This window comes from Xenorhabdus miraniensis (assembly GCF_002632615.1).
The window spans coordinates 230,686-346,028 of the sequence record NZ_NITZ01000001.1 but is presented as its reverse complement, the minus strand read 5'-3'; the positions used below and the strand labels follow the sequence as shown (position 1 = coordinate 346,028).

At 43.8% G+C, this 115,343-nt stretch carries 97 protein-coding genes, 5 tRNA genes and 2 pseudogenes (1 of these 104 running past the window's edge); 60 read left to right on the top strand and 44 right to left on the bottom strand.

Annotation, left to right across the window (positions count from 1 at the left end; genetic code table 11):
* Positions 1-14 precede the first annotated feature (14 nt).
* Positions 15-368, top strand: coding sequence for a DUF805 domain-containing protein (locus tag Xmir_RS01505; protein ID WP_099112710.1), 354 nt, complete (start codon positions 15-17; stop codon positions 366-368).
* A 169-nt stretch (positions 369-537) separates the two neighbouring features.
* On the opposite strand, the gene Xmir_RS01500 is transcribed toward Xmir_RS01505, so the two are convergent.
* The 4 genes from Xmir_RS01500 to rsgA form a co-directional block, all read right to left on the bottom strand.
* Complete coding sequence (locus tag Xmir_RS01500; protein ID WP_099112709.1) at positions 538-1,743, bottom strand: MFS transporter; 1,206 nt, start codon at positions 1,741-1,743, stop codon at positions 538-540.
* Positions 1,744-1,755: 12 nt separating this feature from the next.
* Positions 1,756-5,100, bottom strand: a complete 3,345-nt coding sequence (gene mscM / locus Xmir_RS01495) for a miniconductance mechanosensitive channel MscM (RefSeq protein WP_099112708.1) — start codon at positions 5,098-5,100, stop codon at positions 1,756-1,758.
* A gap of 25 nt (positions 5,101-5,125) precedes the next feature.
* Complete coding sequence (gene asd, locus Xmir_RS01490; RefSeq protein ID WP_099112781.1) at positions 5,126-6,061, bottom strand: archaetidylserine decarboxylase; 936 nt, start codon at positions 6,059-6,061, stop codon at positions 5,126-5,128.
* A gap of 94 nt (positions 6,062-6,155) precedes the next feature.
* Entirely contained in the window at positions 6,156-7,214 is a 1,059-nt protein-coding gene (gene rsgA, locus Xmir_RS01485) for a small ribosomal subunit biogenesis GTPase RsgA (protein ID WP_099112707.1), read from the bottom strand.
* Between the two features lie 110 nt (positions 7,215-7,324).
* Here rsgA and orn point away from each other — a divergent pair, with 110 nt between their 5' ends.
* The 3 genes from orn (at position 7,325) to Xmir_RS01470 (ending at position 8,291) form a co-directional block, all read left to right on the top strand.
* Complete coding sequence (orn, locus tag Xmir_RS01480) at positions 7,325-7,870, top strand: oligoribonuclease (protein ID WP_099112706.1); 546 nt, start codon at positions 7,325-7,327, stop codon at positions 7,868-7,870.
* A 214-nt stretch (positions 7,871-8,084) separates the two neighbouring features.
* Positions 8,085-8,160: transfer RNA gene (locus Xmir_RS01475), tRNA-Gly, on the top strand.
* Positions 8,161-8,215: 55 nt separating this feature from the next.
* Positions 8,216-8,291, top strand: a tRNA-Gly gene (locus Xmir_RS01470).
* A 71-nt stretch (positions 8,292-8,362) separates the two neighbouring features.
* Here the strand turns inward: Xmir_RS01470 and Xmir_RS01465 are convergent.
* A complete protein-coding gene (locus Xmir_RS01465) occupies positions 8,363-11,755 on the bottom strand; it encodes an indolepyruvate ferredoxin oxidoreductase family protein (RefSeq protein ID WP_099112705.1) in 3,393 nt (1,130 codons plus the stop codon).
* Positions 11,756-12,136: 381 nt separating this feature from the next.
* Here Xmir_RS01465 and Xmir_RS01460 point away from each other — a divergent pair.
* Positions 12,137-12,212 (top strand) — tRNA-Gly (locus Xmir_RS01460).
* Positions 12,213-12,224: 12 nt separating this feature from the next.
* On the opposite strand, the gene Xmir_RS01455 is transcribed toward Xmir_RS01460, so the two are convergent.
* Positions 12,225-12,698, bottom strand: coding sequence for a substrate binding domain-containing protein (locus tag Xmir_RS01455; RefSeq protein ID WP_279627199.1), 474 nt, complete (start codon positions 12,696-12,698; stop codon positions 12,225-12,227).
* 374 nt (positions 12,699-13,072) lie between these two features.
* Between Xmir_RS01455 and Xmir_RS01450 the strand changes: the two genes are divergently transcribed.
* A complete protein-coding gene (locus Xmir_RS01450; protein ID WP_099112703.1) occupies positions 13,073-14,506 on the top strand; it encodes a 4-hydroxyphenylacetate 3-hydroxylase family protein in 1,434 nt (477 codons plus the stop codon).
* Positions 14,507-15,082: 576 nt separating this feature from the next.
* Here the strand turns inward: Xmir_RS01450 and queG are convergent.
* Positions 15,083-16,240, bottom strand: coding sequence for a tRNA epoxyqueuosine(34) reductase QueG (gene queG, locus Xmir_RS01445; protein WP_099112702.1), 1,158 nt, complete (start codon positions 16,238-16,240; stop codon positions 15,083-15,085).
* Positions 16,241-16,444: 204 nt separating this feature from the next.
* Here queG and tsaE point away from each other — a divergent pair, with 204 nt between their 5' ends.
* The 6 genes from tsaE (at position 16,445) to hflX (ending at position 23,055) form a co-directional block, all read left to right on the top strand.
* The gene (gene tsaE, locus Xmir_RS01440) at positions 16,445-16,909 is read left to right on the top strand and encodes a tRNA (adenosine(37)-N6)-threonylcarbamoyltransferase complex ATPase subunit type 1 TsaE (RefSeq protein ID WP_099112701.1); all 465 of its coding nucleotides are present in this window, start codon (positions 16,445-16,447) and stop codon (positions 16,907-16,909) included.
* A 14-nt stretch (positions 16,910-16,923) separates the two neighbouring features.
* Positions 16,924-18,255, top strand: a complete 1,332-nt coding sequence (amiB, locus tag Xmir_RS01435) for an N-acetylmuramoyl-L-alanine amidase AmiB (protein WP_167385922.1) — start codon at positions 16,924-16,926, stop codon at positions 18,253-18,255.
* A gap of 52 nt (positions 18,256-18,307) precedes the next feature.
* Positions 18,308-20,332, top strand: coding sequence for a DNA mismatch repair endonuclease MutL (gene mutL / locus Xmir_RS01430; protein ID WP_099112699.1), 2,025 nt, complete (start codon positions 18,308-18,310; stop codon positions 20,330-20,332).
* Positions 20,325-21,266, top strand: a complete 942-nt coding sequence (miaA, locus tag Xmir_RS01425; protein WP_099112698.1) for a tRNA (adenosine(37)-N6)-dimethylallyltransferase MiaA — start codon at positions 20,325-20,327, stop codon at positions 21,264-21,266. The genes mutL and miaA overlap by 8 nt, the downstream gene beginning before the upstream one ends.
* A 108-nt stretch (positions 21,267-21,374) precedes the next feature.
* Positions 21,375-21,677, top strand: coding sequence for an RNA chaperone Hfq (gene hfq / locus Xmir_RS01420; protein ID WP_099112697.1), 303 nt, complete (start codon positions 21,375-21,377; stop codon positions 21,675-21,677).
* A 97-nt stretch (positions 21,678-21,774) separates the two neighbouring features.
* Positions 21,775-23,055 carry a ribosome rescue GTPase HflX gene (gene hflX / locus Xmir_RS01415; RefSeq protein ID WP_099112696.1) on the top strand — a complete coding sequence of 427 codons (1,281 nt, stop codon included), beginning with the start codon at positions 21,775-21,777 and terminating at the stop codon, positions 23,053-23,055.
* On the opposite strand, the gene Xmir_RS24240 is transcribed toward hflX, so the two are convergent.
* On the bottom strand, positions 23,035-23,316 hold the full coding sequence (locus tag Xmir_RS24240; protein ID WP_208620371.1) for a hypothetical protein: 282 nt from the start codon (positions 23,314-23,316) through the stop codon (positions 23,035-23,037). The two genes, hflX and Xmir_RS24240, sit on opposite strands and share 21 nt — an antisense overlap.
* 59 nt (positions 23,317-23,375) lie before the next feature.
* On the opposite strand from Xmir_RS24240, the gene hflK reads away from it, so the two are divergent.
* The 4 genes from hflK to Xmir_RS01390 all read left to right on the top strand — a co-directional run bounded on the left by hflK (position 23,376) and on the right by Xmir_RS01390 (position 28,141).
* On the top strand, positions 23,376-24,608 hold the full coding sequence (hflK, locus tag Xmir_RS01410; protein ID WP_099112695.1) for an FtsH protease activity modulator HflK: 1,233 nt from the start codon (positions 23,376-23,378) through the stop codon (positions 24,606-24,608).
* A 2-nt stretch (positions 24,609-24,610) separates the two neighbouring features.
* Positions 24,611-25,609, top strand: coding sequence for a protease modulator HflC (gene hflC / locus Xmir_RS01405; RefSeq protein ID WP_099112694.1), 999 nt, complete (start codon positions 24,611-24,613; stop codon positions 25,607-25,609).
* Between the two features lie 259 nt (positions 25,610-25,868).
* Complete coding sequence (locus Xmir_RS01400; RefSeq protein ID WP_099112693.1) at positions 25,869-27,167, top strand: adenylosuccinate synthase; 1,299 nt, start codon at positions 25,869-25,871, stop codon at positions 27,165-27,167.
* 494 nt (positions 27,168-27,661) lie between these two features.
* On the top strand, positions 27,662-28,141 hold the full coding sequence (locus tag Xmir_RS01390; RefSeq protein WP_099112692.1) for an Hcp family type VI secretion system effector: 480 nt from the start codon (positions 27,662-27,664) through the stop codon (positions 28,139-28,141).
* Between the two features lie 31 nt (positions 28,142-28,172).
* Here the strand turns inward: Xmir_RS01390 and Xmir_RS33045 are convergent, their stop codons facing one another.
* From Xmir_RS33045 to Xmir_RS01375, 3 genes are all read right to left on the bottom strand, one after another.
* Complete coding sequence (locus Xmir_RS33045; RefSeq protein ID WP_422646012.1) at positions 28,173-28,511, bottom strand: DUF1240 domain-containing protein; 339 nt, start codon at positions 28,509-28,511, stop codon at positions 28,173-28,175.
* A gap of 148 nt (positions 28,512-28,659) precedes the next feature.
* Positions 28,660-29,547, bottom strand: coding sequence for a hypothetical protein (locus Xmir_RS01380; protein ID WP_099112690.1), 888 nt, complete (start codon positions 29,545-29,547; stop codon positions 28,660-28,662).
* 41 nt (positions 29,548-29,588) lie between these two features.
* On the bottom strand, positions 29,589-29,786 hold the full coding sequence (locus Xmir_RS01375) for a hypothetical protein (protein WP_244170830.1): 198 nt from the start codon (positions 29,784-29,786) through the stop codon (positions 29,589-29,591).
* 541 nt (positions 29,787-30,327) lie between these two features.
* Between Xmir_RS01375 and nsrR the strand changes: the two genes are divergently transcribed.
* The 9 genes from nsrR (at position 30,328) to cysQ (ending at position 37,547) form a co-directional block, all read left to right on the top strand.
* The gene (gene nsrR / locus Xmir_RS01370; RefSeq protein WP_047962420.1) at positions 30,328-30,747 is read left to right on the top strand and encodes a nitric oxide-sensing transcriptional repressor NsrR; all 420 of its coding nucleotides are present in this window, start codon (positions 30,328-30,330) and stop codon (positions 30,745-30,747) included.
* 44 nt (positions 30,748-30,791) lie between these two features.
* On the top strand, positions 30,792-33,245 hold the full coding sequence (rnr, locus tag Xmir_RS01365; protein WP_099112689.1) for a ribonuclease R: 2,454 nt from the start codon (positions 30,792-30,794) through the stop codon (positions 33,243-33,245).
* A gap of 58 nt (positions 33,246-33,303) precedes the next feature.
* A complete protein-coding gene (gene rlmB / locus Xmir_RS01360; RefSeq protein WP_099112688.1) occupies positions 33,304-34,041 on the top strand; it encodes a 23S rRNA (guanosine(2251)-2'-O)-methyltransferase RlmB in 738 nt (245 codons plus the stop codon).
* A 192-nt stretch (positions 34,042-34,233) separates the two neighbouring features.
* Positions 34,234-34,632 carry a 30S ribosomal protein S6 gene (gene rpsF, locus Xmir_RS01355; protein ID WP_047962417.1) on the top strand — a complete coding sequence of 133 codons (399 nt, stop codon included), beginning with the start codon at positions 34,234-34,236 and terminating at the stop codon, positions 34,630-34,632.
* Between the two features lie 5 nt (positions 34,633-34,637).
* Complete coding sequence (priB, locus tag Xmir_RS01350) at positions 34,638-34,955, top strand: primosomal replication protein N (protein ID WP_099112687.1); 318 nt, start codon at positions 34,638-34,640, stop codon at positions 34,953-34,955.
* A 4-nt stretch (positions 34,956-34,959) separates the two neighbouring features.
* The gene (rpsR, locus tag Xmir_RS01345) at positions 34,960-35,187 is read left to right on the top strand and encodes a 30S ribosomal protein S18 (RefSeq protein ID WP_000135199.1); all 228 of its coding nucleotides are present in this window, start codon (positions 34,960-34,962) and stop codon (positions 35,185-35,187) included.
* Positions 35,188-35,225: 38 nt separating this feature from the next.
* Entirely contained in the window at positions 35,226-35,678 is a 453-nt protein-coding gene (rplI, locus tag Xmir_RS01340; RefSeq protein WP_099112686.1) for a 50S ribosomal protein L9, read from the top strand.
* Positions 35,679-35,971: 293 nt separating this feature from the next.
* Complete coding sequence (gene bamJ / locus Xmir_RS01335) at positions 35,972-36,592, top strand: BamJ family beta-barrel-assembly machinery protein (protein WP_099112685.1); 621 nt, start codon at positions 35,972-35,974, stop codon at positions 36,590-36,592.
* 211 nt (positions 36,593-36,803) lie between these two features.
* The gene (gene cysQ / locus Xmir_RS01330) at positions 36,804-37,547 is read left to right on the top strand and encodes a 3'(2'),5'-bisphosphate nucleotidase CysQ (protein WP_099112779.1); all 744 of its coding nucleotides are present in this window, start codon (positions 36,804-36,806) and stop codon (positions 37,545-37,547) included.
* Between the two features lie 91 nt (positions 37,548-37,638).
* Here cysQ and Xmir_RS01325 read toward each other — a convergent pair whose 3' ends face one another.
* Positions 37,639-38,196 (bottom strand): YtfJ family protein, encoded by a 558-nt coding sequence (locus Xmir_RS01325; protein ID WP_099112684.1) that lies wholly within the window; start codon positions 38,194-38,196, stop codon positions 37,639-37,641.
* Between the two features lie 354 nt (positions 38,197-38,550).
* Between Xmir_RS01325 and Xmir_RS01315 the strand changes: the two genes are divergently transcribed.
* Positions 38,551-38,757, top strand: coding sequence for a DUF1107 domain-containing protein (locus tag Xmir_RS01315; protein WP_099112778.1), 207 nt, complete (start codon positions 38,551-38,553; stop codon positions 38,755-38,757).
* 108 nt (positions 38,758-38,865) lie between these two features.
* Here Xmir_RS01315 and paeA read toward each other — a convergent pair whose 3' ends face one another.
* Positions 38,866-40,197, bottom strand: a complete 1,332-nt coding sequence (gene paeA, locus Xmir_RS01310; protein ID WP_099112682.1) for a polyamine export protein PaeA — start codon at positions 40,195-40,197, stop codon at positions 38,866-38,868.
* Between the two features lie 179 nt (positions 40,198-40,376).
* The gene (gene msrA / locus Xmir_RS01305) at positions 40,377-41,024 is read right to left on the bottom strand and encodes a peptide-methionine (S)-S-oxide reductase MsrA (protein WP_099112681.1); all 648 of its coding nucleotides are present in this window, start codon (positions 41,022-41,024) and stop codon (positions 40,377-40,379) included.
* Positions 41,025-41,160: 136 nt separating this feature from the next.
* Between msrA and tamA the strand changes: the two genes are divergently transcribed.
* The 3 genes from tamA to Xmir_RS01290 are packed head-to-tail and all read left to right on the top strand — an operon-like array spanning position 41,161 to position 47,041.
* On the top strand, positions 41,161-42,903 hold the full coding sequence (gene tamA, locus Xmir_RS01300) for an autotransporter assembly complex protein TamA (RefSeq protein ID WP_099112680.1): 1,743 nt from the start codon (positions 41,161-41,163) through the stop codon (positions 42,901-42,903).
* Positions 42,900-46,691: an autotransporter assembly complex protein TamB gene (tamB, locus tag Xmir_RS01295; protein WP_099112679.1), complete on the top strand. Its 3,792-nt coding sequence runs from the start codon at positions 42,900-42,902 to the stop codon at positions 46,689-46,691. The genes tamA and tamB overlap by 4 nt, the downstream gene beginning before the upstream one ends.
* A gap of 2 nt (positions 46,692-46,693) precedes the next feature.
* On the top strand, positions 46,694-47,041 hold the full coding sequence (locus tag Xmir_RS01290) for a gamma-glutamylcyclotransferase family protein (RefSeq protein ID WP_099112678.1): 348 nt from the start codon (positions 46,694-46,696) through the stop codon (positions 47,039-47,041).
* Between the two features lie 117 nt (positions 47,042-47,158).
* On the opposite strand, the gene ppa is transcribed toward Xmir_RS01290, so the two are convergent.
* The 3 genes from ppa to fbp all read right to left on the bottom strand — a co-directional run bounded on the left by ppa (position 47,159) and on the right by fbp (position 52,773).
* Positions 47,159-47,689, bottom strand: a complete 531-nt coding sequence (gene ppa / locus Xmir_RS01285; protein ID WP_099112677.1) for an inorganic diphosphatase — start codon at positions 47,687-47,689, stop codon at positions 47,159-47,161.
* Between the two features lie 180 nt (positions 47,690-47,869).
* Positions 47,870-51,385 (bottom strand): inverse autotransporter beta domain-containing protein, encoded by a 3,516-nt coding sequence (locus Xmir_RS01280; RefSeq protein ID WP_099112676.1) that lies wholly within the window; start codon positions 51,383-51,385, stop codon positions 47,870-47,872.
* Between the two features lie 383 nt (positions 51,386-51,768).
* Positions 51,769-52,773, bottom strand: a complete 1,005-nt coding sequence (fbp, locus tag Xmir_RS01275) for a class 1 fructose-bisphosphatase (protein WP_099112675.1) — start codon at positions 52,771-52,773, stop codon at positions 51,769-51,771.
* 172 nt (positions 52,774-52,945) lie between these two features.
* Between fbp and mpl the strand changes: the two genes are divergently transcribed.
* Complete coding sequence (mpl, locus tag Xmir_RS01270; RefSeq protein ID WP_099112674.1) at positions 52,946-54,316, top strand: UDP-N-acetylmuramate:L-alanyl-gamma-D-glutamyl-meso-diaminopimelate ligase; 1,371 nt, start codon at positions 52,946-52,948, stop codon at positions 54,314-54,316.
* Positions 54,317-54,424: 108 nt separating this feature from the next.
* Here mpl and argR read toward each other — a convergent pair whose 3' ends face one another.
* Positions 54,425-54,895 carry a transcriptional regulator ArgR gene (gene argR, locus Xmir_RS01265; RefSeq protein WP_099112673.1) on the bottom strand — a complete coding sequence of 157 codons (471 nt, stop codon included), beginning with the start codon at positions 54,893-54,895 and terminating at the stop codon, positions 54,425-54,427.
* A gap of 537 nt (positions 54,896-55,432) precedes the next feature.
* On the opposite strand from argR, the gene mdh reads away from it, so the two are divergent.
* Positions 55,433-56,371 (top strand): malate dehydrogenase, encoded by a 939-nt coding sequence (gene mdh / locus Xmir_RS01260; protein WP_099112672.1) that lies wholly within the window; start codon positions 55,433-55,435, stop codon positions 56,369-56,371.
* Positions 56,372-56,483: 112 nt separating this feature from the next.
* On the opposite strand, the gene Xmir_RS01255 is transcribed toward mdh, so the two are convergent.
* Entirely contained in the window at positions 56,484-56,750 is a 267-nt protein-coding gene (locus tag Xmir_RS01255; RefSeq protein WP_099112671.1) for a helix-turn-helix domain-containing protein, read from the bottom strand.
* Between the two features lie 187 nt (positions 56,751-56,937).
* Between Xmir_RS01255 and Xmir_RS01250 the strand changes: the two genes are divergently transcribed.
* Together Xmir_RS01250 and Xmir_RS01245 are read left to right on the top strand one after the other, a co-directional pair.
* Positions 56,938-57,285, top strand: a complete 348-nt coding sequence (locus Xmir_RS01250) for a DNA-binding protein (protein ID WP_099112670.1) — start codon at positions 56,938-56,940, stop codon at positions 57,283-57,285.
* 75 nt (positions 57,286-57,360) lie between these two features.
* Positions 57,361-57,741, top strand: a complete 381-nt coding sequence (locus Xmir_RS01245) for a DNA-binding protein (RefSeq protein ID WP_099112669.1) — start codon at positions 57,361-57,363, stop codon at positions 57,739-57,741.
* Positions 57,742-57,769: 28 nt separating this feature from the next.
* Here Xmir_RS01245 and ispB read toward each other — a convergent pair whose 3' ends face one another.
* Complete coding sequence (gene ispB, locus Xmir_RS01240) at positions 57,770-58,741, bottom strand: octaprenyl diphosphate synthase (protein WP_099112668.1); 972 nt, start codon at positions 58,739-58,741, stop codon at positions 57,770-57,772.
* 250 nt (positions 58,742-58,991) lie between these two features.
* On the opposite strand from ispB, the gene rplU reads away from it, so the two are divergent.
* The 3 genes from rplU to cgtA all read left to right on the top strand — a co-directional run bounded on the left by rplU (position 58,992) and on the right by cgtA (position 60,878).
* The gene (gene rplU, locus Xmir_RS01235) at positions 58,992-59,300 is read left to right on the top strand and encodes a 50S ribosomal protein L21 (protein WP_047962395.1); all 309 of its coding nucleotides are present in this window, start codon (positions 58,992-58,994) and stop codon (positions 59,298-59,300) included.
* Between the two features lie 20 nt (positions 59,301-59,320).
* Entirely contained in the window at positions 59,321-59,578 is a 258-nt protein-coding gene (gene rpmA / locus Xmir_RS01230) for a 50S ribosomal protein L27 (RefSeq protein ID WP_010845218.1), read from the top strand.
* A gap of 130 nt (positions 59,579-59,708) precedes the next feature.
* Positions 59,709-60,878 carry an Obg family GTPase CgtA gene (gene cgtA / locus Xmir_RS01225; RefSeq protein ID WP_099112667.1) on the top strand — a complete coding sequence of 390 codons (1,170 nt, stop codon included), beginning with the start codon at positions 59,709-59,711 and terminating at the stop codon, positions 60,876-60,878.
* 65 nt (positions 60,879-60,943) lie between these two features.
* Here cgtA and dacB read toward each other — a convergent pair whose 3' ends face one another.
* Complete coding sequence (gene dacB, locus Xmir_RS01220; RefSeq protein WP_167385921.1) at positions 60,944-62,392, bottom strand: serine-type D-Ala-D-Ala carboxypeptidase; 1,449 nt, start codon at positions 62,390-62,392, stop codon at positions 60,944-60,946.
* 272 nt (positions 62,393-62,664) lie between these two features.
* On the opposite strand from dacB, the gene greA reads away from it, so the two are divergent.
* Positions 62,665-63,141 carry a transcription elongation factor GreA gene (gene greA / locus Xmir_RS01215; protein ID WP_047962393.1) on the top strand — a complete coding sequence of 159 codons (477 nt, stop codon included), beginning with the start codon at positions 62,665-62,667 and terminating at the stop codon, positions 63,139-63,141.
* Between the two features lie 117 nt (positions 63,142-63,258).
* Here the strand turns inward: greA and yhbY are convergent, their stop codons facing one another.
* Positions 63,259-63,552, bottom strand: coding sequence for a ribosome assembly RNA-binding protein YhbY (yhbY, locus tag Xmir_RS01210; protein WP_099112665.1), 294 nt, complete (start codon positions 63,550-63,552; stop codon positions 63,259-63,261).
* Positions 63,553-63,688: 136 nt separating this feature from the next.
* On the opposite strand from yhbY, the gene rlmE reads away from it, so the two are divergent.
* The 16 genes from rlmE to Xmir_RS01130 all read left to right on the top strand — a co-directional run bounded on the left by rlmE (position 63,689) and on the right by Xmir_RS01130 (position 81,945).
* On the top strand, positions 63,689-64,318 hold the full coding sequence (gene rlmE, locus Xmir_RS01205; protein ID WP_047962391.1) for a 23S rRNA (uridine(2552)-2'-O)-methyltransferase RlmE: 630 nt from the start codon (positions 63,689-63,691) through the stop codon (positions 64,316-64,318).
* 48 nt (positions 64,319-64,366) lie between these two features.
* Positions 64,367-66,280 carry an ATP-dependent zinc metalloprotease FtsH gene (gene ftsH / locus Xmir_RS01200; protein WP_099112664.1) on the top strand — a complete coding sequence of 638 codons (1,914 nt, stop codon included), beginning with the start codon at positions 64,367-64,369 and terminating at the stop codon, positions 66,278-66,280.
* 124 nt (positions 66,281-66,404) lie between these two features.
* Positions 66,405-67,280, top strand: coding sequence for a dihydropteroate synthase (gene folP / locus Xmir_RS01195; protein WP_099112663.1), 876 nt, complete (start codon positions 66,405-66,407; stop codon positions 67,278-67,280).
* A 34-nt stretch (positions 67,281-67,314) separates the two neighbouring features.
* On the top strand, positions 67,315-68,652 hold the full coding sequence (gene glmM / locus Xmir_RS01190) for a phosphoglucosamine mutase (protein WP_099112662.1): 1,338 nt from the start codon (positions 67,315-67,317) through the stop codon (positions 68,650-68,652).
* Between the two features lie 200 nt (positions 68,653-68,852).
* Positions 68,853-69,191, top strand: coding sequence for a preprotein translocase subunit SecG (gene secG / locus Xmir_RS01185; protein WP_099112661.1), 339 nt, complete (start codon positions 68,853-68,855; stop codon positions 69,189-69,191).
* A gap of 72 nt (positions 69,192-69,263) precedes the next feature.
* A tRNA-Leu gene (locus Xmir_RS01180) sits at positions 69,264-69,353 on the top strand.
* Between the two features lie 58 nt (positions 69,354-69,411).
* A tRNA-Met gene (locus Xmir_RS01175) sits at positions 69,412-69,488 on the top strand.
* A gap of 224 nt (positions 69,489-69,712) precedes the next feature.
* The gene (rimP, locus tag Xmir_RS01170; protein ID WP_145956856.1) at positions 69,713-70,165 is read left to right on the top strand and encodes a ribosome maturation factor RimP; all 453 of its coding nucleotides are present in this window, start codon (positions 69,713-69,715) and stop codon (positions 70,163-70,165) included.
* A 21-nt stretch (positions 70,166-70,186) separates the two neighbouring features.
* Entirely contained in the window at positions 70,187-71,695 is a 1,509-nt protein-coding gene (nusA, locus tag Xmir_RS01165; RefSeq protein ID WP_099112659.1) for a transcription termination factor NusA, read from the top strand.
* Positions 71,696-71,720: 25 nt separating this feature from the next.
* Complete coding sequence (gene infB, locus Xmir_RS01160) at positions 71,721-74,495, top strand: translation initiation factor IF-2 (protein ID WP_099112658.1); 2,775 nt, start codon at positions 71,721-71,723, stop codon at positions 74,493-74,495.
* Between the two features lie 75 nt (positions 74,496-74,570).
* The gene (rbfA, locus tag Xmir_RS01155; RefSeq protein ID WP_099112657.1) at positions 74,571-74,981 is read left to right on the top strand and encodes a 30S ribosome-binding factor RbfA; all 411 of its coding nucleotides are present in this window, start codon (positions 74,571-74,573) and stop codon (positions 74,979-74,981) included.
* Complete coding sequence (gene truB / locus Xmir_RS01150) at positions 74,981-75,928, top strand: tRNA pseudouridine(55) synthase TruB (RefSeq protein ID WP_099112656.1); 948 nt, start codon at positions 74,981-74,983, stop codon at positions 75,926-75,928. Before rbfA ends, truB begins: the two co-directional genes overlap by 1 nt.
* A gap of 175 nt (positions 75,929-76,103) precedes the next feature.
* The gene (rpsO, locus tag Xmir_RS01145) at positions 76,104-76,373 is read left to right on the top strand and encodes a 30S ribosomal protein S15 (protein WP_099112655.1); all 270 of its coding nucleotides are present in this window, start codon (positions 76,104-76,106) and stop codon (positions 76,371-76,373) included.
* A 235-nt stretch (positions 76,374-76,608) separates the two neighbouring features.
* Entirely contained in the window at positions 76,609-78,747 is a 2,139-nt protein-coding gene (gene pnp / locus Xmir_RS01140; RefSeq protein ID WP_099112654.1) for a polyribonucleotide nucleotidyltransferase, read from the top strand.
* A gap of 187 nt (positions 78,748-78,934) precedes the next feature.
* Entirely contained in the window at positions 78,935-79,819 is an 885-nt protein-coding gene (nlpI, locus tag Xmir_RS01135; protein WP_099112653.1) for a lipoprotein NlpI, read from the top strand.
* Between the two features lie 170 nt (positions 79,820-79,989).
* On the top strand, positions 79,990-81,945 hold the full coding sequence (locus tag Xmir_RS01130) for a DEAD/DEAH family ATP-dependent RNA helicase (RefSeq protein ID WP_099112652.1): 1,956 nt from the start codon (positions 79,990-79,992) through the stop codon (positions 81,943-81,945).
* A 208-nt stretch (positions 81,946-82,153) separates the two neighbouring features.
* Here the strand turns inward: Xmir_RS01130 and btsR are convergent, their stop codons facing one another.
* The 5 genes and pseudogenes from btsR to Xmir_RS01105 all read right to left on the bottom strand — a co-directional run.
* A complete protein-coding gene (gene btsR, locus Xmir_RS01125; protein WP_099112651.1) occupies positions 82,154-82,873 on the bottom strand; it encodes a two-component system response regulator BtsR in 720 nt (239 codons plus the stop codon).
* A 2-nt stretch (positions 82,874-82,875) separates the two neighbouring features.
* Positions 82,876-84,573 carry a sensor histidine kinase gene (locus Xmir_RS01120; RefSeq protein WP_099112650.1) on the bottom strand — a complete coding sequence of 566 codons (1,698 nt, stop codon included), beginning with the start codon at positions 84,571-84,573 and terminating at the stop codon, positions 82,876-82,878.
* A gap of 161 nt (positions 84,574-84,734) precedes the next feature.
* Positions 84,735-87,788 carry an inverse autotransporter beta domain-containing protein gene (locus Xmir_RS01115; protein ID WP_099112649.1) on the bottom strand — a complete coding sequence of 1,018 codons (3,054 nt, stop codon included), beginning with the start codon at positions 87,786-87,788 and terminating at the stop codon, positions 84,735-84,737.
* A 1,186-nt stretch (positions 87,789-88,974) separates the two neighbouring features.
* Positions 88,975-89,283: pseudogene (locus Xmir_RS01110) on the bottom strand (IS30 family transposase); the annotation flags it as partial.
* A 73-nt stretch (positions 89,284-89,356) separates the two neighbouring features.
* Positions 89,357-89,578, bottom strand: a pseudogene (locus Xmir_RS01105) (LysR substrate-binding domain-containing protein); the annotation flags it as partial.
* Between the two features lie 69 nt (positions 89,579-89,647).
* Here Xmir_RS01105 and Xmir_RS01100 point away from each other — a divergent pair.
* The 3 genes from Xmir_RS01100 to Xmir_RS01090 all read left to right on the top strand — a co-directional run bounded on the left by Xmir_RS01100 (position 89,648) and on the right by Xmir_RS01090 (position 91,695).
* Positions 89,648-90,310 carry an MFS transporter gene (locus tag Xmir_RS01100; RefSeq protein WP_244170829.1) on the top strand — a complete coding sequence of 221 codons (663 nt, stop codon included), beginning with the start codon at positions 89,648-89,650 and terminating at the stop codon, positions 90,308-90,310.
* Between the two features lie 351 nt (positions 90,311-90,661).
* On the top strand, positions 90,662-91,183 hold the full coding sequence (ubiT, locus tag Xmir_RS01095; RefSeq protein WP_099112648.1) for a ubiquinone anaerobic biosynthesis accessory factor UbiT: 522 nt from the start codon (positions 90,662-90,664) through the stop codon (positions 91,181-91,183).
* Entirely contained in the window at positions 91,177-91,695 is a 519-nt protein-coding gene (locus tag Xmir_RS01090; protein WP_099112647.1) for a GNAT family N-acetyltransferase, read from the top strand. The genes ubiT and Xmir_RS01090 overlap by 7 nt, the downstream gene beginning before the upstream one ends.
* On the opposite strand, the gene Xmir_RS01085 is transcribed toward Xmir_RS01090, so the two are convergent.
* Positions 91,649-92,023 carry a GIY-YIG nuclease family protein gene (locus Xmir_RS01085; RefSeq protein ID WP_145956855.1) on the bottom strand — a complete coding sequence of 125 codons (375 nt, stop codon included), beginning with the start codon at positions 92,021-92,023 and terminating at the stop codon, positions 91,649-91,651. The genes Xmir_RS01090 and Xmir_RS01085 overlap by 47 nt on opposite strands.
* 272 nt (positions 92,024-92,295) lie before the next feature.
* Here Xmir_RS01085 and bhsA point away from each other — a divergent pair, with 272 nt between their 5' ends.
* Both bhsA and Xmir_RS01075 read left to right on the top strand, forming a co-directional pair.
* Positions 92,296-92,547: a multiple stress resistance protein BhsA gene (bhsA, locus tag Xmir_RS01080; protein WP_099112646.1), complete on the top strand. Its 252-nt coding sequence runs from the start codon at positions 92,296-92,298 to the stop codon at positions 92,545-92,547.
* 117 nt (positions 92,548-92,664) lie between these two features.
* Positions 92,665-93,096 (top strand): YhbP family protein, encoded by a 432-nt coding sequence (locus Xmir_RS01075; RefSeq protein WP_099112645.1) that lies wholly within the window; start codon positions 92,665-92,667, stop codon positions 93,094-93,096.
* Positions 93,097-93,158: 62 nt separating this feature from the next.
* On the opposite strand, the gene nrdG is transcribed toward Xmir_RS01075, so the two are convergent.
* From nrdG to Xmir_RS27795, 8 genes are all read right to left on the bottom strand, one after another.
* Complete coding sequence (gene nrdG, locus Xmir_RS01070; RefSeq protein ID WP_099112776.1) at positions 93,159-93,623, bottom strand: anaerobic ribonucleoside-triphosphate reductase-activating protein; 465 nt, start codon at positions 93,621-93,623, stop codon at positions 93,159-93,161.
* 4 nt (positions 93,624-93,627) lie between these two features.
* Positions 93,628-95,544: an anaerobic ribonucleoside-triphosphate reductase gene (nrdD, locus tag Xmir_RS01065; protein WP_099112644.1), complete on the bottom strand. Its 1,917-nt coding sequence runs from the start codon at positions 95,542-95,544 to the stop codon at positions 93,628-93,630.
* A gap of 193 nt (positions 95,545-95,737) precedes the next feature.
* Positions 95,738-96,124 (bottom strand): 2-iminobutanoate/2-iminopropanoate deaminase, encoded by a 387-nt coding sequence (gene ridA, locus Xmir_RS01055; protein WP_099112643.1) that lies wholly within the window; start codon positions 96,122-96,124, stop codon positions 95,738-95,740.
* A gap of 132 nt (positions 96,125-96,256) precedes the next feature.
* Entirely contained in the window at positions 96,257-96,721 is a 465-nt protein-coding gene (pyrI, locus tag Xmir_RS01050) for an aspartate carbamoyltransferase regulatory subunit (RefSeq protein WP_099112642.1), read from the bottom strand.
* Between the two features lie 277 nt (positions 96,722-96,998).
* Positions 96,999-97,742: a metallophosphoesterase family protein gene (locus Xmir_RS01045; RefSeq protein WP_099112641.1), complete on the bottom strand. Its 744-nt coding sequence runs from the start codon at positions 97,740-97,742 to the stop codon at positions 96,999-97,001.
* Positions 97,739-98,365: a VUT family protein gene (locus Xmir_RS01040; RefSeq protein WP_244170833.1), complete on the bottom strand. Its 627-nt coding sequence runs from the start codon at positions 98,363-98,365 to the stop codon at positions 97,739-97,741. Before Xmir_RS01040 ends, Xmir_RS01045 begins: the two co-directional genes overlap by 4 nt.
* 68 nt (positions 98,366-98,433) lie before the next feature.
* Positions 98,434-98,916 (bottom strand): hypothetical protein, encoded by a 483-nt coding sequence (locus Xmir_RS01035; protein WP_099112639.1) that lies wholly within the window; start codon positions 98,914-98,916, stop codon positions 98,434-98,436.
* A gap of 10 nt (positions 98,917-98,926) precedes the next feature.
* Positions 98,927-99,580, bottom strand: coding sequence for a helix-turn-helix domain-containing protein (locus tag Xmir_RS27795; RefSeq protein ID WP_244170828.1), 654 nt, complete (start codon positions 99,578-99,580; stop codon positions 98,927-98,929).
* A 727-nt stretch (positions 99,581-100,307) separates the two neighbouring features.
* On the opposite strand from Xmir_RS27795, the gene Xmir_RS01025 reads away from it, so the two are divergent.
* Entirely contained in the window at positions 100,308-102,626 is a 2,319-nt protein-coding gene (locus Xmir_RS01025) for an FdhF/YdeP family oxidoreductase (protein WP_099112638.1), read from the top strand.
* A gap of 240 nt (positions 102,627-102,866) precedes the next feature.
* Here Xmir_RS01025 and Xmir_RS01020 read toward each other — a convergent pair whose 3' ends face one another.
* The 8 genes from Xmir_RS01020 to rtcR form a co-directional block, all read right to left on the bottom strand.
* Positions 102,867-103,826, bottom strand: a complete 960-nt coding sequence (locus Xmir_RS01020; protein ID WP_099112637.1) for a hypothetical protein — start codon at positions 103,824-103,826, stop codon at positions 102,867-102,869.
* Positions 103,827-107,351, bottom strand: a complete 3,525-nt coding sequence (locus tag Xmir_RS01015) for a toxin VasX (protein ID WP_099112636.1) — start codon at positions 107,349-107,351, stop codon at positions 103,827-103,829. It abuts the gene before it with no gap.
* Positions 107,348-108,658 carry a DUF4123 domain-containing protein gene (locus tag Xmir_RS01010; protein WP_099112635.1) on the bottom strand — a complete coding sequence of 437 codons (1,311 nt, stop codon included), beginning with the start codon at positions 108,656-108,658 and terminating at the stop codon, positions 107,348-107,350. The genes Xmir_RS01015 and Xmir_RS01010 overlap by 4 nt, the downstream gene beginning before the upstream one ends.
* A gap of 513 nt (positions 108,659-109,171) precedes the next feature.
* The gene (pyrB, locus tag Xmir_RS01005) at positions 109,172-110,113 is read right to left on the bottom strand and encodes an aspartate carbamoyltransferase (protein WP_099112634.1); all 942 of its coding nucleotides are present in this window, start codon (positions 110,111-110,113) and stop codon (positions 109,172-109,174) included.
* A 58-nt stretch (positions 110,114-110,171) separates the two neighbouring features.
* The gene (locus Xmir_RS24235) at positions 110,172-110,330 is read right to left on the bottom strand and encodes a hypothetical protein (protein ID WP_167336746.1); all 159 of its coding nucleotides are present in this window, start codon (positions 110,328-110,330) and stop codon (positions 110,172-110,174) included.
* An 82-nt stretch (positions 110,331-110,412) separates the two neighbouring features.
* Positions 110,413-110,841, bottom strand: coding sequence for a carboxymuconolactone decarboxylase family protein (locus Xmir_RS01000; protein WP_099112633.1), 429 nt, complete (start codon positions 110,839-110,841; stop codon positions 110,413-110,415).
* Between the two features lie 59 nt (positions 110,842-110,900).
* Positions 110,901-111,818: a ribonuclease Z gene (gene rnz / locus Xmir_RS00995; protein ID WP_099112632.1), complete on the bottom strand. Its 918-nt coding sequence runs from the start codon at positions 111,816-111,818 to the stop codon at positions 110,901-110,903.
* A gap of 1 nt (position 111,819) precedes the next feature.
* The gene (gene rtcR, locus Xmir_RS00990) at positions 111,820-113,424 is read right to left on the bottom strand and encodes an RNA repair transcriptional activator RtcR (RefSeq protein ID WP_099112631.1); all 1,605 of its coding nucleotides are present in this window, start codon (positions 113,422-113,424) and stop codon (positions 111,820-111,822) included.
* Between the two features lie 1,030 nt (positions 113,425-114,454).
* On the opposite strand from rtcR, the gene Xmir_RS00980 reads away from it, so the two are divergent.
* Positions 114,455-115,343: the 5' portion of a slipin family protein gene (locus Xmir_RS00980; RefSeq protein ID WP_099112775.1), read on the top strand. 200 nt of this gene lie beyond the right edge of the window; only the first 889 of its 1,089 coding nucleotides appear in the window; its start codon is at positions 114,455-114,457; its stop codon lies off the right edge, out of view.

The following is a 115,343-nucleotide window of genomic DNA, read 5'->3' as shown; positions in this document are numbered from 1 at the left end:
AATTAAGTGATATTATGAATTGGTATCTTGGTGTCTTTACAAAATATGCTATATTCTCAGGGCGTGCCCGTCGTAAAGAATATTGGATGTTTTATTTGTTCAATATGATTGCAATCCTGGCACTCTGTATATTGGGTTCAGCAATTGATGTGTCTATTGGTTTGGTCTTGGTTGGTGCTTATACGCTTTTCTCCTTAATTCCAAACATCTCAGTAACGGTGCGTCGACTTCATGATACTAACCGCTCTGGATGGTGGATTTTATTGATTTTTGTTCCATTATTAAACATTGCTTTATTCGTATTTACCCTGTTGGAAGGTACTCAGGGAGATAACGAATACGGAGCAGATCCGAAAAAAATTCGTTAATAATTTAAGTTATAGCCTAAATTAAAAGTTCAGTTTGCCATCATTTTTAAACGCTGTTCATAATTTTCGGACAGCGTTTTTTTTATAAAAAATCGCTGTAAGCGAATAATGCCTCTCTTCTGAATATTATAGATTATTTATTTCTTGCTAACCTAAGAAATTGTCGTTTTCACTTTTCTCCCCTTTGTATCAGCCCGTAAATTCCTAATCCGCCGAATACCACTACAGCCATAATCAATGGTGTTTGCCTGGCAAGGCTGGATTCCAGTACTGTACCAAAACAGAGATACCCGACAGGTACAGCAAGGAATCGTGTCGAGGAAAACAGCGTCATTATGCGGCCAAACAATTTTTCTGGTACTTGGCGTTGAATCAGAGTGGCTTCAACGGGTGCAGAAAACCCAATGCACATGCCAATAGCGAAAAGCTGGATGAACAGGACATATTGCCCGCTGAATAGGTTCAGGGATATCAGGGATAGCACGAATAGACTGTATCCCAAAAGGATGATGCGGTTGCTGGAAAAATATTTTCCATAAACACCATACAGCAATGAAGAAAGTGTTGTTCCTGCACCAAAACAAGTCATTGAGATACCGAGGCTTAAAACAGAATTAAATTCCTGTTTATTTAAATACGGTAAATAAACGATCAGGAGCGGTGTGAGCACAAAATTAACGACTGAACTGATGATAAGTACGGCAAAAAGATCTTTTTCAGATTTTATATACCTGAATGCTTCAAGGAAATAATGACATGATAAAGGGGGCGTTTTAGTGACTTCATTGATATCGGCGACAAAGTATTTTTTCAGAATAATCAGCCCCAGTGCGACAGCCAGAAAACTTATGGCATCGAAATATAAGGCATTGATCGTACCGAGCAGGGCGATAATGAATGATCCGATAACAGGGCCGATCAAATCGCAAATATTCTCAACGGTGCTGTTGATCCCATTGATCAACTCATGTTCCCGTTTATTTTTCCTGATCTCCTTTGCCAGCATCACATCTTTTGCCAATCTCCCCGGAGAATCCAGAATAGTGGAAAATATTAGCAAAACAGCCAACAGATAGAAGTGCAGTATATCCATTGTATAAAACACTGGGATCAGCAGGACACTGAGGAAATTCACCACATCAGATAACACTGAAATGCGGAACGCCCCGTATTTATCCACTAGTTGTGCGCTGAAGAAAATGGAGAAGATCAACGGCAGGATTTTTGCGGACATCACTGTAGCAACCAAAAGCGGGCTACCCGATATTTCCAGAATCAGCCACGGAATAGCAATCTCAGTAATGGCGTTTCCTAAAATAGAAACACCATTTAATGCCAATAATCCGCTAACTTGAAAAGGTATGCGTTTGATCATGTCGCAGTAATATTAGAGTGCCCCTGATTTACGTGGTGGATTTCGGCCCGAAGTATTGGCTGTCGAACTACGTATTTCTTGACCAAAAATATCAACACGTGCCTGAAAAGGCGGGAATGGCAAGGTAATATCATGTTTGCGGAATTCCTGCAAAATGTGCTGGTGCACTTCATGACGGGCAGGCATACGGTGCCCCATTTCTGCGGCATAAGCACGCAACTCGTAAATCTGAATACCTTGCTGCAAATCTACCAAATAGACTTCCGGCGTCGGATTATCGAGAATTAATGGTGAGCTTTTGGCGGCAGTCATTAATATGTCGGTAGCATATGCGGATTCAGTATCGGCTGGTACAGGGATAGTCAGAACGATACGGGTGATCGTGTCAGACAGAGACCAGTTGATGAACTGCTCAGTAATAAAGGCCTTATTGGGAACAATAATTTCTTTTCTATCCCAGTCAGACAGAGTGGTTGCACGTGTATTGATCTTCGTGATACTGCCGGTCAGGCCACGTATAGTCACGGTATCGCCAATTCGGATGGGCTTTTCAAACAGGATAATCAAGCCAGAAATAATATTGGTGAAAATTTCCTGTAAACCAAAACCAAGACCCACCCCCATCGCGGCAATCAGCCATTGAAGTTTAGACCACTCAATACCCATCAGGGAGAAGCCAACCAAGCCACCAATCAGGGTAATACTGTATTTGGTCAACGCTGTGATGGCATAACCTGTACCTGGTGATAGATCCAAATGCTGTAACAGGGCAAGTTCCAGCAATGCCGGTAAATTACGGACAAGTTGCGTAGTAATGATGATAACCAATATCGCAACAAGTATTGCGCCGAGAGTAATTGGCTGGACAGTATCGACACCGTTTATGGTCGTACTCACGTTCCAGAGCCTGATATTTTCAAGGAAAGAAAACGCTGAATGTAATTCAGACCACAATAGAATGAGTGAAACGAGCGCAAGCATTGTCAGGATCGAACGTACTAACCCTAATGACTGGGCGCTGATTGCATCCAAATCAATAACAGGTTCTTCAACTTCGATAGAGCCTTCTACACTGCTGTTGATATTGCTTGAATCCTCTTCGCTTTTGGCGCGTTGGGCCAGTATTTCTGCACGGCGCTGTTTGGCACGCTCAAAAGCAATTTTGCGCCGTTGGATCAGCATCCATCGACGAATAATGTGGTAAATGACCAGCAAGAAAAACCAGATAGCAACGGAGGTTTCCAGACGCCCCAGCAAAGCCTGTGATGTTTGCAAATAGCCGAGGATCGAAGCAAACGCTGCTAAGATTGGGGCAGAAAGCAGTATCCACCATAGGACAGAACTAACGATATTTTCACCTGATCCATATTTGTCCATGTAAAGCGGGATACCGGCGCGTTTTAGGCTGTTAGTCACCAGACTTAAGGAAATACAGAGCATCACAAAACAGAGCCTGCCGAGGGTAGGGGTAAATTCCCGGTCGCTGTAGTTGTTAAAGGTGATTAATGCCATCATGAGAGGCACGATCAGGAAAATGGACAGGCGATAGAAACGCATTGCCCGTTTTATGCGCTCTTCAGGCCAGCGAAAATGTGCGATAAATAAGCCATTCGGATGAGCAAACGCGGCACTGAGCATAAAGATCCATAGAACTGGCGTTGTTGCACGTACACCATCACCAATTGCGTTAGCCATCGGATATTGCCACGCATTTTGCAGGCCATAACCAATGGCTGACCAGAGCATCGGCAGCGGCAATGCCGCGATGATAGACCAGAAAACAGTGCGCAAAGTAAGAGAGAAATGATCTTGTGTCACTTTGCCGATGCGATTGCTGGAACGCTCAAGAAAAGCATGATACTGGCGGTGCGAGCTGATACTGAAAATCACTAGTAGCAAAGTACCTAGCAAATAGAGCAGAGTATCCTGTGTGGTCAGCATATTATGGATTGCTGCACCTAACTGTGAAAATGTATCCAGAGACAGAAGGCGCGTCAGAGCTTGCACTACCTGTAGTGGATAATCCAGCGATATGGAATTAACATCCGCGACCCAGAACAGATAGCGATGAGTGGCGTCCCTAACTTCTTTCACCGCATCATTTAATTGATTGGTGGCTACTTTGAGCTTTGTTAATTCCAGAATTTCGTTGTCATACCCTGAAAGCAGAGAATTTAACAGCTCTTTCCGAGTCCGGGTCAGGGATTCATAAACTTGTTTCTGTGCCGGAGTCAGGGAATGATATGAAGATGACGTCTGGTCAGGGTCGTTCTGTGAATGTTCCAGCATATCCTCGTATTTCAGCCTTTCAACCCGCAATTCGGCAATACTTCTGTCGAGTTGCTGGGATTTTGGCATATCAGGGATACGAGTGACCTGAGCTCTTAAAGCTTCCCCAAGTGCAGTGGAGTCGCTTAGCCATTGTGCTTGTTCACGAATAGTATTAAGTGTCTGGCGTACCAGCAAAATATCACTGGCAGCCTTGCGCTGTTGTGATCCAATAACATCCATGCTCTGAGTTTGGTGGCTGAGCATTTGTGATAATTGGCGGTTTTGCTGAAGCTCATCCAGCAAAAATTGTGGCAGTTTCCCTCCACTCTGTTCTGCCAGCATTTCGGTATGTTCAAGTGCGGATTCTGCTTTTTGTTGGCGTTGGCTGTTTAGCTGACTGCGCAATTGTTGGAGTTTAAGATCCAGCCGTTGATAGCGCTTTTTAAATAAATCGGCCCGTATGCGGGCAATTTCTTGTCGGTTATTAGCAGAAAGTTGTGCCATTTCCAGTTCATTGGTCACGGCTTTACGGGCGTTGACTTCTGCTTGGGCCAAAGTCAATTGTGCTTCAGAGAGGGGAGAGGCAGGTGAACCCAAAGATTGGAGGCGGGACGTCGCTTCTGTCAGCAGACGTTTTGCTTCAACCTGTTGCTGAGGCAACTGGTTCATGGAGTCGCTGATTTCCCGGATCTTATCCTGTTCTTGCTGTAATTGGCGTCCCTGTTCCAGTAATTCGCTACTAACCTGAATAATTTGTTGTTCTAAGTTACTGATAGACTGATTAGCAGGAATGGGGGGAACAGTATTACTTTCGGCAAGAATTTTCTGACGTAATTCTCTGATGATAGATGGAAAATCATCAATCGACTGTTGATACTTTTGAGTGCGCTCATCGGCGGATTTTGTATCGTTAACCCAATTTATAGCCCCTTGAAGTGCTTGCGCGATTTCAGAACCTTGTGGATTCTTACTACCTTCAACCTGCTTTAGCTCTTGTTTCAGCTGGGTTTCATCCAACTGTGTGATAGCGGCAAAAGCCGGATTTGCAATCAACAGGCTGAGAAGTAAACTGATAATCAGGCGCACAATAAGGGGCTCCTTGGATCTAAAATTAGCTGACGATGTCTTTGCTCATTGGTTCATCATTGATTGGTTCATCGGTGTTCTCTGTCGATTCTTCTGCCGTGATAGCCTGAGCCAGCAAACCACCCATGCGGGTTTGTGAACCGCTGTATAAATTATTGGCAAAATTCACCTGATTGGAAGCAAACAGGTTGATAACAGTTGAACCAAGTTTGAAGCGCCCCATTTCCTCTCCTTTTTTGAGAGAAACTGCACCTTCTTCACCTTCTGCCGGATACGCCCAGCGTTTGATGATGCCTTCACGTGGTGGTGTGACACAACCGCTCCAAACGGTTTCAATACTGCCAACAATCGTTGCACCCACCAGAATTTGTACCATTGGCCCGAATGCTGTTTCAAACACACAGATGACACGTTCATTACGCGCAAACAAATTGGGTACATTGGTTGCCGTCAATGGATTGACTGAAAACAGATCGCCGGGAACATAGATCATTTCTTTTAGCACACCGTCGCATGGCATATGGACACGGTGATAATCTTTTGGCGATAAGTAAGTGGTAATAAACTGGCCGTTGCGGAATTGCCCGGCGAGTTGATATTGCCCTGCCAGAAGAGCTTCAACAGTGTAGTAGTGGCCTTTGGCTTGAATAATTTGCTCTTCGCGGATCGCCCCAAGCTGGCTGACGGTTCCGTCTGCCGGCAGAGCCAATTGATTGGCTTCACTGACGATAGGGCGAATGTCTTCCTTCAATGGGCGGACAAAAAACTCATTGAATGTTGAGTAAGCAGTGAATGAAGGGTCTTTGGCTTCATTCATGTCCACTTTATAAGTTTTGGCGAAAGCTTTGATTACAAGTTGTGTCAGCCAGCCAGCCTTTTTATTGGCAAACCAGCCTGCCAAATTTGTAATACATTGTTTTGGCAGTAAATATTGTAACCTGATTTTAAGATTATCCAGCACGTCAACCTCTTGGATTTTTTTCTGGCAAATTGGACAAAAGTTTTCTATTGTACCTGCCATTATTTTGAATGTCAGGGTATCGTTAATTATTGTCTTATTTTTGACCGCCTGTGAAATTTCGGCGTGGTTTAACTTGTGCCATGCTTTCCAGAATCCGGTGATAATTTTCGAAACGCTCTTCTGCAATAATGCCTTGTTCTAACGCTTCTCTTAAGGCACATCCCGGGTCATCGTGATGTTTACAGTCCCGGAATTTGCATCCGCCAAGGTATTCCCGGAACTCAATAAAGCCTTGTGTAACCTGCTCTGGCGTCAGGTGCCATAATCCGAACTCACGAACACCCGGAGAGTCGATTACATCGCCCCCTAACGGGAAATGATAGAGGCGTGCTGTCGTGGTGGTGTGCTGACCTAGGCCGGAGTTATCAGAAACTTCGTTAACTAGGATATCTTCTTCAGTATCAGGCAGCAGGGTATTGAGCAAGCTGGATTTTCCAACGCCGGACTGCCCTGCAAAGATGCTGATTTTATCAGCCAACAGGGAGGTAAGTTCAGAGATCCCTTCACCAGTATGGCTGGAAACCTCTAGGACGCGATAGCCGATATTGCGGTAAATGTTCATGACATCGTTAACCCATGTACGGCTTTCGGGATCCAGCAGATCGACTTTATTGAGTACGAGCAAAGGCTCGATGTTGAGTGTTTCACATGCGACTAAATAGCGATCAATAATATTCAGTGAAAGCTCAGGCAATATAGCGGAAACAATCACAATTTGGTTGATATTTGACGCGATGGGCTTGATACCATCGTAGTAATCGGGGCGTGTCAGTACAGAAGTACGCTCATGAACCGCTTCTACGATCCCATTAACTTTGACATCAGATTGGAGTTGCAACGCTGGGCGCCATACAACACGGTCACCAGTCACTAATGAGCGGATTGTTCTGCGAATATTGCAACGCTGTATGGAAGAATCTGCGGCCTCAATATCGGCATGTTGCCCGAATCGGCTGATCACCAGCCCTTCCTGTGGGTCACCAAACTGGCTATCATCCATTTCTGGTTTGTTGGCATTAGCCTTGTTCAGCCTGCGCTGATGATTGGCTTGCACACGGCGTTGCTGCCCTTTGGAAAGTTTACTTTTAGCCACCGAACCTCACTTATTTTATCTATCTTGCTGTTTATCGCTGTGAATGATCAAAAACGTTATGATACATCACCGATACAGACTACCTCTTTTGAAGGAAACTAGGATATATCATGTCAAAAAGTGAGAACAATCTTATCTGGATAGATTTAGAGATGACGGGATTAGATCCCGAGCGGGATCGCATAATCGAAATCGCAACGATTGTCACAGATTCAGAGTTAAATATCCTTGCAGAAGGCCCTGTGATTGCAGTGCACCAGTCAGATGAGCAATTGGCATTAATGGATGACTGGAATGTGCGGACGCATACTGCCAGTGGGTTGGTCGAGCGAGTGAAACAGAGTCGGTTTGATGATGCTCAGGCAGAGAAGGCGACTATCGCTTTTCTGGAACAGTGGGTTCCGGCAGGAAAATCGCCAATTTGTGGCAACAGTGTGGGGCAAGATCGCCGTTTCCTGTTCCGTTATATGCCAGAGTTGGAGAAATATTTTCACTACCGTTATTTGGATGTCAGTACGCTGAAAGAGTTGGCCCGTCGTTGGAAACCTGAAATGTTGTCAGGGTTCAGTAAGAAAAATACCCATCAGGCATTGGATGATATTCGGGAATCCATTGCTGAATTGGTGTATTACCGTGAGCACTTTATCCAGAAATAGACGTTATCCAGAAAAAAATCAGGAATTGGTAAAAGGCTTGTATGTAAATTGATCGCTTTGTTGATGATTAAGCGGATGGTTTGCCGATTTAATCATCAATCAGAGAAAAAATGCGATTTTTTATGTTTTGGGGCTTGCCAGAAGAATAATTCCTCGTATAATGCGCTCCCCGTACCGATGAATAATTTCAACAGTACGTCACACCAAGATTTAAGCGGGAATAGCTCAGTTGGTAGAGCACGACCTTGCCAAGGTCGGGGTCGCGAGTTCGAGTCTCGTTTCCCGCTCCAAATTATTAAAAGTTATGCGGGTGTGAAGAATTAGGCCGATATCAGCCATAAAAATGCGGGAATAGCTCAGTTGGTAGAGCACAACCTTGCCAAGGTTGGGGTCGCGAGTTCGAGTCTCGTTTCCCGCTCCAAATTCAGGACGGTAGATTTTATAAGAATCTGCAAGTCATAAAAAAAGCGCCTTTCGGCGCTTTTTTTATTGTCACATCGTTTTTTGTAATTCTTTCAGCAGGGTATCCTTACATTCCATCATATATTTCATCGCTTTTTGCTTCACATGTCCAAAACCACGCACTTGATTAGGCAATTCTGCAATTTGCTGACAGATTGCCAAATTATTGCTATCCATTTTTTCGATCAAAACATCGATTAATCGCTCATACTCAAGCAGCAAATTTCTTTCCTGCTTACGCTCTTCCTGATAGCCAAAAATATCGAAAACAGTGCCACGCAGTGATTTACACGCGGCAAGGAAGCGGAGGATAGGAATAATCCATGAACCGTATTCCCGTTTTCCTCGTTGACCTGTGCGGGGATCTTTACGATTGAGAAGGGGAAGGCTGAGGTGAAAGCGAATTTTATTTGTATTATCGAATTGGGTTTGGAGATTATCGAAAAAATCGGTTTTGACAAAAAGGCGTGCAACTTCATATTCATCTTTGTACGCCATCAATTTAAATAAGTTTTCAGCAACGGCTCTGGTAATTTCTTCGGCATCAATCTGTTGCGCTACCATCTGAATTTGGGCAACACGGCTGAGATAATGTATCGCGTATCTTTCATTCTGATAATCAACCAGTAATTGATATCGATGCATCACGAGGTCATCCAGGCTTTTTATGCTTTTTTGTGGATGAATATTTAAATGCTCTTGTAAAATCTCTGGCTGCACAGCCGCGATACGGCCTATCAGAAAAGCCCGTCGCGCATTATCCGCTGAATTTCCCAGCTTTTGAATGGTATTGTTGATAGAAGATAACGTGATCGGGAGTTTGCCGAGTTGCCAGGCATAACCGATTAATATGATATTTGTTTGATTCCGGTCCCCTACCAGATGAGTAGCCATCATTTCTGCATCAATAGAGAGTAAGGTATGAGTATGTTGGTTAAGTTGCTCTAGCATCTTAGGTTGATCAAGATCCAACATCGGGGCTCGGAGCATTGCGCCAATTTGCGTTTCATGAGTGTTCAGGATACATTTCGTCGAACCCCTCGACATAACTTCCAGCGCATTTTGCCCTATCGCAGCCACGAGATCAGCAGCGATAACCAGATTAGCTCTCCCTCGATCAATCCTGACTTGATGCAATTTATTGGCGTTATGGCATAACCGAATATGGGTTAGTGCTTCCCCTCCCTTTTGGGCAAAACCGGTAAAATTGAGCAAGTTGACGGCACAATCATCTAATTGGGCGGCATTTGCAAGCAGATGTCCTGCGGTGACGATGCCTGTACCGCCGACCCCAACCAATAGGATTTCATAAGGGGTTTCTGCCAAGGCGGGTGTTGGTAGTGGTAGCTTCTGGATAATTTTTTCTAAATCGGTTTGTGAGAGAATTTTGCTGAGATCGGGACATGGATTGGCATTTTCGACGGTGATAAAGCTTGGGCAAAATCCTTTCAGACAGGATAAGTCCGAATTACAAACGTGTTGATCTATCGTGCGCTTAGTGCCTAAAAGGGTTTTTGTCGGGATCACAGCGAGACAATTCGATTGTATTTGACAATCACCACAGCCTTCACAAATTTGCTCGTTAATGACAGCACGTCTCATCACTTTGGGGGCTAATCCACGTTTTCTTTTACGGCGAAGCTCTGTAGCACACTCTTGATCGTAGATGATAACGGTTACGCCAACAATCTCACGAAGTCGTTTCTGTATATCTTCCAGATAATCCCGTCCATAGAACTTCACATTGGCGGGAAGACGGCTTTTATCTTTATATTTATATTTATATTTATCAGGACGGTCTGTCACGACAACGACTTCTTTTACCCCTTCTGAAATCATCAAAGAGGCAATTTGTAATATTGTAATGCTTCCATCCAGTGGCTGCCCGCCTGTCATTGCAACGGCATCATTAAACAATAACTTATAGGTAATGTGACTTCCCGCAGCAACAGATTGACGGATAGCTAAGTGACCGGAATGAAAATAGGTTCCATCTCCCAGATTCTGAAATACGTGAGAGCGATTGACAAAAGGGGCATGTCCTATCCAGTCGACACCTTCTCCTCCCATTGGCGTGAGACCGTTTCCTGTGTTGCGATCCATCCACGCAGCCATGACATGGCATCCTATGCCAATTTGAGCTTGGCTACCGTCCGGCAAGCGGGTTGAAGTGCTGTGAGGGCATCCTGCACAAAAATAAGGTGTTCGTTTAGGCAAAGTGGCATCATGCGGAATAATCGCTGCCGACCATTCTGGCGGTACGGAGAGAAAGAGACCGAACGGTTGTAACCATCCAGAAAGTGGAGTTGCGATCCGTGAGGGACGTAATTCTATGTCAGCCGGCAACAATTTTTGACCGAGATGGTTGTGTTTTCCTATCAGATTGACGCTTTTTCGTAGCTTAACTAATTGATGTGCTAACAGTATTTCAACGATGGCTGCTTTCTCTTCAATGACAAAGATATCAGTCACTTGTGCAGCTAGTTCGCTGAGAAGCGGCGATAAAGGAAAAACCAAGCGTACATGAAGAAGCGCGATTCCTTGTTGTGCCAATTCGGAAGGTGTCAGCCCTCCAACACGCAGAGCTTCCATGACATCCTGATGGGCTTTGCCAACTGTGACCAATAAGGCGCGTGGATGTTCACAAGGTGTGAGGAGATAATCAATGGGGTTCAGTTTGGCAAAATCTTCAATGGCTTTTAGTTTATAGGTTAAACGCTTTTCAATCTGCGGGCCGGGGAGATCTGGCCAACGCCAGTGTAGCCCATCGGGGCCAGAATCAACGTGAGGGATTTTGTACTCGGGGAAGGGTTTACTTTCTCTGATGGCACCACTTTCCACAACTTCACTGATCGCCTTGAATCCAAACCATGCGCCACTTACGCGTGAGGCTGCCCACCCCCATAGACCAACATCGAGGTAATCAGCAACCGATGCCGGATGCAAAATAGGCATACTCCATGCCATCATCGCGAGATCGGATTGGTGGGACATGGAAGAAGAGACACAGCCATGGTCATCCCCGACGATAACCAACACACCACCGTGTGGTGAGGAGCCATAGGCATTGCCATGTCTCAGTGCATCGCCAGAACGATCGACTCCCGGCCCTTTGCCGTACCACATCCCAAAGACACCATCAACTTGCCTGTCAGGGTCAGATTCCACTTTCTGTGTACCTACCAGTGCATCTGCCGCAAGATCTTCATTGACTGCCGGCTGAAACCGAATATTAGCTTGAATAAGCTCTTTGCTGTGTTGCCATAATGTTTGATCTAAACGGGCTAAAGGTGAACCGCGATAACCCGAAACGAATCCCGCTGTATTAAGATTATGGAGTTCATCTAATTTAGCTTGAGCGAGTAGAAGGTCAACCAGCGCTTCAGTGCCTGTGACAAATTTAGATTGATAATATCGAGCCATATCTTTGACCCTCTCTGAAGAGAATAATCATCTAAGTAACGACCAAAATTGATGCTAATCTATTTCTATCAAATGGTTACGACAAGCATAAATCTTATTAGATGTTAGTTATTTGTTTATTTAATGTTAATTTCATGGGATCTAAGCTATTCTAAATAATTGCAACGAAGATGGCATGTCATTTTTGTGTAAGAACTGAGCGGGTGTCTTTTGAGCGTTTAGCATGAAGATAAATGTAAAGGGCTTGCCATCTTATCTGGACATGTTCATAATGGCGCGCATTCCTGATGTGCAGGTTAAGATAATTGTTTTGCTATTCATAGTATTGACTAGTGTTAACCAGTATTCAGGTATCTCCGGCTAATAATAGCCATCAGCGACGCGGGAATAGCTCAGTTGGTAGAGCACAACCTTGCCAAGGTTGGGGTCGCGAGTTCGAGTCTCGTTTCCCGCTCCAATCATTCTTACCTCATTCTGTTTTCTTAAGTTTATCAATATCCTTCCAACATAATGCTATCCAATCAATCAACACCGATATCCGATTAGGAACATAGTGACTTTTCATTCTTAGAAGATGAACAGGTAAAGCAGATAACTGCCAGTCAGGTAATAGTCTGATGAGTTTTCCGCTATCAATGGCTTCATCAAACAGCCAGGCTGGGCCTGCATGAATTCCTGCACCATGGTACACAGCTTGGTAAATCGCACCGACATTATTCAGGTAAAAGCTACCGGATAGCTCTACTTGTTCTATTTCATGTTTGCGAACTACATGATTGCGAAACAGTTGTAGGCGAGTGGGAGAAATATGCTGGTGGAGCGAATAAATAATCGACTTATGATGACTCAAATCTTGCGGATGCTTTGGTGTACCATGTTTTAGCAGGTATTCAGGGCTGGCGCACAATATTCCGGGCATATTGCCTAATTTTTTGGCAATCAGAGTCGAAGAAGGTAATCCATCTATTATTCATTATCACGATAGCGCTGGAATTTGATATCGCTTTTCTGACCAATCCACAGGAGTATATCCCAGTATGTTGAAAAGTAAGTTCTTTTTCGTTGGCACTGGGAAGGCAGTGTATCTCCATGATCATCATTAAAAACCTGCTGGCTGTAGCATTATTACAGTGGGTATCGGTGGTACTAATAGATCCTCTTTTTCAGCAATGTTTTGATCATACGCATATGTATTGTAATTATGTCTGTCCTTAATAGAGCCATTATCTTTATAAATTAGGAATTCGGTGTTGATTAAAAAGACTTCTTTTCTTGATCTTTAAAACAATCGTCATTATTGATGGGAGTATAGAAAAGATGATAAGAACCGGAGAACGATATCTTGATGATCTGCGTGATGGACGAACCATTTTTATTAATGGAGAGAAAGTTACAAATCATGTGGATCATCCCGCGTTCAGAAATGCTATCAGGTCTGTAGCGAATTTATATGATTATAAAGTTAAGCATGCTGATAGCATGGCCTTTAAAACAGCAACAGGAGAGCAAATCAGCCTGTACTGGGAATTACCTTCTACACCGGAAAAATTAGTTGCACGCGGTCATGCTGCCTATGAATGGGCGAAACAGACGGTTGGCTGGTTGGGCAGAAGCCCTGATTATACTCCATCGGCACTTACAGGAATGCTGACGCATATTGAGTTATTTGAATCTTATTCACAAGAGCGAGCGGATGCTCTGCGGAATTATTTTGCTTATGCGAGTGAAAAAGATCTCTATCTGACTTACGCACTGATTAGCCCACAAGGTGATCGTTCAAAAACACCGGGTGAGCATACTAAAAATATTTATCACACTCTTGGTGTGGTGGAAAAGAATGCGAAAGGCATTGTTGTCAGAGGTACAAAGATGCTGGCAACCGGGGCAGCTCTGGCAGATGAAGTTTTTGTTGGTACGCATTACCCCCTTAAACAGGGCGTTGATGAGCGATATGCACTCTCTTTTGCTATGCCACTTAATACGGATGGCATCAAAATCATTTCAAGACAATCTTACGAACTAGGGGTAAATCCCAAGGATTATCCGCTATCGTCCCGGTTTGATGAAAATGATTCCATGCTCTATTTTGATGATGTTTTGGTGCCCTGGGAAAGGGTCTTTGTCTTCGAAGATATTGAGATGTGCCTCAGACAGTTAGACTCAACGGCGACAGAAGTGATAATGGATACTCAAGGCCTGGCTCGTTATGCTGTGAAATTGCATTTTTTGGCGGGGTTGGCTCAGAATATGGCTGAGATAAACGGCGTGTGTCAGATCCCTGCCGTGAAGGAATCACTTGCACAGTTAGCCTGTTATGCCATGAATATGGAAGCGCTGTTTAAAAGCGTCATCCATTGCCCAAAAATATATAACGGATTTTATATACCAGATAAGACCCTGCTTTATACATATCGGGTTATGTCGCAGTCAATATATCCTAATGTGTTGGAAATAATCAGAAAGTTAGCGGGTGGAGGCATTCTGATGTTGCCATCCAGTGAGGCAGATTTAGAAAATGATGAAATTTTAGGAATAATTGAGAAAACACAATATTCGTCAGTTGCTTCCTCTATCGAAAGAGTCAGGCTGATGAAGTTAGTGTGGGATGCGGTTGGGTCAGAGTTTGCTTCAAGGCATCATCAATATGAATTGTTTTATGCTGGTGCCCCTTATCAGACGTTAGGACGTTTTTATAAGCAATATGATTGGGAATCATCAAGGGCGTTGGTTGAGAAGGTAAAAGTGCCATAGTCGGTAAGGGAAAGTGCCAGCGTGGAGATGTTGGCACTTATTACAATCCATATCTTATTTTCCAACAGCTACCTGACTTCTACCCCAATTATATAGCCTATTAAAAATGCAATCCCCGCCAAAAATAAATTGTCGATAAAGCGCTTGCTATCCTGCTCTAACAAGTCCATAATGCCGCCTCATTTTTGAAGAGGCAGAGGAAAATTTCTCCACTAGCGTCTAGAATGGATGAGTGGGTTTTTTATTTCACTGCTGATTTCTGGTGTTTTCTACTAGAATTCAATTCTTGTTTTTATCCACAGAATTTAAAATTACAGTCATATTGAGTCACTTGATGATGCTCTACTTGTTGCACAGAGTTATCCACAGGGGGCTTTGCCGTGTTTGAATATTTTGAGTTATCACCCAAGGTAATGATTTATATTTAACTTATTGATTAATTAAAGTAATTAACTTCATTTCAAAATACATTGATCAATACTTGCCCATGATTTGTTTATTGTTCAGAAAAGCATTTTTATTTTATTCACAAGGAAGCTGACGGTTTTTTTAACAAAAAATTTGATTGGTTGATTGTTAAGCATCTCTGGGTAGGCCTTTAGTAATAGCACGTATCAAACGTTTTTGTTGTGAGGTCTGAACTTCGATTGAATTAGCATTACGGCGGATTGTTTGTTGATCAATGGCCCAGTGGATATGTTCATCCAAAACATCACTTAATCCCGTTCTTTTTTCCAAAGCTAGCACGATGTCATCTTGGTAAGGCGCATTGCCTAAGGCAACAGAAATGTTGCGCAGCCAACGCAAATACCCAATGCGACGAATTGCTGAACCTTCCGTGATGCGCAGAAACTTTTCTTCACTCCAACTGAACAGATCAAGCAGCTCTGGAGTATGCAGTGCTGCACGTGGGCTGAAATCAGCTTCATCCGTTAATTGTGAAAAACGGTTCCACGGGCAGATAAGCTGGCAATCATCGCAGCCATAAATCCGGTTACCCATTAATGGACGAAATTCTTCCGGTATTACGCCTTCCAATTCAATTGTCAGATATGAAATGCACCGCCGGGCATCAATGGTATAAGGCTCAACGATGGCCCCTGTCGGACAAGTTGTCATGCAGGCCACACATCGCCCACATTGTTCTTCTTGGGGAGCATCAACAGGTAAGGGAAGATCGATCAGCAATTCACCGAGGAAAAACCAGGAGCCTGAATCTCGATTTAATATAAGTGAGTGTTTACCAACCCACCCAAGCCCGGCTTTTGCTGCCAGTGGGCGTTCCATGATAGGAGCAGAATCGACAAAAGGACGAAAATTCAGAGTCCCCTGATATTCATGGGTGGTGCAATAGTCTTGGATCGTATCGCCTAGTTTTTTGAGACGTTGGCGCAGCAGTTTATGATAATCTCTGCCCAACGAATAGCGGCTAACATAGCCCATTTGTGGATTGTTAAGCGTACTGGCAAAAGCCGCTTTAGCGGGCAGATAATTCATGCGCACACTGATAACCCGCAAAGTTCCGGGCAGCAGTTCATGGGGACGGGCGCGCATCATACCGTGACGTGCCATCCAGTCCATTTCGCCATGGTATTGCTTATCAAGCCATTCCTGTAGCTTCGGTTCTTCTGCCGATAAATCAGTGTCACAGATACCGACTTGTTGGAAACCGAGGGAAATACCCCATTGTTTGATATTTGCTGCTAGAAGATTCAGATCGAGAGGGGCTGCCATGGGATATCAATTTACTGCTGTAAGAGGAACGTAGATTAACACAGTGTAGGTTGAATACAAAAAATACGGAATATGGCGTTACAGCGCTGCATAAGATATTCAATGATCATGCCTGAGTTATGTTATGGTTATCGGTTAAGCTATTTTGCTGATATGTCTATCTGTTCAGGCTCTTAATTCAATAAATAAAATAGATATTTTTCGATGAAAGAACTCGTTTTACCACTTCCAAATGAAAATGCCACAGTTGCATTGGGTAATGCAGTGGCATCAGTCGGCGATCGCGGCTATGTTATTTATTTATATGGTGATCTTGGCGCAGGAAAAACCACATTTAGCCGTGGTTTCCTACAGGCGCTCGGCCATCAGGGGCATGTGAAAAGCCCAACTTATACGCTGGTCGAACCTTACGCTTTACAACCACGACCTGTCTATCATTTTGACTTATACCGTCTGGCTGATCCTGAAGAGCTGGAATTTATGGGGATCCGTGATTATTTCCACCAGGATGCTATTTGTTTGGTGGAATGGCCTCAACAAGGCGTTGGTGTTCTGCCTGATGCCGATATTGAGCTGCATTTGAGTTATGACAGCGAAGGCCGGCAGGCGCGTTTTGTTGCGTTATCTGAATATGGTGAAAGTCTGTTGGATAATTTGAAGTCCTTATGAAGGAATACCCGACCATGATGAATGCCTTTTGCGTGAATGTGGTAAAAAAATGGCATGCCCACTGGGTGATGGCCTGTGTTTTGTTTATCATGTTGAGTCAGTTGGTCATGACAACGGCTATGGCGGCTACGTTGTCGAATGTTCTTGTGAATAATAGCCCCTCTGAGGCCACAGTAACGTTGGAATTCACTGGTGGGCGCCCTGATTATCGATTTTTTCCTCTGTATTCTCCCGAACGATTAGTCGTGGATATTCGTCAATCTGGCAAAATCGTTGGTCTACCGATGCGCTTATCCGGGCAGGATTTGGTCAGGCTGGTACGTTCCAGTCAGCCGCCTGATGCACATCATCAGAGGGTTGTGCTGGAATTGGCGAATAAAGCTACAGAGACGTTTTCAGTGAAGAAAACAGGTAGTAAATATCAGCTGGTTATTACCCTAAAAACTAAGGGGGCAGTGAATAATAGAGCACCTATTTTCAGGGATAATGCTGCTAAAAATGAAAGTAAGCGATCACTTGCTTCTGATGCTCAGTCAATGAAACCGGAGGCAAAACCTGCCCCGAAATCTCATGAATCCACGAACCTTAATGATAAGAGCGTGAAAAAACAGGCAATTCAATCTGGAAAAAGTATCCGCCCGATTGTGGTTGCCATTGATGCAGGGCATGGTGGGCAAGATCCCGGTGCGATTGGTCAACGTGGATTGAAGGAAAAAAATGTAACTATTAGTGTTGCCCGTAAACTGGAAGCACTTTTACGCAGTGATCCCATGTTTAAGCCTGTACTGACGCGGAATGGCGATTATTTTATCTCTGTGGCGGGACGTTCCGAAGTTGCCCGTAAGCATAGAGCCAATATGTTGATATCGATTCATGCGGATGCGGCTCCTAATCGTGGTGCCAGAGGGGCTTCTGTCTGGGTGCTCTCTAACCGCCGTGCAAACAGCGAATTGGGTAATTGGCTGGAACAGCATGAGAAGCAATCCGAGTTGCTGGGAGGCGCAGGAGATGCCCTTGCCAATGGCACTGACCCATATTTGAGTCAGGCTGTGTTGGATTTACAATTCGGCCATTCCCAGAGAGTTGGTTATGATGTCGCTATGCAAGTATTGAGCCAGCTCACCAGAATTGGTTCTTTGCATAAACGCACGCCAGAGCATGCGAGCCTCGGTGTTTTACGCTCGCCGGATATCCCGTCTATTTTAGTGGAAACCGGCTTTATCAGTAATCTGTCTGAAGAAGAGTTATTGGGTTCCAATCAATATCAGGAAAAATTGGCGCAAGCCATCCATTTAGGATTACGTCATTATTTCCAGACTAATCCATTGCAGACAGCGCCAAAGTAACCAATATATCTGCCTATCAGAATAGGCTTAAAATCGTAAGTAAGGTCGAATAATGGCTATCAAGATATTACCCCCACAATTGGCAAACCAGATTGCCGCCGGTGAAGTGGTTGAACGCCCTGCATCAGTGGTGAAAGAATTGGTGGAAAATAGCCTTGATGCCGGTGCTACCCGCATTGATATCGATATTGAACGTGGCGGCGCAAAGTTGATTCGAATCCGTGATAATGGCTGCGGAATCAGTCAACAAGACCTTACGTTAGCATTGGCACGTCATGCCACCAGTAAAATTGCTTCATTGGATGATTTGGAAGCGATTATGAGTATGGGCTTTCGTGGAGAAGCGCTGGCGAGTATCAGTTCTGTTTCTCGGCTGACATTGACCTCTCGCCCTGAAAACCAGACAGAAGCGTGGCAATCTTATGCCGAAGGCCGTGATATGGAAGTGACGGTTAAACCTGCTGCGCATCCTGTGGGTACGACGGTTGAAGTGTTGGATCTGTTTTATAACACGCCTGCCCGCCGCAAATTCCTGAGAACGGAAAAAACGGAGTTTGGTCACATTGATGAAGTGGTACGCCGAATTGCACTGGCGCGGCTGGATGTTGCCATCAACCTGAATCATAACGGAAAGCTGGTGCGCCAGTATCGTCCCGCTAAAGACGAATCTCAGCATGAACGGCGTTTGGCTGCGATTTGTGGTGCGGCGTTTGTACAGCAGGCTTTGGCGTTGTCATGGCAACATGATTCCCTGTCCATTAAAGGTTGGGTGGCTGACCCAATGAGCGCTACGGCAGGAGGCGATATTCAATATTGCTACGTCAATGGACGTATGATGCGGGATCGGCTGATTAATCATGCGATTCGCCAAGCCTATCAAGATTTGATTCAAGGGGAGCAACAGCCTGCTTATGTTCTGTATTTGGAGATTGATCCGCATCAGGTGGATGTCAATGTTCATCCCGCCAAACATGAGGTTCGTTTCCATCAAGCGCGGTTGGTGCATGATTTTATTTATCAGGGTGTGTCTGCGGTATTGAAACAACGTAGCAAGGACGCGGAGTTAGCGTTTGGTTGTCAGGAGACGGCTGCAAATTGGGTGCCAGAGAATCGCCCTTCTGCGGGAGAAAACCATTTTCTTCGAAAGAGCAACGTACCCGCGGATTCTGAATCTTCCCGACGTCATGATACTGATGAAAACGGCAATAACGGCAATAACGGCAAAAAGCAGGAACATGGGGAACGACAGTATTCAAGCCGTGAAACACAGCCATCGCATCATGGAGAAGGCTATCAGAAAAAACAGGGTGAACTGTACCAGAATTTGATGCAGTTTTCACCGGAAGAAAAGCGTCCTTTGTTCCCGCAAAGAGTCACCTCAACGCCTAATCCGTCAAGTTCCGGCTCAATGTCTGTTCCGGTCATCCCAGTGCAACCGGGGCAGGGAAAAAATAATGCGGTTAGTATTGGCAATACGTATCACCTTGAAAAATCCAGTGGCCTTGAAAAATACACGTTCGGAAAGGTATTGAGTATTTATGCTGATTGCCATGCCTTGATTGAATCGCCATTAGGGATAGGTTTACTCTCGCTTCCAGTCGCTGAGCGCTGGTTGAAGCAGGTGCAACTGACACCGGGAGAACTGACACCGGGAAAACAGGGGCTTAAATCTCAGCCTTTGTTGATCCCGCTGAAGCTTGCTCTCAATCAGACAGAAATGAACACCTTGAAGCAAAATAGTGAGCTACTGAAGACTTTTGGTATTGAATCGACAGTCGCACATGGAAAAGTGACCATTCATGCGGTATCGTTGCCTTTGCGTCAACAGAACCTGCCAAAACTTCTGCCGGAGCTGTTGGATTACCTTGGCGGATTGTCAGCCGCTTCTACTGAGCAGGTGGCAATTTGGCTCTCCCGTCATTTGGGTAGTGAGCATGAAACGTGGAACGTCGCACAAGCCGTCCAACTTTTGGCTGACGTCGAGCGTCTTTGCCCTCAACTGGTGGTATCGCCACCGGAAGGGTTATTACAGTTAATTGATTTACAAGCAGTGGTGGCACGCCTTAATCATGAGTGATTTAAAAACTCAACATCTGCCGACAGCCATTTTTATCATGGGGCCAACGGCTTCAGGAAAAACGGCATTATCGATCGCCTTGCGTCAGCATCTTCCGGTTGAATTAATCAGTGTTGATTCCGCGTTGATTTACCGTGGAATGGATATTGGGACAGCAAAACCTTCCGCAGAAGAGCAGGCACAGGCACCCCATCGCCTGATTGATATTCTCGATCCTGCCGAAACCTATTCCGCTGCCGATTTTCGCCGTGATGCTCTAAAAGAAATGGCAGAGATCACGGCGGCGGGGAGAATTCCACTCCTGGTTGGTGGAACCATGCTATATTTCAAAGCATTGCTGGAAGGATTATCGCCTTTGCCCTCTGCCAATCCTGAAGTTCGGGCGCAGATTGAACAGCAGGCAGCAGAGATTGGATGGGATGAATTGCATCGGCAGTTACAGGAAATTGATCCGGTTGCGGCTGTAAGGATTCATCCTAATGATCCACAACGTCTTACTCGTGCACTGGAAGTTTTTCGAATTTCGGGTAAAACTCTAACTGAATTGACAGAAACGTCTGGAGAAATATTGCCGTATCGCGTTCATCAATTTGCGATCGCGCCTGCAAGCCGTGAAATTTTGCATCAGCGTATTGCAGCCCGTTTTGAACAAATGATCAAATCAGGGTTTGAAGATGAAGTGAAAGCGCTTTATGCTCGTAGTGATTTGCATACAGATTTACCCTCCATTCGTTGTGTTGGTTATCGTCAGATGTGGTCCTACCTCGCAGGCGAAATATCTCATGATGAGATGATCTATCGTGGTATCTGTGCGACGCGCCAGCTGGCGAAACGTCAGATTACGTGGCTCAGGAGTTGGGACAATGTGACTTGGTTGGATAGCGATCAACCTAAACAATCACTAAACACAGTCATGCAGGTTATTAGTACATAAATTCATTGATTGTGTACAATTGATCGGTACAAAGCATCATTTTTGAGTAGTTACTTTTTCGAACCAATCGGTTCTTAGTTAAAAACAACAAAATAAGGAAAATATAGAATGGCTAAGGGGCAATCTTTGCAAGATCCATTCCTGAATGCTTTACGGCGTGAAAGGGTCCCGGTTTCTATTTATTTGGTCAACGGCATCAAATTACAGGGTCAGATTGAATCTTTTGACCAATTTGTCATTTTACTGAAAAACACTGTCAGTCAGATGGTTTATAAACATGCCATCTCAACTGTTGTTCCTTCCCGTCCTGTGTCTCATCATGGTAGCAATCAGAATGTGACAACTGGCGTTGGAAATTATCATGCTGGTGCTAACCCGGCAGTACAACAGGAAACTGATGCCACTGAGTAAGCCAGTGGCTGTGCATGACGTAAATAAAAACATAGGTAGGGAGACTTTACCTATGTTTTTTCCTATGGATTTTTACTTAGCCTGAGGGGTTGCACCGTTGTTTGATCGTTATGAAGGCGGAGAATTAGCCGTTCTGGTGCATGTTTTCTTCTCACAGGAAAAAGATACGGAAAATCTCAGTGAGTTTGAGTCATTGGTAACTTCCGCAGGTGTTTCTCCTGTGCAGATTGTAACGGGAAGCCGGAAGGCGCCTCATCCGAAATATTTTGTCGGAGAGGGTAAGGCAGAGGAAATTGCCGAAGCTGTCAAAAACAGTGGCGCAGATGTGGTTTTATTTAACCATACACTCAGCCCGGCCCAGGAACGTAATCTTGAACGCTTGTGCCAATGTCGCGTCGTTGATCGCACGGGCGTGATCCTGGATATTTTTGCTCAGCGGGCAAGAACGCACGAAGGCAAGTTGCAGGTTGAATTGGCGCAATTGCGTCACTTATCTACCCGTCTGGTACGGGGCTGGACCCACCTTGAACGCCAGAAAGGGGGAATAGGTCTGCGTGGTCCCGGAGAAACTCAGCTGGAAAGTGACCGTCGTATGTTGCGTGACAAAATCAAACAGATTTTGGGGCGCCTCAGCAAAGTTGAAAAACAGCGTGAACAGGGGCGTCAGGCACGCAACAAGGCAGATATTCCTACCGTTTCTCTTGTTGGCTATACCAATGCAGGGAAATCGAGCTTATTTAATAAAATAACTTCTGCTGAAGTTTATGCAGCTGATCAGCTTTTTGCCACCTTAGATCCGACTCTGCGCCGAATAGATGTGGATGACGTTGGTGCCGTGGTTTTGGCGGATACAGTGGGTTTTATCCGTCATTTGCCTCATGACCTGGTTGCAGCATTTAAAGCGACTTTGCAGGAAACCCGGCAGGCAAAATTGCTGCTGCATGTTGTCGATGCGGCTGATAGCCGTCTTGATGAAAACATCATTGCTGTTGATAGTGTCCTTGAAGAGATTGAATCTAATGAAATTCCTTCTCTCTTGGTCATGAATAAAATCGATATGTTGGAAGATTTTGTTCCACGCATCGACCGCGATGAGGAAAACCGCCCTGTCAGGGTATGGTTATCCGCGCAGACTGGTGAAGGCATTCCGCTTCTATTGCAGGCCTTGACTGAACGCCTTTCAGGTGAAATTGCACACTATGAATTACATCTTCCGCCGGAAGCGGGGCGTCTGCGCAGTCGTTTCTACCAGCTTCAGGCTATTGAGCGTGAATGGGTGGAAGAAAATGGTCAAATGGGTATTGAAATCAGAATGCCAATGGTGGATTGGCGCCGCCTGTGCAAACAAGACCCAAATTTACCCGACTATGTTGTCTGATTGATTGGCGCAGAGCGACAAACAAGGTATCATTTTACCCGCCATTTCAAGGTGCTTATAGTCATGGCGTAGCGGAGATGGAATGGCGGTGATGAAATGACTGTGCCAAAATTGCAGTGACTGAATTGCACTGTCAAAAGTATCACCAAATAATATTGGTTGCTTACAAAAACAACGAAATTCGTTGTTTCTGCCCATGGAGGCCGCTGTCAGACCTGTCAGGAACAGGCAACGGCCTGTGAAGTGGGAAGCCTCACCCATCAGGGTGGAGAGCAGTCACCTCTGAAAAACCAGTAAAAACTAAAAAGTGGAGCTAAAACATGGCGTGGAATCAGCCCGGTAATAACGGACAGGACCGCGACCCGTGGGGAAGCAGCAATAATAATGGCGGCAACTCCGGCGGCAACAATAAAGGTGGTCGAAACCGTGGGGCAACTGATCTCGACGATCTGTTCCGTAAACTGAGTGAAAAGCTCGGTGGTCTCGGTAAAAACAAAGGTGGAAATGGTTCTGAACAGAACTCTAAATTTGGCGGGCGTCTTATTGGTCTTGCCGTTGCTGTTGCAGTTGTTGTCTGGGTTGTAAGTGGTTTCTATACGATTAAAGAAACAGAGCGTGGTGTAGTTACCCGGTTGGGTAAATTTAGCCACGTTGTTCAGCCTGGCTTGAACTGGAAAATGACGTTTATCGATCGAGTCCGTGCCGTTAACGTTGAATCTGTTCGTGAACTGGCAACATCAGGTGTCATGCTGACATCAGATGAAAACGTTGTACGTGCTGAGATGAACGTTCAGTACCGTGTCACTGACCCCGAAGCTTATCTTTTCAATGTCACCACTCCTGACAACAGCCTGCGTCAAGCAACAGACAGTGCTGTACGTGGGGTGGTTGGCAAATATTCAATGGAAAAAATTCTGACGGCAGACCGTACGATTGTGCGTAACGATACTCAAAAGGTACTGGAAGAAACTATTCGCCCGTACAAAATGGGGATCACGTTGCTGGACGTTAACTTCCAAACTGCACGCCCACCAGAAGAGGTGAAAGCGGCATTTGATGATGTTATCGCTGCCCGCGAAGAAGAGCAAAAAACCATTCGTGAAGCAGACGCTTACAAAAACTCTGTTCTGCCAATAGCCAAGGGTTATGCTCAACGTATCATTGAAGATGCTAAAGCCTATAAAGTGAGTGTGGTATTGAATGCACAGGGTGAAGTAGCAAGTTTTGCCAAAATTCTGCCTGAGTATAAAGCTGCACCGGAAATTACTCGTGAGCGCCTTTACATCGAAACAATGGAACGTGTTCTGAGTCAGACCCGCAAAGTTATTGCAAACGAAAAGAGCAACAACATGCTGGTATTACCATTAGATCAAGTTTTACGTAATCAGTCTGAAGTGCCAACACGCCATCAGGACGTCAAGGTCACCCCAGAACCGCGTAATACGACACAGCCTACGTCTACACAAGGGCGCTCAAATTATAATAACTCCGGTTCAGGCTATGGTGATTTAAACAACCTGCGTGGTGATACGCTAAGACAAGGGAGACCATAATCATGCGTAAGTCGTTCGTCTTTGCTATTGCCACCATATTGGTTGTGCTGTATTCGTCGATATTTATCGTATATGAAGGTCAGCGTGGCATCGTGCTGCGTTTTGGAAAAGTTTTGCGTGACGCTGAAAATAAACCTGTCGTTTATCAGCCTGGCCCGCACTTCAAAATTCCATTTATTGAAACTGTTAAAACGCTCGATGCGCGTATCCAGACTATGGATATCAAAGCTGACCGTTTCCTGACAAGTGAAAATAAGGACCTGATTGTTGACTCTTATCTGAAGTGGCGCATTAACGATTTCAGCAGATATTATCTGGCAACAGGTAATGGAGAAATTTCGCAGGCTGAACTGCTGTTGAAACGTAAATTCAGTGACCGTCTGCGTTCTGAGATTGGTCGTTTGGATGTACGTGGCATCGTGACAGATTCTCGTGGTCGTCTGACAACAGATGTGCGTGATGCGCTGAACTTGGGAACCAGTGATGATGATACTGCCGACAACGAGATTGCTTCGGCGGCGGCCCGAGTGGAGAAAGAAACGAAAGGTAAACAACCAATCCTGAACCCGAACAGTATGGCGGCATTGGGGATTGAAGTTGTGGACGTTCGTATTAAGCAAATTAACTTGCCAGATGAAGTCTCAGACGCAATTTATCAGCGTATGCGTGCAGAGCGTGAAGCGGTAGCTCGTCGCCATCGTTCACAGGGTCTGGAAGAAGCTGAGAAAATCCGTGCAGCTGCGGATAAGACAGCGACTGAAATCAAGGCAGCAGCACAAAGTCAGGCATTGGTTTTCCGCGGTGAAGGTGATGCGGAAGCAACCAAACTGTTTGCTGACGCATTCAGCAAAGATCCGGAGTTCTACGCATTTATCCGTAGCCTGCGTGCTTACGAAAATAGCTTTAAAAATGATGGCAACATTATGGTGCTCAGCCCGGATAACGATTTCTTCCGTTATATGAAAGAGCCATCTAAGCAGCATAATCGTGCGAATGATTAAGTGGTTTTGATGGGCAAATAGCCTTCAATCTACTTTCAATTGGCAAAATAAACCTACAGCGGCCAGCGTGTGTCTGGCCGCTTCCTAAGCCACTGTAAAAAAACATATAGTGGCTTTTTTGTCTGTTATTTTCATTACTAATGTTTACTTATCAGCCCATTTATATGATGAAACGAAATAACAGAAGTAACAAAAAATACTGAAAGGTGCTAAATGAGATGGTAGAATCCATTTTTAAGCAACCGAGTGAACTTTTGAAATGGGTAAGAACGTTGTCGTATTGGGCACCCAATGGGGTGACGAGGGCAAGGGTAAAATCGTCGACTTGCTGACTGAACGGGCTAAGTACGTAGTTCGTTATCAGGGGGGCCACAATGCCGGCCATACACTAGTCATCAACGGTGAAAAAACCGTTCTCCACTTAATCCCATCTGGGATCTTACGTGAAAACGTCATTAGCATTATCGCAAATGGGGTCGTTTTAGCACCAGATGCTTTGATGAAAGAAATGAAAGAGCTTGAATCACGTGGGATTCCTGTACGTGAGCGCCTGCTGATTTCTGAAGCGTGTCCGCTGATCCTGCCTTACCATGTTGCATTGGATAATGCCCGCGAGAAAGCACGTGGCGCCAAGGCGATTGGTACAACAGGTCGTGGTATCGGCCCTGCATATGAAGACAAAGTCGCACGTCGTGGTCTGCGTGTCGGTGATCTGTTCGATAAAGAAAATTTCGCAGTCAAGCTGAAAGAAATCATTGAATACCACAACTTCCAACTGGTTAACTATTACAACGAACCGGCGGTTGATTACCAGAAAACACTGGATGATATTCTGGCTGTTGCTGACATCCTGACTGGCATGGTAGTTGACGTTTCTGACCTGCTTTATAAAGCAACTCAGAAAGGTGAATTGGTCATGTTTGAAGGCGCACAAGGTACGCTGCTGGATATCGACCACGGTACATATCCTTATGTGACTTCTTCCAATACTACTGCGGGTGGTGTTGCGACTGGTTCCGGTCTGGGCCCTCGTTACGTTGACTATGTACTGGGTATCATCAAGGCTTACTCCACCCGTGTTGGTGCAGGCCCATTCCCAACTGAATTATTTGATGAAACCGGTGAATACCTGCGTCAGAAAGGTCAGGAATTTGGTGCGACTACAGGCCGTAGCCGTCGTACTGGCTGGTTGGATATCGTTGCTATCCGTCGTGCGATCCAAATCAACTCCCTGTCTGGCTTCTGCATGACCAAACTGGACGTGCTGGATGGCCTGAAAGAAGTCAAAATCTGTGTTGGCTATCGTCAGGCAGATGGCTCTGTCATTGATACTACTCCTTTGGCAGCAGAAAACTGGGAAGGTCTGGAAGCAGTTTATGAAACTCTGCCAGGTTGGGATGAAAGCACTTTCGGTGTGAAAGAGCACAGCCAGTTGCCACAAGCAGCATTAAACTACATCAAGCGTGTAGAAGAGCTGACCGGCGTTCCTGTTGATATTATTTCTACAGGTCCAGATCGTGCAGAAACGATGATCCTGCGTGACCCATTTGATGCTTAATTGATAGCTTAATCTTTTGGGCAAATAACCGGGCTTAATGCCCGGTTATCTAACCATGTAACACATGACCAAAATGATGCCTAACATATATTCGATCTATAGTTGGATGTGTTTTCTTAGGCGCAAAATGTAAAAGTATATCTTCAACAGTTTCATTGTGTATCATTATTCTCTAATCAGCTCATATCATCCCTTCTTATATTTATGCTTCTACTTCATCAGCTGCCTGAATTGCTTCAGGTGTATATAAAGGTAAAGTTTTTTCATTTATTTTATAATTCTCTAGTGTTGTTGTATGAGCATTATTCCAAACACTTGGTGTTCATGTACTCCATCAGGAACTCCTAGCACATGATAACCAAAAAGGATTTCAAGTAGATCTTTTTTGCCTTGATAATTCCATTGCAAGTTTTTTTAATATGTTAAATTACTCTTCTTTGGCTAAAACCTAAGCCATCGTTATTTAAATAAAAAACATTAGGGCGGTAATTTTAATGTCATACATGATTTATCTAACCTTAAATGGTAAGAAGCAAGGCTTAATATCAGCAGGGTGTTCAACTCTCGATTCTATAGGAAATCGGTATCAAAAAGGACACGAAGATCAAATACAGGTACTCAGTTTAGATCACTCAATATCCCGTCAACAGAATGTAAGTCATCACCCCATACAATTTATCAAACCCATAGATAAATCGTCTCCATTATTGGCGATAGCAATAGATTCCAACGAATCGCTAGATGGTAAATTTATTTTTTACAGAACCAGTCAAACTGGACAGTTAGAGCTTTTTTATGAGGTTAAAATCACGGAAGCAACAATTTCTGAGATTTCCTGTACCTATCCGCACTCTATAAATGATTTTGATGCCATGCCATATGAAAGAATTATACTTAACTATAAATCAATCTCATGGAATCATGTAACAGCGGGTACATCTGCCTATAGCATATGGGAAGACAGAGTTTACTAAGTAAAAAACTAAGCATATATTTAATATATGCTTAGTGACATAACTTTATATTTCTAACATATTCATTTGGTGCAATTAAAGACTTTTTACTACACGTTACATACCCAGAAGATTTTAATTTATTATCAACATATAAAGATACAGGAACACTCAGAAATAAGGCCGTAAAAAATATCCATACCAGAAAATTAACAACACGACCTCTATATGGGCGAGGGGTATCTGAGAAACAAGCACACGTAATAGAAAACAACAAATGAAAACTTATCGGAAATCCAAAAGAAATAAAAAACACCCTCCAAGAAAAATACACTCTTTCATTTAAATTAATTAGTGAAATGAAATCACGCCATGAAAAAAAAACCACCATGGACATAACAAGCATAACCAATAACAATATTAGTATATAAAATACTCTACTCCAAAAAGGGAGAATAACTGGATTTTTGCATTGATTTTTAGCCTTATTTGACATACGGAAACCCCATTGTAGTCACCATAAAAAATATCTAGCATACTTAATTCCATGGCCAAATAGCTGGCATACTTAACGCCATAGCTTGACGATTAATCTCATAATAATCCCCCGATATTTTTTCATCCGCTTCTCTAATACTCTTTATCACTTTGTCTGTTATCCCGAATTCATTATCAAGATAATATAAAGCGATTGCTATTCCTACACCAATAAAAAACAATCCAGCAGAAACACCAATTATACTTACACCTGCGGCTAAAAAATAACTAGATGCTACTTTACCAACCGTGGCAGTTACTAACGTAGTAATCAATAACTTAGCGGCATCAACTGTTATATTCCCCAAAAATTCAGCAAGAGCATATTCATCTTTTGTCATTAATTCAACAGCTCTATAAGCAAGAGAAAAAATTATACAAAACTTAACCCCTGAAACTATGCCATTTACTATACTTTTTGAACCAATGCCTATTTTTAATATCTTTTGATTATCAAGACGATAATTTGTTCCTGTGATAAATTTTCTAACACTTTGTTTACCTGTTATTTTAATATGAGTAGCTCCTCCTCTTCCTTTATACTCTTTAGCTTCAACACCTAAGCTCCTAAACTCATTAATTATTTTCATCACACCAACAGACTCAATCATGTTTCCCGCAAACGAAGATGTTGGATCGGTGCATGCAAATACTTTATCTTTCCATGTCTTATGCTCACCACCTTTACATAAAGCAGATTTTAAAAAACCAAGAGCCTCTTCTAACGTTATTAGAGCATAATGCTCTTCATTCCCTTTATCATTTAATTTTCTTTCAAGCTCAGCATATTGTTTTTTTCTATACTCTTTCATATGAGTAAGAGGCTTTAATTTTCCATTATCAATTACAAGCTGCCCATCCAAAAATTCACTTGAAATTCTTCTGCTCATTTAACACCCCATCAAATTACATAAGATAATAAATCATAGTCTCAAAGTGTTAAATTTCCGGACTCAAGTTTTAATGTTAAAACTCTGCCGTCGGCAACTCGCATGTTAATCATGTCAGCCTGAGCTGCTGATAATAATTGAAAACTAAACATCATCATTACAGCCAGTTTCTCTTCTGCGATAGTCGAGCTATTGGCTAACACCTTACTTATTTCCTGCATCAATATTTCTTTAATCATCCATATAACCTCTCCATTCTTAATTAATGATTAGAATATAACATTTTTATATAAAAAATAGCCACATCAATCACATAACAATAAACTATTAAAATCAAAAATTACTCATTCATAAAGAATGATTGTAACTTGCCAGATTTTTATTTATCCCTATCCCAAAACAACAGAAATTAAGTAACTCAATCAGTTAAAAATGTCACGTTGATTTTATGATAGAAAGTGTGCCGCAAGCATATAAACTTGCTACATAAGGAATAAGCGCAAGATTGTGGCATAAGCTCAGAAAGAGATGGTGGCAGGTCCATCTAATGTGGTTCAATACGGGGCCGGAAGGCGTGGATGGTCAAACCATTACGGATTTTGAATCAAATCTGAAAGATAATCTGTATAAACATAAATTCTGGAACCATCACAAACGAATCACCCGTTTTGCTTAATTTTTAAAATACCCACATAATAATGAACAACTAACGAAAACCAACAAACAGACATTTTTTGGTTCCAAATAAACCCCGTTATATTCAGTCTCCCAGAGGTGAGTGTGCAGTTAACCAGTTTTACTGATTATGGACTACGTGCTTTGATTTACATGGCTTCTTTACCGGAAGGTCAAATGACCAGCATTACAGAGGTAACTGAAGTTTATGGTTTATCACGTAATCATATGGTAAAGATCATTAATCAACTTAGTCACTTAGGGTTGGTGAACGCTGTCAGGGGAAAAAATGGTGGCATAAGTCTGGGGAAACCTGCCAGCGAGATCAGAATTGGTGATGTGGTTCGTTCATTGGAACCACTTTCATTGGTTAACTGTAGTGCCTGTCAAATAACGCCTGCATGTCGCTTAAAATCAGTCTTGAATCAAGCGGTAGAAAATTTTTTGGAAGAGTTGGATAAACATACTTTGGCCGATATGGTTGAAGACAATCGTCCCCTTTATCAATTGCTTCTGATTAAGTGAAGCAGGGGGATAAACAGCTTGCTGATGACAACAGAGGAATGACGATGTCAAAAGATCCTTTTCAGGAACGAGAGGCTGAAAAATACGAATCTCCTATCCCAAGCCGTGAATACATCTTGGATATCATTTCTAAACACACCACTCCGGTAAGCCGTCAGGATTTAGCACAAGAACTTCAGTTAACCAGTGCAGAAGCACAGGAAGCATTGCGCCGCCGTTTGCGGGCAATGGAACGCGATGGGCAGTTGGTTTTTACCCGCCGTCAATGTTACGCGTTGCCAGAAAGGCTGGATTTATTGAAAGGTACAGTGATTGGGCATCGTGATGGATATGGCTTCCTGCGTGTGGAAGGTCACAAAGAAGATTTTTATCTGCCTTCTGATCAGATGAAAATAGCAATCCATGGTGATGTTATACTGGCGCAGCCTTTGCGACCAGACAGAAAAGGCCGCGTTGAAGTGCGCATCGTGCGGGTATTGGAGCCAAAGAGCAGCCAAATCGTTGGGCGATACTTTATGGATGCTGGTATGGGCTTTGTCGTTCCTGATGATAGCCGCTTGTGTTTCGATATCTTGATCCCCAAAGAGGAAATTTGTGGGGCAAGAATGGGGAACGTTGTGGTGGTTGAATTGACGAATCGCCCGACCCGCCGAACCAAGGCCATAGGTAAAATTGTTGAAGTGCTGGGCGAAACGATGGGAACGAACATGGCGGTTGAAATTGCGCTTCGTACCCATGAAATTCCCCATAGCTGGTCACCAATGGTAGAAACACAGGTGGCAGATTTGGATGAAAACGTTCCAGAGTCTGCCAAACAAGGTCGTGTTGATTTACGTGAATTACCGTTGGTGACGATCGATGGCGAAGATGCCCGTGACTTTGATGATGCCGTGTATTGCGAAAGAAAACGCGGTGGCGGCTGGCGGTTATGGGTTGCGATTGCCGATGTCAGTTATTACGTTCGCCCGCAAACACCGTTGGATACAGAAGCACGTAGCCGGGGTAATTCAGTCTACTTCCCTTCTCAGGTTGTACCGATGTTGCCGGAAGTGCTGTCGAATGGGTTGTGTTCCCTCAATCCAGAGGTCGATCGCCTGTGTATGGTGTGCGAAATGACGGTTTCTGCCCAAGGTAAACTCTCTTCCTATAAGTTTTACGAAGCAGTAATGAATTCACATGCTCGTTTGACTTATACAAAAGTCTGGAAAATCTTGCAGGGCGATCAGGAATTGCGTGAGCACTATAAGCCATTGGTAAAGCATATTGAGCATCTGCATGAACTTTATCAGGCATTAGAACAGGCACGTGAACAGCGTGGTGCTATTTCATTTGAATCTGAAGAAGCCAAGTTTATTTTTAATGCGGAACGTCGTATTGAGCGGATTGAGCCAGTTGTACGCAATGATGCGCATAAACTTATTGAAGAGTGCATGATTCTGGCAAATATCGCGGCGGCTCGCTTTGTTGAAAAATATCATGAGCCTGCGTTATATCGTATTCATGACCGGCCAAAAGAAGAGAGTATTCTGAACCTGCGTTCAGTCTTCAACGAATTGGGGCTGAGCCTATTGGGTGGGATGAAACCAGAACCGAAAGATTACGCGCAGTTGATGAAAGACGTCGCGGATCGGCCGGATCATGAGCTGTTGCAAACCATGTTGCTGCGTTCAATGAAACAGGCGATCTATGAGCCTGAAAACCGTGGTCACTTTGGCTTGTCGTTGCGTGCTTATTCTCACTTTACTTCACCGATTCGCCGCTATCCTGATTTGGTGTTACATCGAGCGATCAAGTACTTACTCGCGCAAGAAAATGGTGTTGTTGAGCCTGGTATTGCGGAACATCGCTGGACGCCGACAGGCGGATGGCACAATGACATGGATCATATGTTGCAACTGGGTGACCACTGCTCCATGACCGAGCGTCGTGCTGACGAAGCAACAAGGGATGTAGCAGACTGGCTGAAATGTGATTTCATGCAAGATCAGGTAGGCAATGTTTTCACCGGATTGATTACCAGCGTGACAGGTTTTGGCTTCTTTGTTCGCTTACATGATCTGTTCATTGATGGTTTGGTACATGTTTCGACGCTGGATAACGATTATTACCGATATGATAATGTTGGCCAGCGTTTGATTGGTGAATCTTCTGGGCAGACTTATCGCCTTGGTGATGAAGTTGAAATCCGCGTGGAAGCGGTTCACATGGATGAGCGTAATATTGATTTCACCTTGCTTTCAACGACCCGCAAGGCGCAGAATCAAGGAAAGACCGCGCGCGATAAGGCGAAAAAAGGCAAGCCAGAGCGTAAAAATGACAAAAAAGGCCGTGATTATAAAAAATCAGCCAATTTTGAGCCGGACAGTACTTTCCGTAAAAAGAAAAGTGCGGAAAAGCCTGCATCGCCTAAGCCAAGTAAAAAGAAAAAACAGTCAGACAAAACCAAAAGAATTACGGCAAAACTGAAAGCGAAACGCGCGAAAAAGAGCGCGGGTTAATAGCCCATAAAACAGCCGGTAAAAAACAGTTAATCAGTGAGTTAGGTATTAGCCAGTCATGAGTGAAATTATCTACGGTATTCATGCCGTTAAAGCCTTGTTGGAGCGTGACCCACAACGCTTCATGGAAGTTTATGTATTGAAAGGGCGTGAAGATCGCCGCTTAACCCCATTGTTGCAGGAGCTGGAAAGCATCGGAATTGTAGTGCAACTTGCCAATCGCCAATGGCTGGATGCCCAGACAGAAGGCGCGGTACACCAGGGTATCATCGCACGGGTTAAACCGGGGCGTCAGTATCAGGAAAATGATTTGCCTGACTTGTTGTCACGGTTGGATCGTCCGTTCCTGCTGGTATTGGATGGTGTCACCGATCCTCATAATCTGGGTGCTTGCCTGCGTACTGCAGATGCTGCGGGGGTTGATGCGGTTATCGTTCCGCGCGATCGTTCAGCGCAACTGAATGCGACAGCGAAAAAAGTTGCCTGTGGCGCGGCAGAAAGCGTTCCACTGATCCGCGTAACTAACCTCGCCCGTACCCTGCGTTTGCTGCAAGAACACAATATCTGGGTTGTTGGCACTGCGGGAGAAGCGACCCATGCGTTATATGAGAGTAAAATGACTGGTCCAATGGCCTTGGTCATGGGGGCGGAAGGTGAGGGTATGCGCCGACTAACCCGCGAACATTGTGATGAATTGATCAGTATTCCTATGGCAGGTTCAGTTTCTTCCCTGAATGTATCGGTGGCTACAGGGGTATGCCTGTTTGAAATCGTGCGTCAGAGAAACACTCAATAATTCTTAAGTTCTTTCATTGGAAAGCGTTTGAAAGAAGAATAAACGCGTTTTCTTTACCGGTATCTTGAGTTTTTTGTATTGTGCGGGTATAGTGACGCGTCGATTTTTCAGCCGTACTAAACACGTTCCTTGCCTCCATGGGCCACGGCTGACCCTGACAGGAGGCTGAATAATCCGTAAGGAGCAATGCTAATGCGTCATTACGAAATCGTTTTTATGGTCCATCCTGACCAAAGCGAACAGGTTCCGGGCATGATCGAGCGTTACAGTGCGACTATCACTAACGCGCAAGGTCAGATTCACCGTCTGGAAGACTGGGGTCGTCGTCAACTGGCTTACCCAATCAACAAACTGCACAAGGCTCACTACGTTCTGATGAACGTTGAAGCGCCACAAGAAGCGATTGATGAGCTGGAAACTAATTTCCGCTTCAACGATGCCGTTATCCGCAGCATGGTTATGCGCGTTAAGCACGCAGTAACTGAAGCATCACCAATGGTTAAGGCTAAAGACGAACGTCGTAGCCGTGATCTGGTCTTGGAAGAAGACCTGGTTGATGATGTTGATGAAGCTGGGGATTCTGAAGAGTAATCACCGTGACAACGAATCGTTTGGTGCTCTCTGGCACAGTGTGCAAGACACCGATACGAAGAGTCAGTCCATCCGGCATTCCACATTGTCAGTTTGTGCTTGAACATCGTTCACAGCAACAGGAAGCCGGATTCAGCAGGCAGTCATGGTGCAGAATGCCCGTCATTGCCAGCGGACAATTGTTACAGGAATATACTCACAGTATAACGGTCGGCAGTCGAATCACTGTTTCAGGATTCATTAATTCCCATTATGGGCGTAATGGTCTTAACAAATTGGTTCTTCATGCCGAGCAGATTGAATTGATAGATTCTGGAGACTAGCCAAATGGCACGTTATTTCCGTCGTCGCAAGTTCTGCCGCTTTACAGCGGAAGGCGTACAAGAGATCGATTATAAAGACATTGCTACGCTGAAAAACTACATTACCGAAAGCGGTAAAATTGTACCAAGCCGTATTACTGGCACTCGTGCAAAATACCAGCGCCAGCTCGCTCGTGCTATCAAGCGTGCGCGCTACCTGTCTCTGTTGCCTTACACTGATCGTCATCAGTAATAGGCTCAGTCCATTAACGACTTTGAGAGGATAAGGTAATGCAAGTTATTCTGCTTGATAAAGTAGCAAACCTGGGTAGCCTGGGTGACCAAGTTAACGTTAAAGCGGGTTATGCCCGTAACTTCTTAGTACCACAGGGCAAAGCTGTTCCTGCAACTAAGAAAAACATCGAATTCTTCGAAGCTCGCCGTGCTGAATTGGAAGCTAAACTGGCTGACGTTCTGGCAGCAGCAGAAGCTCGTGCAGAGAAAATCAATGCACTGGGTTCTGTCACCATCGCTTCTAAAGCGGGTGACGAAGGTAAACTGTTCGGTTCTATCGGTACTCGTGACATCGCTGATGCAGTGACTGCTGCTGGCGTTGAAGTATCTAAGAGCGAAGTTCGCCTGTCTAACGGCGTTCTGCGTACTGTTGGTGAGCACGAAGTTCACTTCCAAGTACACAGCGATGTATTCGCACAATTGAACGTTAACATCGTTCCAGAAGCTTAATCCCTGATTAGCTGAAGAACATGTGACAAAAAACGCTGGCAATGCCAGCGTTTTTTGTCAGTATGCAAATCAAGCGTTTTCACAATGACTTTCTAACTATGTTAGCTTCACCAGATTGGCGGATGACAACCGTAGTCATGTCTGGCCCTCCTTTTACTCAAGTTATACTAAAGTGTGATAATGTATTTTTGTTTTACAAGAGTAAAACTTCCTTTAAAAACTCCTCACGCGTTTACCCATCCAGACAGTGCTGTTATGCTTGAACCTTCACTTATTTAATAACAGGTATTTTCATGACAACACCTTCTTTTGAGTCTATTGAAGCGCGGGCAAGTTACGGTATTGGCTTGCAGGTTGGGCAACAATTACAGGAATCTGGTTTACAGGGACTGGAACCCGAAGCGCTGTTGGCAGGGCTGTGTGATGCGCTGGAAAGCCGTTCTCCTGCGATTCCTGTAGAAGAGCTGCATCGTGCGCTGCGTGAGATACATGAACGTGCTGATAGCGTTCGTCGTGAACGCCAGCAGGCGATGGCAGAAGAAGGCAAAAAATTTCTGACAGAAAATGCTCAGCGTGAAGGCGTAAGCAGTACTGAATCTGGTTTGCAGTTTTCTGTTCTGACACAAGGCGAAGGTTCTATTCCGGCTCGTACTGACCGTGTTCGTGTTCACTACACTGGCCGTCTTATTGATGGCACGGTATTTGATAGTTCAGTACAACGTGGCACACCAGCAGAATTTCCTGTCAGCGGCGTGATCCCAGGTTGGATTGAAGCTTTGACTCTGATGCCAGTAGGTTCTAAATGGGAACTCTATATTCCTCACAATTTGGCTTATGGTGAACGTGGCGCAGGCGCGTCTATCCCTCCTTACAGCACATTGATCTTCGAAGTGGAATTGCTGGAAATCCTGTAATTTTCTATTGGATCAAAAAAATGGCCGGTTAACCGGCCATTTTTTTGTGTGCATTTTGGGATTATTGGGGAATTTGGGAACCATTGAGCAATAAAGTATTCGCCATTCCAGTAAAAAATGCGCTAAAAATGTAACTTCAAGGGGTATGCCCAGATAGTTTTCAATTTGAAAGCGTAAGGGGATAGCTGAACAATGAATGCAGAGGTGTATGATGCTACAACAGATCTGCCAATTAGCACGGGAAGCAGGCGCGGCGATCATGGAAGTTTATCAGGCTGAGGAACCGTTACAAGTGGAACATAAAACGGATGACTCACCTGTTACTGTTGCAGATATTGCCGCTCATAATGTCATTAAAGCAGGATTATCGCGCATTGCGCCTGATATCCCGTTGTTATCAGAAGAAGATCCTCCTTCATGGGAAGAACGGAAGAACTGGCAGCGCTATTGGTTGGTTGATCCACTGGATGGGACGAAAGAGTTCATTCGTCGGAACGGTGAATTTACCGTCAATATTGCATTAATTGAAGATGGTGTACCTGTCATGGGGGTCGTTTATGTTCCTGTGCAGAATGTTTTATATTCAGGGCAAGGTCGTCAGGCGTGGAAGGAAGCCAATGGTCAAACCCTTCCCATTAAAGTGATGTCTGCGACGCGACCAATCGTAGTCGTTAGCCGTTCTCATCGGGATGATGAGGAATTGAAAGACTATCTTGCCCAATTAGGGGCTCATGATACCCTTTCGGTAGGGTCTTCATTGAAATTCTGTATGGTTGCCGAGGGAAAAGCCCAACTTTATCCCCGTTTTGGGCCAACCAATATTTGGGATACTGGTGCGGGTCATGCTGTTGCAATTGCCGCAGGTGCACATGTCACGGACTGGGAAGGAAAAACATTGAATTACACACCGTGTGAATCTTTCCTGAATCCAGGGTTCAGAGTCAGTATTTTTTAATGTTAAGTTGATAATGGCTCACAATGTTAGAGCCATTATCACTGTACGATCATTAAAATTACCGCAATTGAAAATTTGATTGCGGCTCAGGTTATTTTTTCAGTTCGTCTTTGATGATGCTGATAACGTGAGTGATCTCTTCGTTATTTAGTTTGCCATCTTTGACAAATTTCACATTACCGTTTTTATCCAGCACGATGATTGCTGAACTTTTAGGTTCCAATCCCCAGGCTGTTTTAGACAACCCGTTGCTATCGACAATAAATTGTGACCACGGGAACTGCTTTTTGCTGTCTTCAAGGCTATTACGGACAAAAACGCTGGTGCCAAAAATAGCATCATCAGTATTTACGATGCTGGTTGTTTGATATTGATCCTTAGGTAAATTCGCATTTTTCAATGCTTGAATCAGAGGATCATTCATCTCTTTTGCAGAACTACGACCGGCAATATGCTGGATAGTTCTCACTTTTCCCGGAAGCTCGGTCGTACTCCAATTTTGGTAGCTGAATTTGCCATCGTTAAGCAACAGCTCACCTTTATCTGTCACACTAACCGCAGGAACTTGTTGTCCCAACGTGATGTTATGGGCGAATGCAAATATTGGCATTAAACTCAATAATGCAGATAACGCAATGTTTTTTATCATATTTATACCTTATTTGGCATGGTATGGCATGTTATCAGGGAACATCATACTCAGCATAGCGCTTGTTAACTGGTCTGTCCTCAATAAATTAAACATTTTGGTAACATTTGGAACAATGTATAAGCTTAATGATGTGTTTTTGTTGAATGATTCTATTGAATTTCATGATGTTATGCTGAATTAGTGATTAAATCTTTGCATTTGAGGGGAACAAATTTCTATAAATGTAGTCTATACATTCTGCATGACAGTGATGTGTCTTTTGATTCACTGGTTATGTGATGCGATTGTGTGATGCAATTGCGTGATGCAATAGAATGGTATCGTAAGAAGCATGGGAGGAAAAAAACAGAGATGAAAATCTTTCACCACTATAACCCACTGAAAATTGCTCTCTACGTAAAAACCCTATTTCGTGGGCGTTTATACATTAAAGATATGGGTGCTTTTGAATTTAACTACGGGAAGATTTTACCACCGAAGATAAAAGATAAACGTCATTTCAATGTAATGAGTGAAGTTAATCAGCAAGTATTGCGCCTACAGACCGAAATGGGGTGATTTTTCTACAAATGCTCATTTACTGATAGATATGTGCCATGATTAATTGCGCATTATTAGTATGATAAACGGCCTTGCGGCCGTTTTTTGGTCTTCGCTATTTATTTTTTACACTTCATGCGGTTGCTTGGTACAGGATTGGTTGGGTTGAGCAAGGGGATCAACAACTTTTGTCACGAGCAATTGATCGATCTTATAGTTATCAATATCCACCACTTCAAACTTATAGCTGCCAAATTTCACAGAATCTGTACGCTTGGGAATTTTGCGTAAGCGGAACATCATGAAGCCGGCGATGGTTTCATAATTACTGGAATCTGGAAAGTCATCAATATCCAGAACTCGCATGACATCTTCAATTGGTGTGCCACCTTCAATCAGCCATGAATTTTCATCGCGAACAACGATTTGTTCTTCTTGTCCTTGACCGATTAAATCTCCCATTAATGTGGTCATAACGTCATTGAGAGTGATGACTCCCATTACCAAAGCATATTCATTGAGAATGATCGCGAAGTCTTCACCCGCGGCCTTAAAACTTTCCAAGGTATCAGAAAGTGAGAGAGTATCTGGGATCATCAGGGCATTGCGGATTTGAACACCCTCTTTCAGGTTGAGGCTTTGCCCGTTCAGGACGCGATTGAGCAGATCCTTTGAATCTACATAACCAATGACATGATCAATATCGTCATCACAAACAAGAAATTTTGAATGGGGATGGGTGGAGATCTTTTCTTTAATGCTGTTTTCATCTTCACTTTTATCAAAATACACCACACTTTCACGGGAGGTCATAGCAGAAGGTACAGTGCGTGATTCCAGTTCAAAAACATTTTCAATCAGCTCATGCTCTTGTTTACGTAGTACGCCTGCAATTGCGCCTGCTTCAACGACAGCATAAATATCATCGGAGGTGATGTCTTCGTTGCGCTCCATTGGGATCTTAAAGATTTTGAAGATACAGTCAGCGAGGCCATTGAACAACCAGACCAGCGGGTTAAGAATAGCCAGACAGAAACGCATTGGGTTGATAATTTTCACGGCAATGGCTTCGGGCTGAGTCATACCAATGCGTTTAGGGGTTAAATCAGCGAGCAGGATAAAGATACTCGTAACGATGGTAAAAGAGCAGAGAAAACCTAGCTGGTCTGCCCATTCCGGGTGCATGAACTTTATAAACAAGGCCTTCAGAGCGGGAGAAAAAGCGGATTCTCCAACAACCCCCGCAAGAATTGCGACGGCATTCAGGCCAATTTGAACGACAGTAAAAAACATGCCGGGAGTTTCTTGTAGCTTAAGGACATGGGCAGCGTTGAGATTTCCCTCATCAGCCATGAGTTTTAATTTGATTCTTCTTGAAGCAGCCAGAGAAATTTCTGATAACGAAAAAAATGCACTAATGGCACAAAGCAAGATTATGACTAATAAACTGTTTAACATAAAGTGTCCATATTGTGTCTCCAGTGACAGGGTAGGTGTTATTTGAATAGCGCTGGAGGGGAGATGGAAAAACATATAAATAAAAAATTACGGCAATATGCCGTAAGGTAAATAATAGCCTAATTCCATCAGGCGCTGAATCTAGCCCAATAATTATAACATTGGGCTAACGAAATTGACTAGTTTCTGTGCGTTGGTGGGAAGCAGATTCCAATACCACCTAATCCACAATATCCTTCAGGATTTTTGTAGAGATATTGCTGGTGATAATCTTCGGCAAAATAAAATGGCCCGGCTTCACGGATTTCTGTCGTGATAGTACGTTGGTCGCCATTTTGGAGCATTGCTTGCTGGAATTGGTCGCGGCTGGCAATCGCTTGCTCATATTGTTGGGCTGAAACGGTATAAAGGGCAGAACGGTACTGTGTGCCGATATCACCGTGCTGACGCATACCTTGGGCGGGATCGTGATTTTCCCAGAACAGCGTTAATAGCTGTGTATAGGTTATTTTGGTTGGATCAAACACGATCCTGACCACTTCGACATGTCCGGTTAAGCCTGTGCAAACTTCTTCATAAGTCGGATTTGGCGTTGTGCCGCCACTGTAACCTACAGAGGTGGTATAAATGCCTTCCTGTTGCCAGAAAAGACGTTCAACGCCCCAGAAACATCCCATTCCTACATAGGCGATTTCCATATTTTCTGGAATGTTGTTTATCGCATGCTGTGTGATGACATGGTAGGGTGATACAGTTAATGGGGTGGCCCTACCAGATAAAGCATCTTGTGAAGAAACATGTTGGCTTTCATTGACTGAATTTGGCAAGATTCCTCCTATTATTCACGGATTTTATGGTTAAGTGTTGTTTGTATATCTTTAAAACTTTACCAGAATTAACTTATTACAGCATTTTTATATTGTTGGATTTTACCCTGTAGATAGATAAATATTAGGAGTTCGAGTGTCACGATACCCCCTCATATGCGCGCTTTTTGTATCTATCGTCACTCCATCGGCTTACAGTGCAAATTTACGGTTAAAAGTAGAAGGGCTTTCTGGCGAATTGGAAAAAAATGCCAGAGTACAACTTTCAAATATCAGTACTGATGAAGTATCTCCTGATGGTCGTTTTCGCGCGCGTGTGGAGAAAGCGATACGACAAGGACTTCGTCCACTGGGATATTATGATCCTACTGTTGAATTTACCTATCAAGAGAATACTCCGCCAGCCCGCCCTGTTCTGACTGCAAAGGTCACCCTTGGTGAGCCTGTGCGAGTGACTGAAGTGAATGTTGATTTAGAAGGTGGTGCAAAAACAGATAAAGATTATGCCGTCCTCATCCAAAAAAATACACCTAAAAAAGGGACCATTCTTAATCACGGGGAATATGAAAGTTTTAAAGGTGCATTGACTAATCTTGCGATCAAAAAAGGGTATTTTGATGCCGTGATGAAGAAGAGTGAATTAGGGGTATCAAAAGAGCTGCATGAATCGATTTGGGATTTCGATTTCGATAGTGGGCAACGTTATCGTTTTGGCCCTGTAATATTCCATGGTTCGCAAATTCGTGAAACTTACCTTAATAACCTGATTCCTTTCAAAAAAGATGAATATTACACATCGGAACAGTTGGCGGAATTCAACCGTCGTTTGGTGGATACGGGTTGGTTTAATTCTGCGGTGGTTGTACCTGATTTTAAAGTAGGGCGCGAGAGTCAGGATAAGATATTGCCACTGGATGCTTCGTTAGTCCCTCGTTCTGCCAATTATGTTGAATTGGGTGGGGGTTATGCTACTGATGTTGGCCCTCGTGTACAAACAAAATGGAAAAAGCCCTGGCTTAATTCCCGTGGGCATAGTTTGAGCACCAGCCTTAACCTTTCTGCGCGGGAACAAATCATTGACGCATCTTACAAGATGCCGCTGAAGGCCAATCCACTCGAAGAATATTTTGAACTGCAAACGGGCTATAAACGTAAGGATATCAACGACACGACTGCGGACACAGCAACGTTGAACCTTGCCCGTAACTGGGATCGCTCCACTGGCTGGCAGTATGGTGTCAATATTCGCTGGAGTCTCAGCCACTTTACTCAGGCCAATGTAACAAATACCACCATGCTGCTTTATCCGGGGATCAGTGTCAGCCGCCTTCGCCAGCGTGGGGGAACTATGCCTTTTTGGGGCGATAGTCAGCGTTATTCAATAGATATTTCTGATAAGACTTGGCAGTCTGATGTGGACTTCCTCGTGTTACAGGCACATCACGTTTGGGTCAGATCTTATCGGGAAAATCATCGTTTTGTGGTACGGGCAGATCTGGGCTGGATAGAAACCAGCCAATTCGAAAAAGTGCCGCCGGATCTTCGCTTTTTTGCCGGTGGTGATCGCAGTATTCGTGGTTATAAGTACCAGAAAATTTCACCGACAGACAAAGAGGGTAAATTAGTCGGGGCATCAAAACTGGCCGTTGGTTCGTTGGAATATCAATACAATATTTATGGTAATTGGTGGAGCGCTTTGTTTGTAGATTCAGGCGAGGCAGTGGATGACATTAGAAGAAATAATTTCAAAACAGGCGCGGGGATAGGTGTGCGCTGGGCTTCACCTGTTGGGCCGATAAAATTTGATTTGGCAACGCCAATCGGAGATCCAAATAATCACAATGTTGAATTTTATATCGGTCTAGGGGCTGAACTATGAAGTGGGTAAAAAGGGTCAGTATTATTTTCCTGCTGATTGTTGGCCTGTTATTGATGACGGTTGTAGGATTGGTTGGCACACAAACTGGTCTGCACTTTGTGATTAACAGTGCGGCACGTTGGGTGCCCGGATTGGATATTGCCAGTGTCAGCGGAGGTTGGCGCGACCTGACGCTAAAAGGCGTGAAATACCAGATGCCGGGCGTTAATGTCAGTGCTGACAATTTACATCTCTCACTACGGCTTTCCTGTTTGAAACACAGTCACGTATGTGTCAGTGCCCTGACGACTGAGGGAGTCTCTGTTTCGGTAAATACGGCTGAACTTCCACCATCGGAACCATCCCCTACATCGGCACCCTTGACCGAATTGACAACGCCTTATCCTATTTCACTGGATTTGCTTTCTTTGAAAAATATCCATGTCGCGGTGGATGATATCGCTATTGCATTGGATGAATTTAAATCTGGCGCTCAGTGGCGGGAAAAACAGTTACGATTAAAGCCAACGGAAATCATTAATCTGTTGGTCGAATTGCCAAAATCGCCGCCTGAACCCATTGGTGCAGTACAGAAAACAACGCCAAAGACTAAACAGCAGATAGAAGCTGAGAAGCCCTTGAGTGAAACCTTAAAGGCGCTGTTTGCCAAACCGCTCTTAACGAAATTACCCAATATTCCGATTCCCCTTGATATCACTGTAGAGGGTATTCATGGCCGCCAGCTTCGTCTGACCGGAGATACCGACATCACGATTAATGATTTGAGGCTACAGGCCAGCAATCAGGGACAGCAAATCGATGTAAAAACCTTGAATGTGTTGTCTCCAGAAGGTTCATTTGCGATACAGGGCACAGCAAAACTTTCTGAGCAGTGGCCAATCAACCTGATGGTTAAAGGGAAAGTAGATAATTTAAATAACCTGAATGAATTGAAAGGGCAAAAAATCGACCTGACGCTGAAGGGGGCTTTTTTACAGCAGCTTGATCTCGCGTTACACCTTTCCGGGCCTGTTTCTGCCAATCTGGATGCGCAGGCTGAATTGGCAAAGGCAGGCTTGCCTTTACGCTTGACACTGGAAAGCAGCCAACTGAAATGGCCATTGAAAGAAGAAGCGGAATATCAGCTTGATGGCGTAAAACTGCGTTTTAATGGTCAAGCCAGCCGTTACGATCTTTCTCTTCGTTCTGATATTAAGGGGAGCGATATTCCTCCGGCATTGCTAATGCTGGATGCAAAAGGCAATGAAGAATCTCTCCGGTTAACACGTTTGCGTCTGGCTGCATTACAGGGCAAAGCTGACGTTACGGGGGTTGTTGATTGGAGTAAGGCGGTAAGTTGGAATGCCAAGCTGGTTCTGGATGGCATTAATACGGACAAACAGTGGCCGGAATGGCCGGCCAAAATGGATGGTAAAATGGCAGTACGCGGCAGTTTATATGGTGGAAGCTGGCAACTTCAGATTCCGGAAATTGCCCTTCACGGTCATGTAAAGCAGAACGCAGTCAAAGTTTATGGTAAAGCATCAGGCAATGCGGCAGGGCAGTGGGATATTCCTCAGTTTGATCTTGCGTTTGGGCGTAATACGTTAAATGCGCAAGGGCGGCTTACCGATGAGGCTTGGAAACTGGATAGCGATATTAACGCGCCGCAATTGGATGGGTTACTGCCGGGGCTGGGCGGTTTTATCACTGGTCATGTCAAACTGCGCGGAAATATGAAAGCTCCTCAAATCATAGCGGATTTGAATGCGCGTGGGGTGCGGTGGCAGGACTCTCTGCGAGTGGATAGCGCCATGATTAAGGGGGATATACGCTCGGCGGAACAGATTCAAGGGCAGCTATCGGTTGTTGTTCGCCATTTGAAACAGGCAGATTTAGCCATCAATAGCCTGATACTCAGTGCCAAGGGCACAGAAAAGCAGCATGCTTTACAAGTAAAAGTTGAGGGTTCTCCAGTATCAGGCGAGTTGGCACTTAATGGACGTTTTGATCGCCAACAGGAACGTTGGAAAGGCAATATCAATAATACCCATTTTGATACGGTTGTTGGTGAATGGCGCTTAAGTAAAGCGATTACGATTGATTACTCTAACCTACAACAGAAAGCCATTATCGGGGCGCACTGTTGGCTCAACCCCAATGCTCAAGTGTGTTTTTCAAAACCGATTGAAGCAGGGAAAAATGGTCATGCCCAAGTTGCGTTTGAACGCTTTGACCTGGTTATGCTCCAACCATTCCTTGATAAAAGCACTCAGCTTAAGGGGGTATTCAGTGGTGATGCTGATGTCAAATGGGTAGCAGGTCAAGGCTTACCGCAAGCAAAAATCGCCTTGCAAGGGAATAGTGTTCAGATCCGGCAGGTTGTAGAAGGTATTACGTTACCGATCGATTTTGAAACGCTGACATTGAATGCGGGTCTGAAAAATGGCAAGGCAAATTTAGACTGGTTAGTCAAACTGGTTGGCAATGGACAGTTGAACGGTAATGTTCAGGTGGCTGATTTGGAAGGCCGTCGCAAATTATCGGGTAACGTAGATATTCAAAATCTCTCCTTGAAGTTGATTAAACCTATCCTGGGCAAAGGTGAAAAAGCGGAAGGCGGAGTGAATGCGAATTTGCGTCTTGGAGGGAATGTCAAGAACCCATTGTTATTCGGTCTGCTTAAAGCCGATAACCTGCAAATGAGTAGTCATTGGCTGCCATTCGATATCTCTCAAGGCCAGTTAGCCGTTCATTTTGATGGTGTCAGCTCTGATTTGAATGGGATGATCAAAACGCCTAAGGGGCAACTAAACCTAAATGGTCATGCGGATTGGCGCAGCTTGGACGCATGGTATGCCAGAATTGCAGCTAATGCCGACAAATTACGTGTGGTTGTTCCGCCAATGGTTAAGGTCGATGTCAGCCCGAATCTGGTGCTTGAAGCGACACCAAATCTACTGAAACTTGATGGCAATGTTGATATTCCATGGGCGCGCATTACGGTTCAGGAACTGCCGGAATCAGCGGTAGGTGTTTCTTCTGATGAAGTGATGCTGGATAAAAATCTCCAGCCGATAGGGAAGAAAAAATCGTCTATTCTGATTCAAAGTAACTTGAATGTTCATATTGGTAATGATGTGCGTTTGAGTGCATTTGGTTTGGAAGCACAGCTTAAGGGGGCTTTAAAAGTCCTCCAGGATAAACAGGGGCTGGGGCTGAATGGTCAGATTGATATTCCGGAAGGGCGCTTCCATGCTTATGGACAAGATTTGCAGGTACGCAGAGGAACGATTATGTTCTCTGGCCCACCAGATCAGCCATTATTGAATATTGAAGCGATCCGCAATCCGGAATCGACGGCGAATGGCGTTATTGCCGGAGTGAGAGTGACCGGTCTGGCGGATAAGCCTAAAGTGGAAATTTTCTCTGATCCCGCAAAATCACAACAAGAAGCTTTATCCTTCCTTTTGCGTGGAGAAGGTTTGGAAAAAGGGGATTCTGACAACTCTCAGATGACGGCAATGCTGATTGGTTTGGGTGTTGCGCAGAGTGGTCAGTTAGTTGGCAAGATTGGTGAAACTTTTGGTGTCTCTGATTTGGCGTTGGATACTCAAGGCGTTGGCGATAAATCGCAGGTTGTCGTTAGTGGAAGGATTACCAAAGACTTACAAGTGAAGTATGGAGTGGGTATTTTTGACACTTTGGCAACACTGACGTTGCGCTATCGTGTTATGCCAAGATTGTATCTGGAAGCAGTATCTGGTATTGATCAAGCTTTAGATCTGCTCTATGAGTTTGAGTTTTAAAAATGCGAGTTATTGTTTATGGTAGCCTGAGGCGCAAACAAGGTAATCATCACTGGATGACCGATGCCCAACTGTTAGGAGAACACAAGTTAGAAGGTTATGAGATTTATGACCTTGGGCATTATCCCGCTGTTATCCGTGGTGAAGGAACAATCGAATGTGAAGTATATCGCATTACGCCACCTATACTGACAGAGCTGGATGAGTTGAAAAAGAACTCTCAGGAATATCAAAGGGAACTGATCGAAACACCTTATGGTAAGGCGTGGATTTATCTTTATAAATTGCCTGTAGAAGGATTGAGTCGGATAACAAGTGGTGACTGGTTGAAACGCTACGGAGAAGAATAAAGAACAACGATCCACTGTTTATAGCATTTTTTAATGAAAGTGAGCGTTAAAAAAACCTCTGCGCTCATGAAGAGGCAGAGGTTTTTTACAATCAAAACCCGCTGTTAACCGTTAAGATTATTTTTTGGCAGCGCGTTCGAAAGAAGACATAATTTCAGCTTTAGCGGCTTCGACATTGTCCCAGCCATCTACTTTAACCCACTTGCCTTTTTCCAGATCTTTGTAATGTTCAAAGAAGTGAGTGATTTGCGCACGTAACAGTTCTGGCAGATCGTTCACATCTTTCATGTGATCGTATTCTTTACTCAATTTGGTATGAGGAACAGCAACCAGTTTTGCATCTTCACCAGATTCGTCGGTCATTTTCAGAACACCGACCGGGCGGCAGCGGATGACAGAACCCGGCTGCAATGGATATGGTGTTGGAACCAGTACATCAACAGGGTCACCGTCAAGGGACAGAGTATTATTGATGTAGCCGTAGTTGCATGGGTAGAACATAGCTGTTGACATGAAACGGTCTACAAACAGAGCGCCAGATTCTTTGTCTACTTCATATTTAATAGGATCTGCGTTAGCTGGGATCTCAATGATAACATAGATATCTTCTGGTAGTTCTTTACCCGCCGGTACGTTGTTCAGGCTCATAAAAGGTTTCCTTCAATTTAAAACCAAAATGGAGTGTGGGGTATTATAGACAAAACAGGTTTAAAGTCCTCTGGTTTTTCGGCTGAGATCGCGACGGATAAGCAAGATTATAGGCAGTTTTATAGCACAGCCCCAATGATTATTGAGGCTGTGCGTGATATTAATGACGAGTGAAGCAACTTACTTTAATTTACACACCAGATTTAATTTGGCATCCTCTTTGAGTGCGCCTTTTTCTTCTATTTTCCCGATCTTATAGTTGTATACTAAGTAAGGTGCGTTATCAGCGTCTGATTCTTTGATCCTTATGTAAGGCGTAGTGTTATTTGTATAGAAGAGCCCAAATTTTGGAAACTTTTCTACAGGGAATTCACGAGAGTATGAATTGCCTCCACCTACATCTCCAATTCCAATATCATCCATTGTTACTGTTGTTGACTTACGAAATCGGTCAAGGCTTTCACAAGATTTATTGAGTTCGTTATGAGGAGCATCCGCAGACACTGTCAATTCAGGGAAGAAGAAATACCGGTGGGGATTGAAATTATAATAATGCTCTGACAGCTTGCCCGTATTGGATTCTGTTAAACGAACAGTCACTGTTACCGGCCCGGGGTTGAAAGTGTGCATGGAAAGTAATGTAGGGGTGTATATCATGCCATTATCATCATCAAATTCAATCCCGGTATCTGATGTGGATGTTTTAATGTCAAATTTACCCCCTGGAAATTCATCGATATTGAGTAACTTACCATCATTTCTTACTAGGTAAAAATACAACATGTTAGTCCAGGTAAACGGTTTTTCTTGCTCGCTAACATCCTTGTACGAATCTGTCGGTTTATGTGCTGATGATTCGAATGTGTATATTCGTAACTTTGCTTCCTGGGATTGAGGATCGAAATTGACAGGAGCAGACACGAGCGTTTCGCCAGAACTTAATTTAACAGTGCCCATGATATCTTTAATACCATATGGACTGTACATTTCAGGCTCTCCTTTTTTCTCTGCTTTTGTTAAATAAGCCGTCACATAACCGTTGGAGTCTGTAGTCCAGGCAGCTTGGCCGGGTACGTTAATGACCACAAAATCTTCTGGCAGATGGTTTTCTGATCCTTGCCATTTTGTAGCCCAGGTCATGTCTTCAATGCTTTGATTTTTAATGGGTTCTTTTTTGTCCTTATCAATGACTTTTACCTTAAGAACATATCCGTTTCTGTCAGTAATACCTGGCAATGAATCGTAATATTTGGTTGTGATATCTCCTGTTAATGTCGCGCCTAAGTCTTGCGAGGTGGGTGCCACGAAATCGAACGATTCAGAGTAGTTTCTCGTTTTTCCACCATTGACTGAGAACCCAATCCTCACACCTTTCATCGCTTGAGTACTGGTGATGCGCACTGCGATTTGACCTTGCGGATCTGTGACATATTGCCCAGAAGTTTCCTGTGGCTGAATGGACAACCCTTGCTGTTCCAGACCTTCAGGCTCTGTGAACCATTTAAGGTTCGGGATGGGTTGCTGATAATAGGGGGTTCCGCGCTCATTATGTATGACTAGATTAATAGTCTGTGGCTTATTATTCCCTAATGCTATGTAAGGCGGGTTGCCCTCCAGGTTTATACTTTTGATACCAATACTCTTGGAATCATCGACAAAGCTAACGGGTTTAAATGAATATTCTTTGCCGCCATTAATGCTGAGCTTCACAATGACATCTTTCAGCTCTTCGGTACTTTTAAGCGTTGCAATCAGTTGGTTTTGATCATTTGTGGTCGTGCTGGGCGTGAAAACAACTTTACCACTATTGTGACCTGTTATTCCTGAATTCCACGTAGCTTCTATCTTTTGATTTTTCAGGGGATTATTGTTCTCATCCAAGATAGTGGCTTTAAAGGTATAAATATTATTTTCATCAAAAATTGAAAGCGGGCCTTCAGGTTCAACCTTCGGATCTGAGATACTGAATTTGGAGGCAACATCGATAAAAGCGATGGGTTTGTCACCTTTTATCTCCACTTTTGGCATACCCGCTATTTCCAGATAAACCTTGGTATTTTTGTCGAGGGTTGCGGTACTTGCCAGAGTGGCGATGAGTTGACCTTGTTGATTGAGTGCACCTGATGTATCCCATTCCAGTTTTGCATTCGCAGTAGGGGGATCGAGGGTCCATTTTACATTTGGAATGGTCACGTCCTTGAGAGGTGCATTATTTGTATTGCCGTAAGTGATCGTTGCAGCCAGATTGTAGGCGGGTTTCCCATCGGCAATCGCAGGGCCGTTTCCAATGGGTTTGATGCTTTGGTCTTTAATGACAAATGGTTCAACGGTCAGGTTTGTTTGGGCTTTTTTGACACTGCTACCGTCTTCTGTTTCGACGGTGGCGGATAGGGTATAGCTGTTCCCTCCTTGAATATTATATTTCGGCAGGGTTACGTCAGCGTAATTACTATCAGAATATGCGATAACGCCCCCATTTTCCCCGAATTCTTTGTTAGCTGTCCAGACAGTCGGTTTTAAGGGTTTGTTGGCAGCGATTTTCGCACTTATCCGAACCGGCTGGGTACTGTATCCGCTTAAGTCACTGGGTAAGTTAATGGATAATTCTGATATTTTCCTGTAGTCCAGAACGATGTTGTTATTTCTTTGCACCAAATCATAACGGGCGCCTGCCAATGTGCGCAGGGAAGCAACGTTATGAGGTGAAATCTGCATAGCAAAGGGAATTCCAAAGCGATAATTCAGATTCGCCAGGAAAAGCGTTTCGCTGTTTCCTTTAGTGCCCAGCTTATAATCGACTCCCATAGTAATCAGCGGAATGGGTGTGTAATTCAGACCAAACCGGGTGAGGCTGGGATTTTTCTGTTTGGTATCCCGATTGAACAGGGCGACGTTATCACCGAAGTATTGCTCGTAGCTCAACTTACCACCAAGGTTAGGGTAAGGGGGAAGGAAAAATTCACTATTGAGATCAAACCCGTTGGCAGGTCGCTCTTCGTAGCCTTGCTCTTTCGGCGACTGATGCCATTGACTCAAGCGCCAGTAAGTATTCGCTGAGAGTTTGAGGTAATCTGTCCAAGCCTCTGCACCTAAACCTAATCGTTGATTGCTCCCCGTGATTTCGTGATCATAAAAGGAATTTAATCCATACATCCAATAAGTCGGGGTGAAATAGCGTCCACCAAACCCTAAATTTACCGTATGGCGGTTATCTTTATTGCGATAACCTAATTGGGAGAACAGCAGCCAGTCCGTTTTATTGTCGTAGAACGGTAGCAGCAGATCCAAGGAGCCGTTATCCAGTTTTCCCTTTCTATCAAGGGAAAAATTAATTTTGGCTGTCCCAAATTGGGACAACCATTTTTGAGTTTCAGTTGATATCGAATTATTTATTTTCCCCAACGCGTAGGATTTAGCCTGTTCTGTGAGTTCGGACGGGGAAGAGGATAGCAACTGACCAATGTGTTGAATATTTTGGGTGATAGTCCCTACATCGGCATTTTCGTCATGATTATTGGCTTTATTCTCATTATTAAATCTATTTTCTTTTTGGATTTTCTCTGAGAATTTCCTTTCTGTTTTAATCTCATGATGTTCTTTATCTGTCGAAAATGCACTTGCCGGAATAAAAGGTAAAGAAAGAGAATATATAAGAACAGAAAGTCGAATAATTTTATGATTAATATACGAGTCCATATATGAGCTCCTTATAAAATATGGGCTGTTGCCAGCACCTTAAGTATTGTGTCTTTGATGTGGAAAAGTTGAATTTTTTTGGGATTAACTATCTGTTTAATAAAAAGACAATATTCTCTGTCTTTACCTACATTAGGAAATCTTTTGTTATATTGCGTAATGAGAAATTGTTATCAATTGATAACAAAAAATAATGACTTTTTGTATTGAATTGATTTTTTCCAATAAAAACCGTGATGACTCTTTATCTTAAGGAGAAGGGAATATTAACGTTTGCTGAGAACAGGCTCTGAGTTTAGTAAATGAGTTTATAGCTTGGAAGGGACTGGAATATTTAAAGAGGTGGAAAACCACCCCTTAAATTCATTAATGAATGAAACTACTTATTCATCAGGAAACTCAGCCATGAAACTTTCAGCTTTCTCTACCATTGACTTTGTACCGACAAAGAAAGGGACACGTTGGTGCAGCTTATTTGGCTCGATATCCAGAATGCGGTTCGCGCCATCACTCGCTTTGCCACCTGCCTGTTCTGCCAAAAACGCGATCGGATTGCATTCGTACAGTAGACGTAGTTTTCCTGTTGGATGGCTTGCCGTACTTGGATAAATATAGATTCCGCCTTTCAACAGGTTGCGATGGAAATCCGCGACCAGAGAACCGATATAACGGGTAGTATAAGGGCGTTGAGTTGCTTCATCCTGTTCCTGGCAATATTTAATGTACTTTTTCACTCCCATCGGGAATTTGATGTAGTTTCCTTCATTGATGGAATACATATTGCCTTTCTCTGGAAATTGGACTTTTTCGTGGGTTAGGCAGAAAACGCCAAGAGAAGGATCGTAAGTAAAAGTGTGAACGCCACAACCTGTAGTGTAAACCAACATTGTGGATGAACCATAAACCACATAACCCGCTGCAACTTGACGATTTCCCGGTTGCAGGAAATCCTCTTCAGTGACAGTTTGCCCAATCGGAGTAATTCGATGGTAAATTGAGAAAATAGTCCCGACGGAAACGTTTACATCAATATTCGAAGAACCATCCAGTGGATCCATCAAAACAACATACTTCGCGTTTTCTGCGCGGTCGCCATCAAAAATAACGATCTCGTCTTCTTCTTCGGAAGCAATACCTGCAACTTCGCCGCGTGCTTTGAGGGCTGCCTTGAGTTTTTCGTTGGCGTACAGGTCCAGTTTCATCTGAACTTCACCCTGAACGTTGGATACGCCACTAGCACCTAAAATATCCACCAGCCCTGCTTTGTTGATATCCCTGTGAATGATTTTGGCACCTAACTTGATGGCAGACAGTAGTGCTGTCAGTTCACCTGTAGCATGAGGAAAGTCTTGCTGTTTTTCGACGATGAATTCGCCTAATGTTTTCATGACAAAGGCCTTGAATTTGATTGTGGTTTTAGGAAGCGTGCTTCACTTTTGTGTCGCACTCATGCGCGGGCAGTTTAGCTAAAGAATCAAATGATTCATAGGCTATTGCATTTCTAATCTGAGTTTAGATGGTTAGAATAGTGATACAGTTCATGATATTGGGTAGAAATAAATGCGTATTCATATTCTTGGCATCTGCGGTACTTTCATGGGAGGGTTGGCTATCCTTGCTCGTTCACTGGGCCATGAAGTCACTGGATCCGATGCAAATGTATATCCACCAATGAGCACTTTGCTGGAAAAACAGGGTATTGAGCTGATTCAAGGATACGATCCTGCGCAGCTCGATCCTGTGCCAGATATAGTGATCATTGGTAATGCGATGACACGCGGTAACCCCTGTGTGGAAGCCGTGTTGGATCGTGGCATTCCTTATACCTCTGGCCCGCAATGGCTGCATGATTATGTATTGCCGGAACGTTGGGTATTGGCTGTCGCTGGAACCCATGGCAAAACAACAACGGCGGGTATGCTGGCATGGATTCTGGAAGCGTGTGGTTATAAACCGGGATTTTTGATCGGTGGCGTACCGGGTAATTTTGATGTTTCAGCACAAATCGGTGAAAGCCCATTTTTCGTGATTGAAGCAGATGAATATGACAGCGCCTTTTTTGATAAACGTTCAAAATTTGTGCATTACAGCCCTCGCACATTGATCATGAACAACCTTGAATTTGATCATGCTGATATTTTCGAAAATCTGGCCGCTATTCAAAAACAATTCCATCATCTTGTCAGAGTGGTTCCGGGCACGGGTAAGATCATTGTTCCCGATAATGACATTAACCTGAAACAGGTACTCTCAATGGGGTATTGGAGTGAGTTAGAGCAGCTTGGTGAAACCGGAAACTGGCAGGCGAAAAAAATCAGTCAGGATAGCAGCCATTACCAAGTATTCCATCATGGCGAATGGGTTGGTGAAGTGAGCTGGTCATTGGTTGGCGAGCACAATATGTATAACGGATTGATTGCGATTGCAGCCGCCCATCATGTTGGAGTTCAACCTGTGGATGCCTGTCAGGCACTGGGTGAATTTATTAATGCCCGTCGTCGCCTTGAACTGCGTGGAGAAGTCAACCAGATCTCGGTTTATGATGATTTTGCGCATCATCCAACGGCTATCTTAGCCACACTGGAAGCACTGCGAAGTAAAGTGGGCGGAATGGCACGGATCCTTGCCGTATTGGAACCCCGGTCGAATACCATGAAAATGGGGATGAGTAAAAATGATATCGCCCCTTCCATGGGACGCGCCGATGAAGTCTTTCTTTATCAACCCGTCAATATTCCGTGGCAGGTGATTGAAATTGCTGAACAGTGTATTCAACCCGCTCGTTGGAGCGCTGACATTGATGTTTTGGTTAGGATGATTGTTGAAACGGCGCAGCCGGGCGATCACATCCTGATTATGAGCAATGGTGGATTCGGTGGCATCCATGAGAAATTGCTGGCTGAATTAGCGAAGAAAGCAAATCTCGCCTAATCGGTCAGTTCATTGGCGAAGAGGATCGTCCAGCAGGTGCGATCCTCTTTTAGCAAAATCCGCCGTAAACCCTCGCCCACTGCGACAGCCTCAATAGGGCGGGAGCAGTCACAGTTCTTGGTCAAACAGGTTGAGAATGGCTTCATAGAGCTGTTTTGTCGTGAAGTTTTGTGCTGGTGTGGAGAAAATAGTGTCATCTCCCGCAATACTGCCAAGAATACCTTCTGCTTTACCCAATGAATCTAGCAGGCGTGCAATTAGCTGTGCTGCCCCCGGGCTGGTACGTATGACGACAATGCTATGGTTATAATCGACATCTAATACCAGATTTTTTAATGGGCTGGTGGCTGTGGGAACCCCCAATTCTGCCGGCAAACAGTAGACCATTTCCATTTTTGCATTACGGGTTCTGACAGCTCCAAATTTCGTCAGCATTCTGGAAACTTTAGATTGGTTGATATTTTCAAACCCTTCGTCCTGAAGTGCTGCAACAATTTCACCTTGAGAGCTGAATTTTTCTTCTTTCAATAATGCCTTGAAAGCTTTTACCAAATCTTCCTGTTTCGAAGGAACACGCATATTTCACCATCGTCGAATCCATTATGAAGCAGACATTATGCGAAAGAGTGAATTTTTATTCAAGAAAGAGACGAAAAAACCCAAATATAGAGCATAATTGAATATTCTCTCCTATAGCCATAATAATTATCTGGTTATTAATGATTTCATTTTTATTGATTTTTCCCATCTATTAAGCTTAGTAAATGTATTGTTAATTAAATTGTATTTTTCATGTGGAAGGGAAGTGTAAGAAGATCAAGCAGACTATTAATCATATTACTGGAATAATTCTCAAAATAGTGTCCGTTATCTCATTAACAGATAAGCCTTTTGTCTAGAATAAAGCAACTTTGGTGTTCCATCATAAGGCCATTAGGTAGATAATCTGGCTGTTAACAGATTGTTTTTAGAACGTAGTGACGGATGGGATTGAGAGTTTGCTTTGCCATCATTTTGTCACTGTAGTGATGTGTAGCGATGATAGAAAAATGAAAGCACTCTCTTGACTAAACAGGTTTAAGTTTTTTTTACAGCACTTATTTAAGGAGTATCAGGATGAAAGTTGCAGTTCTCGGTGCAGCCGGTGGTATTGGTCAGGCACTTGCCCTTCTACTCAAGACCCAGCTTCCTTCAGGTTCAGAACTTTCCTTGTATGACATTGCTCCGGTGACTCCAGGTGTGGCAGCCGATCTGAGCCATATCCCAACGGAAGTCAAAGTCACTGGTTTTGCTGGCGAAGATGCAACCCCTGCTTTGGTAGGCGCAGATGTGGTATTGATTTCTGCGGGTGTGGCACGCAAGCCTGGTATGGATCGTTCCGATCTGTTTAATATCAATGCTGGGATCATTCGTAATCTGGTTCAACAGATTGCTAAAACTGCGCCAAAAGCATTAATCGGAATTATCACTAACCCGGTTAATACCACTGTGGCGATCGCGGCTGAGGTTCTGAAAAAAGAAGGTGTTTACGATAAAAATCGCCTGTTCGGTGTGACAACACTGGATGTTATCCGCTCCAATACTTTTGTTGCTGAACTGAAAGGTAAAAAAGCAGAAGAACTGGAAGTTCCGGTTATTGGTGGGCACTCAGGCGTAACTATTCTGCCACTGCTGTCTCAGATTTCAGGTGTTAGCTTCACTGATGAAGAAATTGAAGCATTGACCAAACGTATCCAGAACGCAGGCACTGAAGTGGTTGAGGCGAAAGCAGGTGGCGGATCGGCAACTCTGTCTATGGGACAGGCTGCGGCACGTTTAGGGCTTTCTCTGATCCGTGGTCTGCAAGGCGAAAGCAATGTTATCGAATACAGCTATGTCGAAGGTGACGGTCAATATGCTCGTTTCTTTGCTCAGCCTGTTCGCTTGGGTAAAAATGGTATCGAAGAACATTTAGATATTGGCAAGTTGAGTGCTTTCGAACAGAAGTCATTAGATAACATGCTGGATGTTTTGAATAAAGATATTGAGTTAGGCGAACAATTTATTAATAGTTGATTTATTTAATTCGTAATTTATTAATATACGAATTAAGTTAAATATATTAGATAACTAAAACCGCTAGTTCGAAAATAACTAGCGGTTTTTCTTTGGATAATTAAATTGATAGCTAATTATTCTTTTTATCTCTGACTTTTCTTTCTAATAGTTCTCCCGTATGTGGATCGAAATAGCGGCTTGGCCATATTTCAGACGGATGTAATTCTAAATAATTCGCTATTATCCATTCTCCCTTGGGCCATGGGCGAGAAAGTGTATTCGCCAAAGTTGATGAGCTCAGACCTGCTTCACGAGAAACAGCTGCTAGCGTCGTTCCACGTTTACGTAAAGCAGCAATAATATCAGCAGGATGCCAATCAGATTTCATAGAAATCATTTTTTTAATCCTTTCCTATTAAATTTGAAGCCACATTAGTGGTATAACTAAAGCGTTAGTGTGAAATTAATAACGAACACGAATCTGTTATTAAGAAAATAAAATACCATTATTTTTTCTAAAAATATTTCTAATTTTTTCTTAATAACTTCTTTTTTGAACTTGGTTACAAAAATAGAGAAACATTATGAAAAAAGAGTGGTATACGGCAATGGAGCTGACCGGTGTAGGCGAGTTACCTAGATCACCACAAGGAGTTAATGCCAGAGCAAAACGTGAAGAATGGTTGAGGCAAAAACGAACAGGTGTTCAAGGAAGGGCGATTGAATACCATTATTCTTGTTTCCCTGAATCAACCTTGGAGGCTTTGGAACTTCATGAAACATCAGCGGAATATCAGGTTCAGAAGCAAGATCCTTTATCCATTTGGGTAAGTGCATTTAATTTACTCACCGAGGAAGAAAAGGAGGTAATTACCGAAGTGATATTACGAGATGGCATAAGAAGTTTTTTGGAAAAAATTACCGCTACTTGAGGCAGCTTTTGAAAAGCCAAATGTTTAAAATTTGGCTTTCTCTTCACTGCTCCGGTATAAAGCGAGGAGAAAGAGATGAAAAAAGAGTGGTATTCTGCAAAGGAACTCATCGGCCTCGCAGGGCTGCCATCGTCTCCCCAAGGAGTCAACCTGATGGCAAGACGCGAGGGTTGGGAACAACGCCGTAAGCGTGGAGTGCAGGGAAAGGCGCTTGAATATAATGTCAACAGCTTGCCAGAAGATGTTCTGAATGTACTGACTGTCAGTGAGAATTCGGTCGAGTATTACCGAAATAAACGACAGGACCCGTTTATGATTTGGGTAGAAGCTTATTATCAGCTGACCAAGTCGGAAAGGGAAAGAATAGTTAAATTTATTTTGAGAAAAGGGCTAGCCAGCCTCGTCCACTACGCAATCATTCAAGATATTGATAATAAAGACAGTATCCCGGATTGAACAATCTGGGATACTGGTTGATTTAAGCTCAGGAAAGTCGTTGTACTGCGACATGGGCTAAACCCATCAGGGCCGCCTTGTATGGAGTGTCTTCCAGTATTTGCAACGCTGAAATCGCCTTATCCGCTTCTTCCTCCGCCCGTTGGCGGGTGTATTTGAGTGAACCACACTGTTTCATTGTTGCCAGTACAGTATCCAGCAAATGGCGGCCATTGCCTTGTTCAATAGCGCTGCGTATCAGTGCCGATTGTTCGGGCGTTCCATGGTTCATGGCGTGCAAAAGCGGCAATGTTGGTTTGCCTTCGTTCAGGTCGTCCCCTGTGTTCTTACCGAGCGTGTTGTTATCAGAATCGTAATCCAGAAGATCATCAATGAGCTGAAATGCAGTGCCAAGATAACGTCCATAATCACGCAATGCGATTTCTTGCTCTGGGGTTGCATTGGCAAGAATGGCTGCTGAATGCGCAGCAACTTCAAACAGGCGGGCCGTTTTACTGTAGATAACGCGCATATAATCATCTTCGGAAATATCTGGGTCGTTGCAGTTCATCAACTGCATAACTTCGCCCTCAGCAATCACATTGGTGGCGTCAGACATCAGTTTCAATACACGCATCGAATCAAGATCGGTCATCATCTGAAATGAGCGCGTATAGATGAAATCTCCCACAAGGACACTGGCTGCATTGCCGTAAATGGCGTTGGCTGTTGCTTTGCCGCGTCGCATGTCAGATTCATCAACGACATCATCATGTAACAAGGTTGCGGTATGGATAAACTCAATTAAAGCGGCCACTGTGATGTACTTCCCATCTTCGCAATGGAGTGCTTTTCCTGCCAGCACTGCGATCATCGGTCGAATGCGTTTTCCACCGCCGCTGATAATGTAGTAACCAAGTTGGTTGATCAGCGCAACGTCAGAGCTTAATTGGTTAAGAATGGTTTCATTAACCGCTGCCATGTCATCAGCGGTAAGTTTTATTATCGATTCTAAATTCATGTTTTGGCTTTGGACTCTGATTCAGAGCTGTGCTCATTAATTAGCATATCAATAGATATCAAGATATATCGATTGTACTTGAAAAACCGTTCAAATAAATGACAATCGAAAAACTCCGTTTTTTTCTCATCTGTTCTAATTCTGCACTTGTCTTCCAAGCGGTTTTTGCGTAGAATTCGCGCCCTATTGTGAATATTTTATAGCGCGCTCTGGAAAGAATTTTAGGGGGTGCGCGGAAAGCGGAGTTTATATGTACGCAGTTTTCCAAAGTGGTGGTAAACAACACCGAGTAAGCGAAGGCCAAACAATTCGCTTGGAAAAGCTGGACATCGCAACAGGTGAAACTGTTGAGTTTGACCAGGTGCTGATGGTCGTGAATGGTGAAGACATCAAAATCGGCGCTCCAGTAGTTGAAGGCGTTAAAATTAAAGCTGAAGTTGTTACTCACGGTCGTGGCGAGAAAATTAAAATCGTTAAGTTTCGTCGTCGTAAACACAGCCGTAAGCAACAGGGCCACCGTCAGTGGTTCACCGATGTTAAAATCACTGGCATCGCTTAAGATTTTAGGAGAGCAGATTAATGGCACACAAAAAGGCTGGCGGCTCGACTCGTAACGGTCGCGATTCTGAAAGCAAACGTCTGGGTGTAAAACGTTTTGGTGGTGAGTCTGTTTTGGCAGGCAGCATCATCGTTCGTCAACGTGGTACTAAGTTCCACGCAGGCAACAACGTAGGTTGTGGCCGTGACCACACCCTGTTCGCATTAGCTGACGGGAAAATTAAATTCGAAGTTAAAGGTCCAAAAAACCGTAAATTTATCAGCATCGAAGCTGAATAAGTTTTTTGAATCTTAATCGAATCGGAAGCCCTGCAATGTGTGTTGCGGGGCTTTTTATATTCTGGATTACGCCATCTCTGGGTACTAGCTGCCATCCAGCTTTACAGTGGCTATCCTACGGAGAAAAATGATGAAATTTGTAGATGAAGCCAGGATACTGGTTGTAGCGGGAGATGGTGGCAATGGTTGCGTCAGCTTCCGTCGTGAGAAATATATTCCAAAAGGTGGGCCGGACGGCGGTGATGGTGGTGACGGCGGTGACGTTTATCTGCTGGCAGATGAGAACCTCAATACGCTGATTGACTACCGTTTTGAAAAATCCTTCCGTGCTGAACGTGGTCAAAATGGACAAAGCCGCGATTGTACTGGTAAACGTGGTCAGGATATTACCATCAAGGTTCCAGTCGGAACCCGCGTGCGTGACATTGCCACAGGTGAAGTGCTTGGAGACATGCTGCGCCATGAACAGAGTTTTATGGTCGCAAAAGGCGGTTTCCACGGGCTTGGTAATACCCGCTTTAAATCCTCTGTGAACCGTGCTCCTCGTCAAAGAACGATGGGAACACCGGGTGAAAGCCGTGAACTGATGCTGGAGCTGATGCTGTTGGCTGATGTGGGCATGCTGGGGATGCCAAATGCAGGTAAATCCACCTTTATTCGTGCCGTTTCGGCAGCTAAACCCAAAGTAGCCGATTATCCATTTACAACACTGGTGCCAAGCCTTGGCGTTGTGCGCATGGATAACGAGCAAAGCTTTGTGGTAGCAGATATTCCGGGTTTGATTGAAGGTGCATCAGAAGGCGCCGGTTTAGGCATTCGCTTCCTGAAGCATCTGGAACGTTGCCGCGTATTGCTGCACTTGATTGATCTCTGTCCGATCGATGAGTCTGATCCGGTTGAAAATGCGCGTATCATCATCAAAGAGCTGCATAAGTACAGTGAAAAACTGGCAGAAAAACCGCGCTGGTTGGTATTCAACAAGGTTGATCTGACGGATCCAGAAGACGCTAAACAGCGGGCTAAAGTCATTGCTGATGAGCTTGGTTGGGAAGGTGATTATTACATGATCTCAGCCGTGAACCGTCAGGGTGTGAAAGAGCTTTGTTGGGATATTATGGAATTTATGAAAACCCAGCCTCGTAGCTTAGAAGCGTCGGAAGAATCCCAACCTGAAAAAGTTGAATTCATGTGGGATGACTACCACAAGGAACAGTTACAGCAATCATCATCTGATGATGATTGGGATGATGACTGGGACGAAGAAGACGACGAAGGCGTTGAGTTTGTTTATAAACGCTAGTCTTCATATCTAATGTTCGAACATGACAAAAGGGCGCTGTTTTCCGCGCCCTTTTTCGTTTGATCTCAATGGCTCAGGTATAACGACTTATATAAATGATTTTCGAAACGCGCTAATGGAACACGGCGAGTTCGTTGATTGTCGGGAGAAACGGAGTAAGCAGAAATAAATTGGACGAAAGCGATTTGCTGCCCACTGGCGGCGGTCATGAATCCTGCCAGATTATAAACTCCCTGCAATGAACCTGTCTTGGCAAATACCTTACCATCCAGCCCTGCTTCATGCAGACCGGGACGATAAGCCAGAGTACCATCATGTCCGGATTTAGGAAGCATGGAGATGAAATCCAATTCATTATCGTGTTGGGCAATAAATTGTAAGATCTCCATCATGGTTGCAGGCGTAATTAAATTATGGCGAGAAAGGCCGGAACCATCCACCATGACAGTATTGCCTAAATCAATGCCGGCTTTTTGTTTCAAAATCTGGCGAACTGCGTCAGAGCCAGAATGCCATGTTCCCGGAACGTTAAAATAGCGATGACCAAGGGTACGGAAGAGGGTATCAGCAATCATGTTATCTGACTTTTTCAACATGATTGAAAGCATGCTGTGCAATGGTATTGATTGGTTTAGGGCGAGAATTTTTTCTGGTTGTTGAGGAATCGATTGGCGTCGTATAGAACCGTTCAACTCAATACCGGCAATACTCAGTTCATTTTTCAGAATTGCACCGGCATAACTTGCACCATTTTGAACGGCGAATGCCAATGGGAGCGGCTCATCACGTTGAGTCAGGCAGCCGGTGAGAGTATATCGGTTTAGGTCACCTGATGTGACATCCAGTTCACAGTATTTTGCTTCTGGCGAGCCTTTGGCTAATGTTTTTACTTCACTGAAAACATTAACAGGGTAAAAAGAGGGGATACGGACAAATGCCAGTCCACCGGGTTGCTCTGAACTGTAAAGTGAAACTGAAAAACAGTTTTTATCCACAATTGCAGCGGATGGGGGGGAACTGAAACACTGGGTCATATCATTCCATACCCAGCCGGGCGCTTTATCGTGGCTGGCGAAAATGGAAACATCTATGATGAGGTCACCATTAATCTGTTTGATACCTGATTGTTTTAATGTTTCGACCATGTTGCGCAGTTGCGAGCGCGTTAGCATCGGGTCGCCTACAAAACGGGCTGTCAGATTACCTTCTAAGATGCCATTCGAGATACTGGCATCACTTTCCAGTGTGGTGATAAAACGGTAATCCTTACCAAGCTGTAGCAGGGCTGCCAACGCCGTCACAATTTTTTGTGTACTTGCCGGTAATGCCATTTGTTGCCCGTGATAATCAACTAATGGTGTTTTTGAGCTGACTTTTTGGGCAATAAATGAGATATGAGTACCCATCGGCAAATACTGAGTGTTTTCCTCAATTGAAGAAGCATTTGCACTGAAAACACTCAGGCTCAAGCTGAGCATACAAGCTATTCTGCTGGTAATTTTTAAAAGAGCCATAGATCTCGCATATGAAGGTGGATGTATTCCAATAATATTTGTACTAATAATACTAAGGTGCAATTTAAGGAAAAGTAAACGATGATCCATCATCAACTCTACGTTAGAATGATAGATTAGTAGTTAAAATATGCATGTGAACTTCAGATTATGCTGGGTTTACACTCCTTTTATTGTCTGGAGGCCCGCCTGATAGGGTGTGCTCATTGTGCTGTTATTACAAAAATCAGGAAGATGTGTTTGGGCTTAGGATTGATTTAGAGGTTTGATAAATGAAACAAATTCCGATGACGGTACGTGGCGCGGATAAATTGCGCGAAGAATTAGAACATTTGAAAACTGTACGTCGCCCTCAAATTATTACTGCAATCGCTGATGCGCGTGAGCATGGTGATTTGAAAGAAAATGCGGAATATCATGCCGCTCGTGAGCAGCAGGGTTTCTGCGAAGGCCGTATTCAGGAAATTGAGGCCAAACTTTCTAATGCTCAGGTGATTGATGTCACGAAGATGACTAACAATGGTCGGGTGATCTTTGGGGCAACGGTAACGGTACTGAATGTGGATTCAGATGAAGAGCAAACTTACCGTATCGTGGGTGATGACGAGGCGAATATCAAAGAAAATCTTCTTTCTGTGAATTCACCTATTGCCCGTGGCTTGATTGGCAAAGAAGTGGATGATGTTGTTGTCATCACCACGCCAGGCGGCCAAGTGGAATACGAAGTTTTGAATGTGGATTACATCTGATAAATACCATGGTAATCGGCTATTACGTTTACATGGAATAAAAAAGGCCAGACTTGGCCTTTTTTATCATGATAAAGAAATAGCTCACGATGGCATTTTTGTATAAATACGTCGTGATTATTTAGGTAGACTAATCTTGCGTTCTTCTGATGGACGGTAGAGAACTAGCATTTTTCCTATAATTTGCACATTATGTGCACCAGTTTCACGAACAATCGCTTCAGCGATCAAAGTTTTCATTTCGCGGTCTTCGCCTGCAACTTTGACTTTGATAAGCTCGTGATGCGAAAGGGTTTGTTCGATTTCAGCCAATACGCCTTCGGTCAACCCATTGTTGCCGATCATAACAACAGGCTTTAATGAATGAGCGAGACTTTTCAGGTATTGAACTTGTTTTTTGTTAAGAGTCATCGTTTTTTTGCTTAGTTGGGATTGAAAACGACATATTCTACCGCCATCTCATATCTATCACCATAAATAGTGTGGTGGGTTTGATAAGAGAGCGCAAAAAAAGTAAGGCTCTTTTTTAGTATAGTTGGAAAGAACAATGGCCAATAAAAAACGCTCAGCAAGCTCAAGTCGCTGGTTACAGGAACATTTTAGTGATAAATATGTTCTTCAGGCACAGAAAAAAGGGCTTCGCTCTCGCGCTTGGTTTAAACTTGATGAGATACAGCAAAGCGACAAAATCTTTAAACCGGGTATGACCGTTGTTGATTTAGGTGCTGCTCCGGGTGGGTGGTCTCAATACGTAGTCAGTCAGATTGGCAATAACGGGCGAGTGATTGCCTGTGATCTTTTGCCGATGGATCCGATAGTTGGGGTCGATTTCCTTCAGGGAGATTTTCGTGATGAACTTGTATTGAAAACATTGCTTGAAAGAGTTGGTGATAATAAAGTCCAGGTCGTCATGTCGGATATGGCTCCCAATATGAGTGGAACCCCCGCGGTCGATATTCCCCGATCCATGTATCTGATTGAGTTAGCGTTGGATATGTGTCGTGATGTGCTGGCCCCTGGGGGCAGTTTTATTGTCAAAGTGTTTCAGGGAGAGGGCTTTGATGAATACCTGAGGGAAATACGCTCCCTTTTTACGAAGATAAAAATTCGTAAACCAGAAGCTTCGCGGGCACGATCACGTGAAGTATACATTGTAGCGACAGGGCGGAAAGTGTAGTACCCTGACTACTATTTGTTAACACAGTTGTAATATGAGGTTAATCCCTTGAGTGACATGGCGAAAAACCTGATTCTCTGGTTAGTCATCGCAGTTGTCTTGATGTTATTGTTCCAGAGTTTTGGTCCCAGCGATTCCAGTGGTCGTAGGGTTGATTACTCTAGTTTCATCAATGAAATATCGCAGAATCAAGTAAGCGAAGTACGTATTTCGGGTCGTGACATTGATTTCACTAAGAAAGACAACGGTGGAAAATACAGCACTTATATGCCAATTCCGGATGAAAAGCTGCTGGATACACTACTCAATAAACAGGTAAAAGTTGTTGGCGAACCACCAGAACAACAAGGCCTGTTAGCAACCCTCTTTATTTCATGGTTCCCAATGCTACTGCTGATTGGCATCTGGATCTTCTTTATGCGCCAGATGCAAGGTGGTGGCGGTAAAGGGGCGATGTCTTTTGGTAAAAGCAAAGCCCGCATGTTGACTGAAGACCAAATCAAAACCACGTTTGCCGATGTTGCTGGTTGTGACGAAGCAAAAGAAGAAGTAGGTGAATTGGTTGAATACCTGCGTGAACCTGGTCGTTTCCAAAAACTGGGCGGTAAGATCCCGAAAGGTATCTTGATGGTTGGCCCGCCGGGTACTGGTAAGACGCTGTTGGCTAAAGCTATCGCGGGTGAGGCAAAAGTGCCTTTCTTTACCATTTCTGGTTCTGACTTCGTTGAAATGTTTGTTGGTGTGGGGGCTTCCCGTGTTCGTGATATGTTTGAACAAGCGAAGAAAGCTGCACCTTGCATCATCTTTATCGATGAAATTGATGCAGTAGGGCGTCAGCGTGGTGCGGGTTTAGGTGGCGGACACGATGAACGTGAACAGACACTTAACCAGATGCTGGTTGAAATGGATGGTTTCGAAGGTAACGAAGGTATTATCGTTATCGCAGCGACCAACCGTCCTGATGTACTTGATCCTGCATTGTTACGTCCGGGCCGTTTTGACCGTCAGGTCGTCGTTGGTCTGCCGGATGTACGTGGCCGTGAGCAAATTCTGAAAGTTCATATGCGTCGTATCCCTTTGGATACTGATATTGACGCATCTATCATTGCTCGTGGTACACCGGGTTTCTCTGGTGCGGATTTGGCCAACCTTGTGAACGAAGCCGCTCTGTTTGCTGCTCGTGGTAACAAGCGCGTTGTTTCTATGGTTGAGTTCGAAAAAGCCAAAGACAAGATCATGATGGGCGCGGAGCGTCGTTCAATGGTGATGACGGAAGAACAGAAAGAATCCACGGCATATCATGAAGCAGGCCATGCCATCATCGGCCGTTTGGTGCCAGAGCACGATCCTGTTCATAAAGTTACGATTATCCCTCGTGGCCGTGCGTTAGGTGTGACGTTCTTCTTACCAGAAGGCGATCAAATCAGCGCAAGCCGCCAGAAATTGGAAAGCCAGATTTCAACCTTATACGGCGGGCGCTTAGCCGAAGAAATTATCTATGGTGTAGACAGCGTTTCTACTGGCGCATCCAATGATATTAAAGTGGCAACATCCATTGCGCGTAACATGGTGACACAATGGGGTTTCTCAGAAAAACTGGGGCCATTGCTGTATGCGGAAGAAGAAGGTGAAGTTTTCCTCGGTCGTTCCGTTGCTAAAGCGAAACATATGTCTGAAGACACTGCGCGTTTAATTGATCAAGAAGTGAAAGCTATCATCGATCGTAACTATATACGTGCACGTCAGATTCTGATGGATAATTTGGATATTCTTCACTCAATGAAAGATGCGTTGATGAAGTATGAAACCATTGATGCCCCTCAGATTGATGACTTGATGAATCGAACAGCAGTACGTCCGCCGGCAGGTTGGGAAGGTGGAAATAATGGTGGTCATAACAACCATACTCCATCATCTCCGCAACAAACTGCGAAACCTGCGGATGGCAATCCAACTGCATAATGAGGTTAACGATCTTATCAAACCAAGGGTAATGACAAATTATTGCTCTTGGATTTGACAGACTGTACTTCTTAAATTAAACCCCAGGTTCCGCCTGGGGTTTTGACATTAAGGCCCCCTAGCGATGAAACTGACAGCCAGAGGCAGTGTCCTCGATCTTTCTTGCCCACAAGTGATGGGAATTCTGAATGTGACTCCTGATTCTTTCTCTGATGGCGGAACCCATAATACTTTTGATACGGCCCTGAGACATGCCGCTAAAATGATTGAGGATGGTGCAACCATTATTGATGTAGGAGGAGAATCGACACGCCCTGGCGCAGATGAGGTGAGTGAGCAGGAAGAGCTGGATCGCGTTGTTCCGGTGATTGAGGCACTGGCACAGCGCTTTGATGTCTGGATTTCTGTAGACACTTCAAAAGCTGTCGTCATGAAGGAATCAGCCAAGGCCGGAGCCCATATCATCAACGATATTCGGGCGTTGCAGGAGCCAGGAGCACTTGATGCGGCGGCACAAACTGGATTGCCTGTCTGCTTGATGCATATGCAGGGGCAACCCCGCACGATGCAGGCTGAACCTCATTATGAAGATGTCTTATCGGAAGTAAAAACATTCCTGAACAGTCAAATTGAGCTTTGTATTGCGGCGGGAATCGCAAAAAATAACTTGATTCTTGATCCTGGCTTCGGTTTTGGTAAGAACTTATCGCATAATTATCAGCTATTAGCTCATTTGCAAGAATTCCATCATTTGGGCTTGCCTGTTCTGGCAGGAATGTCACGTAAATCGATGATTGGTCAATTACTTCATGTCCCACCGCAGGAGCGTGTGACAGGAAGTGTTGCTTGTGCTGTGATTGCAGCCATGCAAGGTGCCCAAATTATTCGTGTACATGATGTAAAAGAAACCGTACAGGCAATGCAAATCGTTCAGGCAACACTGTCTGCACGGAAAACGACGTCAGTAAAAAACACGATGTCAGCAAAAAACACGCTGTGAGCAAAGAATACGTTCAGCAAAGGAAAATAACTTTATGAGTAGCCGTAAATATTTTGGTACTGACGGTATCCGTGGCAAAGTGGGCAATACCCCAATTACCCCTGACTTTGTTTTGAAACTTGGTTGGGCAGCGGGAAAAGTTTTGGCCCGTCATGGTTCTCGCAAAATTATCATTGGTAAAGATACCCGAATATCAGGCTATATGCTGGAGTCAGCGCTGGAAGCAGGGTTGGCCGCAGCGGGTTTATCAGCCTCTTTTACTGGCCCTATGCCGACACCTGCCGTGGCATATCTGACACGTACTTTCCGTGCAGAAGCTGGAATTGTCATTTCTGCTTCCCACAATCCTTACTATGATAACGGCATTAAATTCTTTTCCATTGATGGGACTAAGCTGCCTGATAATGTTGAAGAAGCGATTGAAACTGAAATGGAGAAACCACTAACCTGTGTGGAATCTGCCGAGCTGGGACGAGCAAATCGGATTGTTGATGCGACGGGCCGCTATATTGAATTCTGTAAGGGTACATTCCCTAGCGAACAAAGCCTGAATGGACTAAAAATTGTGTTGGATTGTGCAAACGGCGCGACTTATCACATTGCTCCAAATGTGCTCAGAGAGTTGGGAGCGGATGTTATTACCATCGGTTGTGAACCGAACGGCATCAATATCAATGAAGAGTGTGGCGCGACAGATGTTCGCTTACTGCAAAAATGCGTGTTGGAAGAACAGGCTGATGTTGGTCTGGCATTTGACGGCGATGGCGATCGCATCATTATGGTCGATCATTTGGGCCATAAAGTTGATGGCGACCAGATTCTTTACATCATCGCACGTGAAGCATTGAGACAAGGCCAGTTGCGGGGTGGCGCCGTAGGTACGTTGATGAGCAATATGGGACTGGAGTTGGCACTAAAACAGCTTGGCATCCCGTTTGAACGTGCAAAAGTCGGGGATCGCTATGTATTGGAAAAACTACAGGAAAAAGGCTGGCGTTTGGGTGCTGAAAACTCAGGTCATGTTATTTTGCTGGATAAAACCACAACAGGCGATGGTATTGTCGCAGGGTTGCAAGTTCTGAGCGCAATGGTACGTAATAACATGAGCTTGCATGACCTGTGCAGCGGTATGAAACTTTTGCCTCAAGTTTTGGTTAATGTTCGTTTTGCGGGAAATACCGATCCTCTGCAATCAGAACCTGTGCTTGAAGCTGTGAAATCAGTTGAGACTGAATTGAATGGTCAGGGTCGTGTTCTGCTGCGTAAATCAGGAACAGAGCCGCTAATCCGCGTGATGGTGGAAGGCGAAGACGAAGAACAGGTCACGGCATTAGCGCATCGTATTGCGGATGCCGTGAAAAAAATGGGTTAATTTGTTGATTTTTTCTTCGATCAGCGCCAGTATTTAAAATTAACCTTGCTTGTCTGAAACGCTTTGGTTAGTATTCAAACCCGCTCAATAAGTTAATTTTTCTAATTTTGTGAGCGGGTGATGCAGTGTGGCGTCGCTATTAAATTGCGTTGCTACTAATAAGCTGTGTGGTAAACCCCACGAGGAAACGGGTACAACATATGTATGAAGCTCTTTTAGGTATATTCTTGCTGGTTGGTATCGGGCTGATTGCTCTGGTTCTGCTACAGCAGGGTAAAGGTGCTGATATGGGTGCTTCTTTCGGTGCGGGTGCATCTAACACATTGTTTGGTTCATCGGGTTCTGGCAACTTTATGACCCGCATGACGGCTATCTTAGCAACGTTGTTTATTGTTATCAGTCTGATTCTTGGTAACATGACCAGCAATAAAACTGGGTCAAGCAGTAAATGGGATGACCTTGCTGAACCTGTGAAAGTTGAAAAACAAACAGAAGTTCCGGCAGTACCAGTAAAACCAAATAGTGATATCCCGCAGTAACTTTCAGTAACAGAATTGAAATAGGGTTGTTGGCTTAATTAGTTAATTAAAATAACAGTCCTAAAAATCAGTGCCGAGGTGGTGAAATTGGTATACACGCTACCTTGAGGTGGTAGTGCCTAAACAACGGGCGTACGGGTTCAAGTCCCGTCCTCGGCACCATTAATCTAGAAACTTGCGTTTTTAGTATTATCAGCGTAAGATTTGCCACGTTTTCGAACGCGGGATGGAGCAGCATGGTAGCTCGTCGGGCTCATAACCCGAAGGTCGTCGGTTCAAATCCGGCTCCCGCAACCACTTCTTAACAACCTGTATCTTTTCCAGAGTAGTCACCCAGCAGCCGTTAAGATATCGATCCTAATTTGCAAGGTTGCTTTGAAAGATATAGAGAGAAGTTGGTTGAGACCACTGGCAGTAAACAGGGTCCAGTTGCATAAAGCCCCGAGTATCGGGGTTTTTTGTTATTTGACAGCAGAACTACTGGGCTAATATAGCCCTTTTTTTATGTCTTGGGGGTGGGCTTGTCCACATTAGAGCAAAAATTAACAGAGATGATTTCAGCACCAGTTGAAGCTTTGGGTTTTGAATTAGTCGGCCTGGAGTTTATTCGCGCGCGCGTGTCAACGCTGCGGGTCTATATCGATAGTGAAGAGGGTATCACTGTTGATAATTGTGCTGATGTTAGCCACCAGGTCAGTGCAGTGCTTGATGTTGAAGATCCGATTTCAGTGCTTTATAACCTGGAAATATCTTCACCAGGGCTTGAGCGTCCACTGTTTAAGGCTGAACACTACCAGCGTTTTATGGGTGAAAAAGTCAATTTATTGTTACGCATGGCAATGCAGAACCGTCGCAAATGGCAAGGTATCATCAAGGCTGTTGATGGTGAAATGATAACGGTTACGGTGGATGGAAAAGACGAAGTGTTCGCACTGAGCAACATCCAGAAAGCGAACCTGGTACCCCACTTTTAAAGTTCGGATGAGGCAACTAGGATGAATAAAGAAATTCTGGCTGTTGTGGAAGCGGTTTCTAATGAAAAATCACTCCCTCGCGAAAAAATCTTCGAAGCATTAGAGATTGCACTGGCGACAGCCACCAAGAAAAAGTATGAGCAGGAAATTGACGTTCGTGTTTGCATCGATCGTAAATCCGGTGATTTTGATACTTTCCGCCGTTGGTTGGCTGTAGAAGAAGTCACACTGCCAACACGTGAAATTACGTTGGAAGCAGCGAAATATGAAGACCCAGAGATTGAACTGGGTGGTTATATTGAAGATCAAATTGAATCAGTAACTTTTGACCGTATTACGACTCAGACTGCAAAACAGGTTATCGTACAGAAAGTACGTGAAGCTGAACGCGCGATGGTTGTTGACCAATTCCGTGAACAACAGGGCGAAATCGTGACCGGTCAGGTCAAAAAAGTGAACCGTGAAAATATTACCTTGGATTTAGGTAATAATGCTGAAGCGGTCATTTTACGTGAAGATATGTTACCACGGGAAAACTTCCGTCCAGGTGACCGCGTGCGCGGCGTCCTGTATGATGTTCGTCCTGAAGCTCGTGGTGCACAGCTTTTCATTACTCGCTCTCGTCCTGAGATGTTGGTTGAACTGTTCCGCATCGAAGTGCCTGAAATTGGTGAAGAGATCATTGAGATCAAAGCTGCTGCTCGTGATCCTGGTTCCCGTGCGAAGATCGCAGTGAAAACCAATGACAAGCGTATTGATCCGGTTGGCGCTTGCGTAGGTATGCGTGGTGCAAGGGTACAAGCTGTTTCCAGTGAGCTGGGTGGTGAAAGAATTGACATCGTGTTGTGGGACGATAACCCTGCACAGTTTGTCATTAATGCAATGGCTCCGGCGGATGTTGCGTCTATTGTGGTTGACGAAGACAACTGCACGATGGATGTTGCCGTAGAAAACAGTAATCTTGCTCAGGCGATTGGACGTAATGGTCAAAACGTTCGTCTGGCAGCACAACTGTTGAAAAAACATCGTGGTGATGACAAATGGGAACTGAATGTCATGACTGCGGAAGAGCTGCAAGCAAAACATCAGGCAGAAGCTCATGCTTCTATTGATACATTTACTAAGCATCTCGACATTGATGAAGATTTCGCCACTGTATTGGTCGAGGAAGGTTTCTCTACACTGGAAGAATTGGCTTACGTGCCAATCAATGAACTTCTGGCAGTAGAAGGCCTTGATGAAGAAACCGTTGAAGTTCTTCGTGAGCGCGCAAAAGCGGCCTTGACAACGCTGGAACTGGCTCAGAAAGAGAGTCTTGGTGATCAGCAGCCTGCCGAAGATTTATTGAATCTGCCTGGCATGGAGCGTACTTTGGCGTTTAACCTGGCTGCCCGTGGCATCTGTACTCTGGAAGATCTTGCCGAGCAGGGTATCGACGACTTATCTGATATCGAAGGACTGAATGATGAGAAAGCAGGAGAACTCATTATGGCAGCCCGAAATATCTGTTGGTTTGGCGATGATGCATAAATAAACTGTAGCAGGAAGGAACAGAATGACAGAGGTAACCGTAAAATTACTGGCAGAAGAGATCCAGACATCGGTAGAACGTCTAATCCAGCAGTTCGCTGATGCTGGCATTCAGAAAACCGCAACTGACTCTGTTTCCCAGAAAGAAAAAGAAGCTTTGCTGGCTCACTTGAACCGCGAACAAGGCGGTTCTGGCGGCCAGCCAGGTAAATTAACACTACAGCGTAAAACGCGCAGTACACTGAACGTTCCTGGCACCGGTGGCAAAAGTAAATCGGTAGCGATTGAAGTCCGCAAAAAGCGCACATATGTAAACCGCGACGCTGTTGAACAAGCTAAAGCGGAAGAACAGGCGAAGCGTGAAGCGGAAGAGCAGGCTCGGCGCGAGGCAGAAGAGAAGGCGCGGCTTGAAGCTGAAGCGAAAAAACTCGCGGAAGAGCAAGCTAAACGTGAAGCTGAAGAAAAGGCTAAACGTGAAGCAGAAGAGAGCGCTCAACGTGAAGCAGAAGAAAAAGCCAAACGTGAAGAGGCAACACTCTCTCAGCGTGAGGCGGCGGAAAAAGAAAAAGTGACTAAGCAACATACCGAAAACAAACAAAAATCAGTTCAGACTGACTCTGCCGCGCAAAATGAAAAAGCGCGTCGTGAAGCTGAAGCTGCAAATTTAAAACGTAAAGCTGAAGAAGAAATGCGCCGTAAGGTGGAAGAGGAAGCGAAACGTGTTGCAGAAGAAGCGCGTAGAATGGCAGAAGAAAATCAAGACAAATGGTCTGATAATTCTGATAACAATGACAACAATAGTGACTACCACGTAACGACTTCTCGTTATGCCCGCGATGCGGAAGATGAAAATGACGCCAAAGTTGAAGGCGATCGTCGTTCCCGCTCCCGTGGCGGCAAAGCTACCCGTCAGAAGAAAAACAACAAGCATTCTGAGTCTAAAGCTGATCGCGAAGAAGCGCGTGCCGTAGGCCGTACCAAAGGCAAACATCGCAAACCAAGCGCTTTACAGCAGAGTTTCACTAAACCTGTTGTAGCGGTTAACCGTGATGTCGTGATTGGTGAAACTATTACCGTCGCTGAGCTGGCTAACAAAATGGCAGTCAAAGGTGCCCAAGTTATCAAAACGATGATGAACATGGGCGCAATGGTGACTATCAACCAAGTTATCGATCAAGAAACAGCACAGCTGGTTGCCGAAGAAATGGGGCATAAAGTTATCCTGCGTCGTGAAAACGAACTGGAAGAAGCGCTGATGAGTGATCGTGATACGGGTGAAACGCTGGCAGAATCTCGTGCACCAGTTGTAACCATCATGGGTCACGTTGACCACGGTAAAACCTCCCTGCTGGACTATATCCGCTCCACTAAAGTGGCTTCCGGGGAAGCGGGTGGCATTACTCAGCACATTGGTGCATATCATGTGAAAACTGAAAAAGGCATGATCACCTTCCTGGATACCCCAGGCCATGCTGCGTTTACCTCCATGCGTGCACGTGGTGCGCAGGCAACGGATATCGTCGTTCTGGTTGTGGCTGCGGATGATGGCGTAATGCCTCAGACTGTCGAAGCTATCCAGCATGCTAAGGCAGCTAACGTACCTGTTGTCGTTGCGGTGAACAAGATCGATAAACCAGAAGCTGATCCAGATCGTGTGAAGAATGAATTGTCACAATACGGCATCATTTCAGAAGAATGGGGCGGTGAAAACCAGTTCATCAATGTGTCTGCTAAAGCAGGTACTGGTATTGATGAATTACTGGAAGCAATCCTGCTTCAGTCTGAGGTTCTTGAACTGAAAGCTGTACGCACTGGCATGGCAAATGGTGTGGTCATTGAATCCTTCTTGGATAAAGGCCGTGGCCCGGTTGCGACCATTCTGGTTCAGTCTGGTACGCTGAATAAAGGCGACATCGTTCTGTGTGGCTTCGAATATGGCCGTATCCGTGCGATGCGTAACGAACTTGGTCGTGAAGTGACTTCTGCCGGCCCGTCTATTCCAGTGGAAATCTTGGGTCTGTCCAATGTTCCATCTGCGGGTGATGAAGCGACAGTTGTTCGTGACGAGAAGAAAGCGCGTGAAGTGGCTCTGTACCGTCAGGGTAAATTCCGTGAAGTGAAGCTGGCTCGTCAGCACAAGGCTAAGCTGGAAAACATTTTTGCTAACATGGAAGAAGGTAAAGTATCTGAACTGAATATCGTTCTGAAAACTGACGTTCAAGGTACATGTGAAGCAATTTGTGATTCATTGCTGAAACTGTCTACTGATGAAGTAAAAGTGAAAATCATCGGTTCAGGCGTAGGTGGTATCACCGAAACAGATGCAACGTTGGCAGCGGCATCCAGCGCTATTATTCTGGGCTTCAACGTTCGTGCTGATGCGTCTGCACGTCGTATCATCGAAAACGAAAGTCTGGATCTGCGTTACTACTCCGTTATCTATAACCTGATTGATGAAATCAAACAGGCTATGAGCGGCATGCTGGCACCAGAATACAAACAGCAGATCATGGGTCTGGCCGAAGTCCGTGACGTATTTAAGTCACCGAAATTTGGTGCTATCGCTGGTTGTATGGTGACAGAAGGTTCCATCAAGCGTAATAACCCAATCCGTGTTCTGCGTGATAACGTGGTCATTTACGAAGGTGAGCTGGAATCCTTGCGTCGCTTCAAGGATGACGTTAACGAAGTCCGTAATGGTATGGAATGTGGTATCGGTGTGAAGAACTACAATGATGTTCGCGTTGGCGATATGATTGAAGTCTTTGAAGTGATTGAAATTAAACGCTCCATCGATTAATACCATTATCTATCCAATAGATTTATTCCATTCTTGGGGGGCTTAATGCCCCCCAAAATGTCAGGAGATATAACAATGGCAAGAGAATTCAGTCGTACTCAGCGCGTTGCACAAGAAATGCAAAAAGAGATTGCCATCATTTTACAGCGTGAAGTTAAAGATCCGCGTATCGGCATGGCGACGGTCTCTGGTGTTGAGGTTTCCCGCGATCTGGCTTATGCCAAAGTATTTGTGACTTTTCTGAATATTCTGGTGGAAGATCATGATTCAGATATGGTCAAAGAAGGTATCAAGGCATTGAACGAAGCTTCCGGTTTTATTCGTTCCCTGCTAGGTAAAGCGATGCGCCTTCGGGTCATTCCTGAACTGACATTTTCTTATGACAGCTCTCTGGTGGAAGGGATGCGTATGTCGAATCTGGTCAGTAACGTCGTAAAAAATGACGAGAAGCGCCGTGCATCTGCGGATCACAACGAGGAAAAGTGATGGGTCGCCGTCGTAGAGGCCGTGCGATACACGGTGTACTGTTGCTAGATAAGCCGCAGGATATTTCCTCCAATGATGCGTTACAGAAAGTAAGGCGAATTTTCAATGCCAGTAAGGCTGGCCATACTGGCGCGCTGGACCCGCTGGCAACAGGCATGCTGCCGGTTTGTCTTGGCGAAGCGACTAAATTTTCCCAATTCCTGCTGGATTCTGACAAACGCTATCGGGTGATCGCCCGTTTGGGGCAGCGTACAGATACTTCAGATTCACATGGAGTCATCATTTGTGAACGTGAAGTACAAATAACTCAGTCTCAGCTTGATGATGCATTGGATACATTCCGTGGTGATACCATGCAGGTTCCTTCCATGTACTCTGCATTGAAACATCAAGGAAAACCACTGTACGAATATGCCCGTCAGGGTATTGAAATTGAGCGAGAAGCGCGTCCTATCACTGTTTATGAATTGCAATTCATTCGCTGGGAAGGGAATGAGTTGGAATTGGAAATACACTGTTCCAAAGGAACTTACATCCGTACCATCTTTGATGATTTGGGTGAACTTTTGGGCTGTGGCGCTCATGTTATTTATTTGCGCCGTTTACAGGTTGCCAATTATCCCAATCAAAGGATGGTAACGCTGGAACAGTTATATGAATTAAAACAACAGGCTGAAGATCAGGAAATTGAAGCGGGAACACTGCTCGATCCATTGTTACTGCCAATGGATACCGCTGTTGCTCATTTCCCTGTGATTCACTTGGCATCCGTGGTTGCGTCTTATTTTAAACAAGGGCAGCCAGTCCGAAGCAGTCATAATCTGGCTTCGGGTGAATGGGTGCGGGTCACCGAAGGTGATGAAAATAAATTCATCGGCATTGCGGTGATTGACGATGATGGGCTGGTAGCTCCTCGCCGTCTGGTTGTTGAAAATGAAATCGAATAATGATAGCAACTGATAAGGAATTCAAAGCAGACAAATTGTGTAGATGCAGTGAAAGGCACCGATTGTGCTGTCTTGCGCTTCACTTATTTGCAGCGTAGAATACCGCGTCTATATATGAGTTGCTGAATTAGAGATCGGCACTTGTCATTTTAAACTACATATTTGGAGTTATACTATGTCTCTAAGTACTGCTGCAAAAGCGCAGATTATTGCTGAATTTGGTCGTGGCGCTAACGACAGTGGTTCCAGCGAAGTTCAGATCGCACTGCTGACTGCTGACATCAACCAACTGCAAGGTCACTTTTCAGAGCACAAAAAAGATCACCACAGCCGTCGTGGTCTGCTGAGAAAAGTTGCGCAGCGTCGTAAGCAACTGAACTACCTGAAGCGTAAAGATTTGGCACGCTATACCGCTCTGATTGAGCGTCTGGGACTGCGTCGCTAATCGATGAGTTTCGGTGGAAAGGGGCCTAATAGGGCCCCTTTTCTTCTAGGAAACGGAATTGAGAGACGTTATACCGTTTCTGAAATTTGAACCTCTTCCGCTACAGTGACTCGCGCGGCTAATGAGAGTCCTTAAGGGAGTAAGCACTGTCATTAGTCGTGAGGGTGTAGCAAGAAGAGAAAATCCATTGTTGCTGAATCTTAAAAGTCGGCAACACTAACAAAGGAAAATTATTTTGCTGAATCCGATTGTTCGTAAATTCCAGTATGGTCAGCACACTGTGACCATCGAAACCGGCATGATGGCTCGTCAGGCGACAGCAGCCGTTATGGTAAATATGGATGACACAGCGGTATTCGTTACCGTTGTTGGTCAGAAAAAAGTAAAAGCAGGTCAGGATTTCTTCCCTCTGACTGTTAACTATCAAGAGCGTACTTACGCAGCGGGTCGTATTCCGGGAAGTTTCTTCCGTCGTGAAGGTCGTCCGGGAGAAGGTGAAACCCTCGTAGCCCGTCTGATTGACCGTCCTTTACGCCCTCTGTTCCCGGAAGGTTTCCTGAACGAAGTTCAAATCATCGCAACCGTAGTTTCTGTTAACCCTCAGGTTAACCCTGATATCGTTGCTATGATCGGCGCATCTGCTGCACTGGCACTGTCTGGCATTCCATTCAATGGCCCAATCGGTGCTGCTCGCGTTGGTTACATCAACGATCAGTACGTACTGAACCCAACCAGAGATGAGCTGAAAAACAGCCGTCTGGATCTGGTGGTTGCGGGTACTGAAGGTGCGGTATTGATGGTGGAATCTGAAGCGGATCTGCTGACTGAAGAGCAAATGCTGGGTGCAGTTGTGTTTGGTCACGAGCAGCAACAGGTTGCTATTGAGAACATCAATGCACTGGTTGCTGAAGCAGGCAAAGAAAAATGGGATTGGGCTCCGGAGCCTATCAACCAGCCTCTGCATGACCGTGTTGCTGAACTGGCTGAGACCCGTCTGGGCGATGCTTACCGTATTATTGAGAAGCAGGAACGTTACGCTCAGGTTGATACCATCAAAGAAGAAGTTTCTGCGATCGTCTTGGCAGAATCAGCGGAAAAAGGCGTTGAGCTGGATGAAAGCGAAGTGCTTGATGTGCTGTCCGGTCTGGAGAAAAATGTTGTTCGTGGCCGTGTTCTGCGTGGTGAGCCTCGTATTGATGGCCGTGAAAAAGACATGGTTCGTGCTCTGGATGTTCGCACCGGTGTACTGCCACGTACTCATGGTTCATCTCTGTTCACCCGTGGTGAAACACAGGCGCTGGTTACAGCAACTCTGGGTACAGAGCGTGATGCGCAAGTTATCGATGAGCTGATGGGTGAGTATACAGACCGCTTCCTGTTCCACTATAACTTCCCTCCATACTCTGTGGGTGAAACCGGTATGGTTGGTTCACCAAAACGTCGTGAGATTGGTCACGGACGTTTGGCGAAACGTGGTGTATTGGCTGTCATGCCAAGCCCTGCCGAATTCCCGTATACAGTTCGCGTTGTGTCTGAAATCACTGAATCCAACGGTTCCTCTTCCATGGCTTCCGTTTGTGGCGCTTCACTGGCGCTGATGGATGCTGGCGTGCCAATTAAGGCAGCCGTTGCTGGTATCGCAATGGGGCTGGTGAAAGAAGGGGATAACTTTGTTGTTCTGTCTGACATTCTGGGTGACGAAGATCATCTGGGTGACATGGACTTTAAAGTTGCGGGTAGCCGCGATGGTGTCAGTGCATTGCAAATGGACATCAAAATTGAAGGCATCAACCGTGAAATCATGCAGGTTGCCCTGAATCAGGCTAAAGGTGCTCGTTTGCACATCCTTAATGTGATGGAACAGGCAATCCAAAGCCCACGCAACGATATCTCTGAATTTGCACCACGTATTCATACCATCAAGATCAATCCGGACAAGATCAAAGACGTGATTGGTAAAGGTGGCTCTGTGATCCGTGCATTGACAGAAGAAACCGGCACCACTATTGAAATTGAAGATGATGGTACGGTGAAGATTGCGGCAACTGATGGTGATAAAGCGCGTCACGCTATTAGTCGTATAGAAGAAATCACTGCTGAAGTTGAAGTGGGCCGTATCTATACCGGTAAAGTAACCCGTATTGTTGATTTTGGCGCATTTGTTGCTATCGGCGGTGGTAAAGAAGGGCTGGTACACATTTCTCAAATCGCAGACAAACGTGTAGAGAAAGTCACTGATTATCTGCAATTAGGTCAGGAAGTACCGGTTAAAGTATTGGAAATTGATCGTCAGGGTCGTATCCGCCTGAGCATGAAAGAAGCCGTGGTTACTACCGATGAAGTGTCACAGGCACCGGAATCATCTGTAGAATAAATTTGACGTAAAGCGCGGCGTCCTGTAAAAAGGGCGCCGTTTATCCCTAATTTATTTTGAATTGCAGTCAATAACGCTATAGTTCGAAGTTAAAGGGAAAAGTCAGTTTTGGGCAGGATGCCTGAAATATACAATGTGGGTGGAGTAACTGGGCATTCTGATTAATGTCTGACTTCGGGAGTGGGAAATGAATTCTTTTCTGCGCTGGTGGTATGTTGCGGCTATTTTTCTCCTTGTGGGATGTGGCAGCACTGGATGGCGTAAAAATGAAGTTATTGCTATTCCATTACAACCGACATTGCAACAAGAGGTTATTCTGGCTCGCATGGAGCAAATACTTGCGAGTCGGTCACTTACGGAAGATGAGTATGCACAGCTTTTATATGAAAGAGGTGTGCTGTATGATAGCCTCGGGCTGAGGGCACTGGCGCAGAATGATTTTTCAGTGGCTTTGTCTCTCCGTCCTGATATTCCTGAAATTTTTAATTATCTAGGAATTTATTTTACGCAGGCAGGTAATTTTGATTCTGCCTATGAAGCGTTTGATTCTGTTTTAGAGCTTGATCCAACTTACAACTACGCGCGAATGAATCGCGGCATTGCACTGTATTACGGTGGCCGTTATCGATTGGCGCAGGATGATCTGCAGGCGTTTTATCAAGACGATCCAAATGATCCCTTCCGTTCGTTGTGGTTGTACCTTGTGGAAGTGAAAATCGATCCTAAGGTTGCAATGACTAATTTGTCGCACCATTTTGACAAAGCGAACCGGGGGCTATGGGGCTGGAATATCGTTGAATTCTATTTAGGCAAAATCAATGAGAAAATATTGATGGAGCGCTTACAACAGAATTCAGCGGATAACACTTCGCTCGCTGAGCATCTCAGTGAAACTGACTTCTATTTAGGTAAACATTACCTAAGTCTGGGGGATGAGGATAGCGCAGCCGCGTTATTCAAGCTGACGGTAGCTAACAATGTTCATAACTTTGTTGAGCACCGCTACGCATTGTTGGAATTGGCGCTACTAGGCCAAAGACAAGATGATTTATCGGAATCGAACCAACAATAGCTGACGAACATTTTCACGACAGATTTTTAAGTCCACATCTTGCGAGGTGGGGGCTTGTTTGTTCGTTTAATAACATAATTTGAGCCAGTTCACATTTTAAATGAAAATGACAGAAATTCTTTTCACTGTGTTATGTAGACTGGCCGCCACGATTAATGAGGCACCATTACATGACCACTGAGACTGAAATCTCTTTTGCTGATTTAGGATTATCAGCACCTATTCTTTCTGCACTGGAAGACATGGGCTATGAGAAGCCTTCTCCTATTCAACAACAATGTATTCCACACCTGCTGAACGGTAGTGACGTGCTGGGCATGGCACAGACTGGTAGTGGTAAGACGGCGGCATTCAGCTTACCTTTACTGCATAACATTGATGCTGAACTTAAAGCTCCACAGATCCTTGTGTTAGCACCAACCCGTGAACTGGCGGTACAGGTTGCCGAAGCATGTTCAGATTTCTCCAAGCACATGCGTAATGTGAATGTTGTTGCACTTTACGGTGGACAGCGTTATGACGTCCAATTACGCGCTCTGCGCCAGGGGCCACAAGTTGTTGTGGGAACACCAGGCCGTCTGCTGGACCATCTGAAACGTGGAACATTGGATCTGTCCAACCTGAAAGGTCTGGTATTGGATGAAGCCGACGAAATGTTGCGTATGGGCTTTATCGAAGATGTTGAAAACATCATGAGTCAGATCCCTGCTGAACATCAAACAGCACTGTTCTCAGCAACCATGCCTGAAGCGATTCGCCGCATTACCCGTCGTTTCATGAATGACCCACAGGAAGTTCGCATTCAAAGCAGTGTTACGAACCGTCCTGACATCAGCCAGAGCTACTGGTCTGTGTACGGAATGCGTAAAAATGAAGCGCTGGTACGTTTCCTCGAAGCAGAAGATTTTGATGCTGCGATTATTTTCGTGCGTACCAAGAATGCAACGCTGGAAGTGGCAGAAACTCTGGAGCGTAACGGTTACAACTCAGCGGCACTGAATGGTGACATGAATCAGGCGTTGCGTGAGCAGACTCTTGAGCGCTTGAAAGATGGCCGTTTGGACATTCTGATTGCAACTGACGTTGCAGCTCGTGGTTTGGACGTTGAGCGCATCAGTTTGGTTGTTAACTACGACATCCCAATGGATGCAGAGTCTTATGTACACCGTATCGGTCGTACTGGCCGTGCAGGCCGTGCGGGTCGTGCCTTGTTGTTTGTTGAAAACCGTGAGCGCCGCCTGCTGCGTAACATTGAACGCACGATGAAACTGACGATCCCAGAAGTCGAACTGCCAAATGCAGAACTTCTGAGCCAGCGTCGTCTGGAGAAATTCGCGGCTAATGTTCAGCAGCAACTGGAAAGCAGCGATCTGGATCAATACCGTGCTCTGTTGTCTAAATTGGGTACTGGTGAAGAACTGGATATGGAAACACTGGCCGCGGCCCTGCTGAAAATGGCACAAGGCGAGCGCCCACTGATTCTGCCACCAGATCCGGTACGTCGTCCTCGCCGTGAATTCAACGATCGTGATGACCGTCGCCGTAACGGTAATGCTTTTGGTGATCGTGGTGACAGAGGCGACCGTGGTGACAGAGGTGATCGTGGTGACAGAGGTGATCGTCCTCGTCGTGAGCGTCGCGATGTGGGTGACATGGAACTGTATCGCATTGAAGTAGGCCGCGATGATGGTGTTGAAGTTCGCCACATTGTAGGTGCAATTGCGAACGAAGGTGATATCAGCAGCCGTTATATCGGTAATATCAAGCTGTTTGCGTCTCACTCTACGATTGAACTGCCAAAAGGAATGCCGGGGGAGCTGCTGTCTCACTTCACGCGTACCCGTATTCTGAACAAACCAATGAACATGCAGTTGATGGGTGATGCACAACCATTTGAGCGCCGTGAACGTCGTGGTGGTGGCCGTAATGGCGGTAATGGTGGTAACGGTGGCAATGGTCCGCGTCGTGAGCGTGATGGCTTTGGCAATAACGGTGGCCGTCGTTTTAACAACGAACGTCGTGGCGGTGGTGAGCGTGGCTCTTTCCGTGGCCGTGGTAACGATGATGTCAATGGCGGTGCTCCACGTCGTCGTCAAAGCAATGGCAACAGCACTAGCAACGTATAAGCAAATACGTTATCGCCTGATTTGATAGGCGGTTAGCTGTTGCATTGAAAATATCGCAATGATGTATTAAAAAAGACCCTTTCTCTTCACGGAGAAAGGGTCTTTTACGCTTACATCATATGAAATCTCAGCGCTCCTATAATCAGCCAAGATCATTTCCTTTGTTTATTTTTCCTGTAGAGTGACGAAATTATGTCTCAAGCAGCGATTAATTTAACCCCAGTTCTTCTTTTAGCGGTTTCAGATAACGACGGCTGACGGGAATACGTTCATCGTTGCTCAGCACCAACTCCGCTTGCCCGTTTTCGCCAAAAACAATTTCCCGCAATTGGGCCATATTGACCAGATACTGGCGATGGCAGCGGGTCAGGGATGTACGGGTTTCCAGTGTGCGCAGAGTCAATTCAGTAAAACCTTCCTGACCATTGGCATTCATAACATACACACCACTCAGGCGCGAAGTGACATACAGAACATCATCCAGTGGCATCAGCCATATCCGGCTATATCCGGTACAAGGAATATATTTCAGTTGCTCATCTTCGCGTTGCAGATCCGCCAGATTTTGCTTTTGATAGCCAGAGCGCAGCCGTTGCAACGTTTTGCTCAGACGCTCTTTTTCCAGTGGTTTTAATAGATAATCGAACGCATGCTCTTCAAAGGCTTGCACCGCATATTCATCAAATGCAGTTAAAAAAACAATATAAGGGCGATGATCAGGATCGAGCATTCCCACCATTTCCAGCCCGGTAATGCGGGGCATTTGAATATCGAGGAAAACCACATCCGGTTTAAGACGATGAATGGCACCAATCGCTTCTACTGCGTTGGCACACTCACCGATGATTTGAATATCCGTTTCCTCTTCCAACAGACAACGTAGATTCTCACGAGCCAGAGGTTCATCATCAACAATCAATATATTCATATTTACGCCGCTTTTTTCGCCTCTTTTTCCAATGGTAAACATAAAATGACACGGGTAAATTCTTCGGGTTGGCAATCAACTTTCACGCCATAGGGTTTACCATAACGGAGCTGTAGACGTTTATCTACCAGACTCATTCCAAGTCCGTCTCCCATCTGTTTTGGACAATAAAGTCCGGCATTATCTTCAATTTCTACCAATAGCAAATTGGCTTCCTGATGCGCTCTAATCGTAATTCTTCCTGTATCAAGTAACTGTGATGTGCCATGTTTAATGGCATTTTCTACCATTGGTTGTAAGGAAAATGCAGGTAGTTTTGCATTGCGCAGGGATTCCGGTATTTCTATGGCAATCTGAAGACGTTCACGGAAGCGCGCTTTCTCAATTTGTAAGTAAGCATTCACATGTTCTATTTCATTTTCCAGCGTGGCAATCTCTTCAGGCCGCTTTAAATTCTTGCGGAAAAATGTCGAAAGATACTGCACAAGCTGACTGGCTTGTTGACTATCCCGACGGATAACTGCCTGTAGTGTATTTAGGGCATTGAATAAAAAGTGAGGATTCACTTGCGCGTGAAGCAGCTTCACTTCTGATTGCAGTAAAGATTGCTTATTCCGTTCATACTGTCCGGCAAGAATCTGGGCTGAAAGTAGACTGGCAATTCCCTCACCTAAGGTACGGTTGATGGAGCTGAATAAACGGTTTTTGGCTTCGTAAAGTTTAATCGTACCGATCACCTTCTGATTTTCTCCCCGTAAAGGGATCACCAGCGTAGAGCCAAGTTTACAAATTGGACTAAGAGAACAACAATAGGGGGTTTCATTCCCATCGGCGTACACGACTTCATTATTTTCAATTGCGCGACGTGACTGTTCGGAAGCGATAGGTGTGCCGGGCAGGTGATGATCAGAACCGAGACCAATAAACGCCAGTAACTTTTCTCTGTCAGTGATAGCGACTGCGCCAATTTCCAATTCCTGATAGATGACTTTTGCTACACGCATACTGTTATCTTCATTGAATCCCTTACGCAGAATCCCTTCTGTACAGACAGCAATTTTCAAGGCCTGGGCAGAAAAGGCGCTGGTATATTTTTCAAAAATAGCGCGTCTGTCCAATAAGATACGGATAAACATCGCTGCACCAATACTGTTGGCGATAATCATCGGGGCTGCTATATCCTTCACCAGACTCAATGCTTCATTGAACGGATTAGCGAGTAGCAGAATAATCCCCATTTGGGCGCATTCAGCAAAGAAAGTAACAATGGCCGCTGTCCACGGATTCAATAACTTATTAATCTGTCCCCGTTTCATCAGGTAAATATGAACAAGGCCACCGAGTACGCCTTCTACAATGGTGGATACCATGCAACTAAATGCCGTCATTCCACCGAGAGAATAACGGTGTAAACCGCCGGTGAATCCGACCATTGCCCCTACGGTTGGCCCACCAAGAAAACCGCCGAGTACAGCGCCAATCGCGCGCGTGTTGGCAATCGAGTCATTCACATTCAACCCAAAATACGTTCCCATAATGCAAAAGATGGAAAAGATGACGTAGCACATCATCTTATGTGGTAAACGTACGGTAACTTGCAGTAGAGGAATAAACAGAGGCGTTTTACTCAGCAGCCAGGCGATCACCAGATAGATACACATCTGCTGGAGTAATAACAACACGAGGTTAAATTCGTACATATCTTTTCATTGCGTGATTAATAATGACTAATATATTTGATGTGCCATTATCAAAGTTTAAATTTGACGCCGTCAATAGGGCATTGACAGGATAATCTATTTATAGGGAAGGGATTGGTGTGGAAAGGATTATCCGCCCCGATTGGGGCGGATTGATAGCATTATTCCTTGCAGACAACGTAGTCGGTGACTGTTTCATTGATAACGTGCTCGAATCCTTTGTCTATATTCACGGCAAAATGGGCATTTTTACCTTTTTCGTCTATCCCCGGGCTTGAAGAGCGATAGGAGCGGTCTTGTGGCCAGCCGTATACATCATGCATAGTATTATTGGGGTGGGCGAGGTACAGATCCCACAGCTCATTTACTGTTGGTAACGTGCCATGTGTTTTCTGGCAGTACCATGCAGCTCCGTTATAGACACGACGCGGCCAAGTTTCACCATTTTCGATATAGGTAGTCATTCCGGCCATACCTAAGGCTTTTAATTCTGCTTGTAATTTGGGTCGGTTAAAGACCTCGCCATTTTTACCTATCATGGTTTCAGCCATATGTCCCCAAAAATTAGCAACAGGAACATCCGGGCTGGTCGGAACCGTAAAGATTATATCCTTAGTCTGTGGCGGCGCAGTACCATCCGCAGTGACAGAGAATGCCGTCTTCACACCATGCCCGTTTGGATCGGTCAAGGTAATATTGAGCATACCGTTTTCATCAGTGAAATCCTGAGATTCAGTTGTGTTGCCATTGAATAATAGGGTAGGTTTTTCAGCGACATTCTGGCGATTCAGAGCCTTAATAGCGTTCATTCTGACGTCCACATTTCTGACCAGCTTCCCGTGATAGAGCGTTTTAATCTTTAATGTAATTGGGTCGTCTTTCTTTGCCTTATCAGCACTCGTTGTGATGATGACATCATCAGCAAGTCCTCTGACAGTTCCCCCTTTTCCCCCATCGTGGGTATGGTTACCTTGTTCGGTACTCATGCTGGTATCAACAGTTTGGGTATTCCCGATAAGGCCAAGGGCATTTTGTGCCTGTACCGCGATCGCTTTCACTGTCCCCGCATCTGCTTGTGTCAGTGTATAGTTAGGGAGCTTGCCTGACTCAGTAATCGTATGCCCTTTGCTAATATCAACATTGCCTTTATTCCCCCATACATAACGGGATTTATCCGTTGCATCGCCTTCATTGGCATAAAAGGTATAGGTTGCACTCAAGGTTTGCCCCATTTCCAATTTGCCAACGATGGTTAAATTTTTGATGAGTGGTGTATTTGGATGTACGAACATGATTTCGACCGGTTTGAGGGTAATCCCATTCACTTCTGGCGTAATTTTTAATACCCCAATTTTTTCACCCGCAGTAAGGTGGGACTTATAAACACCCGGCTGAATCTCTTGCATTTTTTCGATCTGTGGATCGCGCCCTTCTCCACTTAATCCACTGGAGATTAATTTGATTTCGGAAGCAACACCTTTGACTGGCTTGCCATCTTTATCTTTCAGGGTCAATGTCAGAAGAGTCGTATCGCGATTATCTGCCAGTAGTTCTTTATCTTTTGCTGTAAAGGCAGAGCTGTTGACATTGATTGCTGCTGGGAGTACCTGCACCTGCATTTCTACTCGTTTGGACGTATTGCCTTGTTCATCATAAGCAACGGCGCCTACCGTGTAGAGATTATTACCCTGTGGTTGATATCTCGGCAGAGTCAGCAGATAGTTTGTCCCGCCTTGATGTTGGATTTTACCGCCATTGACAAATAGACTCGTGGCTTCCCATTGAATATCTTTAAATCCATACTTGCTGCTAACGCTGATATGGAGAGGTTTGGTTTCACTCTCATGACCGATAATCTGGTTTTCCATTGCCAGAGAGATCAATTCACGTTTGCGGTATTCCAGAACAATTTGATTATTGCGTTCGACCAAATCATAACGACCACCTTGCAGAGAATGCTTGAATGCTACGGCATCTGGATTACTCTGTTCTGACCACGGAGTGCCGATGACATAGTTCAGTGCCATATTGAACTGTGTTTCTCCGTTACCGGACATCTCTTGTTTGCGCTCAATACCGAAAGTCAGCAATGGAATCGGAGTATAATTAATTCCGACCGTAAACATAGAAGGATTCTGGCTTCGGTGATCTTTATTGATTAAGCCAACTTCATTTCCGAAATACTGTTCATATACTAACTTACCGCCGAGTTGCGGTAAGGCGGGGGCATAGCCTTGTACTCTCAGATCGAATCCATTGGCTGGTCGCTCATCATAGTCAGTCAGAAGAGGAGATTCTTTCCAGTTGCTTAAGCGGAAATAGCCGTTTGCGCCCAATTTCAGATAATCACGGGCGTATTCGGCACCGAGGCCAAATCGGGTGTTATCACCGGTGAAATCATGGTCAAGGAAAGCATTGTAGCCGAACATCCAGCCAGCAAAAAAACGACGTTCTCCTAACCCGATATTGAGGGTATTGCGTTTATCGATACGGCGGAAACCGAATTGGGTAAAATCCAGCAGGTTGTGGGTATCATGCAGCGGCAACAACATATCTAACTGGCTGCCATTCAGGCTTCCATGACTATCCACATTGGCTTGCAGACGAACTGTGCCGTAATGCGCTAACCAATTTTTAATATGTTGATTAGCCTCACTCGTGACCAGATTGCCTAATTGGTTTATTGCTCCGCTCTTAATGTTGTTGTTGATTAACAGATGACCAACCTGAGAGGCAGCCTCAGCCAGAAGGTGTGACTCTTCATCTGAAGCAGAAGCCTTGTTTAATGAAGATTGATTTAATGAAGATTGATTTAATGGAGGTTGATTTAATGCAGATTGTTCTAACGAAGAATAGTTAAAAGGCAGAAATTTATTAGTTCGAGGTTTAGGGATATCAATTTCGCTGCCGGCACCAAGTGTCATAAAAGGTTTGCTGAAGGTGCGTAGCTGATTAATTTTTTTCAGATCAGTGACGGTTAAACCGTAGCGCTTGGCGACGGTACTGACGGTTTCCCCTGATTTCAGGATATAAGGTTCTGTTGGTTGTGCTAATTTTTCATTTTGAAAAGTCGCTTGTGTTTTGGCACTAGCGATAGCGGGGACAAATGTGCCAGCAACCGGAAACACAAATTGAGTGATAATGTTCACCCATGCTACACGTTTCAGCCTATTTTGCTGATTCCGTAGCCACGGCTTATCGAATTTTTTGTTCATAACTGTAAACCTGTAAAAATAAAAAACATCAAGCGATAACCAGCAGTAAACCTATCCATTTCAGAATATTACGTTCTATTTACTACCAACCATGAACCGTGTATCCAGAGGAAAATCGTCAAATCATGACGAAATTGTGAGATGACAATACGGAATTGCCTGATCTGAGATATCACGAAATAGTTAACAAGCTCTGTTGAATGGTTAATGAGCAGACTATTGATCTGTAATTTTGTCTTTATAAGGTTTTTTATTCCAACATAAAATCAATTTTTGATCAATATAACTTTTGTGATTAATCGTTCTTAAAAAACAGGGAGTATGGGAAAAAATAGGTTTGATGAGATCAGGCGTTATTTTGATAGTTAAAAAGAGTTCTGTTTATTTACCTCATTAAAAACAAATAGTTATAATTTTGTTTTATATTTTATTGATATCCTCAATTAGACCGAAATAAAGGCAGCATAAAAATGTAAGCCAATGTGCTTTGTTAAATTATTGTTAAAATCTATTGTTTATTTGGGATTCTTACTCCTATCATTCTAGGTTCAATTAATGTACAACCATGGCTGCATGGTCGGAGAGAAAGTGAATTTTTGTTATTCATAGTCAACAAATATCGAGAAGTTTTTTTTAAGATCAAAATGCAAAATCGTACATAGGTCATATAATTAATAAAGTTAAGCCCCTTTATTCTGTTATGAAAAATTAAATTTTAAGTTTAATGATTATAGAATCTTAGTATGCAATTTTATTGCATAATCATAACTATCTCTTGAAGATAGGTTTTAATTAACCTTGTTTCTGGCTAATATTTTTCAAAATAAAAATACGATATAAACATTAATATAGCTAATAAAAGGTAATTCGATCGGTATGCTGCTCAATCAGGAGTTTCGGGATATTTTCCGGCGCGTTAAATGATTTTTATTTTTGGTCTGGGTGCTTATATTTATAACGAAAGAGAATAAGAGAAATTCTTATTTTTAAATTCTCATAATTTATGTGTTTATTTAATATCATAAATCTGTTAAATAGTTTGATATCTGAATGGCGTAAGCCTGATGTTTTGTAGTCTATACCAATTCATGGTATTTCTGTTTTATATATTGAAATGTTTCTTGCATTCACATAATAAGCTAACCACCATAATTACTATGATACAAGTGCAACACCGTAATAAACGAAGTAAACGAGTGGATATTCCTTTAAATAACTCATTCGGTGTTTTGTAATCTTGTGTCTTCCGAGGGCGTTTATTTAATCGATTGGCGACGAGATTTATCTCCCACTCTGATACCTTATTAAAATCGGTCCCTTTTGGGAAGTAATCTCTGATTAATCCATTGGTGTTCTCATTTATTCCTCCTTCCCAAGGTGAATAAGAGTGGGCAAAATAAATCTTTGTCTCTAAATTTTTACTGATAAGCTCGTGTTTGGCAAATTCCAATCCGTTATCAACAGTGATGATTTTAATCTTTTGTTTTAGTTGATGGTGGCGTCATTCAAAGTATTTTGTGAGATGAAAGAACAAGTCGGGATGATGATAATTTTACTGGCTTGTTCAGTTACTTATCCCAAGGGGGAATTCTCCACTCTTCGGTGAGGAACTCAATAAAACTTTTGATACGTTGTGGAACGGGTCGTTTCCCTGCCCTCACTATATTAATTGGAGAGGTTTCTTCTTGCCATTCCGGCAGGATTTGGATGAGTTTATTTGAGCGAATTAAATCTGCTACATCCCAGGTTTCTCGAAGTGCTATACCCAGACCTGCTGCGCACCACGTTCGTAAGACATCACCATTTTTTTAATTATCGCTGCTTGTGGATTGGCTGGAACGATTGGTATTGGATTCAAAATGTCAAAAGATGCCGGAGAGCAGGCTGTGAAAGTCTCTGCTGGCTGGCGCCATCTTATTATCCTTTTTGATCGACGTTTACTGGCAGGGGCAAGCGTTCCAATGCTCTCCTATACCGCGTCATTTGCCCTGTACACATTTATTACCCCTATATTATTGACGATTACAGGAGTCAGTGTTGAAACCGCCAGTGGAGTTTTGCTTGCTTACGGTGTTGGCGCCGCTGTTGGTACAGTTTGGGGAGGAAGACTAACAGATCGACAAGGAATGGATATTGCCTCACTTATCTTTCTTGTTGGTATTGCAGTTGTATTGGCGGCCATGAGTTTCAGTCTTACCAATTCTGTACTAATGATTGGCTTAGTGGCTTTACTTGGATTGACAACTTATGGGGCAATTCCACCGCTACAGTCAAGGATACTCATGCTGGCAGAGCGGCACACACCGTATGCAATGGATATTGCTTCGGGCATGAATATCGCTGCTTTTAATGCCGGGGTTGTTCTGGGGTCTGTGACTGGGGGTTTTACAGTACGAGAGTGGGGATTAGAAACACTAACATGGGTAGGTGCAGGAATGGGGGTACTGGCTATCGTATCTCTTGTGTGGCAAAGGGTTATTCCATCTATGCGTGAGCAACGTTCAATCTCTAACTCACTATAATTCTCCTGTCGCTCACTGTACTACAGGATACAGGAGCGGCCTCAATTGAGGCGCAACGCCTGCCCAGCCGGTCACGGTTGTAGTAAGCCAAATAATGGAATGGATTGATTTGGAGCAGTTTCAGTGCAACTCCCACGAAGATAAACGCTAATTTACTGCCATGTATGGTTGGTGTGGCTATCGTATTATGGGTGAAATGCCCCGTATGCTCAAAAAATAGCTTGCCCGGAAATTTGTTCTGTAGACGTTTTGTGATAAGGGATTTATTATCGATTCTTGATGTAGGATCGGGAAATACAGCAGGATTTTGGCAGAATAGCGCGTCACTTTGCACGAAAAGGAGTCTGAGCTGTGTTAGGTAAAATCCACTTCCATTTGGTCAATCAAGGGCCTGCATTACTGCGTTTCCCATCGAAGGTTACTCCTTTCGTCTTACAGCGTCAGGTGCTGGAACCGTTTCTTGGCTGGCAATTTCGAGCAGCATTGGCTGAAGGGGAGCTGGCGTTTTTAACTTCCCGTTGGTTGAAGGTGGAAATACGGGATCTCGGCTTACACGGGTTCATCAGTGTGCAGGATAATCGTTTGGTCGTCAGGCAGCATGCGAGTGAAGACGTCAGTTTTAGTGGTAATGCAAATGATTTCATTCTTATTGCTGCCCGCAGGGAAGATCCTGATACACTGTTTTTTCAGCGTCGTTTACGGATTGAAGGAAACTCAGAATTGGGACTGCATGTAAAAAATTTAATGGATTCCATTGGATTGGAATCTATGCCATCCATTCTTCGCTTTGGTTTATTGCGTCTGGCTGAATTTATCAAAGCGGGACAGAAAGAGGGCGTTGATCAGAACGATCGCGCGTTATCGTCATGTTAATCAGGGTCGAAATTCCGGTCGATGCTATGGGGATTGATCGTTTATTACGTCAGTCTTTTGAGACATCGGCAGAAGCTGAGTTAGTGAGTCAATTAAGAGAAGATGGCTTGTTGACACTGGGCATTGTTGCGACTGACGATGAAGGCCATGTGATTGGCTATGTCGGTTTCACACCTGTTGATATCAATGGGGCAGATCATCAATGGGTGGGTTTGGCATCATTGGCGGTGGAGGAGGAGCACCGTCATCATGGGCTCAGTGAAAAATTGGTGTACGAAGGGCTGGATAGCCTGAATGAGTTTGGATATAGCGCGGTTGTGGCCCTGGGAGATCTTGAATATTACGGCCGTTTTGGTTTTAAACTTGCCAATGAATATCAATTATCTTGCGAATGGCCTGATTGCGAGGATTATTTCCTGATCTACATGTTGGCTGATATTTCACTGAGTGATTGCCATGGTCAGGTTACTTATCCTGCCCACTTTGATAATCTATGGTCTCTGCCAAAATAAGGCTCTCTGATTGAGTAAAAAACTTCTCAGATAAGCCGTTTTCTATCAAATAAGTCGTTATACAGGGAGGCTGGTTCAGAATCAGCCTCTCCTTTTGCTGTTTATTCAGCTTCTTCACACGATATTCAACTTTCAGCGCCATGCTGCGATCCCCGACCAAACTTTGATAAACCAATGTCAATGGTGCTTTCCCCTTGAGGGCCTTTGCGCCTTTTCCTGATGCGTGCTGCATAAAGCGACGGGATACATCTGTTGTGATCCCAGTATATAAGGTGCCATTTTGTGCCCTGATCAGGTAGAGATACCATTGAGATACTTTAATTTTCATTATTTAATTTTAATAATTCCGAAAGTTTAATTACAGCGTGAAATTAATGTGTCATTAAGCTTTAGACTGATTTTTTGGGTGCTTTTCTGATTTAACAATATGAATTTATTAATAATATATTCAAGCTGGCGTCTTTGGGTAGCCAAAGTTGTTCAAAATAATTGAAAAAATATAGCAATAATTGCTAATTATCATATTCGGAACAGGCGTATAACATGGTCTGCATCACGAGGGATAAACCCTATTGTATAAAGTGAGCAGAGGAGCAAAATATGAAAAATGTAAAAAATATCGTCGCTGGTTTAGCATTATGTGCGGTTTCATTTGGTTCATTTGCAGCAACTGAAGTTCAAGTTGCTAAGGGAGATAAAATTGGTGTTGTCTCAGTTACTGGTGCCGCTACACTAGATAGCCTGACTGTAGAGTTGTCCAAAAAAGCTGACAAAGCTGGTGCAAAATATTTCCGTGTTGTTTCAGCAAATGGTCAGAATAAACTCAATGGCGTTGCTGAAATTTATAAATAATTTATAGTGTTCCATGCAGCCCACCTTGGTATATTGAGTCGAACATAGAACACGAAGCTGGATAAATTTCCAGTCGTGTTCTGTTCTGAACAGGCTAAAATAACAGTATGGAACCCTATGAGTTTAAATAAAGAAAATTTAATAATTAGTCAATATCTCGCCAAACAACATGTATTTACGCTTTGCACTTCTTCAATTCAAGATTTATGGTGTGCGAGCTGTTTCTATGTCTTCGATGCTGACAATATGGCATTTTGGTTTATGACTGAATCTGATACCCGGCATGGTCAAATCATGCAGCAAAATCCTGTCGTTGCAGGCACTGTTGCTGACCAAACCCGCAATATTGCCCACATTAAGGGTATCCAATTTCGTGGCGAAGTGATTTTGCTGACCGGTGAGGCTGAAACTGCGGCCAGGGCGCATTATTGCCGCCATTTTCCCATCGCCTTAACAGCTAAGACCCCTATCTGGCAACTTAACCTGAATGAAATCAAAATGGTGAATAACACGCTGGGTTTTGGCAAAAAATTGCACTGGCAACGTTAATGCTGCCGTAACTATTATCGTAACGTAATATCATCGTAACGTAATATCATCGTAAAGTAATATCATCGTAAATAGTGGATAACTTGATTACGGCTGCCCCGCCAAATTAATGTGGGATCATATAACTCTTGTTCAAATTTCCCATCAACCAATACGTGGATGCGGCTGATAATTTCTTGCTGAATCTCATTTAATTCATTGAGAACATAGCCTGTCCATAGCCAGATATCCTTATCTGGGCATTCTTCTCTTACACGCTTAACCAATTGTAAGATGGCAGGTAAATTATGGGGGTGCAGGGGATCGCCACCGGATAATGATAAACCTTGTCGTTGAATACGATGATCTTTTAAATCAGCGATGATTTGATTTTCCATTTCCAGTGTAAAAGGCAGGCCAGAATCAACCCGCCAGGTACTTTGGTTATAGCAGCCACGACATTGATGCAGACAACCTGACACAAACAGCGTGCAACGGGTTCCGGGGCCATTGACCACATCAACTGGATAATATTGATGATAATTCATGTTATTAACCCATTTGGCCATGACTAAGGTGTTTCACGCGGCGTTTCACTTCTTCCTGTTTTCCGGCATTGAATGGCCGTGCATCCGGGCTGCCAAGATAGCCGCAAACACGGCGAATGACAGAAACATGGGCCGGGTCATGATTGCCGCATTGAGGACAAGTGAATCCTTTGCTGGTACAGGCAAATTCTCCCGTAAAACCACATTGGTAGCACTCATCAATGGGGGTATTGGTGCCATAGTAAGGAACACGTGAATAGCTATAATCCCAAACATCTTCCAATGCCTTCAAATTATGTTGTAGGTTGGGATATTCACCGTAGCAGATAAAACCCCCATTCGTTAACGGTGGATAAGGGGCTTCAAAATCAAGCTTATCGTAGGGATTAACCTTTTTTTCCACATCCAGATGGAAGCTGTTGGTGTAATAACCTTTATCGGTGACACCGTGAATGACACCAAACTCGGCAGAATCCAAGCGGCAGAAACGGTCACATAAATTCTCGCTTGGCGTACTGTACAAACTGAATCCATAGCCGGTCTCCAATTTCCATTGATCAACCGCCTGACGTAAATGCTTAACAATGGAAATGGCTTTCTGTTGGCGCTGTTCATTATCAAAAAGGTGAACGTGATTACCATATAACGCATTTATCGTTTCATGGATACCGATATAGCCCAACGAGACAGAGGCGCGGCCATGCCTAAAAATCTCAGCAATATTTTCATCGGCTTTCAGACGAACACCACAGGCACCTTCCATATAAAGGATTGGTGCAACCCGGGCCTTGGTATTTTCGAGGCGAGAGATGCGGGTCATCAGGGCTTTTTTCGCGAGCAACAAACGCTGATCCAAAATCTGCCGGAAGCGGGCTTCATCGCCTTTAGCCTCCAGCGCAATGCGGGGCAGATTCAGGCTGATTACTCCCAGATTATTGCGCCCTTCGTGGATTTGCTGACCATTTTCTTCATAAACACTGAGAAAACTACGACAACCCATTGGTGTTTTAAATGAACCGGTCACGTTGACAACTTGATCATAATTGAGAATATCGGGATACATCCGTTTGCTGGCACATTCCAGCGCCAATAATTTGATGTCATAGTGGGGATCACCAAACCGGTGGTTCAATCCATCACGAATGGCAAAAACCAGTTTGGGGAAAACGGCGGTCTTGCGATTTTTTCCCAAGCCAGCAATGCGGTTGCGCAAAATCGAAATTTGAATCAGGCGGGCTTCTTTTGATGTTCCCAATCCGAACCCAAAGGTAACAAAGGGAGTTTGTCCATTGGCGGTATGCAGCGTATTGACTTCATATTCCAGAGATTGGAAAGCGTCATAACACTCTTTTTCTGTGCGGGCTTCCGCATAAGCAGCTTGATCGGCAATCTTCCATTCTTTAGCAATTGCCAGATGCTTGTCATAGCTGGCTTTTACAAAAGGAGCGAGAACTTCATCAATGCGGTTAATAGTCGTCCCACCATAAATATGGCTGGCAACTTGCGCGATGATCTGAGCCGTGACCGCAGTGGCGGTAGAAATGGATTTAGGTGGTTCAATTTCCGCATTGCCCATCTTAAAACCGTTGGTCAGCATACCCTGTAAATCGATCAGCATACAGTTGAACATGGGGAAAAAGGGAGCGTAATCCAGATCATGGTAGTGAATTTCTCCCTTTTCATGCGCGACAACCACATCAGTAGGCAGCATATGCTGCTTAGCATACTGTCGGGCGACAATCCCGGCCAATAAATCGCGTTGAGTCGGGATCACTTTGCTGTCTTTATTGGCGTTTTCATTAAGCAGAGAAAAATCACTTTGCTCGATCAAACCACGGATTTCCTGATCTAATTGATCATGCCATTTATGGGAATTCACAATAAGGCTCCTCAATAGGTTATCCACAGGCGAAAATGACATGAATATTCGCTTTTTGTTGGGTGTGGATAATTTTGTGCATAAATACTACATATAGTAAATTTTGTGTATTTAAACACAATATATAGATCATTTAAGCTAATATACAACCAACAAAGTTGATCTGAGACAAAGAAAGGGAGGGTTGTAATAGCAACCCTGATACTGGAGTGATCAGGGCTGAAAGAACGTCAAATTAACCGCGAACGGCGATGGCTTCGATTTCGATTTTCACATCTTTTGGCAGACGAGCCACTTCAACACATGAACGCGCAGGGAATGGCGCATTATGTTCAGCGAAGAATGCTTCGTAAGTTGCGTTTACGGCTGCAAAGTCATTCAGATCTTTGACAAACACGGTGGTTTTCACGATATCAGCTACTTTCAGGCCAGATTTTTCGATAATCGCTTTAACGTTTTCCAAAGATTGACGTGCTTGAGCGGTAACTTCTTCAGGGATATCGCCGGTTTTTGGATCAACAGGGATCTGACCGGAAGTGATAACCATGCTGCCCAGATCAACACCCTGAACATAAGGGCCGATTGCCGCTGGTGCATTTTCGGTATGAATAGAACGTGACATTAGAAACTCCTGTTTAACGTCTGAAATAGGAAATGTTGCGGGACCGCCATTATAGTGATCCCCTGCCTTGTATCAATTGATGCAGGACATTCTATCCCACTCAAATGGGAGATAGATTGTTTAAAGCGATGCTTAATCGTTATTAATAACCGCTTGGCGATCAAACTCTTTTTCACAATATTTACAGCGCAATACGGCATCATCTTTCGCTGTCATCACATGAAAACTGCTGTTGACGGGCTCATTATGGCTGATGCAATTGCTGTTTGGGCAAATAAGAATACCATCAATTCGTTCTGGCAGATTGATCGGCATTTTTTTAACGACAACATAATTTTCAATATTGTTGATTGTCGCATGAGGTGCATACATAGCGAGCTGGTTTGCTTGCTGCTCCGTCAGGAAGGTGTTTTCAATTTTAATCAGATCCTTTTTACCCAGATGGTTGGAAGGCAGATTCAGGCCGATGGTAATACGTTGGTCGGTTTCGGTGAGCTTGAACAGCGACAATAATTTAAAGCCGACTTGAGCCGGAATATGATCGATAACCGTGCCACATTTAATGGCTTCTACTTGTAGTTGGTGATCTTGAGTCATGTTGTGTCATGAATACCTGTTCGGTATTCCTCCTCCAGATATTAGGGGATCAAGGGAACCTGCTTATTTTGTCACAGACGATTTGGCATTTCATCTGATTAACTCTTTAATTTAAAAGATGATTTAATTTATTGATTGAAATTCAATAAAATCGGCTGCCCTGCATTTTTGTTGTTAATATGTAAAAGAATTGTTGTTTAATAACCCTCAATCCAATAGATTTTAAATCGCAGTGCAGCCAACAAAGCGGCAACTTGGAAAGCAGAAGGTATCGACGTCAATAAATACATGATGTTACAGATAGATCAAATGAGAAATCTATCACGTTGAAGCCGAAGCCTTTTGATATCTTGACGGTCTCTGTACCCGGTAGCCACTGGAATACAACAGCGGGGGCAACACATGTTGTCATCGTATTATGGTGCCAAATACGTGAAGTGTGAGCGTGCCCGCTACCAATAAATTTAACCTTATATTTCTCGCAAAGCTTCAATAATTCTTTGCCATTATTCAACATGCAGTTATCGACAATGGGGATTCCGACTGGAATAGCATGATGGTGCATGAATAAAGCAATATTATAGTGACTGTTTGCAATAATTTTTCGCTCTAATTCTATAAGAGTATCTTTAGAAATAAGACCATGATCTTCTCCTGCTACAACAGTATCAACTGAAATAAAATGCCAGATTCTATTATTATATTCATTGGAGTTGATAATGTATTTGCTTTTTTCTTCTGCGAGTGCGATATCAAAGTTATTCTTGAGATCATGGTTACCCAATATAGCAAGATAAGGTAAATTTAACGATTCCATTTTATTTAAGAAATATCTATAAGAATCGACTTCACCATCATTTGAAATATCACCGGAAACTATAATTAATTCTATTTCAATAATACTTTTTATTCTCAGTATTTCCTCACAAACAAAATCAAAATTATCATAAGGATTGACATCAAATATTTTCTGTTCTCTGCTTCGGGTTAAATGTATGTCTGTTAAATGAATGACTTTCATTTTTTATTACCTCTGAAAAGAAATGGATTGTATGATATATTCCAATCGTATATATCAGTTGACTCTAATTTTTTTATTTTATCTGCCAGGAATATGCCTATCGGCAGAAGGATAATGGACATGACTACCTTATAAGACCATGTTGTTGCAATGATTGTGATTAATTCATTGAAACTATATTTTGAAGAGAGGCTTATAGGATAAGCTGACAGTAGAAGGGCCGCTTGAGTAATCATTGACGCAATGATATACCTTATAAAAAAGAATCGGCCAAGAAATACTTTTTTTAAGTTAGATATAACGAATCCGTTTATAAAGTAAGAAATGGGTACGGAAGTCCATGTTCCTACCATCACTCGCCAAAACTCCCCAAATAATGACCTGAAATTCATTGAGATTTGATTGTTTTCCGGTTGAGAGTGTGATGCTGCAAAGATAATCATGACAAAGATGGATTGGCATAAAACGATTATCCAGACTGTTCTGACTCCTTGCCTGTATCCATATACTTCCGTCTGAATTGTGGATATTAAGAAATAAAAAGAGAATAAAATTCCACTAAATGTGATTTTAAATCCATTGAAATCTAAAGTTTTGTATACAAGAACATCACAAGTTATCATTATTGTGACAGATAAGGAAATGAATAAGGAATCATATTTGAATTTTGGGTGAGTAGGATAAGAGTGAGTCACTTTATTACCTTTAATTTTGTGGGCTTAGATGATTTTATTTTTTCTGCTTTTGATATCTCATCGGAAATTTTTCTTCCATCTTTTAATCCAGACATATAAGCGATCCTTACAAGGCTCGTTGGATCTAAATTCTCAACGATATTCTGATCTATCAGTAATTCCTTTCCATTTATTCTTCTACGAGAGTAGGCATTTTGTATTGTGAATGATAAATCTCTTCTTTCTTCTACTATTTCAAATTTTTGTTTTTTCCTCATATCATATTCTTCAAATTGTGTTATAAATATGATATCAACGGGATTTATATTATATAATAAATCACCTTTGAAAATATCTTCTGCTGTTGCTTTTATACATGTATGTGTACCTAATTCTTTCAGTATGTAAAATCCATGTTCTTTTACTGGTTCGAACCGCTGTAAGCTGTATATATAACGAGGTTTGAATGTTTTTTTGAAAAAATCAATTAATTTTCCCATTATAACTTTCCTATTTTAATTTTCTAATTGATTTAATCACAACACCAATAATTGTATAATTCTGAGTCAATACTGTTTTACGTTCATTTTCAATGCCTAATATTGAAAAATAGATACCACTTTCTCCGACAAAAACTTGTCTGAAACAAATAGGGACATCTTTGATTTTTACAAGTACGACATCACTGTCACAAAAGCTTTCAGCTTTAGAAACTATTGCAATAGTGTTGCTATCGAAGTACGGAGATAAAAGGTTATTGGAAAATTCGACTGCAAACAGAGATTCTTTGTCTTCATCTTGCACACTGAGTTTATATAGATTTGTATTGACTATCTTACCTGATACATAACCGTCTAATTCATCATAGCGAACGAGAGGAACGGCTGAAATAGTTTCTTCGTTTTCCGTTGACTCAGATAATTTATTATCTGTAATTTCACCAATGTTTACACCAAATACATCCGCAATAGAGGAAATCGTAGCAATAGTCGGATTACCAACACCTCGCTTGAGGCTATTGATAGTCGCAATTCCTAAACCTGTCAATTTACTGAGGACTTGTGAATCTATATTGTTTTTTTTCATTAAAAAAGCAATATTTTGTGCGATGTTGGAGAGTAGAGTATCAGCTTCGCTTGCTTTTTTATTGTTCGATTCTTGCATTATATCATCTCTTTGATAATATATTATCGTGCGTTGATATTCATAACCTAATCTTATCTATTAGGGTTTGGTAATACAAGTGCTCAGCATCAGGGAAATTGAGAGTTTGTGTTGGAGACTCAAGGAAGGGATATGAAAAAAAGGAGTCATATCTGTATCGTGAGAAGCGTGGATTTTGTGTCAAAATAGCGTTCCTGCTCGTTATGTTCAACATTAACTTGCTGAACATAACGGGTAATCGATATTAACACTCATCATACTCAGTTAAAATAATTCTTTATTAAAATAATAACACCAATCTTTATTAAATAAGATTGATTAATTTTATATTAATATTTTCTTATGCTGAAATTCTCCATGAGAATGAAAAAGATTTATTTATACCAGTATGGTAATTTTACAGTTTTCCTCAACCCTGATAGTGTATATTCGATCTCCATCATATTGTTATTCATGACCGTGAATAAATATCGTGAAGAACGCTATCTACGTGCTATGTCAAATCCCACTTTTGACTTTGATAAAGTTGTTTTATGCAATTCATTAATCAACAAAATTTGCTGGACTGAACGGTAAAGACAGAAACGTCATCCATACAATAACTCGGTTTTTTCGTAATATCACCACGGAATAATTACCATAATGGGTGGATAGGAGTATGATTATAAAGAGGTAAATATGTGGCCAGTCTGTGTTGTTGACCGCGGCATAAAAAATAGAGATTTTTATGAAATTCAAATCAAAAATAAAACCTTATCACTCGGCTGCTGGTGGTTGGGGTTCTCTGGAGGCAACAACCCGCTTTGTCTTTGATAGTAAACAAGCACTAAAAAATATGGTTAACCTGATGCGCATGAACAAGCCCAGAGGCTTTGATTGTCCGGGATGCGCATGGGGAGATGATAATAAAAGTCTGTTTAGCTTTTGTGAAAATGGCGCGAAAGCAGTCACTTGGGAAGCAACTCGCCGGCATGTTGATCGGGCGTTTTTTGCGGCTCACAGTGTCAGCAAACTCTACCAGCAAAGTGATTATTTCCTTGAATATCAAGGGCGGGTTGTTGAGCCGATGAGCTATAACCCACAGACAGATCATTATGAACCGATTAGCTGGGAGGATGCTTTCGCCCTGATCGCCAGCCATATTAAGGCAATGGATGATCCTAATCAGCTTGAGTTGTATACCTCCGGACGCGCCAGTAATGAGGCTTCATGGCTTTATCAATTGTTTGGCCGTGTGTTGGGAACGAATAACTTCCCTGATTGCTCCAATATGTGCCATGAAGCCAGTGGCTATGGCATGTTGAAAAGTCTGGGGGTTGGGAAAGGGACTATTCGGCTGCAAGATTTTGATCACGCTGATGCCATCTTTATTTTTGGTCAAAATCCCGGTACAAACCACCCACGGATGCTGCATAGTTTACGGCACGCTGCTGAACGTGGTGCTCGTATTGTCACATTTAACACTTTGCGTGAGCGCGGATTGGAACGTTTCGCTGATCCACAAAAACCGCTTGAAGTGATCACGCCAATGGCGGGAGAAATCAGCCACCGTTATTACCAGCCTAAACTTGGTGGCGATATGTCCGCGGTGCGTGGGATGGTTAAAGCGCTTTTGGAAACGCATAACGCCCTGCTAGCGGAAGGTAAATCAGGTATCTTCGATCTGGAATTTATCTCAACTTACACCGAAGGTGTGGACACTTACTTACAAGAAGTTGCTGCGACTGAATGGTCATTTATTGAAAACCAATCAGGATTGACGGAAGCGCAACTACGCGAAGCGGCAACCATCTACCAGAATGCTGAACGTGTTATCTGCACTTGGGCAATGGGGATAACTCAACATAAACACTCTTTAGTTACCGTGCGTGAAATCGTTAACCTCCAGTTATTGTTTGGGCAGTTGGGTAAACCCGGTGCTGGGTTGTGTCCGGTGCGTGGTCACAGCAACGTACAAGGAAACCGGACAATGGGGATTAATGAACAACCTTCCAAGCCATTCTTGGATAGTATGGCAGCCCATTTTGGCTTTGAACCTCCTCGTGCCCACGGTCATAATGTGGTGGAAGCGCTGGGCGCTATGTTGCGGGATGAAGTCAAGGTTCTGATTGCGTTGGGTGGGAACCTCGCGGCGGCAGCGCCAGATAGCCCACGTACAGAAGAAGCCCTTAAGCACTGTGACCTGACCGTACACATCAGTACAAAATTAAACCGGAGTCATCTTGTTACCGGTAAACAAGGCGCTCTTATCCTGCCGACATTGGGCCGTACTGAACGAGATATTCAGGTGACAGGTCCGCAATTTGTGACGGTAGAAGACTCTTTCAGCATGGTTCATGCCTCGGAAGGCGTCAATAAACCATTATTTGATACCCAACGTTCTGAGACAGCGATTGTTGCCGGCATTGCTGATGCTACAGTAGGTAATACAGCGACAGTTAACTGGCTGGAATTGGCTGGGGATTACAATAAAATCCGTGATCATATTGCAGCGACCATTCCAGGGTTTGATGATTTTAATAAAAAATGTGAACATTCGGGTGGTTTCTATCTTGGTAATGCTGCCGCTGAATTACGTTTTGCCACACCGAGCAAAAAAGCGGAATTCAGCCATGTGCCGTTACCAAAAACGTTGTTCCCGCAAATTGATGGCGCTGACGTGCCTTTCACCTTGCAGACCCTGCGTTCTCATGACCAATACAATACGACTATTTATGGTCTGGATGACCGCTATCGTGGAGTTTATGGTCAGCGGGAAGTCCTGTTTATGAATCCGGAAGATATTGCTCAATCAGGATATCAGGCTGGTGATTTGGTTGATATTGAGACGGTATGGAATGATGGTATCAAGCGCAAAGTTTCTGGTTTTAAGTTGGTTCCTTACACCATTCCACGCGGAAACCTTGCCGCCTATTATCCAGAAACCAATCCATTGGTTCCAATGGAGAGTTTGGGTGATGGTACAGGTACGCCAACTTCAAAATCTGTGCCGGTGAAATTATCCCGCACTGAGCAAAACCAATCTGAACCTCAGCGCCTCGTATAAGGTGTATTGAAGGTTAAAAACCGCTAACAGTACGTCGATTCAGGCTCGGTTTTTGGAGATACGTTTTTTGGAAATAAAGACGATCTTCATTAAAAAAACCGAGCTGGATAAAGCGCGTTATAAATGAATTTTCTCAACGAGAGTTCAGGGTGTTCGGAATCGGCTTCACTGACGGCTTGTCTGCCATAGGCTAGCACCGAGTAACGTAATTTTTTTGGCAAACTCATTAGTCCATTCGTGTTATCTATTTTTTGCTCTATCCTGTTTATCTAATGCCGCCAAAATATGTTCAAGTTGATCATCAAAATCAGCGGGTTTCTTATCTTTGCGCAAAAACAGGGCAGGAAAGCGTTTATAGTCCGTGGCGGCAACCGCATCTTTCCCTTGCACCAGATATTTGACGATAAAAGCATGGGCTTCATCTTGCCGTAGTTTGGTGTTGAATCCCCATAAGGAGCCGTAAGAGAGACACATTTGGAAAGCACGACGCGCCAGCGTATTGTTATCATCCAGCGTATACAGTGCCAGCCCCATCAAATGGACGATTTTCATCGGATCAGTTTGATTAGAAATGCCCACTTGTGAATAACGGGCAGCATAAACCTTGCCTTTGTACCAGCTAAAAAACAGTTGGCGATTCCGGTCAATAAATAACGGAGCTTGCAGCTTCCAGAAAAAGCACCGATGTATCAGATAGATAGAAGAAGCCAATAAGAAACTGAGAAGTAGAAAATCGGTAATTAAAAATTTGGTACTGGCATAGTAATAGTTATAGCGATAATAGAGATATTTCCAGAGAGGGATGATTTTATCATTACCAATAAAACGGGCATTTTCTATATTATCAGGGATATCTTTACGCATATAAAAATCTTCTCCGTACTCTTCTCGAACAATTTGAACCCATTTTAAAATATTGGCTTCATCGTTTTTTCTCTCCTCAATAAAATTAGAGATATGGTGATGAAAAAACATTACCATACAAATCAGAAGAGGGAAAAATACGATGACCCGGGCAAATCGTTGGGTATTGCGCAGAGCACATTGATTATCGTCAATACTATGTAGGGGAAGATAACTCTGTAATGCTTCGTAGCTTTTTTTCACCATTGGAGTAGATAGCAGGGGTTCCTGTTGGTCGATCAGTGGTGTTGGGGTTACATCGTGAAGGGTCGTGGTTATTCTTTGTGAATGGTTCATTTATCGAAGCTCCTCACCTTTAAATCCTATAATCGGTTTTTTATTCATTTCTTTGTTTGTCAGGTAACGTAATGGAACGATGGTATCTTCATATGGAATATAGTGCCAAAATATTTCCGTTGTTTCTTTATAGGGATAAGAGGCTTTATCTTCAATGTTTATGGTTAGTTCCAGGTTACCGTTTTTGTATTCAGCTTGAGCTGTTTTCAATGCTTCACGAAATTTCTCTGTAAATTCTTCATCGTAGATATAGAGCCTTCCATCAATCTCTTCAGCTCGATATTTCAACCCCTTATAACACTCTTTTTCTTTCCTTGATGATTCCATATGTCGTTCGATAGAATCTACAGGTGCCCACCTGCCTGCGGCCCAAGTATTGGCGGGTTCTTTAGGCAGTGGTTTATAAAAAGCATACTGGAGATCAGCGCTTCCTGCCTGAAAAGCGGGTAATGTAAAAATATAATCAGTACTGAATCTTTTGTATTCCTGTTTTGGTTTAATGGCTAAGCTAGGCATAAAGAACAGGTTGATGAATTCCTGACTTTCAATATTAAAAGCAGCTTTAGTTTCATCTGACATCTTCCTTGCTATTTTTAACTGATCTGAAAATAATGCTGGTCGTTTACTTGTCCCCCAAAAAGGATACATATCCCCATTTCCCCAAAAACAGTTACGGACCAGATTTTGCATATCTGATTGGTTATTCAATATCAGGCCTATGGTGCCGCCAATCACCAGCAACCAGCCAACGACAGTCAGCCCTGTTATCAATGCAGCGCCTAGTGCTGCTAACTCGACCCCCGTTGCTACCGTTACGGCTGCACCCACTGCTGAACTCGCACTTATGACACTAACAGTACCTAATGCCGCACTGCCTAATCCTATCGCATAGTTACTGTATGCCGCACCTTTATTGCTGATAGATGCTGCTTTTCGACCATCAATAAAGGAAACATAAGCACCGAAAATATTCACTAACCCAAGACCTGATTTTACCCATGTTTGTTTTAGTTTATTTTCCAGATACTTTGAAGCTTCTATGGATTTATTTAGCAGTGTTGGAGAAGCATTCGGTATAAATTTAGGAGCATGTTTAGTGACTTTGGATGTGATTAGTGTTAAATCGGCAGTTGCTGAAATAAGAGCTGTTGTAAATTTAACAATATCATAAGATTTACTGAGTTCATCCTGATCCAATGGGTTATTTTGGCTGAATTGGGACTGTATAACGACAGAGGTTGCCGTTTTGACATTAAGAAATAAGCTAAAACCCGGTGCTGTTTTTTGCAGTAAAATTGCTGTCTTGTGTGTACCGACTTTAAAAAAATCAAAAGAAGTATTAAAACCTTCTTTGATGGTTATTTTAGCAAGTTTGATGCCAATGCTGGCTTGAGTTGACGCCATTTTTACTTGGTCAGATACCACATGACCTGCTTTTATACTGGAATCTCCTGCTTTCCTGACGGCATGTTCAAGTTGTTGTTCGGCCTTACTGGGGACAGCAGTCTCCTGCAACTTTTTATAGAAAAGGGATTGTGAGTGATGTAATTTCCTGAATATTTCATGGTGTTTGGGCATTCTTGCCTTTTTATTACCTGAGTAATGTTTTTTATTGGTTATTTTTCCTAATCGTGTTTTGATGTATGCGAAATCGTCAGCAGTGATATGAGGCCCTGATCGGTAATCAATAACTGTACCAAAAGGCTCTAATAGAGCGGGTATAATCTTGTTGGCAATTAAACGAATGGCTGCATCACTTAAATGAGTCAAAGGGCCTTTTATTTTTAGGGCACCTGTTTCCATTATTGCTAACGCTTTACCGAGTATTCTGCCAAACATCTGAAAAAACTTTTCTGATACATATTGGATGGTTATATGAATCTTTATAGATTTCTCGTTCAACCAATTTTTAGATTTTTGAACGGATTTTTCAGGATCATTAATATAGTCTTTTGTATTACCATAAAGTTTTTTGGTATCAGTCCCAAGTTTGGAGGCAATCTCTCCGCTTTCACCATGTGTCAGTATTTTTACCATGCCGGTTGCGGCAATTTCCCAAGCGTTGGTGCTGTATTGAGGAGAGACTTTATCTGCTGCGCTCGTAATGGCGTTATTTTTCGCATGGCTCTGTTTATTGGGATCAGATAAGCCATCAGATAATGTTGTTACTGCATCGGGGGATGCGATGGATATATCCGAATTTTCAGCGGCGAGTGAAATTAGCTCTTCCAGCATTTTTTCGGATGTAATGGACATTTGCAATCCATTGAAAATATCATAAATAAGATCAACAAATATATGAATTTCCTGAATATCATTCTCTTCTAAAATATCTTTCTTGGTATATTTATGGACAGAGAAAAAATATCGAAAATAGTGATCTAAGCTGCCGGTTTGCCCAGTAACGCCAGAAGCACTGGCAAAGGCTTTAAATAAACTAATAAAATTATCCTGTCGTTTTTCAAACTCCAGATGCTGAGCTTTCATTGATCTCCAGTATTTTTTTATCGCATCTTTATTACGAACAGATCCAAAGGCACGCTTATTCAGTGGTTGGCTTCGATAACTTTCAGCAAGGCTCTCCATGTATAAGCCGATCGTCATAGGGTAAAGATCCTGCTCGGCGTTATATTGCTGAATCATATCCAGAATATTATGCGCTTCCAAAATCTCCTTCTGCCGCCCAACGGGATCATGCAGGATCACAATCCGTGATTTTTCCTGATAACAGAGCTTTTTTCGGATCTCAAGCGCGATATTGTCTGCATCCATTTCATAGGATAGCTGAGTGGTCAGTTCATCAATCCGGAGGGTGGCTAAATCCAGATCACCGAAATTCTTGGCATCAATTTTGGCTTTGGCAGCAGTAAACTGTTCCTTACGAGTTTTGTAGTCCTGAATTAATTGCGTGAAATTAGCTTCGTTGGCCTCAATGGCATGGGGTTGATTGTCATCATCAAGGTTAATGAACTGCATGGTTTTTTTGCGCAGCTCTAAATCACCGTTTATACGGGCAATCACATCGGGATGCCAGAGATGTTCACTGTAGGCAATGCTGATATTCGAAACATCTTTCGCGACAAATAAAAAAGGATATCCTTCGCCATTTAAACCTGGCTCCGGTACGATACCATCACGCGCATCTTTCATGTTTCGGTAGATGAATTTCCTAAAATTCTCGGTTTGCTGCTTCCCGTTTTGTTCATATTTAAAGATATGGAAATAGGCAGTTTTACTCGGCCGATGTTCCATACTGTCTTCTTCTCGAATGTAAATCCAACCCGGGCGCATTAAGCGGGCAGCATAGCCTTTACTCTCTTTCAGCGTTGTCGCAGACATTAACGTGTGAATATCAGGTGGCGCTTCGGGTTTCTCCAGCTCTTTTCCGAAAAAATTCACATAGGCATAACGGACAGGGTAAATAGGCTTAATATTCCCATCACACGGATATTTAGCATTTCCCATATCCAGTCTGGATACGGATTTGTTCGCATTTTCACTAATGTCTGTTATTGAAGAGGTCATGACTGGCTCCATGTTGTCGGGTTAAGGCATTCCTTGAGAAGTTTGTAGGCGCGGGCTTCCTGATTGGAGGGTTCAGATAGGACGGCCTCCAGTGCGTGATCCCAGAGCACTTCATTTTTAGCCGTGACAGAACGCGCCACAATATAATAAAGCCCCGTTAGCTCAAGGGTGAATCCGTTCAGGTAAGCGTAATTGGCTTGTTGGGTAATAAAAGGCAGCAACTGGTCTTCAGGGATTTGACACTGTTGTTGAACATGCTCTTTGATGAATGTTTTCACTTTATTGAAGTACTTTTGCTGCATGTACCGTTCAAAATTGAGGTTCATTCTGTCATTAATCGTGACAGTTTCGAGTTTGGATTCTCTGATGTTTGCTGTTACGCAGGCTTTCATCAGGCGATTTTCATGATTAAAACCGTAAATGACGCCGATATGCCGCATAAACGACTCAAGAGCGCCCCGGGACAGGCTTTTCAGGGTTAAATCCAATGTCAGTGGGTAGTAAAAGCGGAAAAATACCCATTCTTGGTTGTGTTCTTGCTGTAAGTAAGGAAATTTGCGCAGGTGGTTATACAGTTCATCGAATTGACTATCAGTATGGATAAAAATCCCGATATCCGGCGTATAGTGGGTGATGAATATCTGTCGCAGAAATTCCTTATCCTCATGACCTGTCAGTTCGACCAGATAAGGAGCGGCATCTTCGAGGGTAATTTGTGTTGTTCCTTTAAACAGGCAGCGGTAAGGCAATCCGGAAGCCATCAATGAAGGAACGATAAAGTGGCCAGCATGTTTATGATAAACCGCCGCATCAATCACCATATAGCAGCGGGAGTATTTCGTTGCGTTTTGGCTCTGCTGATAAAGCAGGGAATATAAATCATCACTGATCCAGTATCGGTTAAAGGGATTTTCGCCCGTAAAGGGTGGGCAAGGGTAGTGGATGATTTCCAAATCACCGGTATCAATAGGGAGTGGTTCGCTGATATCCTGCGGATTCAGTACGATAAGGGACTGCGCTTCGCTGACTTGTTCAAGATTCAGGATCAGATGTTTTTCCAAATGATGGCAGATATCCAGATATTGCAAAAAGGGCAAAATTTTCTCGTATTGGCCTTCGTCTGCCCGCAATGAGTGCAACATATGATCAGATAGTTGAACCAATGCTTGATGCTGGCTTTTAGCCTGAATTAAGGCTTGTGCACAGTAATGTCGGGGTTTTTGTTGTTCAGAACCATGGTAGCCATATGAAAATTCGGCTACCCAAATATGTTCATACTGTTGATGGTAATCCTTTTGCCTTTGCATGATTTAATATCGTCAATTTGTTTATCTTTAGCCGGAATATTTGGGAATTTGGCAGATTATTTCTATTTTTCATTCACTGTGTGGGTGAAAAATTGTCACTGAACAGAAATGATGAACATCCTTGTAAAATCTGGAGCGGGCTGAGAATAAACGAAAATATCAGATAGCGTATCCATTAATATGGCTCCATAAAGTACTCACCATTAAGATAACGTGACAAAGCACATGTCATCGAAACGCACAATAATAGCCTATTTTGATAACAGGCTAAAATAAGAAAAGCACTTTCAAATATACGTATATTTGAAAGTAATTATTGTAATTTTAATTGTTACATTTGTTATGTTTTATTTCAGAAAATTAGAATGAATTACAATAAAAAATAATAAGACGGAAAATTATTTATTGGGCAAGAGAAAACTCAATTTCTCTTTATCAACCTATTATGATCAAGGAGTAATTTCCTCAATCATAATATCAGTCACTATTTATTCTACTTAACGATCTATTTCATCATTTTTCGATAACAACTTCTTCATTCAAGACCAGCGATAACAATGCCTGACGGGCAAAAATACCATTACCCGCTTGCTGGAAGTAGTAAGCATATGGCGTTTTATCGACATCTACCGTGATTTCATCAATACGTGGCAGCGGATGCAGCACTTTCAGGTTTTCTTTTACATTCACTAAATCCGCAGCACGCAGGACAAACTGAGCCTTGATATTGGCATATTCTGAAGGATCAAGACGTTCTTTTTGGACGCGGGTCATATACAGAATATCCAGTTCAGGCAGGACATCTTCAAAGTTACTGTGGAGGCTGTAACTGACTTGCTTCTCTTCCAGCATATGCAGGATATAGCCTGGCATCGCAAGGGCATCTGGAGCGATGAAGCAAAAATGGTTGCCATTAAATTTTGCCAGAGCTTGTGTCAGCGAGTGAACGGTGCGGCCATATTTCAAATCACCCACCATGGCGATTTTGAGATTTTCCAATTTGTTCTGAGTCTCTTGAATGGTGAACAGGTCAAGCAACGTCTGGGTTGGATGCTGGTTGGCACCATCGCCAGCGTTAATGACAGGAATATGACCGGAAAACTCAGAAGCCAATCGTGCCGCACCTTCCTGTGGGTGGCGCATGACGATCGCGTCGGCATATTGGCTGATGATAGAAATAGTGTCAGCCAGCGTTTCTCCCTTTTTGCCCAATGAGGTATTGCTGCTGTCAGCAAAGCCCACCACGGAAGCACCGAGTCGCTGAATGGCGGTTTCAAAAGAGAGACGAGTGCGCGTTGAAGCTTCAAAGAAGCAGCTTGCGATCACCTTGTGTTTCAGTAACTCAGTCTGTGGATTGGCTTTCAATGCAGCCGCCGTTTGCAATACCAATTCCAGATCTGTGCGGCTCAGATCATTAATTGAAATGATATGCTTGCGATATAACGGGTTAGCCATGTTTACGTTCCTCTTTTATGACTTTTAGCCTTGGACTGGGCAGGCAAAAAAAAGCCCCTCAATTGAGGGGCTTTTTAAATGTTCGGTTGAGCAATGGGAAAAACAAAACGCCTACGCTGCCAGCAGACAGTGTTTCGTTAGCTTGATGTTTTGTAACGGCTTTTACAGCGCAATCTTTCATGTTTTCTCCCAGCAAATCGTCGCGCATTATACTCACGATAGCTTTCACCGCAAGGTTTGCAGGAAGAAATTTTTGTTTTCACTACTTGTTAAACTGAATGACCAGAATAATGATGTGATTATTCGCTTCTATCACCCAAACTTACTGCCATTCTGTTAAGGGCATTCATGAGAGAAATCGCGGCAGTCAGGTCAACAATCTCTTTTTCCGTAAAAACGGTATCAAGGCGTTTTTTAATTTGATCCAGCGTGCTTTGCCTGATATTTGTTGTCAGGGCTTCACACCATTCCAGAGCCAGTTTTTCTTTTGGGCTGTAGATACTGGAGTTGAACCAAGCAGGTAGTTTATCCAGTTTTACTTGTTCTATGCCATGATCCTTACGGATGGCTTCGGCATGAAGATGACAACAATAAGCACAACCGTTAATTTGAGATACCCGTGTTTCTACCAACAGAATCAGTTTTTGATCCAGTTCAGAGGCATGGATTTCTGCATAGCTTTTATAGAGTGGACTAATAATGCCGGGTGAAATTTTTGCGTAATCCATTTTTATCTCTTAATTTATTTTTGTTGAAAGGAAATTAACGATAACAAGGTAACAGGCAATTATTTAACTGCAAACACCGCAAAATCTTCAGCCAGATCGGTATTAGGGAATATTTCCCGACATTCCGCCAATAACCGAGGGCACTCCTCGATACCATAGCGCCCGCTGATATGTGTGGCGATGAAATGTTTTACTTTGGCATCTCGTGCCAGTGCTGCGGCTTGTTTGGTGGTGGAGTGTCCGCGCTCATTGGCTTTTGGAGCGAAGGCATCTTCCAGTGTGATTTCATGCACCATTACATCAACATTGGCGGCCAGTTTCAGGGCTTCCGGCGTGGGTTCGGTATCCCCGAAAATGGCCAGTGATTTGCCACGAATCGGTGTACCTAAATAATCTTTGCCACAAATTGTGCGCCCATCTTCTAGTGTTACCGTACCTCCTTGTTTTAATGTTTGCATCCACGGGCCACGGGGAATGCCATCCTGATTCAGTTTTTCGGCATTAAGTGCGCCGGGTTTATCGTGTTCCTCAATCCGGTAACCATAACATTCCACTCTGTGGTTCAGGGCATAAGCAGTAACCTTGAGTTCGCCATCATCAAACAGTTGTCCAGATTGAACTTCGATAATTTCCAGTGGGTAAGTCAGGAAAGAACTGCTCATCTGCAATGCAGTTTCCACAAACTGACGTAGGCCTGTTGGCCCATATAAAGTGAGGGGATCGGTGGAACCGCCCATCGAACGGCTGCACAGTAATCCGGGTAAACCGAAGATATGATCGCCATGCAGATGAGTGATAAAGATTTTCTCCAGTTTAGGTATCTTGATGGAGGAATGAAGGATCTGGTGTTGCGTTCCCTCACCACAATCAAACATCCATAGCGCGTTGCGGGTGCCCTGTAAATCCAGTATCAGGCTGGTAACATTGCGTTCTTTGGTGGGAATGCCGGCGCTGGTGCCTAAGAATTTCAGTTCCATATTATTGTTCTCCTAATGATGTTGAATACTTTGAATATTGAATACTGTCCCAATCCAGACCGAATCGGGCAAGATACTTACGTAATCTATCGGCATCATTGGGTTGTTTTTTATGTTGGCGGGAAACGGCGAATAGCTTGCGACCCGCTTCCGATAAGCTATTGGATTCACGGCAGACTTTAATCACCGTTTCCAACTGTTGGCGGTCAAACAGATCAATATCTGGCAGATGATTCGGTAACAGGGAAGATTGCTCTTCTCCACGCCAATTCTGTTTGAGCCGTATGATTTCTTCTTCGACTAAATAGTGGTTGATACGCCCATTTTCGGCAAATGTCGCCATCCGAGCGACGGAAGCACTGAGTTCACGAAAATTTCCCCGCCATTGCGCCTGTTCTGAACAGGCAAAACGCAGGTAAATTTGCCGCGCTTCTCTATCAAAGCGAACTTGTGTTTGTTGCATTTGTGCATAACGGGCAAGTTCATAATCGATGTTGGGCTCAATATCTTCTCGGCGTTGCGCCAAACCGGGCAGTTGATAAGTCCACATATTGATACGGGCGTATAAATCTTCGCGGAATTTTCCCAGAGCCACCCAATCACGCAGGTCGCGGTGTGTGCCTGCAATTAACTGAAAATCACTGTAGACTTCCTTATCCGAACCATAAGGCAGGAAGCTTTTTTCTTCGATGGCTTTCAGGAGCATCGCTTGTTCATCCAATCCCAATTCTGCCACTTCGTCAAGAAACAGAATGCCGCCATCGGCTTCACGCAGCAGCCCGGTGCGTGGTTGAATCGCGCCTGTAAATGCCCCTTTGACGTGACCAAATAACGTAGACATTGCATTATCGCCGCGTAAGGTCGCGCAGTTAACTTCCACAAATCGCCCGCTGATTAAATGGCGTGATTGCCGTAACTGATAAATCCGGTGTGCGAGAAAGGATTTACCTGCACCCGTTGGCCCGGTCAGCAGAAGGGGGGCGGTGGAGCGCAAGGCGACACGTTCAACCTGGTCGATCAGGCGGTTGAAATTGGCGTTGCGCGTAGCGATGCCTGATTTCAAGAATGCGACTTGTTCCTGTTGCTCACGAAGAAAACGGCTGGTCAGCGTGGTATAGCGACTGAGATCTAAATCGATAATCGTATAAACGCCTTCGGGATGGCCCTCGCGATCGTCATTTTTGGGGGAAGTCTGGAGTAACTGGGCGGGCAGATAACGGGCTTCAGTCAGCAGGAACCAGCAAATCTGGGCAACATGAGTGCCGGTTGTGATATGAACCAGATACTCTTCGTTTTCAATATCGAAAGGGTAACGAACGGAGAAGTCGAGCAAGGCGGTATAAACTTCTTCAAAATCCCATGGATCTTCGATTTGAATTTCGTTCAATACCACTTTTGTCTGCGGTGAAACGTGCTCAACATCCTCTTTAACTCTTTCTGCCAATACGTAATCATGGGCTTGGTAGAGCAATTCCAGTTTATCAATCGGTAACTCTGGTTGTTGGCACATCCCGATGGTAGGACGCCATTTTGTCCAGCGATTGGCTTTCTTGCCCCGCCTGTCTAATGTTGTACCCAAAATGCCAATGGCAACTCTGCGTTTCATTGTTTTCTCTTTTTGATTATCTGAATTTATAAACAACGATATAGAAAGATAAGAAATTTAAACTGTAAAAACAATCATCAAGAATGAATGAAAATAAAAACAATTATTTTTCAAATAGATAAAAAATATTTCTGCTTTTTTCAATGTTGGCACGCAATTGGCAATAACCAGAGAGTCAACACACTGAAATAGCATGGATTCAAAATCCAGCCGGTACATGGGTGATGGCATAACGTCATTACGCCACATGTATTCCGTCAGTGGAAAGGCAACTGATGAACAACATTAGGGTTATGTTGGGTTCGAATCCCAAGTTCGTAACATTAAATAAAGTCTTTTACTTTCCCAGTAAAACACACTGTAAAACAAAGCAATAAAAACGTGGCTGCCTGTTGAGGGCCACCATTTTGAAGACTCGGCAGATGCTGCTGGGTTAAGGGCAGGATACTGAGCTACCGCAGGTGAAGTACTGATGTATTCCCCCCTTGGCTTCGCGCTAATGCCCGGTTTTCAGAATGAATGGAATAGCAGAAGGAAAATAACAATGATGAAAAAAATCAAAATATTGCAGGGACAAATTGGTTTATTGGCAAAAGAGGGTGAATACCAAAAGGTTTTGACCGCAGGCGAGTATCGTTTCTATGACTGGTTTAACAAACTGGAATTAAAGGTTTTTTCACTGAATGGCGATGAAATCGAGACAAAATTGGCAGAACACTTACGCCAGTACCATGTCGATTGGGTTGAGCAGCACTGCGACGATATTCAGTTTGCAGAAGATGAAATAGGGCTGCTGTATGAACATGATTTATTAACGGAAATCATACCACCAGCCGCTCGTCGTTTGTATTGGAAAAATGATAGACAGCGCCGAATTGAAATACGTAAGGCCACAGAACAGAGGATATCTCCCGAGTTATTGGCCTTATTACAGCCTTCAAAAGTACGTAAACGCAGCGTCAAAGGATTAGATGGTACGTTGATCGTCCAGATTCCCGCGTGGCATATCGGCGTTTTGATCATTGACGGTATGGTGCAACAGTTATTGCAGCCCGGTTTGCAAGGTTACTGGTGTTTTGGACACCATGTCGAGGTTGAAATCATTGATACCCGTTCACAGGCGCTGGTTGAAGAAGATTTGGCTGAGCATTTGCGTCAGCACCATAGCGATTGGGTAGAGCAATATTGTGATGACATCCAGATTGCGGACGATGAAATGGGGTTGCTGTATGAGCATGATGTTTTAGTGGAAATTTTATCTCCTGCAACGCGCTGCTTATATTGGAAAAATGGTAACTCACGTCGCGTTGAGGTACATAAATCTTCAGAACTGGAGGTTTCGTCTGAATTGGTTTCTGTGTTGTCTTCTTCTGCATTGCGTCAGCGTCGTGTGAAAGGATGGGACAGTGTTTTGATCACCCAGATTCCGGCCTGGCATGTTGGGATCTTAAAAGTGGATGGTGTAGTGCAGGCGCTATTGCCGCCGGGTTTAAAAGGGTACTGGCGGATTGGATATGACGTCACGGTTGAGACAGTTGATATCCGTTTGCAAGCACTGGAAGTGAGCGGGCAAGAAATCTTAACGCGCGACAAAGTTAATTTGCGCATCAATTTATCGGCCAACTGGCGTTATCACGATGTATTGCTGGCTTACGAGAAACTAAGCGAGCCTGTGGCGTACCTGTATCGTGAGCTGCAATTCACTTTGAGGGAAATTGTGGGGACACGCTCTCTGGATGAGCTGTTGGAAAATAAGCAAGTCATTGATGAACTGGTAAACAAACAAATCCAGCAGGTGATACACGATTTTGGGCTGGAAGTGGCCTCTTTGGGAGTTAAGGACATTATTTTGCCCGGCGATATGAAAGCTATTTTGTCGCAGGTTGTTGAGGCAGAAAAATCGGCACAGGCTAACGTGA

Coding starts and splice junctions, on each gene's coding strand:
- rnr (WP_099112689.1), top strand. CDS start 30,792: ATGTCAAAAGATCCTTTTCAGGAACGAGAGGCTGAAAAATACGAATCT.
- bamJ (WP_099112685.1), top strand. CDS start 35,972: ATGACAACACCTTCTTTTGAGTCTATTGAAGCGCGGGCAAGTTACGGT.
- ridA (WP_099112643.1), bottom strand. CDS start 96,124: ATGTCACGTTCTATTCATACCGAAAATGCACCAGCGGCAATCGGCCCT.
- hflC (WP_099112694.1), top strand. CDS start 24,611: ATGCGTAAGTCGTTCGTCTTTGCTATTGCCACCATATTGGTTGTGCTG.
- nlpI (WP_099112653.1), top strand. CDS start 78,935: ATGAATTCTTTTCTGCGCTGGTGGTATGTTGCGGCTATTTTTCTCCTT.
- hflK (WP_099112695.1), top strand. CDS start 23,376: ATGGCGTGGAATCAGCCCGGTAATAACGGACAGGACCGCGACCCGTGG.
- Xmir_RS01500 (WP_099112709.1), bottom strand. CDS start 1,743: ATGATCAAACGCATACCTTTTCAAGTTAGCGGATTATTGGCATTAAAT.
- pyrB (WP_099112634.1), bottom strand. CDS start 110,113: ATGGCTAACCCGTTATATCGCAAGCATATCATTTCAATTAATGATCTG.
- Xmir_RS01255 (WP_099112671.1), bottom strand. CDS start 56,750: ATGATTTCTATGAAATCTGATTGGCATCCTGCTGATATTATTGCTGCT.
- Xmir_RS01045 (WP_099112641.1), bottom strand. CDS start 97,742: ATGAAAGTCATTCATTTAACAGACATACATTTAACCCGAAGCAGAGAA.
- Xmir_RS24240 (WP_208620371.1), bottom strand. CDS start 23,316: ATGGGTGAGGCTTCCCACTTCACAGGCCGTTGCCTGTTCCTGACAGGT.
- Xmir_RS01130 (WP_099112652.1), top strand. CDS start 79,990: ATGACCACTGAGACTGAAATCTCTTTTGCTGATTTAGGATTATCAGCA.
- Xmir_RS01450 (WP_099112703.1), top strand. CDS start 13,073: ATGATAAGAACCGGAGAACGATATCTTGATGATCTGCGTGATGGACGA.
- rlmE (WP_047962391.1), top strand. CDS start 63,689: ATGGCCAATAAAAAACGCTCAGCAAGCTCAAGTCGCTGGTTACAGGAA.
- cysQ (WP_099112779.1), top strand. CDS start 36,804: ATGCTACAACAGATCTGCCAATTAGCACGGGAAGCAGGCGCGGCGATC.
- yhbY (WP_099112665.1), bottom strand. CDS start 63,552: ATGACTCTTAACAAAAAACAAGTTCAATACCTGAAAAGTCTCGCTCAT.
- rnz (WP_099112632.1), bottom strand. CDS start 111,818: ATGGAACTGAAATTCTTAGGCACCAGCGCCGGCATTCCCACCAAAGAA.
- tamB (WP_099112679.1), top strand. CDS start 42,900: ATGAAGTGGGTAAAAAGGGTCAGTATTATTTTCCTGCTGATTGTTGGC.
- Xmir_RS01100 (WP_244170829.1), top strand. CDS start 89,648: ATGTCAAAAGATGCCGGAGAGCAGGCTGTGAAAGTCTCTGCTGGCTGG.
- queG (WP_099112702.1), bottom strand. CDS start 16,240: ATGGCAGCCCCTCTCGATCTGAATCTTCTAGCAGCAAATATCAAACAA.
- btsR (WP_099112651.1), bottom strand. CDS start 82,873: ATGAATATATTGATTGTTGATGATGAACCTCTGGCTCGTGAGAATCTA.
- truB (WP_099112656.1), top strand. CDS start 74,981: ATGGGTCGCCGTCGTAGAGGCCGTGCGATACACGGTGTACTGTTGCTA.
- Xmir_RS01040 (WP_244170833.1), bottom strand. CDS start 98,365: ATGATAACTTGTGATGTTCTTGTATACAAAACTTTAGATTTCAATGGA.
- nrdG (WP_099112776.1), bottom strand. CDS start 93,623: ATGAATTATCATCAATATTATCCAGTTGATGTGGTCAATGGCCCCGGA.
- Xmir_RS01505 (WP_099112710.1), top strand. CDS start 15: ATGAATTGGTATCTTGGTGTCTTTACAAAATATGCTATATTCTCAGGG.
- rpmA (WP_010845218.1), top strand. CDS start 59,321: ATGGCACACAAAAAGGCTGGCGGCTCGACTCGTAACGGTCGCGATTCT.
- rpsF (WP_047962417.1), top strand. CDS start 34,234: ATGCGTCATTACGAAATCGTTTTTATGGTCCATCCTGACCAAAGCGAA.
- Xmir_RS33045 (WP_422646012.1), bottom strand. CDS start 28,511: ATGGTGGTTTTTTTTTCATGGCGTGATTTCATTTCACTAATTAATTTA.
- hfq (WP_099112697.1), top strand. CDS start 21,375: ATGGCTAAGGGGCAATCTTTGCAAGATCCATTCCTGAATGCTTTACGG.
- cgtA (WP_099112667.1), top strand. CDS start 59,709: ATGAAATTTGTAGATGAAGCCAGGATACTGGTTGTAGCGGGAGATGGT.
- rpsO (WP_099112655.1), top strand. CDS start 76,104: ATGTCTCTAAGTACTGCTGCAAAAGCGCAGATTATTGCTGAATTTGGT.
- tsaE (WP_099112701.1), top strand. CDS start 16,445: ATGAAAGAACTCGTTTTACCACTTCCAAATGAAAATGCCACAGTTGCA.
- Xmir_RS01010 (WP_099112635.1), bottom strand. CDS start 108,658: ATGCAAAGGCAAAAGGATTACCATCAACAGTATGAACATATTTGGGTA.
- orn (WP_099112706.1), top strand. CDS start 7,325: ATGTCAAAAAGTGAGAACAATCTTATCTGGATAGATTTAGAGATGACG.
- Xmir_RS01015 (WP_099112636.1), bottom strand. CDS start 107,351: ATGACCTCTTCAATAACAGACATTAGTGAAAATGCGAACAAATCCGTA.
- pyrI (WP_099112642.1), bottom strand. CDS start 96,721: ATGACTCAAGATCACCAACTACAAGTAGAAGCCATTAAATGTGGCACG.
- argR (WP_099112673.1), bottom strand. CDS start 54,895: ATGCGTGTTCCTTCGAAACAGGAAGATTTGGTAAAAGCTTTCAAGGCA.
- greA (WP_047962393.1), top strand. CDS start 62,665: ATGAAACAAATTCCGATGACGGTACGTGGCGCGGATAAATTGCGCGAA.
- mpl (WP_099112674.1), top strand. CDS start 52,946: ATGCGTATTCATATTCTTGGCATCTGCGGTACTTTCATGGGAGGGTTG.
- Xmir_RS01325 (WP_099112684.1), bottom strand. CDS start 38,196: ATGATAAAAAACATTGCGTTATCTGCATTATTGAGTTTAATGCCAATA.
- nusA (WP_099112659.1), top strand. CDS start 70,187: ATGAATAAAGAAATTCTGGCTGTTGTGGAAGCGGTTTCTAATGAAAAA.
- rbfA (WP_099112657.1), top strand. CDS start 74,571: ATGGCAAGAGAATTCAGTCGTACTCAGCGCGTTGCACAAGAAATGCAA.
- Xmir_RS01245 (WP_099112669.1), top strand. CDS start 57,361: ATGAAAAAAGAGTGGTATTCTGCAAAGGAACTCATCGGCCTCGCAGGG.
- Xmir_RS01025 (WP_099112638.1), top strand. CDS start 100,308: ATGAAATTCAAATCAAAAATAAAACCTTATCACTCGGCTGCTGGTGGT.
- Xmir_RS01280 (WP_099112676.1), bottom strand. CDS start 51,385: ATGGACTCGTATATTAATCATAAAATTATTCGACTTTCTGTTCTTATA.
- mutL (WP_099112699.1), top strand. CDS start 18,308: ATGGCTATCAAGATATTACCCCCACAATTGGCAAACCAGATTGCCGCC.
- Xmir_RS01390 (WP_099112692.1), top strand. CDS start 27,662: ATGTCATACATGATTTATCTAACCTTAAATGGTAAGAAGCAAGGCTTA.
- Xmir_RS01120 (WP_099112650.1), bottom strand. CDS start 84,573: ATGTACGAATTTAACCTCGTGTTGTTATTACTCCAGCAGATGTGTATC.
- Xmir_RS01250 (WP_099112670.1), top strand. CDS start 56,938: ATGAAAAAAGAGTGGTATACGGCAATGGAGCTGACCGGTGTAGGCGAG.
- ppa (WP_099112677.1), bottom strand. CDS start 47,689: ATGAGCCTGAACAACGTACCGGCGGGTAAAGAACTACCAGAAGATATC.
- Xmir_RS01085 (WP_145956855.1), bottom strand. CDS start 92,023: ATGAAAATTAAAGTATCTCAATGGTATCTCTACCTGATCAGGGCACAA.
- glmM (WP_099112662.1), top strand. CDS start 67,315: ATGAGTAGCCGTAAATATTTTGGTACTGACGGTATCCGTGGCAAAGTG.
- rlmB (WP_099112688.1), top strand. CDS start 33,304: ATGAGTGAAATTATCTACGGTATTCATGCCGTTAAAGCCTTGTTGGAG.
- rtcR (WP_099112631.1), bottom strand. CDS start 113,424: ATGAAACGCAGAGTTGCCATTGGCATTTTGGGTACAACATTAGACAGG.
- Xmir_RS01465 (WP_099112705.1), bottom strand. CDS start 11,755: ATGGCTCGATATTATCAATCTAAATTTGTCACAGGCACTGAAGCGCTG.
- Xmir_RS01035 (WP_099112639.1), bottom strand. CDS start 98,916: ATGGGAAAATTAATTGATTTTTTCAAAAAAACATTCAAACCTCGTTAT.
- rpsR (WP_000135199.1), top strand. CDS start 34,960: ATGGCACGTTATTTCCGTCGTCGCAAGTTCTGCCGCTTTACAGCGGAA.
- Xmir_RS01090 (WP_099112647.1), top strand. CDS start 91,177: ATGTTAATCAGGGTCGAAATTCCGGTCGATGCTATGGGGATTGATCGT.
- amiB (WP_167385922.1), top strand. CDS start 16,924: ATGATGAATGCCTTTTGCGTGAATGTGGTAAAAAAATGGCATGCCCAC.
- Xmir_RS01380 (WP_099112690.1), bottom strand. CDS start 29,547: ATGAGCAGAAGAATTTCAAGTGAATTTTTGGATGGGCAGCTTGTAATT.
- fbp (WP_099112675.1), bottom strand. CDS start 52,773: ATGAAAACATTAGGCGAATTCATCGTCGAAAAACAGCAAGACTTTCCT.
- Xmir_RS01315 (WP_099112778.1), top strand. CDS start 38,551: ATGAAAATCTTTCACCACTATAACCCACTGAAAATTGCTCTCTACGTA.
- nrdD (WP_099112644.1), bottom strand. CDS start 95,544: ATGTCATTTTCGCCTGTGGATAACCTATTGAGGAGCCTTATTGTGAAT.
- Xmir_RS01000 (WP_099112633.1), bottom strand. CDS start 110,841: ATGGATTACGCAAAAATTTCACCCGGCATTATTAGTCCACTCTATAAA.
- Xmir_RS27795 (WP_244170828.1), bottom strand. CDS start 99,580: ATGCAAGAATCGAACAATAAAAAAGCAAGCGAAGCTGATACTCTACTC.
- Xmir_RS01290 (WP_099112678.1), top strand. CDS start 46,694: ATGCGAGTTATTGTTTATGGTAGCCTGAGGCGCAAACAAGGTAATCAT.
- bhsA (WP_099112646.1), top strand. CDS start 92,296: ATGAAAAATGTAAAAAATATCGTCGCTGGTTTAGCATTATGTGCGGTT.
- Xmir_RS01020 (WP_099112637.1), bottom strand. CDS start 103,826: ATGAACCATTCACAAAGAATAACCACGACCCTTCACGATGTAACCCCA.
- rplU (WP_047962395.1), top strand. CDS start 58,992: ATGTACGCAGTTTTCCAAAGTGGTGGTAAACAACACCGAGTAAGCGAA.
- miaA (WP_099112698.1), top strand. CDS start 20,325: ATGAGTGATTTAAAAACTCAACATCTGCCGACAGCCATTTTTATCATG.
- paeA (WP_099112682.1), bottom strand. CDS start 40,197: ATGTTAAACAGTTTATTAGTCATAATCTTGCTTTGTGCCATTAGTGCA.
- folP (WP_099112663.1), top strand. CDS start 66,405: ATGAAACTGACAGCCAGAGGCAGTGTCCTCGATCTTTCTTGCCCACAA.
- Xmir_RS01115 (WP_099112649.1), bottom strand. CDS start 87,788: ATGAACAAAAAATTCGATAAGCCGTGGCTACGGAATCAGCAAAATAGG.
- Xmir_RS01400 (WP_099112693.1), top strand. CDS start 25,869: ATGGGTAAGAACGTTGTCGTATTGGGCACCCAATGGGGTGACGAGGGC.
- rplI (WP_099112686.1), top strand. CDS start 35,226: ATGCAAGTTATTCTGCTTGATAAAGTAGCAAACCTGGGTAGCCTGGGT.
- Xmir_RS01075 (WP_099112645.1), top strand. CDS start 92,665: ATGAGTTTAAATAAAGAAAATTTAATAATTAGTCAATATCTCGCCAAA.
- dacB (WP_167385921.1), bottom strand. CDS start 62,392: ATGGCTCTTTTAAAAATTACCAGCAGAATAGCTTGTATGCTCAGCTTG.
- ispB (WP_099112668.1), bottom strand. CDS start 58,741: ATGAATTTAGAATCGATAATAAAACTTACCGCTGATGACATGGCAGCG.
- mdh (WP_099112672.1), top strand. CDS start 55,433: ATGAAAGTTGCAGTTCTCGGTGCAGCCGGTGGTATTGGTCAGGCACTT.
- infB (WP_099112658.1), top strand. CDS start 71,721: ATGACAGAGGTAACCGTAAAATTACTGGCAGAAGAGATCCAGACATCG.
- secG (WP_099112661.1), top strand. CDS start 68,853: ATGTATGAAGCTCTTTTAGGTATATTCTTGCTGGTTGGTATCGGGCTG.
- Xmir_RS01375 (WP_244170830.1), bottom strand. CDS start 29,786: ATGATTAAAGAAATATTGATGCAGGAAATAAGTAAGGTGTTAGCCAAT.